107 protein-coding genes and 4 tRNA genes (2 of these 111 running past the window's edge) are annotated in these 113,127 nt (G+C 74.4%); 67 read left to right on the forward strand and 44 right to left on the reverse strand.

The window, feature by feature from the left end:
- The 8 genes from CRP39_RS06080 to CRP39_RS06115 all read left to right on the forward strand — a co-directional run.
- A protein-coding gene (locus CRP39_RS06080) for a type IV toxin-antitoxin system AbiEi family antitoxin domain-containing protein (protein WP_097205355.1) crosses the window boundary here: on the forward strand, positions 1–396 show its end. The gene continues 612 nt to the left of window position 1, outside the view; 396 of the gene's 1,008 nt are visible here — the last part of the coding sequence; the start codon falls outside the window, past its left edge; the stop codon is at positions 394–396.
- A gap of 287 nt (positions 397–683) precedes the next feature.
- Positions 684–2,576: a molecular chaperone DnaK gene (gene dnaK / locus CRP39_RS06085; RefSeq protein WP_097205356.1), complete on the forward strand. Its 1,893-nt coding sequence runs from the start codon at positions 684–686 to the stop codon at positions 2,574–2,576.
- A gap of 28 nt (positions 2,577–2,604) precedes the next feature.
- Positions 2,605–3,330, forward strand: a complete 726-nt coding sequence (gene grpE / locus CRP39_RS06090) for a nucleotide exchange factor GrpE (RefSeq protein ID WP_097205357.1) — start codon at positions 2,605–2,607, stop codon at positions 3,328–3,330.
- 19 nt (positions 3,331–3,349) lie between these two features.
- Positions 3,350–4,558, forward strand: a complete 1,209-nt coding sequence (gene dnaJ / locus CRP39_RS06095; protein WP_097205359.1) for a molecular chaperone DnaJ — start codon at positions 3,350–3,352, stop codon at positions 4,556–4,558.
- On the forward strand, positions 4,555–5,010 hold the full coding sequence (locus CRP39_RS06100; RefSeq protein ID WP_097205361.1) for a heat shock protein transcriptional repressor HspR: 456 nt from the start codon (positions 4,555–4,557) through the stop codon (positions 5,008–5,010). Before dnaJ ends, CRP39_RS06100 begins: the two co-directional genes overlap by 4 nt.
- Positions 5,007–5,501 (forward strand): MarR family winged helix-turn-helix transcriptional regulator, encoded by a 495-nt coding sequence (locus CRP39_RS06105; RefSeq protein ID WP_172442316.1) that lies wholly within the window; start codon positions 5,007–5,009, stop codon positions 5,499–5,501. The genes CRP39_RS06100 and CRP39_RS06105 overlap by 4 nt, the downstream gene beginning before the upstream one ends.
- 170 nt (positions 5,502–5,671) lie before the next feature.
- Positions 5,672–6,145, forward strand: coding sequence for a MarR family winged helix-turn-helix transcriptional regulator (locus tag CRP39_RS06110; RefSeq protein ID WP_097205362.1), 474 nt, complete (start codon positions 5,672–5,674; stop codon positions 6,143–6,145).
- A 68-nt stretch (positions 6,146–6,213) separates the two neighbouring features.
- A complete protein-coding gene (locus tag CRP39_RS06115; protein WP_245853635.1) occupies positions 6,214–7,803 on the forward strand; it encodes an MDR family MFS transporter in 1,590 nt (529 codons plus the stop codon).
- 110 nt (positions 7,804–7,913) lie between these two features.
- Here CRP39_RS06115 and CRP39_RS06120 read toward each other — a convergent pair whose 3' ends face one another.
- Complete coding sequence (locus tag CRP39_RS06120; protein ID WP_097205364.1) at positions 7,914–8,351, reverse strand: OsmC family peroxiredoxin; 438 nt, start codon at positions 8,349–8,351, stop codon at positions 7,914–7,916.
- Between the two features lie 67 nt (positions 8,352–8,418).
- Positions 8,419–8,862: a MarR family winged helix-turn-helix transcriptional regulator gene (locus CRP39_RS06125; protein WP_097205366.1), complete on the reverse strand. Its 444-nt coding sequence runs from the start codon at positions 8,860–8,862 to the stop codon at positions 8,419–8,421.
- A 199-nt stretch (positions 8,863–9,061) separates the two neighbouring features.
- Here CRP39_RS06125 and clpB point away from each other — a divergent pair, with 199 nt between their 5' ends.
- From clpB to CRP39_RS06140, 3 genes are all read left to right on the forward strand, one after another.
- A complete protein-coding gene (gene clpB, locus CRP39_RS06130; RefSeq protein WP_097205367.1) occupies positions 9,062–11,647 on the forward strand; it encodes an ATP-dependent chaperone ClpB in 2,586 nt (861 codons plus the stop codon).
- A 184-nt stretch (positions 11,648–11,831) separates the two neighbouring features.
- Positions 11,832–12,527, forward strand: coding sequence for a hypothetical protein (locus CRP39_RS06135; protein WP_097205369.1), 696 nt, complete (start codon positions 11,832–11,834; stop codon positions 12,525–12,527).
- 112 nt (positions 12,528–12,639) lie between these two features.
- Positions 12,640–13,293: a fasciclin domain-containing protein gene (locus tag CRP39_RS06140; RefSeq protein WP_216359633.1), complete on the forward strand. Its 654-nt coding sequence runs from the start codon at positions 12,640–12,642 to the stop codon at positions 13,291–13,293.
- A 2-nt stretch (positions 13,294–13,295) separates the two neighbouring features.
- Here CRP39_RS06140 and CRP39_RS06145 read toward each other — a convergent pair whose 3' ends face one another.
- Positions 13,296–13,757 carry a TspO/MBR family protein gene (locus CRP39_RS06145; RefSeq protein WP_097205372.1) on the reverse strand — a complete coding sequence of 154 codons (462 nt, stop codon included), beginning with the start codon at positions 13,755–13,757 and terminating at the stop codon, positions 13,296–13,298.
- Positions 13,758–13,790: 33 nt separating this feature from the next.
- Between CRP39_RS06145 and pyrE the strand changes: the two genes are divergently transcribed.
- The 8 genes from pyrE (at position 13,791) to CRP39_RS26700 (ending at position 20,542) form a co-directional block, all read left to right on the forward strand.
- The gene (pyrE, locus tag CRP39_RS06150; RefSeq protein WP_097205373.1) at positions 13,791–14,393 is read left to right on the forward strand and encodes an orotate phosphoribosyltransferase; all 603 of its coding nucleotides are present in this window, start codon (positions 13,791–13,793) and stop codon (positions 14,391–14,393) included.
- A gap of 129 nt (positions 14,394–14,522) precedes the next feature.
- Positions 14,523–15,920 carry an FAD-binding oxidoreductase gene (locus tag CRP39_RS06155; RefSeq protein ID WP_097205851.1) on the forward strand — a complete coding sequence of 466 codons (1,398 nt, stop codon included), beginning with the start codon at positions 14,523–14,525 and terminating at the stop codon, positions 15,918–15,920.
- A 4-nt stretch (positions 15,921–15,924) separates the two neighbouring features.
- Positions 15,925–17,277 (forward strand): FAD-dependent oxidoreductase, encoded by a 1,353-nt coding sequence (locus CRP39_RS06160; protein WP_097205374.1) that lies wholly within the window; start codon positions 15,925–15,927, stop codon positions 17,275–17,277.
- The gene (locus tag CRP39_RS06165; protein ID WP_097205376.1) at positions 17,274–17,870 is read left to right on the forward strand and encodes a pentapeptide repeat-containing protein; all 597 of its coding nucleotides are present in this window, start codon (positions 17,274–17,276) and stop codon (positions 17,868–17,870) included. Before CRP39_RS06160 ends, CRP39_RS06165 begins: the two co-directional genes overlap by 4 nt.
- Before the next feature lie 76 nt (positions 17,871–17,946).
- A complete protein-coding gene (gene fbaA, locus CRP39_RS06170; RefSeq protein ID WP_097205377.1) occupies positions 17,947–18,981 on the forward strand; it encodes a class II fructose-bisphosphate aldolase in 1,035 nt (344 codons plus the stop codon).
- A 78-nt stretch (positions 18,982–19,059) separates the two neighbouring features.
- Positions 19,060–19,482 (forward strand): DUF3151 domain-containing protein, encoded by a 423-nt coding sequence (locus tag CRP39_RS06175; protein WP_097205379.1) that lies wholly within the window; start codon positions 19,060–19,062, stop codon positions 19,480–19,482.
- Between the two features lie 197 nt (positions 19,483–19,679).
- A complete protein-coding gene (locus CRP39_RS06180; RefSeq protein WP_097205852.1) occupies positions 19,680–20,273 on the forward strand; it encodes a hypothetical protein in 594 nt (197 codons plus the stop codon).
- A 125-nt stretch (positions 20,274–20,398) separates the two neighbouring features.
- Positions 20,399–20,542 carry a GPGG-motif small membrane protein gene (locus CRP39_RS26700; RefSeq protein ID WP_172442317.1) on the forward strand — a complete coding sequence of 48 codons (144 nt, stop codon included), beginning with the start codon at positions 20,399–20,401 and terminating at the stop codon, positions 20,540–20,542.
- Positions 20,543–20,569: 27 nt separating this feature from the next.
- On the opposite strand, the gene CRP39_RS06185 is transcribed toward CRP39_RS26700, so the two are convergent.
- From CRP39_RS06185 to CRP39_RS06195, 3 genes are all read right to left on the reverse strand, one after another.
- Positions 20,570–21,385, reverse strand: a complete 816-nt coding sequence (locus CRP39_RS06185) for an ATP-binding cassette domain-containing protein (protein WP_245853637.1) — start codon at positions 21,383–21,385, stop codon at positions 20,570–20,572.
- On the reverse strand, positions 21,382–22,443 hold the full coding sequence (locus CRP39_RS06190; protein WP_245853638.1) for an ABC transporter permease: 1,062 nt from the start codon (positions 22,441–22,443) through the stop codon (positions 21,382–21,384). Before CRP39_RS06190 ends, CRP39_RS06185 begins: the two co-directional genes overlap by 4 nt.
- A 124-nt stretch (positions 22,444–22,567) precedes the next feature.
- A complete protein-coding gene (locus tag CRP39_RS06195; protein ID WP_097205382.1) occupies positions 22,568–23,185 on the reverse strand; it encodes a hypothetical protein in 618 nt (205 codons plus the stop codon).
- Positions 23,186–23,249: 64 nt separating this feature from the next.
- On the opposite strand from CRP39_RS06195, the gene CRP39_RS06200 reads away from it, so the two are divergent.
- Positions 23,250–24,539, forward strand: a complete 1,290-nt coding sequence (locus CRP39_RS06200; protein ID WP_097205383.1) for an adenylosuccinate synthase — start codon at positions 23,250–23,252, stop codon at positions 24,537–24,539.
- Here CRP39_RS06200 and CRP39_RS06205 read toward each other — a convergent pair.
- Positions 24,529–25,575 carry a glycerophosphodiester phosphodiesterase family protein gene (locus CRP39_RS06205; protein WP_097205385.1) on the reverse strand — a complete coding sequence of 349 codons (1,047 nt, stop codon included), beginning with the start codon at positions 25,573–25,575 and terminating at the stop codon, positions 24,529–24,531. The genes CRP39_RS06200 and CRP39_RS06205 overlap by 11 nt on opposite strands.
- Positions 25,576–25,679: 104 nt before the next feature.
- Between CRP39_RS06205 and rsgA the strand changes: the two genes are divergently transcribed.
- A complete protein-coding gene (gene rsgA, locus CRP39_RS06210; RefSeq protein ID WP_097205386.1) occupies positions 25,680–26,702 on the forward strand; it encodes a ribosome small subunit-dependent GTPase A in 1,023 nt (340 codons plus the stop codon).
- A 26-nt stretch (positions 26,703–26,728) separates the two neighbouring features.
- Positions 26,729–28,009 carry a phosphoribosylamine--glycine ligase gene (purD, locus tag CRP39_RS06215; RefSeq protein WP_097205388.1) on the forward strand — a complete coding sequence of 427 codons (1,281 nt, stop codon included), beginning with the start codon at positions 26,729–26,731 and terminating at the stop codon, positions 28,007–28,009.
- 39 nt (positions 28,010–28,048) lie between these two features.
- Here the strand turns inward: purD and CRP39_RS06220 are convergent, their stop codons facing one another.
- On the reverse strand, positions 28,049–29,464 hold the full coding sequence (locus CRP39_RS06220) for an AI-2E family transporter (protein ID WP_097205389.1): 1,416 nt from the start codon (positions 29,462–29,464) through the stop codon (positions 28,049–28,051).
- Between the two features lie 83 nt (positions 29,465–29,547).
- Between CRP39_RS06220 and purB the strand changes: the two genes are divergently transcribed.
- From purB to CRP39_RS06260, 8 genes are all read left to right on the forward strand, one after another.
- Positions 29,548–30,873 (forward strand): adenylosuccinate lyase, encoded by a 1,326-nt coding sequence (purB, locus tag CRP39_RS06225; RefSeq protein ID WP_245853640.1) that lies wholly within the window; start codon positions 29,548–29,550, stop codon positions 30,871–30,873.
- A gap of 79 nt (positions 30,874–30,952) precedes the next feature.
- Positions 30,953–31,810: a phosphoribosylaminoimidazolesuccinocarboxamide synthase gene (locus tag CRP39_RS06230; RefSeq protein WP_097205392.1), complete on the forward strand. Its 858-nt coding sequence runs from the start codon at positions 30,953–30,955 to the stop codon at positions 31,808–31,810.
- Between the two features lie 21 nt (positions 31,811–31,831).
- Positions 31,832–32,593 carry an alpha/beta fold hydrolase gene (locus tag CRP39_RS06235; protein ID WP_216359634.1) on the forward strand — a complete coding sequence of 254 codons (762 nt, stop codon included), beginning with the start codon at positions 31,832–31,834 and terminating at the stop codon, positions 32,591–32,593.
- Positions 32,594–32,728: 135 nt separating this feature from the next.
- A complete protein-coding gene (locus CRP39_RS06240) occupies positions 32,729–33,607 on the forward strand; it encodes a DUF559 domain-containing protein (RefSeq protein ID WP_172442318.1) in 879 nt (292 codons plus the stop codon).
- Positions 33,608–33,762: 155 nt separating this feature from the next.
- A complete protein-coding gene (gene purS / locus CRP39_RS06245; RefSeq protein ID WP_097205395.1) occupies positions 33,763–34,002 on the forward strand; it encodes a phosphoribosylformylglycinamidine synthase subunit PurS in 240 nt (79 codons plus the stop codon).
- A gap of 11 nt (positions 34,003–34,013) precedes the next feature.
- Entirely contained in the window at positions 34,014–34,685 is a 672-nt protein-coding gene (gene purQ, locus CRP39_RS06250; RefSeq protein WP_097205397.1) for a phosphoribosylformylglycinamidine synthase subunit PurQ, read from the forward strand.
- On the forward strand, positions 34,682–37,030 hold the full coding sequence (gene purL / locus CRP39_RS06255) for a phosphoribosylformylglycinamidine synthase subunit PurL (protein ID WP_097205398.1): 2,349 nt from the start codon (positions 34,682–34,684) through the stop codon (positions 37,028–37,030). The genes purQ and purL overlap by 4 nt, the downstream gene beginning before the upstream one ends.
- Positions 37,030–37,407, forward strand: a complete 378-nt coding sequence (locus CRP39_RS06260) for a sterol carrier family protein (protein ID WP_097205400.1) — start codon at positions 37,030–37,032, stop codon at positions 37,405–37,407. The genes purL and CRP39_RS06260 overlap by 1 nt, the downstream gene beginning before the upstream one ends.
- A gap of 96 nt (positions 37,408–37,503) precedes the next feature.
- Here CRP39_RS06260 and CRP39_RS26705 read toward each other — a convergent pair whose 3' ends face one another.
- Both CRP39_RS26705 and CRP39_RS06265 read right to left on the reverse strand, forming a co-directional pair.
- Entirely contained in the window at positions 37,504–37,644 is a 141-nt protein-coding gene (locus CRP39_RS26705; protein ID WP_172442319.1) for an MFS transporter small subunit, read from the reverse strand.
- Complete coding sequence (locus CRP39_RS06265; RefSeq protein WP_097205402.1) at positions 37,641–39,059, reverse strand: OFA family MFS transporter; 1,419 nt, start codon at positions 39,057–39,059, stop codon at positions 37,641–37,643. The genes CRP39_RS26705 and CRP39_RS06265 overlap by 4 nt, the downstream gene beginning before the upstream one ends.
- Positions 39,060–39,266: 207 nt before the next feature.
- Between CRP39_RS06265 and CRP39_RS06270 the strand changes: the two genes are divergently transcribed.
- Both CRP39_RS06270 and CRP39_RS06275 read left to right on the forward strand, forming a co-directional pair.
- Positions 39,267–40,355: an S-(hydroxymethyl)mycothiol dehydrogenase gene (locus tag CRP39_RS06270; RefSeq protein ID WP_097205403.1), complete on the forward strand. Its 1,089-nt coding sequence runs from the start codon at positions 39,267–39,269 to the stop codon at positions 40,353–40,355.
- A gap of 73 nt (positions 40,356–40,428) precedes the next feature.
- Positions 40,429–41,040 carry an MBL fold metallo-hydrolase gene (locus CRP39_RS06275; protein WP_097205405.1) on the forward strand — a complete coding sequence of 204 codons (612 nt, stop codon included), beginning with the start codon at positions 40,429–40,431 and terminating at the stop codon, positions 41,038–41,040.
- Positions 41,041–41,070: 30 nt separating this feature from the next.
- On the opposite strand, the gene CRP39_RS06280 is transcribed toward CRP39_RS06275, so the two are convergent.
- A complete protein-coding gene (locus tag CRP39_RS06280) occupies positions 41,071–41,706 on the reverse strand; it encodes a DUF5701 family protein (RefSeq protein WP_245853643.1) in 636 nt (211 codons plus the stop codon).
- A 155-nt stretch (positions 41,707–41,861) separates the two neighbouring features.
- Here CRP39_RS06280 and purF point away from each other — a divergent pair, with 155 nt between their 5' ends.
- Together purF and purM are read left to right on the forward strand one after the other, a co-directional pair.
- Positions 41,862–43,421, forward strand: coding sequence for an amidophosphoribosyltransferase (gene purF, locus CRP39_RS06285; RefSeq protein WP_097205855.1), 1,560 nt, complete (start codon positions 41,862–41,864; stop codon positions 43,419–43,421).
- Positions 43,418–44,494 (forward strand): phosphoribosylformylglycinamidine cyclo-ligase, encoded by a 1,077-nt coding sequence (purM, locus tag CRP39_RS06290; protein ID WP_097205408.1) that lies wholly within the window; start codon positions 43,418–43,420, stop codon positions 44,492–44,494. The genes purF and purM overlap by 4 nt, the downstream gene beginning before the upstream one ends.
- A gap of 116 nt (positions 44,495–44,610) precedes the next feature.
- On the opposite strand, the gene CRP39_RS06295 is transcribed toward purM, so the two are convergent.
- Both CRP39_RS06295 and CRP39_RS06300 read right to left on the reverse strand, forming a co-directional pair.
- The gene (locus CRP39_RS06295; RefSeq protein ID WP_097205409.1) at positions 44,611–44,829 is read right to left on the reverse strand and encodes a DUF3073 domain-containing protein; all 219 of its coding nucleotides are present in this window, start codon (positions 44,827–44,829) and stop codon (positions 44,611–44,613) included.
- Between the two features lie 184 nt (positions 44,830–45,013).
- On the reverse strand, positions 45,014–46,078 hold the full coding sequence (locus CRP39_RS06300) for a Leu/Phe/Val dehydrogenase (RefSeq protein WP_097205411.1): 1,065 nt from the start codon (positions 46,076–46,078) through the stop codon (positions 45,014–45,016).
- A gap of 128 nt (positions 46,079–46,206) precedes the next feature.
- Here CRP39_RS06300 and CRP39_RS06305 point away from each other — a divergent pair, with 128 nt between their 5' ends.
- The 4 genes from CRP39_RS06305 (at position 46,207) to CRP39_RS06320 (ending at position 50,599) form a co-directional block, all read left to right on the forward strand.
- Complete coding sequence (locus tag CRP39_RS06305; protein WP_097205413.1) at positions 46,207–47,193, forward strand: sugar ABC transporter substrate-binding protein; 987 nt, start codon at positions 46,207–46,209, stop codon at positions 47,191–47,193.
- A gap of 121 nt (positions 47,194–47,314) precedes the next feature.
- Positions 47,315–48,256, forward strand: a complete 942-nt coding sequence (locus CRP39_RS06310; protein WP_216359635.1) for an ABC transporter permease — start codon at positions 47,315–47,317, stop codon at positions 48,254–48,256.
- Positions 48,253–49,074 carry an ATP-binding cassette domain-containing protein gene (locus CRP39_RS06315; protein WP_097205414.1) on the forward strand — a complete coding sequence of 274 codons (822 nt, stop codon included), beginning with the start codon at positions 48,253–48,255 and terminating at the stop codon, positions 49,072–49,074. Before CRP39_RS06310 ends, CRP39_RS06315 begins: the two co-directional genes overlap by 4 nt.
- Positions 49,075–49,315: 241 nt before the next feature.
- Entirely contained in the window at positions 49,316–50,599 is a 1,284-nt protein-coding gene (locus CRP39_RS06320; protein ID WP_245853646.1) for a M23 family metallopeptidase, read from the forward strand.
- Between the two features lie 49 nt (positions 50,600–50,648).
- Here CRP39_RS06320 and CRP39_RS06325 read toward each other — a convergent pair whose 3' ends face one another.
- Positions 50,649–51,167 carry a hypothetical protein gene (locus CRP39_RS06325; protein WP_097205418.1) on the reverse strand — a complete coding sequence of 173 codons (519 nt, stop codon included), beginning with the start codon at positions 51,165–51,167 and terminating at the stop codon, positions 50,649–50,651.
- A gap of 59 nt (positions 51,168–51,226) precedes the next feature.
- Between CRP39_RS06325 and CRP39_RS06330 the strand changes: the two genes are divergently transcribed.
- The 3 genes from CRP39_RS06330 to CRP39_RS06340 are packed head-to-tail and all read left to right on the forward strand — an operon-like array spanning position 51,227 to position 55,037.
- On the forward strand, positions 51,227–52,096 hold the full coding sequence (locus CRP39_RS06330) for an MBL fold metallo-hydrolase (protein ID WP_097205857.1): 870 nt from the start codon (positions 51,227–51,229) through the stop codon (positions 52,094–52,096).
- Positions 52,093–53,400 (forward strand): class I adenylate-forming enzyme family protein, encoded by a 1,308-nt coding sequence (locus tag CRP39_RS06335; RefSeq protein WP_097205420.1) that lies wholly within the window; start codon positions 52,093–52,095, stop codon positions 53,398–53,400. Before CRP39_RS06330 ends, CRP39_RS06335 begins: the two co-directional genes overlap by 4 nt.
- A gap of 2 nt (positions 53,401–53,402) precedes the next feature.
- Positions 53,403–55,037: a GMC family oxidoreductase gene (locus CRP39_RS06340; protein ID WP_097205858.1), complete on the forward strand. Its 1,635-nt coding sequence runs from the start codon at positions 53,403–53,405 to the stop codon at positions 55,035–55,037.
- A 4-nt stretch (positions 55,038–55,041) separates the two neighbouring features.
- On the opposite strand, the gene CRP39_RS06345 is transcribed toward CRP39_RS06340, so the two are convergent.
- Both CRP39_RS06345 and CRP39_RS06350 read right to left on the reverse strand, forming a co-directional pair.
- On the reverse strand, positions 55,042–57,084 hold the full coding sequence (locus CRP39_RS06345) for a transglycosylase domain-containing protein (protein WP_097205421.1): 2,043 nt from the start codon (positions 57,082–57,084) through the stop codon (positions 55,042–55,044).
- Positions 57,085–57,253: 169 nt separating this feature from the next.
- Entirely contained in the window at positions 57,254–57,460 is a 207-nt protein-coding gene (locus CRP39_RS06350; protein WP_097205423.1) for a hypothetical protein, read from the reverse strand.
- Positions 57,461–57,646: 186 nt separating this feature from the next.
- On the opposite strand from CRP39_RS06350, the gene CRP39_RS06355 reads away from it, so the two are divergent.
- Positions 57,647–58,348, forward strand: a complete 702-nt coding sequence (locus tag CRP39_RS06355) for a phosphodiesterase (RefSeq protein ID WP_097205424.1) — start codon at positions 57,647–57,649, stop codon at positions 58,346–58,348.
- Here the strand turns inward: CRP39_RS06355 and CRP39_RS06360 are convergent.
- Positions 58,341–60,923: a winged helix-turn-helix domain-containing protein gene (locus CRP39_RS06360; RefSeq protein WP_172442320.1), complete on the reverse strand. Its 2,583-nt coding sequence runs from the start codon at positions 60,921–60,923 to the stop codon at positions 58,341–58,343. The genes CRP39_RS06355 and CRP39_RS06360 overlap by 8 nt on opposite strands.
- Positions 60,924–61,089: 166 nt before the next feature.
- Here CRP39_RS06360 and CRP39_RS06365 point away from each other — a divergent pair, with 166 nt between their 5' ends.
- The 3 genes from CRP39_RS06365 (at position 61,090) to CRP39_RS06375 (ending at position 64,823) form a co-directional block, all read left to right on the forward strand.
- Positions 61,090–61,974: a hypothetical protein gene (locus CRP39_RS06365; RefSeq protein WP_172442321.1), complete on the forward strand. Its 885-nt coding sequence runs from the start codon at positions 61,090–61,092 to the stop codon at positions 61,972–61,974.
- A complete protein-coding gene (locus CRP39_RS06370; protein ID WP_143426581.1) occupies positions 61,967–63,661 on the forward strand; it encodes an NAD(P)/FAD-dependent oxidoreductase in 1,695 nt (564 codons plus the stop codon). The genes CRP39_RS06365 and CRP39_RS06370 overlap by 8 nt, the downstream gene beginning before the upstream one ends.
- 160 nt (positions 63,662–63,821) lie before the next feature.
- Positions 63,822–64,823: a glycosyltransferase gene (locus CRP39_RS06375; RefSeq protein ID WP_097205431.1), complete on the forward strand. Its 1,002-nt coding sequence runs from the start codon at positions 63,822–63,824 to the stop codon at positions 64,821–64,823.
- A gap of 195 nt (positions 64,824–65,018) precedes the next feature.
- On the opposite strand, the gene CRP39_RS06380 is transcribed toward CRP39_RS06375, so the two are convergent.
- The 3 genes from CRP39_RS06380 to CRP39_RS06390 form a co-directional block, all read right to left on the reverse strand.
- Positions 65,019–65,092, reverse strand: a tRNA-Phe gene (locus CRP39_RS06380).
- A 24-nt stretch (positions 65,093–65,116) separates the two neighbouring features.
- Positions 65,117–65,190 (reverse strand) — tRNA-Asp (locus CRP39_RS06385).
- A gap of 15 nt (positions 65,191–65,205) precedes the next feature.
- A tRNA-Glu gene (locus CRP39_RS06390) sits at positions 65,206–65,278 on the reverse strand.
- Between the two features lie 439 nt (positions 65,279–65,717).
- On the opposite strand from CRP39_RS06390, the gene CRP39_RS06395 reads away from it, so the two are divergent.
- Complete coding sequence (locus tag CRP39_RS06395) at positions 65,718–66,167, forward strand: AMIN-like domain-containing (lipo)protein (RefSeq protein WP_216359636.1); 450 nt, start codon at positions 65,718–65,720, stop codon at positions 66,165–66,167.
- 126 nt (positions 66,168–66,293) lie between these two features.
- Here CRP39_RS06395 and CRP39_RS06400 read toward each other — a convergent pair whose 3' ends face one another.
- The 3 genes from CRP39_RS06400 to CRP39_RS06410 form a co-directional block, all read right to left on the reverse strand.
- Complete coding sequence (locus CRP39_RS06400; protein ID WP_097205432.1) at positions 66,294–66,632, reverse strand: hypothetical protein; 339 nt, start codon at positions 66,630–66,632, stop codon at positions 66,294–66,296.
- A 23-nt stretch (positions 66,633–66,655) separates the two neighbouring features.
- On the reverse strand, positions 66,656–68,203 hold the full coding sequence (locus tag CRP39_RS06405) for a metallophosphoesterase family protein (protein ID WP_097205860.1): 1,548 nt from the start codon (positions 68,201–68,203) through the stop codon (positions 66,656–66,658).
- A gap of 75 nt (positions 68,204–68,278) precedes the next feature.
- Complete coding sequence (locus CRP39_RS06410) at positions 68,279–68,764, reverse strand: GtrA family protein (RefSeq protein WP_097205434.1); 486 nt, start codon at positions 68,762–68,764, stop codon at positions 68,279–68,281.
- A gap of 224 nt (positions 68,765–68,988) precedes the next feature.
- Between CRP39_RS06410 and CRP39_RS06415 the strand changes: the two genes are divergently transcribed.
- Together CRP39_RS06415 and CRP39_RS06420 are read left to right on the forward strand one after the other, a co-directional pair.
- Positions 68,989–69,864: a Rieske (2Fe-2S) protein gene (locus CRP39_RS06415; protein ID WP_097205435.1), complete on the forward strand. Its 876-nt coding sequence runs from the start codon at positions 68,989–68,991 to the stop codon at positions 69,862–69,864.
- A gap of 209 nt (positions 69,865–70,073) precedes the next feature.
- The gene (locus tag CRP39_RS06420; protein WP_143426582.1) at positions 70,074–70,787 is read left to right on the forward strand and encodes a hypothetical protein; all 714 of its coding nucleotides are present in this window, start codon (positions 70,074–70,076) and stop codon (positions 70,785–70,787) included.
- A 666-nt stretch (positions 70,788–71,453) separates the two neighbouring features.
- Here CRP39_RS06420 and CRP39_RS26345 read toward each other — a convergent pair.
- Entirely contained in the window at positions 71,454–71,780 is a 327-nt protein-coding gene (locus CRP39_RS26345) for a helix-turn-helix domain-containing protein (RefSeq protein WP_143426583.1), read from the reverse strand.
- A 237-nt stretch (positions 71,781–72,017) separates the two neighbouring features.
- Here CRP39_RS26345 and CRP39_RS06425 point away from each other — a divergent pair, with 237 nt between their 5' ends.
- The 3 genes from CRP39_RS06425 (at position 72,018) to CRP39_RS06435 (ending at position 74,123) form a co-directional block, all read left to right on the forward strand.
- Entirely contained in the window at positions 72,018–72,839 is an 822-nt protein-coding gene (locus CRP39_RS06425) for an MEDS domain-containing protein (RefSeq protein WP_097205438.1), read from the forward strand.
- Between the two features lie 23 nt (positions 72,840–72,862).
- Positions 72,863–73,912 (forward strand): anti-sigma factor RsbA family regulatory protein, encoded by a 1,050-nt coding sequence (locus tag CRP39_RS06430; RefSeq protein ID WP_281253758.1) that lies wholly within the window; start codon positions 72,863–72,865, stop codon positions 73,910–73,912.
- Positions 73,913–74,047: 135 nt separating this feature from the next.
- A tRNA-Lys gene (locus CRP39_RS06435) sits at positions 74,048–74,123 on the forward strand.
- A 266-nt stretch (positions 74,124–74,389) separates the two neighbouring features.
- Here the strand turns inward: CRP39_RS06435 and CRP39_RS06440 are convergent.
- The gene (locus tag CRP39_RS06440; protein WP_097205441.1) at positions 74,390–75,103 is read right to left on the reverse strand and encodes a hypothetical protein; all 714 of its coding nucleotides are present in this window, start codon (positions 75,101–75,103) and stop codon (positions 74,390–74,392) included.
- 624 nt (positions 75,104–75,727) lie between these two features.
- Between CRP39_RS06440 and CRP39_RS06445 the strand changes: the two genes are divergently transcribed.
- From CRP39_RS06445 to CRP39_RS06455, 3 genes are all read left to right on the forward strand, one after another.
- Entirely contained in the window at positions 75,728–75,967 is a 240-nt protein-coding gene (locus tag CRP39_RS06445) for a hypothetical protein (RefSeq protein ID WP_097205443.1), read from the forward strand.
- Between the two features lie 58 nt (positions 75,968–76,025).
- Positions 76,026–76,928, forward strand: coding sequence for a hypothetical protein (locus CRP39_RS06450; RefSeq protein WP_097205445.1), 903 nt, complete (start codon positions 76,026–76,028; stop codon positions 76,926–76,928).
- Positions 76,929–77,032: 104 nt separating this feature from the next.
- Complete coding sequence (locus CRP39_RS06455) at positions 77,033–77,377, forward strand: hypothetical protein (protein WP_143426584.1); 345 nt, start codon at positions 77,033–77,035, stop codon at positions 77,375–77,377.
- Here CRP39_RS06455 and phaZ read toward each other — a convergent pair.
- From phaZ to CRP39_RS06480, 5 genes are all read right to left on the reverse strand, one after another.
- On the reverse strand, positions 77,328–78,185 hold the full coding sequence (gene phaZ, locus CRP39_RS06460) for a poly(3-hydroxyalkanoate) depolymerase (RefSeq protein WP_097205449.1): 858 nt from the start codon (positions 78,183–78,185) through the stop codon (positions 77,328–77,330). The two genes, CRP39_RS06455 and phaZ, sit on opposite strands and share 50 nt — an antisense overlap.
- Positions 78,169–79,899 carry a PHA/PHB synthase family protein gene (locus tag CRP39_RS06465; protein ID WP_172442322.1) on the reverse strand — a complete coding sequence of 577 codons (1,731 nt, stop codon included), beginning with the start codon at positions 79,897–79,899 and terminating at the stop codon, positions 78,169–78,171. Before CRP39_RS06465 ends, phaZ begins: the two co-directional genes overlap by 17 nt.
- Before the next feature lie 155 nt (positions 79,900–80,054).
- Positions 80,055–81,116 (reverse strand): lysylphosphatidylglycerol synthase transmembrane domain-containing protein, encoded by a 1,062-nt coding sequence (locus CRP39_RS06470; RefSeq protein ID WP_097205451.1) that lies wholly within the window; start codon positions 81,114–81,116, stop codon positions 80,055–80,057.
- The gene (locus CRP39_RS06475) at positions 81,113–81,712 is read right to left on the reverse strand and encodes a hypothetical protein (RefSeq protein WP_097205452.1); all 600 of its coding nucleotides are present in this window, start codon (positions 81,710–81,712) and stop codon (positions 81,113–81,115) included. The genes CRP39_RS06470 and CRP39_RS06475 overlap by 4 nt, the downstream gene beginning before the upstream one ends.
- On the reverse strand, positions 81,709–83,403 hold the full coding sequence (locus tag CRP39_RS06480) for a phosphatase PAP2 family protein (RefSeq protein WP_097205454.1): 1,695 nt from the start codon (positions 83,401–83,403) through the stop codon (positions 81,709–81,711). Before CRP39_RS06480 ends, CRP39_RS06475 begins: the two co-directional genes overlap by 4 nt.
- A gap of 92 nt (positions 83,404–83,495) precedes the next feature.
- Here CRP39_RS06480 and CRP39_RS06485 point away from each other — a divergent pair, with 92 nt between their 5' ends.
- Both CRP39_RS06485 and CRP39_RS06490 read left to right on the forward strand, forming a co-directional pair.
- Positions 83,496–84,401 carry an ABC transporter substrate-binding protein gene (locus CRP39_RS06485; protein ID WP_097205456.1) on the forward strand — a complete coding sequence of 302 codons (906 nt, stop codon included), beginning with the start codon at positions 83,496–83,498 and terminating at the stop codon, positions 84,399–84,401.
- A gap of 70 nt (positions 84,402–84,471) precedes the next feature.
- A complete protein-coding gene (locus CRP39_RS06490; protein WP_097205457.1) occupies positions 84,472–85,179 on the forward strand; it encodes a hemerythrin domain-containing protein in 708 nt (235 codons plus the stop codon).
- Positions 85,180–85,236: 57 nt separating this feature from the next.
- Here CRP39_RS06490 and CRP39_RS06495 read toward each other — a convergent pair whose 3' ends face one another.
- Together CRP39_RS06495 and CRP39_RS06500 are read right to left on the reverse strand one after the other, a co-directional pair.
- On the reverse strand, positions 85,237–86,277 hold the full coding sequence (locus CRP39_RS06495) for a YihY/virulence factor BrkB family protein (protein WP_097205459.1): 1,041 nt from the start codon (positions 86,275–86,277) through the stop codon (positions 85,237–85,239).
- Positions 86,278–86,377: 100 nt separating this feature from the next.
- A complete protein-coding gene (locus CRP39_RS06500) occupies positions 86,378–87,877 on the reverse strand; it encodes an MFS transporter (RefSeq protein ID WP_097205460.1) in 1,500 nt (499 codons plus the stop codon).
- A gap of 200 nt (positions 87,878–88,077) precedes the next feature.
- On the opposite strand from CRP39_RS06500, the gene CRP39_RS26710 reads away from it, so the two are divergent.
- On the forward strand, positions 88,078–88,266 hold the full coding sequence (locus tag CRP39_RS26710; RefSeq protein WP_097205462.1) for a hypothetical protein: 189 nt from the start codon (positions 88,078–88,080) through the stop codon (positions 88,264–88,266).
- A 99-nt stretch (positions 88,267–88,365) separates the two neighbouring features.
- On the opposite strand, the gene CRP39_RS06510 is transcribed toward CRP39_RS26710, so the two are convergent.
- The 3 genes from CRP39_RS06510 to CRP39_RS06520 all read right to left on the reverse strand — a co-directional run bounded on the left by CRP39_RS06510 (position 88,366) and on the right by CRP39_RS06520 (position 92,566).
- The gene (locus CRP39_RS06510) at positions 88,366–90,159 is read right to left on the reverse strand and encodes an acyl-CoA dehydrogenase (RefSeq protein WP_097205463.1); all 1,794 of its coding nucleotides are present in this window, start codon (positions 90,157–90,159) and stop codon (positions 88,366–88,368) included.
- A 125-nt stretch (positions 90,160–90,284) separates the two neighbouring features.
- Positions 90,285–92,060: an MDR family MFS transporter gene (locus CRP39_RS06515; RefSeq protein WP_097205465.1), complete on the reverse strand. Its 1,776-nt coding sequence runs from the start codon at positions 92,058–92,060 to the stop codon at positions 90,285–90,287.
- On the reverse strand, positions 92,057–92,566 hold the full coding sequence (locus CRP39_RS06520; RefSeq protein WP_245853647.1) for a MarR family winged helix-turn-helix transcriptional regulator: 510 nt from the start codon (positions 92,564–92,566) through the stop codon (positions 92,057–92,059). The genes CRP39_RS06515 and CRP39_RS06520 overlap by 4 nt, the downstream gene beginning before the upstream one ends.
- 211 nt (positions 92,567–92,777) lie before the next feature.
- On the opposite strand from CRP39_RS06520, the gene hrpA reads away from it, so the two are divergent.
- Entirely contained in the window at positions 92,778–96,743 is a 3,966-nt protein-coding gene (gene hrpA / locus CRP39_RS06525) for an ATP-dependent RNA helicase HrpA (RefSeq protein ID WP_097205468.1), read from the forward strand.
- Positions 96,744–96,817: 74 nt separating this feature from the next.
- On the opposite strand, the gene CRP39_RS06530 is transcribed toward hrpA, so the two are convergent.
- The gene (locus CRP39_RS06530; RefSeq protein WP_097205469.1) at positions 96,818–97,198 is read right to left on the reverse strand and encodes a hypothetical protein; all 381 of its coding nucleotides are present in this window, start codon (positions 97,196–97,198) and stop codon (positions 96,818–96,820) included.
- Positions 97,199–97,409: 211 nt separating this feature from the next.
- On the opposite strand from CRP39_RS06530, the gene CRP39_RS06535 reads away from it, so the two are divergent.
- From CRP39_RS06535 to CRP39_RS06555, 6 genes are all read left to right on the forward strand, one after another.
- Positions 97,410–97,793, forward strand: a complete 384-nt coding sequence (locus tag CRP39_RS06535; protein ID WP_097205471.1) for an ATP-binding protein — start codon at positions 97,410–97,412, stop codon at positions 97,791–97,793.
- Between the two features lie 77 nt (positions 97,794–97,870).
- Positions 97,871–98,035, forward strand: coding sequence for a hypothetical protein (locus CRP39_RS26715; RefSeq protein WP_172442323.1), 165 nt, complete (start codon positions 97,871–97,873; stop codon positions 98,033–98,035).
- Positions 98,036–98,117: 82 nt separating this feature from the next.
- Positions 98,118–99,401 carry a cytochrome P450 gene (locus CRP39_RS06540; RefSeq protein ID WP_245853648.1) on the forward strand — a complete coding sequence of 428 codons (1,284 nt, stop codon included), beginning with the start codon at positions 98,118–98,120 and terminating at the stop codon, positions 99,399–99,401.
- A 353-nt stretch (positions 99,402–99,754) separates the two neighbouring features.
- Positions 99,755–102,037 carry a xanthine dehydrogenase family protein molybdopterin-binding subunit gene (locus CRP39_RS06545; protein ID WP_097205474.1) on the forward strand — a complete coding sequence of 761 codons (2,283 nt, stop codon included), beginning with the start codon at positions 99,755–99,757 and terminating at the stop codon, positions 102,035–102,037.
- On the forward strand, positions 102,037–102,540 hold the full coding sequence (locus CRP39_RS06550) for a (2Fe-2S)-binding protein (RefSeq protein ID WP_097205475.1): 504 nt from the start codon (positions 102,037–102,039) through the stop codon (positions 102,538–102,540). The genes CRP39_RS06545 and CRP39_RS06550 overlap by 1 nt, the downstream gene beginning before the upstream one ends.
- Positions 102,537–103,367, forward strand: a complete 831-nt coding sequence (locus CRP39_RS06555; RefSeq protein ID WP_097205477.1) for an FAD binding domain-containing protein — start codon at positions 102,537–102,539, stop codon at positions 103,365–103,367. Before CRP39_RS06550 ends, CRP39_RS06555 begins: the two co-directional genes overlap by 4 nt.
- Positions 103,368–103,496: 129 nt before the next feature.
- Here CRP39_RS06555 and CRP39_RS06560 read toward each other — a convergent pair whose 3' ends face one another.
- The 7 genes from CRP39_RS06560 to CRP39_RS06590 all read right to left on the reverse strand — a co-directional run bounded on the left by CRP39_RS06560 (position 103,497) and on the right by CRP39_RS06590 (position 110,623).
- Positions 103,497–104,837: a sulfate adenylyltransferase subunit 1 gene (locus CRP39_RS06560; RefSeq protein ID WP_216359637.1), complete on the reverse strand. Its 1,341-nt coding sequence runs from the start codon at positions 104,835–104,837 to the stop codon at positions 103,497–103,499.
- Positions 104,837–105,745: a sulfate adenylyltransferase subunit CysD gene (cysD, locus tag CRP39_RS06565; protein ID WP_097205478.1), complete on the reverse strand. Its 909-nt coding sequence runs from the start codon at positions 105,743–105,745 to the stop codon at positions 104,837–104,839. Before cysD ends, CRP39_RS06560 begins: the two co-directional genes overlap by 1 nt.
- 119 nt (positions 105,746–105,864) lie before the next feature.
- On the reverse strand, positions 105,865–106,599 hold the full coding sequence (locus tag CRP39_RS06570; RefSeq protein ID WP_097205480.1) for a 3'(2'),5'-bisphosphate nucleotidase CysQ: 735 nt from the start codon (positions 106,597–106,599) through the stop codon (positions 105,865–105,867).
- Positions 106,596–107,309 (reverse strand): PaaI family thioesterase, encoded by a 714-nt coding sequence (locus tag CRP39_RS06575; protein WP_097205863.1) that lies wholly within the window; start codon positions 107,307–107,309, stop codon positions 106,596–106,598. Before CRP39_RS06575 ends, CRP39_RS06570 begins: the two co-directional genes overlap by 4 nt.
- Positions 107,310–107,342: 33 nt before the next feature.
- Positions 107,343–108,899, reverse strand: a complete 1,557-nt coding sequence (locus CRP39_RS06580) for a sensor histidine kinase (protein WP_097205482.1) — start codon at positions 108,897–108,899, stop codon at positions 107,343–107,345.
- Positions 108,900–109,023: 124 nt separating this feature from the next.
- Positions 109,024–109,698 (reverse strand): response regulator transcription factor, encoded by a 675-nt coding sequence (locus tag CRP39_RS06585; RefSeq protein ID WP_425432552.1) that lies wholly within the window; start codon positions 109,696–109,698, stop codon positions 109,024–109,026.
- 148 nt (positions 109,699–109,846) lie between these two features.
- Complete coding sequence (locus CRP39_RS06590; RefSeq protein ID WP_097205485.1) at positions 109,847–110,623, reverse strand: siderophore-interacting protein; 777 nt, start codon at positions 110,621–110,623, stop codon at positions 109,847–109,849.
- Between the two features lie 357 nt (positions 110,624–110,980).
- Between CRP39_RS06590 and CRP39_RS06595 the strand changes: the two genes are divergently transcribed.
- Together CRP39_RS06595 and CRP39_RS06600 are read left to right on the forward strand one after the other, a co-directional pair.
- Positions 110,981–111,190 carry a hypervirulence associated TUDOR domain-containing protein gene (locus CRP39_RS06595; protein WP_097205486.1) on the forward strand — a complete coding sequence of 70 codons (210 nt, stop codon included), beginning with the start codon at positions 110,981–110,983 and terminating at the stop codon, positions 111,188–111,190.
- Between the two features lie 25 nt (positions 111,191–111,215).
- Complete coding sequence (locus tag CRP39_RS06600; protein WP_097205488.1) at positions 111,216–111,647, forward strand: DUF2795 domain-containing protein; 432 nt, start codon at positions 111,216–111,218, stop codon at positions 111,645–111,647.
- Positions 111,648–111,657: 10 nt separating this feature from the next.
- Here the strand turns inward: CRP39_RS06600 and CRP39_RS06605 are convergent, their stop codons facing one another.
- Positions 111,658–112,569 carry a hypothetical protein gene (locus CRP39_RS06605; protein ID WP_097205489.1) on the reverse strand — a complete coding sequence of 304 codons (912 nt, stop codon included), beginning with the start codon at positions 112,567–112,569 and terminating at the stop codon, positions 111,658–111,660.
- A 278-nt stretch (positions 112,570–112,847) separates the two neighbouring features.
- On the opposite strand from CRP39_RS06605, the gene CRP39_RS06610 reads away from it, so the two are divergent.
- On the forward strand, positions 112,848–113,127 hold the 5' portion of the coding sequence (locus CRP39_RS06610) for an LCP family protein (RefSeq protein WP_245853649.1). 1,805 nt of this gene lie beyond the right edge of the window; 280 of the gene's 2,085 nt are visible here — the first part of the coding sequence; its start codon is at positions 112,848–112,850; the stop codon falls past the right edge of the window.

Below are 113,127 nucleotides of genomic sequence, written 5' to 3' on the forward strand. Positions count from 1 at the left end.
CTCGAGTCCCGAGGTCGTCTCGTGCTCCTGGGCAATGGGCTGCCGCGTCCCGAGTTGCAGGTCGAGCTGCACGACGCGCGAGGCTTCGTGGCACGGGTCGATGCCTGGTACGAGGAAGCCGCCGTCGCCGTCGAGTTCGACGGGCGGGTGAAGTACCTCGAGCCGCGAGGTGGGCGCGCGCCGGGTGAGGTGCTCTGGCTCGAGAAGCGCAGGGAGGACCGGATCCGGGATCTCGACGTCCGAGTCGTCCGCGTCGCCCAGGACGACGTCACGGCTGGCGGCCGACTCGTCACCGCGCGGCTGCGCGAGTTGCTGGCCCGGCGCCTGGCGGGGCCACGCCGGTTCACGGTGGTCCGGACGCCGGAGCCGGGCTCGGGTCAGGCCGGAGCCGCCTGACCCCGCCTTCCTGGCTCGCCGTGCGGCGTCCTGGCTCGAGGTGTGCGCTGAGCCAGGACGCCGCACGATCAGCCTCGCTGATCTTGCGGCATGGCGGGCGACCACCCGGCAGGAGCGGGGCGGCCACCCGGACGTGGGGGCGGGCTCGGAACGCACCCCGGGAACAGTTCCGTCGGGGCTGCCGTTAGGGTGGGCAGGAAAGTTGAGTGGACCCCGCGCAAGATGGGCACCCAACTCCTGCAGACGGTTCAGCACCACCCGGTACACACGGAAGAGAGGCCATCTCCATGGCTCGAGCGGTCGGTATCGACCTCGGCACCACCAACTCCGTCGTCACCGTCCTGGAGGGCGGCGAGCCGACGGTCATCGCCAACTCCGAGGGTTCGCGCACCACCCCGTCGGTCGTCGCGTTCGCGAAGAACGGCGAGGTCCTCGTCGGCCAGTCGGCGAAGAACCAGGCGGTCACCAACGTCGACCGCACCATCCGCTCCGTCAAGCGGCACATGGGCACCGACTGGAAGTCCAACGAGATCGACGGCAAGAAGTACACGCCGCAGGAGATCTCCGCGCGCATCCTGCAGAAGCTCAAGCGGGACGCCGAGACCTACCTGGGCGAGCCGGTGACCGACGCGGTCATCACCGTCCCGGCCTACTTCGAGGACGCGCAGCGCCAGGCCACCAAGGAGGCCGGTGAGATCGCGGGCCTCAACGTCCTGCGCATCGTCAACGAGCCGACGGCCGCCGCGCTCGCCTACGGCCTGGACAAGGGCGAGACCGAGCAGACGATCCTCGTCTTCGACCTCGGTGGTGGCACCTTCGACGTCTCCCTGCTGGAGATCGGCGAGGGCGTCATCGAGGTGAAGGCCACCGCCGGTGACAACCACCTCGGTGGCGACGACTGGGACCAGAAGGTCGTCGACCACCTGGTCAAGACGTTCAACGCCTCCAACGGCATCGACCTGTCCAAGGACAAGCTGGCCATGCAGCGCCTCCGTGAGGCCGCCGAGAAGGCCAAGATCGAGCTGTCCGGCGCGCAGTCGACGAACGTGAACCTGCCCTACATCACCGCCGGCGCCGAGGGCCCGCTGCACCTGGACGTGACGATCACCCGCGCCGAGTTCCAGCGGATGACCCAGGACCTGCTCGAGCGGGCCCGCGCGCCGTTCAACCAGGTCGTCCGGGACGCCGGCATCTCCGTCGGCCAGATCGACCATGTCGTCCTCGTCGGTGGCTCCACCCGCATGCCGGCCGTCACCGACCTCGTCCGCGAGCTGACCGGCGGCAAGGAGCCCAACAAGGGCGTCAACCCCGACGAGGTCGTCGCCATCGGTGCCGCGCTGCAGGCCGGTGTCCTCCGCGGCGAGGTCAAGGACGTCCTGCTGCTCGACGTCACCCCGCTGTCCCTGGGCATCGAGACCAAGGGCGGGATCATGACCAAGCTCATCGAGCGCAACACCACGATCCCGACCAAGCGCTCGGAGATCTTCACGACGGCCGACGACAACCAGCCGTCCGTGCAGATCCAGGTGTTCCAGGGCGAGCGCGAGATGGCCGCCTACAACAAGAAGCTCGGCATGTTCGAGCTGACCGGCCTGCCCCCGGCGCCGCGCGGCGTCCCGCAGATCGAGGTGGCCTTCGACATCGACGCCAACGGCATCGTGCACGTCACCGCCAAGGACCTCGGCACGGGCAAGGAGCAGTCGATGACCATCACCGGCGGCTCGGCGCTCCCGAAGGACGACATCGAGCGGATGATGAAGGACGCCGAGGCGCACGCGGAGGAGGACAAGCGCCGCCGCGAGGAGGCCGAGACCCGCAACCTCGCCGAGTCGCTGCAGTACCAGACCGAGAAGTTCCTGGCCGAGAACGGGGAGAAGATCCCGGCCGAGAAGAAGGAGGAGCTCGGTGAGGCCCTCACCGAGCTGCGCTCGGCGCTCGGTGGCTCCGACATCGCGGCGATCAAGGCGGCGCAGGAGAAGGTGGCCCGCGTCTCGCAGGAGGTCGGTGGGGCGCTGTACGCCCAGCAGGCCGAGGCGGGCGCCGCGGGTGCCGGTGCCGCGGGTGCCGGTGCCGGTGCCGGTGCGGGAACCCCCGGTGAGGCCGGTGCGTCCGGTACGACGACGGGCGACGACGACGTCGTCGACGCCGAGATCGTCGACGAGGACAACGACCGCCGGTGACATCGGCCGACGCTTGCGGAGGTCGACCGTGACACAGAGGGACGAGGAGCCGCGGGTCATCATCCGCGACAAGCGGCGGATCGACCCGATCAGCGGCACCGTGCGGGAGCCGGCCGGTGAGCAGCCGGCCGGCGCCCGCACGGGCGCAGACGTTCCGGACCGGACCGCGCCGGGCCCAGCGGAGAGCTGGCCGGCGCAAGGGGAGCAGATGAGCGAGCACGAGACCGTCGCCGAGCAGCAGCCGGCCCCGGGGGACGACGACGTGAGAGCCCAGCTGGCGGAGCGGACCGACGACCTCCAGCGGGTCACCGCGGAGTACGCCAACTACCGCCGCCGGGTGGACCGGGACCGTCAGCTCGTGGTCGACCAGGCCGCCGAGCGGTTCGCGGCCCAGTTGTTCCCGATCGTCGACGACATCGAGCGGGCGCGCGACCACGGCGACCTGACCGGCGCCTTCAAGCTGGTCGCGGACCGTGTCCTGGGCCTGCTCGACGGCCTGGGCGTGGAGGCCTTCGGCGTGGCCGGGGACCCGTTCGACCCCTCCCTGCACGAGGCCGTCATGCACGACACCTCGGGCGAGGTGCAGGTGCCGACCGCCACGACCGTCCTGCGGCAGGGTTTCCGCCGCGGCGAGCGCGTGCTGCGGACGGCGATGGTGGCGGTCACCGACCCGGAGGGCCCGGCGACGTCGGCCGACGGTGCGGTCGTCGAGGCCGCGACACCGCCGGGCGACGGCGCCCCGGCGTCCGACTGAGCCAGAGAGGGGGCGCCCGATGAGCACCCGGGACTTCATCGAGAAGGACTACTACGCCGCTCTCGGCGTCGCCCAGGACGCCGACGCGGCGGCGATCAAGAAGGCCTACCGCCAGCTGGCGCGCGACCTCCACCCGGACAAGAACCCGGGCAACGTGGAGGCCGAGACCCGGTTCAAGGAGGTCTCGGAGGCCTACGACGTCCTGTCGGACACCAAGCGACGGGCCGAGTACGACGAGGCCCGCCGCCTGTTCGGGTCCGGGGGTGCCGGGGCCCGCGCCGGCTTCCCCGGGGGCTTCCCGGGTGGTGGTGCCGGCGGCAGCACGCCGTTCGACCTCGGCGACCTGTTCGGCGCGGCCGGCGGTGCCGGCCGCGCCGGTGCCGGCGGGCTCGGCGACCTCTTCGGCGGCCTGTTCGGCGGCGGTGGGGGAGGCGGCTCCGCGCGGGCGCGCAGCCAGGCGGCGTCGGGCCCCGCCCGCGGGCAGGACGTCGAGACCGAGGCGACGCTCTCCTTCGACGAGGCCGTCCTCGGCGTCACGGTGCCGCTGCGCATGCAGAGCCCGGGGACCTGCCCGACCTGCCACGGCAGCGGCGCCAAGCCCGGCACCTCGCCGCACACCTGCCCGGTGTGCCAGGGGGCCGGCGTCACCAGCCGCAGCCAGGGGGCGTTCGCCTTCTCCGAGCCGTGCCGCAACTGCCGTGGCACCGGCCAGGTGGTCGACGACCCGTGCCCCACCTGTGCCGGCAACGGGGTGACCACGCAGACCCGCACCATCACCGTCCGGATCCCCGCCGGGGTCAAGGACGGCCAGCGCATCCGGCTCGCGGGCAAGGGTGCGCCGGGTCGGCGCGGTGGCCCGGCCGGTGACCTGTACGTCGTCGTCCACGTCTCCGATCACGAGCTGTACGGCCGCAAGGGCAACGACCTCACCCTCACCGTGCCGATCACCTACGCGGAGGCGGCCCTCGGGACGACGCTGACCGTCCCGACGCTGCACGGCAACGTCTCCCTCAAGGTGCCGGCGGGCACGGCCAGCGGCCAGACGCTGCGCGTGCGCGGACGCGGCGTGCCGGGCAAGGGCCGCGCCGGTGACCTGCTGGTGACCGTCGAGGTCGCGGTCCCCAAGCGACTCAGCGCCGCCGCCGAGGAGGCGGTCAAGGTGCTCGACGCCGAGCTCGGGGACCCGCGGCCGCGGATCACCGCCGCCGTCCAGGGCGGTACGAAGTGACCACCGCAGCCGAGGGCCGCGAGCGGCGGGACGTCGGGCGGGCGGTCGCCGAGGACGCCCCGGTCTTCGTCATCTCGGTGGCCGCCGAGCTCGCGGGCATGCACGCGCAGACCCTGCGCCAGTACGACCGGCTGGGCCTGGTGAGTCCCGGGCGCACGCCCGGGGGCGGCCGGCGGTACAGCCCGCGCGACGTCGCCCTGCTGCGGGAGGTCCAGCGCCTCTCGCAGGAGGACGGCGTCAACCTGGCCGGCATCAAGCGGATCATCGACCTCGAGTCGCAGGTGGAGGCGCTGCAGCAGCGGGTGCAGGAGCTGCTGAGCGAGCTGGAGGTGTCCGAGACCCGGCGGATCGCGGCCGAGTCGGCGTTGCGGGCCGGCTACGGCCGTGACCTCGTGCCGCTGCGGCCCGCCACCTCGGCGCTGGTCGTCTGGCGTCCCGGGCGGCAGCGGTGAGCGACGCCGGCGTGCGCGAGGCGATCGTGCACGTGGAGCGGGAGATCGCGCTGCTGCTGCGCCGGTCCCGCGCGATGTCGGCCCGGCTCTCCCGCGAGCTGCACCCCGACCTGGACGGCTCGGCCTACGGCCTGCTGGTCCTCCTGGAGGACGCCGGTCCGCTACGCGCCAGCGACCTGGTCGCCCGGCTCGGCCTGGACAAGAGCACGGTGAGCCGGCAGATCGGCTCCCTCGTCGACCTCGGCCTGGTCACCCGGGAGCCAGACCCCGCCGACGGCCGCGCCCAGGTGCTGCGCACCTCGGCCGAGGGCGCCGCCCGGCTCTCGCGCATCCGCGACGCCCGCCGGGCCCGCTGGGAGGCCGACCTCGCCGACTGGCCGGTGGAGGACGTCGCGGTCCTGGGCGACCTCCTCGGCCGGCTCAACCGCCTCGGTGAGGCCCGCGACGCCGACGTCGTCGCCGACGCCGGAGAGGGCGCGTCCCGCCGCTGAGCAGCGGCGGGCGGGCACGCCGGCAGGCCGGCGCGTCTCGCCGCCGCGCGCGGTACCCCGCCAGACACCTGCGTCCTGGGCGGGGGGTTCGCTGCGTCACAACAGTTGCAGACCGCAACCAACCGACTGTATGGTTGCGGTCTACAAGCAACATCGTGGCGAGGAGCCCCGTGCCCATCACCCCCCAGACCCGCGACCGGCTGACCGCCGGCGTGGCTCGCATCGTCCGCAGCGGCCGCCACCTCAGCGTCCGCGCCGCCGACGCCCTCTACGGGGACCTGCCGTCCTACGGCTGGGCGCTGCTCGTGCCGCTCCAGCAGGACGGCGAACAGCGCTGCAGTGCCCTGGCCGCGCGGGCCGGCGTGGACGTCTCCGTGGCCAGCCGCCAGCTGGCCGTCCTCGAGCGCTCCGGGTACGTGGCGCGCCGTGCCGACCCGGACGACGGCCGGGCCAGCCTCATGTACCTGACCGAGGCCGGCGCGGCCGCCCTCGCCGGGACCCGCGCCCTGCGCGCGGAGTGGGCGCAGACCGCGCTGGCGGGCTGGGACGAGTCCGACGCCCGCCGGCTCAGCGACCTGCTCGAGCGCCTCGCCACAGACCTGGACGCCTCCGCCGCCGCAGGCGCCTCCCGGACCGCCTCGTGAGCGGTCCCGCCGGCTCACCCGGCTCCCTCTCGCCCACCTCTTCCCGACCTGAACCGTCCAGGAGCACTGTGACCAGCACCCTCGAACCCCGCGTCGCGGCGGCCGTCGACGTCGCCCCCGTCGAGCAGCAGGGCGGGATGACGCACCGGCAGATCCTCTCGGCGCTGTCCGGCATGTTGCTGGCGATGTTCGTGGCCTTCCTGTCCTCGACCGTCGTCTCCAACGCGCTGCCCACGATCATCACCGAGCTGCGCGGCACCCAGGGGCAGTACACCTGGGTGGTCACCGCGACCCTGCTGGCCTCGACCGCGTCGACGCCTGTCTGGGGCAAGTTCGCGGACCTGTTCAGCAAGAAGCTGCTGATCCAGATCTCGATCGTCATCTTCATCGTCGGCTCGATGCTCGCCGGCCTGTCCCAGTCGGTGGACAGCCTCATCGCCTGGCGGGTGCTCCAGGGCCTCGGCCTCGGTGGCATCCAGGCGCTCATGCAGATCGCGATGGCCGCGATGATCAGCCCCCGGGAGCGGGGCCGGTACTCCGGCCTCATCGGCGCGGTCATGGCCGTGGCCACGGTCGGCGGCCCGCTCATCGGCGGCGTCCTCGTGGACACCAGCTGGCTGGGCTGGCGCTCGGTGTTCTACGTCGGCGTCCCGTTCGCCGTCGTCGCGCTGGTCCTGCTGCAGCGCACGCTGCACCTGCCGGTCACCAAGCGGAAGGTGCGCATCGACTACCTCGGCGCGACCTTCCTGACCGCCGGTGTCTCGACGCTGCTCATCTGGGTGACGCTGGCCGGCGGCACGTTCGCCTGGTGGTCGGTGGAGACCGTGCTGTTCGTCACCGGCGGTGTCCTGGCCATCGTGGCGTTCGTCGTCACCGAGCTGCGGCACCCCGAGCCGATCGTGCCGCTGCGGCTGTTCCGCGACCGGACGACGACGCTGGCCATCGTCGCCAGCATCGCGATCGGCGTCGCGATGTTCGGGTCATCGGTCTTCCTGGGCCAGTACCTGCAGATCTCCCGCGGCTACTCCCCGACGGCGGCCGGCCTGCTCACCATCCCGATGGTCGGCGGCCTGCTCATCTCCTCCACCGTCTCCGGCATCCTCATCACCCGCTTCGGCCGGTGGAAGGCCTACCTGGTCGCCGGATCGGTGCTCGTGGTGGTCGGCTTCGGGCTGCTGTCGACGATCGACCACGAGACGAACATGGCCCTGCTCGGCGTCTTCCTCTTCGTCCTGGGCGTCGGCATCGGCATGACCATGCAGAACCTGGTGCTGGCGGTGCAGAACACCGTCGCCGCCCGTGACCTGGGAGCGGCGAGCTCTGCGGTGGCGTTCTTCCGCAGCCTCGGCGGCACGATCGGGGTCTCGGTCCTGGGTGCGGTGCTCAGCAGCCGGGTCGGCGACCTGATCGCCGAAGGGCTGGCCGGCGTCCCGGGTGCCGAGCAGGCCGCGGCGTCCGGCGACGTGGGGCTGGCCGACCTGGCCGACGCGCCACCGGCGATCCGGACGCTGATCGAGGTGTCCTACGGCGACGCCACCGGGCGGATCTTCGCGATCTCCGCGGTGCTGGCCGTGGTCGCGGTGGCCGTGATCGTCTTCATCCGCGAGGTCGCCCTGAGCACCGAGAGCGGCGAGGAGCGCCTGCGCGCCGGGAGGTGACCAGGAGCCCCGTCCTCCCGGCCCTCCGCCCGCTCGGGACGGGGCCGCGGCGGGACGCTGCTGGGCCACGGCGGCCCGCTCCCACCCGGGAGCGGGCCGCCGTCGTCGTCTCAGCTGTCGAGCGCGGCGTCCAGGGTGATGTCGACGCCGGCCAGGGCCTTGCTCACCGGGCAGCCGACCTTCGCCGCCTGGGCGGCCTTGTCGAAGCCGGCGGCGTCGAGGCCGTCGACCTCGCCGCGGACGGTGAGCGTGATCGTGGTGATGGTGGGCGCGCCGTCCTTCTGGCCGAGGGTGACGTCGGCGGACACCTCGAGCGCCTGCGGAGTGCCCCCGGCCTTGCCGATCTCGCTGGACAGCGCCATCGCGAAACAGGCCGAGTGGGCGGCGGCGATCAGTTCCTCGGGGCTGGTGGTGCCGCCGGCGTCCTCGGCCGTGCGCTTGGGGAACGACACCTCGTACGTGCCGATCTTGGAGCTGGAGAGCTCGACCTGGCCGGACCCCTCCATGAGGGTCCCGTTCCAGGCGGTGCGAGCGCTGCGGGTGGGCATGCGACCTCCTCGGTTGGCTGCGCACCACGCTCGCCTACCCGGGCGGTCGCGCGCAACCGCCCGGGGGTCAGTGCCCGCCGACCCGCTCGGTGACCAGTTGCAGCTTCGCCTTGAGGTCGGCGAACTCCTGGCGGTCCAGGTCGAGGGCGCAGATGATCTCGCCGGAGATGGAATCGGCCTTGTCGCGCAGCGCGCGGCCGGCATCGGTCAGGGAGATGGACACCGAACGCTCGTCCTCGACCCGGCGGTGCCGGGTGACCAGACCGGCGGAGGTGAGCCGCTTGAGCAGCGGGGAGAGCGTGCCGCTGTCCAGGGACAGCCGCGCCCCGAGCTGGCCGACGGTCTGGTTGTCGGACTCCCAGAGCAGCATCATCACGAGGTACTGCGGGTAGGTGAGGCCGATCGCGTCGAGCAGGGGGCGGTAGCGCGCCGTCATCGCCCGGGAGGCGGCGTAGAGCGCGAAGCAGAGTTGGTCCTCGAGGACCGCGCTCGGTGCCGGCAGACGCGTCATCCCCAGGAGTCTAGGCCGCCGCGTCCGGGCGCCACGGGGAGTTGCTCCTGATCGACCCGGCCGGGGGAGGACCTGCGGTACTTGCACCGGAGGGGCGCAGCCAGGTTGAGTGGAACAGACTCAACCCCGTCCGCGTTGGACGGGACGAGAACCACGGCCGGAGTCCCCGGCCCACGCGGAGAGGACCTCCTCACAGACCATGCAGAGCAAGCTCACCACCCGTTCGCAGGAGGCGATCGCGGCCGCCCAGCGGCTGGCGGTCGACCGTGGCCAGGCGGCCCTCGAGCCGCTGCACCTGCTCGTCGCCCTGCTGGAGCAGACCGACGGCATCGCCGGCCCCCTGCTCAAGGCCGTGGGCGCCGACGTCTCCGACGTCCGCGCCAAGGCCGAGGCGGCGCTGCGGCGGATGCCCAGCGTCAGCGGTGCCACCGTCCCCGCCCCCTCGCCGTCCCGCGAGCTGCTGCGGGTGCTCAATGCCGCCGGGGAGCAGGCCAGTGCGCTCGGGGACGAGTACGTCTCCACCGAGCACCTGCTGGTCGGCCTGGCGAGTTCCGACGGCGAGGCCGCGACGGTGCTGGGCAGCGCCGGCGCGACCCGGGACGCGCTGCTGGCCGCCTTCCGCACCGTGCGCGGCAACCGCAAGGTGACCAACGCCGACCCGGAGAGCACCTTCCAGGCGCTGGAGAAGTACGCCGTCGACCTCACCGAGCGTGCCCGCGAGGGCAAGATCGACCCGGTCGTCGGCCGCGACACCGAGATCCGCCGGGTCGTGCAGGTGCTGTCCCGGCGCACCAAGAACAACCCGGTGCTCATCGGCGAGCCCGGCGTCGGCAAGACGGCGATCGTCGAGGGCCTGGCCCAGCGGATCGTCGCCGGCGACGTCCCCGAGAGCCTCAAGGGCAAGCGGCTCATGGCCCTGGACCTGGGGTCGATGGTGGCCGGCGCGAAGTACCGCGGTGAGTTCGAGGAGCGGCTCAAGGCCGTCCTGCAGGAGATCACCGAGGCCGAGGGCCAGGTCGTCACGTTCATCGACGAGTTGCACACCATCGTCGGCGCGGGTGCGACCGGCGACTCCGCGATGGACGCCGGCAACATGATCAAGCCGATGCTCGCCCGGGGGGAGCTGCGCATGGTCGGCGCGACGACGCTGGACGAGTACCGCGAGCACATCGAGAAGGACCCCGCCCTCGAGCGGCGCTTCCAGCAGGTCTTCGTCGGCGAGCCCAGCGTCGAGGACACCATCGGGATCCTGCGTGGCCTCAAGGAGCGCTACGAGGTGCACCACGGTGTCCGCATCACCGACGCCGCGATCGTCGCCGCCGCCGCCCTGTCCGACCGGTACGTCACGGCCCGGTTCCTGCCGGACAAGGCGATCGACCTGGTCGACGAGGCGGCCAGCCGGCTGCGCATGGAGATCGACAGCCGTCCGGTCGAGGTCGACGAGGTCGAGCGCGCCGTCCGCCGGCTGGAGATCGAGGAGATGGCGCTGGCCAAGGAGGACGACCCGTCGTCCGTGGAGCGGCTGGCGGCGCTGCGCGCCGACCTCGCCGACAAGCGCCAGCAGCTCGACGAGCTGACCGCCCGCTGGCAGCAGGACAAGGGCGCGATCGTCCGCATCCAGCAGATCAAGGAGGAGCTGGAGCGGGCCCGCCTGGAGGCCGAGCGCGCCGAGCGGGACGGGGAGCTCGCGCACGTCGCCGAGCTGCGCTACGGCCGGCTGCCGCAGCTGGAGAAGGCGCTGGCCGAGGCCGAGGCCTCGGTGGCCGGCGGCGACTCCATGCTCAAGGAGGAGGTCGGCCCGGACGACATCGCCGAGGTCGTGCAGGCCTGGACCGGCATCCCGGCCGGCCGGCTGCTCGAGGGCGAGACCCAGAAGCTGCTGCGGATGGAGGACGAGCTCGGCCGGCGGGTCGTCGGCCAGCCCGACGCCGTGCGTGCCGTGTCCGACGCCGTCCGCCGGGCGCGGTCCGGCGTGGCCGACCCGAACCGGCCGACCGGCTCGTTCCTGTTCCTCGGCCCCACCGGCGTCGGCAAGACCGAGCTGGCCAAGGCGCTGGCGGAGTTCCTGTTCGACGACGAGCGGGCGATGGTCCGCATCGACATGAGCGAGTACTCCGAGAAGCACTCGGTCGCGCGGCTGGTCGGCGCCCCGCCCGGCTACGTCGGGTACGAGTCCGGTGGCCAGCTCACCGAGGCCGTGCGGCGGCGGCCCTACACGGTCGTGCTGTTCGACGAGGTGGAGAAGGCACACCAGGACGTCTTCGACGTGCTGCTGCAGGTGCTCGACGACGGCCGGCTGACCGACGGCCAGGGCCGCACCGTCGACTTCCGGAACACCATCCTGATCCTGACGTCGAACCTCGGCTCGCACCTGATCGCCGACCAGTCGGTCGAGGAGGAGCGGCGCCGGAACGCGGTCATGGAGGTGGTCCGGCAGCACTTCAAGCCGGAGTTCCTCAACCGGCTCGACGACGTCGTGGTCTTCCACGCACTGGGCAGCGACGAGCTGGCCGGCATCGTCGACATCCAGGTCGGCGTCCTGGCCCGGCGGCTGGCCGCGCGGCGGCTCACCCTGGAGGTGACCGACGCGGCGCGGGAGTGGCTGGCGATCAACGGCTTCGACCCCGTCTACGGTGCGCGGCCCCTGCGCCGGCTCGTGCAGTCGGCGATCGGCGACCAGCTCGCCAAGGCGCTCCTGGCCGGTGACATCCGGGACGGCGACGAGGTCGTCGTCGACGCGCCGGACGACCTCGCCGTCGAGGGCCTGATCGTCCGCCGCGGCTGAGCCAGGGCTCCTCTCCCCACGCCGTCGGGCCCGCCGTCCTCCCCGGACGGCGGGCCCGACGGCGTCCTCGGGTGGGGTCCGGTCCCTACCGATCCGGTCTCGAAACGTCCCGGCTCCTGGCTCCCGCCCCGGCCGTGGACGACCATCTGCGCCGAGACCGGGGGACGAGGACAGGAGCGCGCAGATGACGTCAGGTCAGGGCGGTCAGGGTGGGTGGGGCGCTCAGGAGCCTCAGCAGGGCGGTCAGGGTGGGTGGGGCGCTCAGGAGCCCCAGCAGGGCTGGCAGCCCCCGCCTCAGCAGGGCTGGCAGGCGCCACCCCAGCAGGGGTGGCAGGCGCCGCCGCCGCAGCAGGGCTGGCAGCAACCGCCGGGGCAGTACGGCTACGCGCCGGCGCCGTCGGCCCCCGGGCACGCGCCGCAGGAGGCCCCGCCGCGCCCGGACGCGGTCCGTTTCGGCATCGGCGCCTTCATCGCGAACCTCGTCCTCGGCCTGGTCGGGTCGATCATCACGTTCTCGAGCATGGACAGCCTGCTCGACGCCGAGCTGGCGCGGCAGGGGGTCACGGTCTCGGAGGACGCCCTCCAGGCCGTCATCACCGTGAGCGCCGTCCTCGGCCTGCTGATCGTGGCGCTCCAGGCGTTGTTCATCTGGTTCGCCTGGAACGGGCGCAACTGGGCGCGGATCGTCCTGTTGGTCCTCGGTGCGTTCGGGATCATCGGCGGCCTGACCGCGCTGACCCAGCCGACCACCGGCTTCCTCTCCGCCCTCTCGGTCTGCCAGATGCTGCTGCTGATCGTCGGCGTCGTGCTGCTGGCCCGGCGGTCGTCGAGCGAGTGGTACCGGACCATGGGCTGGCGCCGCGCCGCGGGCCTGCGCTGACCGCCGGCCCGGCCGGCATCCCACCACCGATCGGGGTGCCGGCCGGGCCTCGCCCGGGGCCGGAGACGGCCCGGGGAGAATGGCCGCGCCCGACCCGAAGGAGCTCCATCCCGTGACGCGCACCCCCGCCCGCAGCGCACTGCTCGCCGCTGCGACGGCGCTGGTCGTCCTGCTGGCCGGCTGCGGCTCCGGCGACTCCGCGGAGGGCTCGGCAGCACAGCCCGGGTCGGCGGCCGCCACCACCGCCGCGGAGGCCCCCGTGGCCACGGGCCCGTTCGGTGCCGGCTGCGGGGCGCTGCCCCCCGAGGGCGAGGGCAGCCTCGCCGGCATGGCCGACGACCTGCTGGCCACCGCTGTGTCCAACAACCCGGTGCTGTCCAACCTCATGGTCACCCTGCACATGGCGACCCTCGTCGACTCGCTCAACACGACCGAGGACCTCACCGTTCTCGCGCCGGTGAACCAGGCCTACGAGGCGGTGCCGGCCGAGATGCTGGACCCGCTGCTGGCCGACACCCCGCGGCTGACCGAGCTGATCACCCACCACGTGGTCCCCGGCCGGCTGGGCCCGGACGAGCTCGCCGGCACGCACACCACGCTCAGCGGCGGCCAGGTCACGGTCGAGGGCTCGGGGGAGTCGTTCATGATCACCGCCGACCAGACGCTCGTCGGCGCCACCGGCGCCACGGTGGTCTGCGGCAACGTGCAGACGGCGAACGCGACCGTCTACCTCATCGACCAGGTGCTCACCCCACCGGCCGACTGAGGTCAGTTGCGGCGGGCGATCGCGGTCGTCAGGGCGGTCGCGAACGCCGTCCACGCGGCGTAGGGCGCGAGCACCGCGGCGGCCGGGCCGCTCACCGTCGACGCGCGGCGGACCAGGTCCACCGTCGAGGCGGTGAGGACGGCGGCCTCGGCGGCGGCCAGCCACGGCCGGTGGGCCCGGAAGAACAGCGGGGTCCAAGCGGTGTTGAGGGCCAGGTTGAGCGCGTAGGCGCGGGCGAAGGGCCGGCCCCGGTCCCCCAGGCGGTCGAGCACCTCCCCGGCGGCCCACGCCGTCCCGGCGTACAGGCCGGTCCAGACGATGCCGAAGGTCTGCGGCGGCGGGTACCAGGCGGGCTTGTCGAGGCGGCGGAACCACCGGCTGTCGGGGTCGGTGGCCAGCCCACCGAGGACGGCGGCGGCCAGTGGTCCCGCGGCGGCGGCGAGACGGGTGCGGGAGACGGGCATGGCCGCATCGTGGCCCTCAGTAGGGTCGGGCGCATGAGAGAGGACCCTGTCCCCGCCCGCCCCTCGTCCCTCGGGGCGGGCCCCCGGGACGGGGCCGCCCACCCTGATCGGAACCGCCTGCTGGAGTTGATCGTCGAGCTCGCGGTGGTGCACGGCCGGGTGACGCTCTCGTCGGGGCGCGAGGCCGACTGGTACATCGACATGCGCCGGCTGACCCTGCACCACGAGGGCGCGCCCCTGGTCGGGCGGGTGATGCGGCAGCTGACCGGCGACCTGCGCTACGACGTCGTCGGCGGGCTCACCCTGGGCGCCGACCCGGTCGCCACGGCGATGCTGCACGCGGCCGCCGCGGGGGAGGGTTTCCTCGACGCCTGCGTCGTCCGCAAGGCGGGCAAGGCACACGGGCTGCAGCGGCGGATCGAGGGACCGGACGTCGCCGGGCGCAGCGTGCTGGTGGTCGAGGACGTGTCCACCACCGGCTCCAGCCCGCTGACCGCCGTCGAGGCCCTGCAGGAGGCCGGCGCGGAGCCGATCGCGGTCGCCGTCATCGTCGACCGGGGCGGGCGCGCCGCGGTCGAGGAGGCCGGCCTGGAGTACCGCGCCGCCTTCACCCTCGCCGACCTCGGCCTCGATTGAGCGGCGCCGCTGGGATCAGGTGACCTGGTCCCAGCGCGTCCTGGATCACCGTCGGCCGTGAGCGAGGACGCTCGATGACCAGGTGACCTGATCATCGAGCGCCGCCCGGCGAGGCCGTACGGTGTGACGGTGACCACCGTGACGACGGCGTGGGTGGCCGAGCTGGCCGATGCCCTCGGTGCCGACAACGTCCTGACCGACCCCGACGTCACCGCGGCCTACTCCCGTGACCAGGCGATGCTCGCCGAGGCGGGGACGCCGGCGGCCGTCGTCCTCCCCCGCAGCACGGCCGACGTCGTCGCGGTCATGCGGGTCGCCTCGCGGCACGGGATCCCGGTGGTGCCCCGCGGCGCCGGCTCCGGGCTGGCCGGGGCGAGCAACGCCGTCGACGGCGCGATCACGCTGGTCATGACCCGGATGGACGCCGTCCTGGAGGTGTCCCCGGCCGACCGGCTGGCCGTCGTCCAGCCCGGCGTCGTGAACAAGGCGCTGCGCGACGCGGTCGCCGGGTCCGGCCTGTTCTACCCGCCGGACCCCTCCAGCTACGACTGGTGCACGATCGGCGGCAACCTGTCCACCAACTCCGGTGGGCTGTGCTGCGTCAAGTACGGCGTCACCACCGACTACGTGCTGGGCCTGGAGGTCGTGCTCGCCGACGGGCGGGTGCTGCGGACCGGCCGGCGCACGGTGAAGGGCGTCGCCGGCTACGACCTGGCCCGGCTGTTCGTCGGCTCCGAGGGCACCCTCGGCGTCATCACCGAGGCGACGCTCGCCCTGCGCCCGGCGCCGCAGCGGCCGGTCACCCTCGTGGCCACCTTCGCCACCACCGCCCAGACCGGGCAGGTCGTCGAGCGGGTGGTCACCAGTGGGCTGGTGCCCAGCCTGCTGGAGGTCATGGACAACACCTGCATCTGCGCCGTCGACGACCTGCTGCACGCCGACCTGGACCGTGGCGCGCACGCCCTGCTGGTCGCCCAGTCCGACGCCGGGGGAGAGGCCGCGGCCCGCGAGATCGAGGCGCTGGCGCAGCTGTGCCGCGAGGCCGGCGCCGACCTCGTGCACACGACCGAGGACCCCGCCGAGGGCGACCTGCTGCTCGCCGCCCGCCGGATGGCGTTGCCGGCGCTGGAGCGGCTGGGCAGCACGCTCATCGACGACGTCGCCGTCCCCCGCTCCCGGATCGCCCAGTTCCTCGACGGCTGCGACACCATCGCCGCCGAGCGCGGGCTGACCATCGGGGTCGTCGGGCACGCCGGCGACGGCAACATGCACCCCACGATCTGCTTCGACCCCACGGACGCCGACCAGCGGGACCGGGCGTTCGCGGCGTTCGACGACATCCTCGAACTCGGCCTGTCCCTCGGCGGCACGATCACCGGCGAGCACGGCGTCGGCGCCATCAAGGTCGACTGGCTGGAGCGGGAGATCGGCCCGGTGTCGCTGGAGGTGCACCGATCGATCAAGGCCGCGCTGGACCCGCAGGGCCTGCTCAACCCCGGCAAGGTGCTGCGCCGCCTGACACGCTGACCCCATGGGTGCAGACCGCTTCCTGGTCATCGGCGGGGACGCCGCGGGCATGTCCGCCGCGGCGCAGACCCGGCGGCTGCGCGGCGCCTCCGACCTGGCCATCACCGTGCTCGAGCAGGGGCCGGACGTCTCCTACTCCGCCTGCGGCATCCCCTACTGGGTCGGCGACGTGGTCTCCGACCGGGACCGGCTGATCGCCCGCACCCCGCACGAGTTCGCCGCCCAGGACATCGACGTCCGCACCGGCACGCGGGCCGAGGCGATCGACCTCGACGCCGGCACGGTGCGCACCGTCGACGGGCAGACGCTGGGCTACGACCACCTGCTCGTGGCCACCGGCGGCCGCCCGTTGCGCCCGCCGGTGCCGGGGCTGGACGCCGACGGCGTGCACGGGGTGCACCGGCTGGCCGACGGCGCCGACATCCGGGCCGCCGTCGCCGCCGGCGCCCGCCGCGCCGTCGTCCTGGGGGGCGGGTACATCGGCCTGGAGATGGCCGACGTGCTGCACGCCCGCGGCCTGGCGGTGACCGTCGTCCTCGCCGACCCGCTGCCCATGGCGCTGCTCGACGCCGACATGGGGGAACGGGTCTGCAAGGCCATCGGCGACATGGGCATCGACGTGCAGCCCGACCAGCCGGTGCGGGAGATCGAGACCGACGCCGACGGGGTGGTGCGGGCCGTGCGCACCGACGCCGGCAGCTACCCGTGCGACCTCGTCGTCCTCGGGCTGGGCATGGGCCCGGAGGTGTCGCTGGCCCGCGACGCCGGCCTGCGGCTGGGGGAGACCGGGGCGATCGAGGTCGACCGCACCATGCGCTCCCGCTCGCACCCGGAGGTGTTCGCCGCCGGCGACTGCGTGCAGACGTTCCACCGGCTGACCGGGGAGCCGGCGCACGTCGCGCTGGGTACCCACGCCAACAAGCAGGGCCGGGTCGTGGGCTCGGTCGTCGGGGGGCGGGCGGCCCGCTTCGCCGGGGTGCTGGGCACCGCCCTCACCGCGGTCGGGGAGCTGGAGATCGGCCGCACCGGCCTGTGCACCACGCAGGCGGAGGCGGCCGGCTACGACGTCCGCGCCGAGACGATCGAGGGGACGACGAGGGCCGGCTACTTCCCCGGTGCGGCGGAGATCGCGGTGAAGCTGGTCAGCGACCGCGGCTCCGGGGAGCTGCTCGGCGCCCAGGTCGTCGGCGGGCCGGGCAGCGGCAAGCGCATCGACGTCCTGGCCACCGCCATCTGGGCGGGCCTGACCGCCGAGGAGTTCGCCGGCTCGGACCTCTCCTACGCCCCGCCGTTCGCGCCGGTCCACGACCCGGTGCTCGTCGCCGCCCGGGTGGCCAGCCGCGCGGAGCGGGGGTGACCGCCGGGGGCGAGGTCCGTGGCGCGGACTGGTACGGCCACGACCTGTCCGGCCAGGAGCACGCCGGGGTCACCTTCAGCGGGGTCGACCTGTCCGAGACGACGGACGACGGCGCCGTCTTCACCGACTGCGTCTTCCGCGACTGCCGGTTCAACCAGTCGCGCCACACCGACGCGGCGTTCCTGAACTGCACGTTCACCGGCTGCTCGTTCTTCCAGGCGACGCTCGCCGGCTGCAAGCTGGTCGGCTCCCGCTTCGAGCGCTGCACCTTCGACCTGCTCACCGTCACCGGCGGCGACTGGTCCTTCGTCGGCCTGGCGGGGGCGGACCTGGCGAAGGCGACGCTCACCGGCGCCCGCATGCGGGAGGCCGACCTGACCGGCGCGCGGGCCCCGGGCGCGACGCTGCGGGACCTCGACCTCTCCGGCGCGGAGTGGCACGGGGCCGACCTCTCCGGTGCCGACCTGCGGGGCAGCGACCTGTCGGCGCTGGACCCGCGGGAGGTGGAGCTGGCCGGCGCCCGGGTCGACGTCGTCCAGGCGGTCGACCTGGTGACCGCGCTGGGGCTGCACGTGGAGCCCGACCGGGTGTAGCCGGTGTCGCGGGGAACCGGCCCGGCGGGATACTGGCCGGCAGCAAGCGCCGATCCCGACGCAAGGAGCGCCTCGCATGCCCATCGCGACCCCTGAGGTCTACGCCGACATGATCAACCGGGCCAAGGAGGGCGGCTTCGCCTACCCGGCGATCAACTGCACGTCGTCCGAGACGGTCAACGCGGCCCTGCGCGGCTTCGCCGACGCCGGCAGCGACGGCATCATCCAGTTCTCCACCGGTGGCGCGGAGTTCAGCTCGGGCACCCGCGTCAAGGACATGGTCACCGGCGCGGTGGCGCTGGCGGAGTTCGCGCACGTCGTCGCCGAGAAGTACCCGGTCAACGTCGCGCTGCACACCGACCACTGCCCGAAGGACAAGCTCGACGGCTACGTACGCCCGCTGATCGCCCTGTCCAAGGCCCGGGTGGACGCCGGCCAGGCGCCGCTGTTCCAGTCGCACATGTGGGACGGCTCGGCGATCGACCTCGACGAGAACCTGCACATCGCCGAGGAGCTGATCGAGAAGTCGGCCGCCGCGAAGCTGGTGCTCGAGGTCGAGATCGGCGTCGTCGGCGGCGAGGAGGACGGCGTCGCCCACGACATCAACGAGAAGCTGTACACCGCCGAGGGCGACTTCGTCGCCACCGCCAAGGCGCTCGGCCTCGGCGAGAAGGGCGTCTACCTGCTCGCCGCCACCTTCGGCAACGTGCACGGTGTCTACAAGCCGGGCAACGTCAAGCTCCGCCCCGAGATCCTCAAGCAGGGGCAGGACGTCGTCAGCAAGGAGTTCGGCCTGGCCGAGGGCAGCAAGCCGTTCAACCTCGTCTTCCACGGCGGTTCGGGCTCCGCGCAGGAGGAGATCCGCGAGGCGCTCTCCTACGGCGTGGTGAAGATGAACGTCGACACCGACACCCAGTACGCCTTCACCCGGCCCATCGCCGGGCACATGTTGAGCAACTACGACGGCGTCCTCAAGATCGACGGCGAGGTCGGCAACAAGAAGGCCTACGACCCGCGCAGCTACCTGAAGGCCGCCGAGACCGGGATGGCCGCGCGTGTCGTCCAGGCGTGCGAGGACCTGCTGTCGGCCGGCCAGTCGACGGGGGCATGACGTGACCGAGCTCGCGAGGTCACGCGTGGACGGAGCGATGCGCGGCGCGGGTCCGACGAGCGCCAGCGAGGAGGGCCTGTGACGCACTCGCACCAGAACCTGCTGGGGGAGCCGCCGGCCACCCTGCTCCCGGCCAACCCCGAGGCCGACGCGGAGTTCACGGCGGGCAGCACGCCGGCCGAGGTCGCCGCGCACCACCCGACGGTGAGCGCGGCGTGGGCCGCGCTGGCCGAGGAGGCGCTGAACCGGCCCGAGCGGGCGCTGGGCGACACCATCGAGGCCTACGCCTACGCCCGCACCGGTTACCACCGGGGCCTGGACGCGCTGCGCCGGAATGGCTGGAAGGGCTACGGCCCGGTGCCGTGGTCGCACGAGCCCAACCAGGGCTTCCTGCGCTGCGTGACCGTGCTGGCCCGCGCCGCCGAGGCGATCGGCGAGACGGCCGAGCAGGAGCGCCTCATCCAGCTGCTGCGCGACTGCGACCCGGACCTCGCGGCGTGAGAGGGCTCCCCGGAGGGGCGGAGGCAGGCGTCTCCGCCCCTCCGGCGGGGCCGGCGCTCGGCCGGGGACGGCACCTGGCCGGGGGTGGGTCGGTCGCGGGGCCCGGAGGGTCCCCGATCGGGGCACGGGCAGCGGCTCCACGGCGGTCGGGACGGCACCTGGCCGCGACTGTCGTCCGGTAGGACGACGATGTGGTCGTGGAGCACTCACCGGCGGCCGTGACGGCGCGCCTGCGCCCGCTGCTGCTCGAGGTCCACCGCGCGCTGTCGGCCGGGGTGACGGTGAGCGCCGCGATCCACGCCGCCCACGGCTGGAACCCGAGCGCGGACCGCCACCTCGACCACCAGCTGGTCCGCCGCGAGGCGATGGAGCGGCTCAAGCCCTGGGGCGCCACGCCGGAGGACGACGGCGACCCGTGGCTGACCTCCCGGCTGGAGTTCGCCGACACCAGCACCGACAACCTCGGGCTGCCGATGAGCGGTCTGCTGCTGCGCACCCCGACCGACGTGCTGCGCGTGTGGCGTTCCGACGACGGCGAGCTCCCGGCGGCCGCCACCGAGGGGCTGCGCGCGTTCTACCGGCAGTCCCCCAGCCGGCAGCTGCAGCTGGACCTCGACGCGGATCCCGAACCGCCGCGCCCGGCCCCGGGCCACCTGGCGCTGCTGTGGGCCGACGCCGGCGCCGTCCTCACCCGGTTCGACCTCGTCCGGCCCGGCGGGCACGTCGGCCGGCGGGTCCAGGTCGACTGGCACGTGGACCTGCTGGAGCGCCTGATCCGCCCAGCCGCCTGAGCCACTCCCGGAGCCCGGTCGCGCCGTCCTCACGCTCGGTGGTCGTTCGACGTGCGCGTTTGTCGGGAGGTGGCTACGCTCCGTCCCCGGCGTCCAACCCGGACGCCCGTTCCCGGAGGTGCTGCATGGCCACACTTCTCTGGATCCTCGCCGTCGTCCTCGTGATCGCCGGCATCGTCGCCATCGTCCGCAGGCAACTGCTCTGGGGCATCGTGCTCATCGTGGTGGGCCTGCTCGTCGGCCCGGGCGGGGTGAGCATCTTCACCTGACCGGCGCGGCTGCGCCGGCCCGGGTGCTCACCGGTCCTCGAGTTCCGGATGCAGCTGGCGCAGCCGCGCGGTGAGGGAGTTCAGCTCGTCCCCGCCGGCCATGAGTCGCGTGAGGACGTCGGCGTCGACGTCCTCACGCGTCAGGTCGCCGGCCACGTGACCGTGCGCCAGCAACAGGAACCGGTCGCCGACCAGGTGGGCGTACCGCGGGTTGTTGGTCACCGCCACGATCGCCAGCCCGCGGGCGCGGGCCGTCAGCACGGCCTGCCCCACCAGCGTGTGCTGCTGGACCGTCATCGGGGCCGTGGGCTCGTCGATCACCAGCGCCCGGACGCCGAAGTGCAGGGCGCGGGCGATGGCGAGGGTCTGCCGCTCACCGGCGCGCAGGGTGGACGCGGGCCGATCCGGGTCGATGCCCGGGACGCCGACCTGGGCCATGGCGCGCACGGTGGTCTCCCGTGCCGTCGCGAGGTCCAGCCGGCGCAGCGGCCAGGCCCCGCGGGTGGGCTCGGCGCCGAGGAAGAAGTTGCGCCACACCGACAGCAGCGGTGCGACCGCGAGGTCCTGCCAGACGGTGGCGATGCCGGCGGCGCGGGCCGCCTTCGGGGAGCGGAAGCGCACCGGGTGCCCGTCGAGGAGCACCTCGCCCTCGTCGTGCCGGCACAGCCCGGACAGCAGCGAGACCAGCGTGGACTTGCCGGAGCCGTTCTCGCCGAGCACGCAGGTGATCTCCCCGGGGCGGAACGCCGCGGTGACCCGGGCCAGCGCCGCGACGCTCCCGTGGTGGACGCTGACCCTGCGCAGCTCCAGCAGGGGGCCGGGGCGGTCGACGGTCTCGCTCACGATCGCGGCACCGCCCTCAGCCGGCCGCGGACGACCCCGTTGGCCAGCAGTGCCACCAGCAGCAGCACGCCGAGGAAGGCCTCGAACCAGCGGGCGTCCCACCCGGCCAGCACCACCCCCTGCCGCGCCGTGGCGTAGAGCAGCGCGCCGACCGCCGCCCCCACCGCCGACCCGTAGCCGCCGGTGAGCAGGCAGCCGCCGATCACCGCGACCACGATGAACTCGATCGCCGTCCCCAGGCCGGTGCTGGCCTGCACCCCGCCGAGCCGCACCACCCCGAGCGTGCCGACCAGCCAGCCGGCGGCGGCGGTGCAGCAGTACAGGACGACGGTCGTGCGCCGGTCGGGCACGCCCAGCTCACGCGCCGCACGGCGGGCGCCCCCCACCGCGAACACCCCGTTGCCGAAGCGCGTCCGCCACAGCACCCAGGACGCCCAGACGGTCAACAGCAGCCACCACAGCAGCGAGACGCGGAACCGCCCGTCGCCCACCTGCACCGTGGACCCGAACACGGTCGCCGCCGACGACCAGCCGGGCGCCCCGTCCAGGCCGTCGACGCGGACGGAGCGGGTGAGAGAGCGGGTGCCGGCGAGGGCGACCCCCTGCAGCACGAGGAACGTGGCGAGGGTGACCAGGAAGCTCGGCACCCCGGTCGTGACCACCAGCCAGCCGTTGACCAGGCCGACCAGCAGCGCGACGGCCAGGGACCCGGCCAGCGCCGGCCAGGTGCCCCAGCCGGCCTCGGCGATGAGCACCCCGGTGAGCAGCGCGCTGCCCACGGAGACCATCCCGATCGACAGGTCGAAGTGTCCCGACACCAGCAGCAGCGCGACCGCCACCCCGCCGATGCCGAGCAGGGCCGCCGCGTCCAGGGCGCTGGCCAGCCCACCGGTGCTGAGCAGGTGCGGTGCCTGCGGGACGAAGAAGGCCAGGACGACGGCCAGGCCCACGAACGCCGCCAGGCTGGGGCGGGCGAGGGCCCCGTCGAGCAGCCGCCGTCCCCGGGCAGGGGCCACGGCGGTGTGGTGCCCGAACGAGGGCAGGCCGTCGGCGGTCACCGGCGGGGACAGGACGTCGGCAGGGGGGCCTCCTCGACGAGAGACGTGCCCCCAGTGTCCACGAGAGGAGGACCCTCTCATCCCCACCCCTCACCCCGCTCGGGGCCGGACCCGGGCGAGCCGCTCAGGGACGCAGCCGCCAGCGCACCCGGTAGTCGGCGAACCAGGTCCAGCGGCTGACCGGCCGGGGGTACGGGACCCCGTCGCGCACCACCCGCGCGGGGTCGCACGCGATCTGCACCGCCCGGCCGGTGGTGCGCCGGGCGGGGCGCAGCGGCAGGGTCATGACGACGACGCCGAGGGTGTCCACCTCCCGCCAGTCCGGCCGGACGTCGATGCGGGTGATCTGCCCGTCGGCGACCTTGGCCGCGTCGTTGTGGGCCTGCGCCCCGAACCGGCGGGCGAGCGGGCCGCGCCGCCCGGGGTCGGCGGCCTCGAGCCGGCCGTGGTGCAGCAGCACCCCGCCGTGGTCGTCGCGCACCAGGCTGAGCTCCCGCTCGACACCGGTGCCCACGCCCAGCGCGCGGGCCAGCCCCGTCGAGGCGGTGTCGTCGGCCGGCTCCCACGAGACCGGGACCTGCGCCGTCCGCCCGCCCTTGTCGAGCGCCGCGAGCACCGCGGCCAGCGCCGGGACCGGCCCCTTGACCAGCACCGCGTCGGCCTCCCGCGCCGGCGCGACGGCCTCCCGGGCCGGTGTCTGGCCGGGTCCGAGGCCGCGCAGGTCGAACTCGACGAGCGACATGCCGATACCCTGCCACCTGCCAGCCGGTCATCCGCCGGTGACGGAGTTCGAGGGGAACCAAGCGATGCCGGCAGTCGTGCTGATCGGCGCCCAGTGGGGCGACGAGGGCAAGGGGAAGGCCACCGACCTGCTCGGGGGCCGCGTGCCGTACGTGGTGCGCTACCAGGGCGGCAACAACGCCGGCCACACGGTGATCACGCCGGACGGCGAGCGGTACGCGCTGCACCTGATCCCGTCGGGCATCCTCACGCCCGGCTGCACGCCCGTCATCGGCAACGGCGTCGTCATCGACCCGGAGGTGCTGATCGGGGAGCTGGCCGGCCTCGAGGAGCGCGGCGTGGACACCTCGCGCCTGGTGATCTCCGCCGACGCGCACCTGATCATGCCGCACCACCGGGCGCTGGACCGGGTCACCGAGCGGTTCCTCGGCAAGCGCAAGATCGGCACCACCGGCCGCGGCATCGGTCCCGCCTACGGCGACAAGGTCGCGCGCACCGGCATCCGCGTGCAGGACCTGCTGGACCTGTCGATCCTGCGGCAGAAGCTCGAGGGCACGCTCGAGGAGAAGAACCAGATCCTGGTCAAGGTCTACAACCGCAAGGCGATCGACGTCGACGAGGTCGTCGAGGAGTACTCGCGGTACGCCCGCGAGCTCGAGCACCGGATCGCCGACACCCGGCTGCTGCTGGCCAACGCCCTCGACGCCGGCGAGTGGGTGCTGCTGGAGGGTTCGCAGGGCACCCTGCTGGACGTCGACCACGGCACGTACCCGTTCGTGACGTCGTCCAGCCCGACCGCCGGTGGGGCGTCGGCCGGCTCGGGCATCGGGCCCACCCGCATCCAGCGGGTCGTCGGCATCCTCAAGGCCTACACGACCCGCGTCGGCTCCGGCCCGTTCCCGACCGAGCTGTTCGACGCCGACGGCGAGTACCTGCGCACGCAGGGCGGTGAGGTCGGCGTGACCACCGGCCGCGACCGCCGCTGCGGCTGGTTCGACGCCGTCGTCGCGCGCTACGCCAGCCGGGTCAACGGGATCACCGACTACTTCCTCACCAAGCTCGACGTGCTCTCCGGCCTCGACACGGTGCCGATCTGCGTCGCCTACGACGTCGACGGCGTCCGCCACGACGAGATGCCGATGACCCAGACCGACTTCCACCACGCCACGCCGGTCTACGAGGAGCTGCCGGGCTGGTCCGAGGACATCCGGCACTGCCGGACCTTCGACGAGCTGCCGGCCAACGCGCAGGCCTACGTGCGGCGGCTGGAGGAGCTCTCCGGCGCCCGCATGAGCGTCATCGGGGTGGGCCCGGGCCGCGACGAGAACGTCGTCGTCCACGACCTCATCGGCTGAGGCCGGGCGCAGCAGCGGCGGCGGTCTGCAGCTCCGCCCGGGCGCGGACGGCGACCTCGGGGGCGTCGGTGATGAGCCCGTCGACGCCGAGCGCCAGCAGCAGCCGGGCCTCGGTCTGGGCGTCGCCGTGGCCGATCGGGTCCGTACCGCGGCGCAGGTGCCGGGGCAGGAAGGCGTTCTCCGGCCGCAGCGTCCACGGGACGACGAGCAGGCCGGCGCGGTGTGCCTGGGCGACGAGGTCGGAGACGCCGGTCAGCGACTGCTCGGCGTCCCGCAGCAGGATGCGGTGCCGGCTGGGCGCGATGCCCTGCGCGTAGGTGCTGACCTCGCGCAGCCCGGACGGGGAGACGAGGACGTCGTCCCCGGCGTCGTCGTCCACCAGTTGCAGCATGGTGGGGCCGCGGTTCCCGAGGTCGGCGCGCAGCTGCCGCAGCGCCGCGGCGTCGAAGGACTGCAGGACGACGGTGCCGTCCGGCGTGTCGGCGCCCAGGCGGCGCAGCTCGGCGGCGACCAGCTCCACCATCGGCAGCCCGTGCCGGCCGGCCCAGCTCGGCTTCTTCAGCTCGGCCAGGACGCGCACCTGCCGCCCGGGGGTGGAGCGGCGGCGGGCGATCTCGACGACCTCGGCCAGGGTCAGGACGCCGAAGCGGCCGTCGTAGGTGGTGTTCAGCGGGCGCAGCGCCGGCATGCGCTCCACCGCCCGCAGGGTGCGCAGCTCGGCGAGGGTGAAGTCCTCGGCGAACCAGCCGGTCCGCTGGCGCCCGCCGACGACGCGGGTCGCCCGGCGGTGCGCGAACTCCGGCCGGTCGGCGACGTCGGTGGAGCGGGACAGCTCGTTCTCGTGCCGGACGACGAGCGCGCCGTCGCGGCTGACCACGACGTCGGGCTCGATGAGGTCGGCACCGAGGTCGATGGCGAGCTCGTAGCTGGCGGCGGTGTGCTCGGGCCGGTACGCGGAGGCGCCGCGGTGACCCACGATGACGGGACAGGGGAGGCCGGTCGCCGGGCGGACTGCCAGCGACTCACTCGCGTGCATGTCTCTGAGGACACCTCAGCGACGTGAACAGAACGCGAACGCGCGGAGTCGCGTGCAGCACAATTCGGGAGACGCCGCACTGACCTGCGCGCGACCATTCCGCCGTGACCGAGATCTCACTCCTGGGTTGGACGCCGGAACGTGCGGCGGAGCTGCCGCCCGGGTGTGCGCCGGGCCGGGTGGCGCGGGTCGACCGCGGCCGCCTGACCGTGCTCACCGCCGACGGTGAGCTGCGCGCCCACCCCGGGGCCGCGCTGCTCGCCGACACCGGTCCCGCGGTCGGCGACTGGGTGGCCCTGCGCGGGGAGCTCGCCGTCGCGGTGCTGCCCCGCCGGACGGCGTTCACCCGCGTGATGGCCGGCCGGACGTCGGCTCCGCAGGTGGTGGCCGCCAACCTGGACACGGTCCTCGTCGTCGACGCCGCCACCGGCCCGCGGCGGACACGGCGGGTGGAGCGCTACCTGGCCGTCGCGTGGGGCAGCGGGGCGGTGCCGGTCGTCGTCCTCACCAAGGCAGACCTCTGCGACGACGTGCCCGCCCTGGCGCAGGAGGTGGCCGAGGCCGCCCTCGGCGTCGACGTCCTGCCGGTCAGCTCGGTGACGGGTGCCGGCGTCGCGGACGTCGCGGCCCGGATCGGACCCGGCCGGACGGCGGCCATGGTGGGGCCCTCCGGGGTGGGCAAGTCCAGCCTGGCCAACGCGCTGCTCGGGGTGCCGGTGATAGCCACCCGGGAGGTGCGGGAGAGCGACGGTCGCGGCCGGCACACCACCACCGCCCGCGAGCTGCACCTGCTGCCCGGCGGCGGGCTGCTGGTCGACACCCCCGGCATGCGCGAGCTCGGCCTGGTCGACGACGAGGGCATCGACACCGCCTATGCCGACGTCACCGACCTGGCCGCGCGGTGCCGGTTCCGCGACTGCGGGCACCGCGCGGAGCCGGGGTGCGCCGTCGCCGCCGCGATCGCCGACGGCCGGCTGGACCCGGCCCGCTACACCGCCTGGCGCAAGCTGCAGGCCGAGGCCCGCCGGCAGGCGTTGCGCTCCGACGCCCGCGCGCGGGCCACCGAGCACGCCCGCGTCCGGGCGCTGCACAAGGCGATGCGGGCCCAGCCCAACCGGGTGCGCTGATCCCCCCGTCGGTAGGGTCGCGGTCCGTGCGCGTGCTCGTGATCGGCTCCGGTGCCCGGGAGCACGCCCTGTGCGTCGCTCTGCACGACGACCCCGCCGTGACGGCGCTGGCCTGCGCGCCCGGCAACGCCGGTACCCGCGCGCTGGCCGAGGTGTGCGGCGGTGGACGGCCGCTGGACGTGGCCGACCCGGTCGCGGTCGCCGCGCTGGCCACCGGCTGGGGTGCCGACCTGGTGGTCGTCGGCCCGGAGGTGCCGCTGGTGGCCGGGGCCGCCGACGCCGTCCGGGACGCCGGGATCGCCTGCTTCGGACCGTCCGCCGAGGCGGCCCAGCTCGAGGGCAGCAAGTCCTTCGCCAAGCACGTGATGACCGCCGCGGGAGTGCCCACCGCCCGTGCGTGGCCGGTCGGCGGCCCGGCGGAGCTGGAGACCGCGCTGGACGAGGCGGCGGCCGTGGGCGGGGGCCCCTACGTGGTGAAGGACGACGGGCTGGCCGCGGGCAAGGGCGTCGTCGTCACGACCGACCGGGACGCCGCCGTCGCCCACGGACACCGCGTCCTGGAGGCCGGTGGCGCGGTGCTCGTCGAGGAGTACCTCGACGGCCCCGAGGTCTCGCTGTTCGCCGTCACCGACGGGACGACGGTCCTCCCGCTGGTGCCCGCGCAGGACGCCAAGCGGCGCGACGACGGAGACGCGGGGCCCAACACCGGCGGGATGGGCGCCTACGCGCCGTTGCCCTGGGCGCCGCCGGGTCTGGTCGACGAGGTGCTGGCCACCGTGCTGCAGCCGACCGTCGACGAGATGGCCCACCGCGGCGAGCCGTTCGCCGGCCTGCTGTACGCCGGGCTGGCCCTGACCTCGCGCGGCGTGCGGGTCGTGGAGTTCAACGCCCGCTTCGGCGACCCGGAGACCCAGGTGGTGCTGCCGCTGCTGGAGACCCCGCTGGCCGGGCTGCTGCACGCGGCGGCCACCGGCACGCTGGCCGACCACCCGCCGCTGCGCTGGCGGTCCGGCGCGGCGGTCACCGTGGTCGTCGCCGCGCCGGGCTACCCGGAGCGGCCGCGCACCGGCGACCCGATCACCGGCGCGGACGCGGAGGGCGTGCTGCACGCGGGCACCACGGTGGACGCGGACGGGACGGTCCGGTCCGCCGGTGGCCGGGTGCTCGCGGTGACCGGGGTCGGTGCCGACCTGGCCGCCGCGCGGCAGCTGGCCTACGAGCGGGTGGCCGGGATCCGGCTGGCCGACGCGCACTGGCGCACCGACATCGCGCTGGCCGCCGTCGAAGGCCGCATCAGCGTCACCTGACCGGTCAGGACGTCGCGTCCGGCCCCGTCCCGGGTCCGCTCACTCCGCGGTCACCGCCGGCCGCGCCCGCTGCGGGCGCGGCTCGGGGGGCCGCGGCCCGTCGTGCCGCCGGCTCAGGTAGGTGCCGGCGACGTTGGCGCAGGCCACCAGCGGCACGGCGATGAGGGCGCCGAAGATGCCGGCGACCAGCAGGCCAGCGGCGATCGCCAGGACGACCGCCAGCGGGTGCACGCGCACCGCCCGCCCGAGCAGCAGCGGCTGCAGCACGTGCCCCTCCAGCTGCATGACCGCCACCACGACGGCCAACGCGATGAGGGCGGTGATCGGCCCCTTGGACACCAGCGCCACCAGCACCGCCACCGAGCCGGCGAGGAACGACCCGATGATCGGGATGAACGCGCCGAGGAACACCAGCGCGGCCAGCGGGATGACCAGCGGCACGCCCAGGACGGCCAGGCCGATGCCGATGCCCAGCGCGTCGACCAGGGCGACGGCGACGGTCGCGCGCACGTAGGAGATGAGCGTGCGCCACGAGCGGCGGGCGGCCTCGTCGACGTAGGCCCGGGCGTCGGCCGGGCACAGGCCGAGCAGCCACAGCCAGATGGAGCGGCCGTCCTTGAGGAAGAAGAAGAGCGTGAACAGCGCCAGCACGATCCCGGTGAAGACCTCGCCCACGGTCGCCGCCGTGGTGAGCGCCCCCGAGGTGAGCGTGTCCTGGTTGGCCACCAGCGCGTCCTGCGCAGCGGTCAGCGCCTCGTCGATCTGCCGCTGCGACACCGGGAAGCTGTCGACGACGAAGTCGCGGACCTGGGTCAGGCCCTGGTTCACCTGGTCGGCCAGGTCGGAGAAGCCGGCGGTGAACCGCTCCACGACCAGCGTGATGATCCCGGCGACGACGGCGAGCCCGACGATGAGCATCGTCAGCGCGGCCAGGGACCGGCGCCAGCCGCGTCGCACCAGGGCGGCGGCACCGGGCTGGAGCAGGGCCGACAGCAGCAGCGCCACGAACACCGGCACGACGACGACGGCGACGTAGGCGGCGGCGTAGAGCAGCACGAAGATGCCGGCGATCACCACGATCAGCCGCCAGGACCACGCGGCGGCGATCCGCAGACCGGCCGGGACGACGGCGTCGTCGGCGCTCCGGCGGTCGGCGCCGGTGAGCCGGCGGGCGTGCTGGCCGGACCGGTGCGGGCGGCCGCCGGCCGGGGGGCCGCTCACCCCGCCGGGGCCGATCGGGCCGTCGAGGTCCGGGGCGCCCGGTTCGGGGCTGCCCAGTGGCGGCGCGTCGCCGTCCCCGGTGGCCGCGTCGGTGGCCGGCGCGGCGGGGACGTCGTCGTGCACGAGGATCGCGCGGTCGTCGTCCCGCTCCGGCCAGCCGTGCGGGTCGTGCTCGGCGGCCGCGCGGATGCGCTCGCGCGCCCGGGCCACCAGGGAGGACGCCCGTCGCAGCATCGGTACCTCCGGCGGGCAGTAGGGGCCGTCATGATCACGGTAGCCCTGCGGGAGGATGTCCCCGTGGAGCGACGAGCTGACCGGTGGCGGGCGGTACCCCGATGATCGAGCGCTACACGCTCCCCGAGATGGGCCGGGTCTGGAGCGACCAGCACAAGTACGAGCTGTGGTGCCGGGTCGAGACCCTCGTGCTCGAGGCGCACGCCGCGGCCGGGCGCGTCCCCGCCGACGTCGTGGAGCCCGTGCGCAACGCGGCGCCGCCGACCCCCGAGCGGGTCGCGGAGGTCGAGGAGACGACGCAGCACGACGTCATCGCCTTCCTCACCGCGTGGGCGGACAACACCGAGCCGCGGTCGGCGGCGGCGTTCGTGCACCACGGCATGACGTCGTCGGACCTGCTCGACACCGCGCTGGCGGTGCAGCTGACGGAGGCCACCGACCTGCTGCTGGCGCGGATGGACCGGCTGGTCGCGGTGCTCCGCGACCACGCGCTGGCCCACCGGCACACGATCAAGGTGGGCCGGACCCACGGGGTGCACGCCGAGCCGGACGTGTGGGGCCACCGGGTCGCCGACATCGCCTTCGCCGCGGCCCGCTCGCGGGACCGGCTGCGAGCGGCCCGCGAACGGGTCGGCGTCGTCGCCATCTCCGGCGCCGTCGGCACGTACTCGCTCATCGACCCGTCGGTGGAGGTGGCGGTCGCGCGGGCGCTGGACCTGCGTCCCGCCGAGGCCTCCACCCAGGTGGTGCTGCGCGACTCGGTCAGCGAGTGGGTCGCGGCGCTGGCGATCATCGCGACCGTCTGCGAGACGGTGGCGCTGGAGGTCCGGCACGGGCAGCGGACCGAGGTGCGCGAGCTGTCGGAGGCGTTCGGCTCCGGCCAGAAGGGCTCCAGCGCGATGCCGCACAAGAAGAACCCGATCCGCTCCGAGCGCATCGCCGGCCTCGCCCGGGTGGTGCGCGCCGCCGTCGTCCCGGTGATGGAGGGCATCCCGCTGTGGCACGAGCGGGACATCTCGCACTCCTCCACCGAGCGGGTGTTCCTGCCCGACGCCGCGATCACCACCGACTACCTGCTGCACCTGACCACCGGCCTGGTGGAGGACCTGGTGGTGGACGCGGACCGGATGCGGGCCAACCTGGAGTCGACCGGCGGGCTGATCTACACCTCCTCGGTGCTGCTCGAGGTGGTGGAGGGCGGCCTGTCCCGCGAGGACGCCTACGCGCTGGTGCAGTCGGCGGCGATGGCGACGTGGAACACCGGGACGCCGTTCCGGACGACGCTGCGCGAGCGGGCCGCCGCCTCGGGTGTGACGCTCGACGAGAACCGGCTGGACGAGATCTGCCGCCCGGAGCGGTACGTGGCCAACCTGGACCCGCTGTTCGAGCGGCTGGCCGCGCTCTCGTGAACGGACAGGAGCGTGAGCATCGCAGCGAGCGCCAGCGAGCGAGGAGCGGAGCGCGCCGCGGTGGTGAACCGGTGACGTCGTGAACCTCCCTCTCGTCGCCCGCGGCAAGGTCCGCGAGGTCTACGACGCCGGCTCCGGCCGGCTGCTGCTGGTGGCGTCGGACCGCATCTCGGCCTACGACCACGTGCTGCCCACCCCGATCCCCGACAAGGGGCGGGTCCTCACCGCGCTGTCGGTGTGGTGGTTCGGGCAGCTGACGCCGGTGCTGGACTCCTTCGGGGCGGCGCACCACCTCGTGTCGGCGTCGGACGTGCCGGCCGAGGTGGCCGGGCGGGCGATGCTCGTGCGGCGGCTGTCGATGCTGCCGGTCGAGTGCGTGGCGCGCGGCTACCTGTCGGGGTCGGGGACGGTGGAGTACGCGCGCACCGGGGCCATCCGGGACGTCGCGCTGCCCGCCGGGCTGGTCGAGGGCTCCCAGCTGCCCGAGCCGGTGTTCACGCCGTCCACCAAGGCGGAGCTGGGCGAGCACGACGAGGCCATCGACTTCGCCGCGGTGGAGGCCGCCGTGGGGGCCGACCGGGCCGCCGAGCTGCGGGAGCTGACCCTGGCGCTCTACCGCCGCGGCGCGGAGATCGCGCGGGAGGCGGGGATCATCCTGGCCGACACGAAGTTCGAGTTCGGCCTGGACGGCGACGGCCGGCTGACCCTCGGCGACGAGGTGCTCACCCCCGACTCCTCCCGCTTCTGGCCGGCGCTCACCTGGTCGCCGGGCGACGCGCAGCCCTCGTACGACAAGCAGTACGTGCGCGACTGGCTGACGGCGTCCGGCTGGGACCGGGTCTCCCCGCCGCCGGAGCTCCCGGCCGACGTGGTCGAGGCGACCCGCGAGCGCTACGTGACCGCCTACGAGCAGCTGACCGGCACCACGTTCCGCTGAAGGCCACTACGGTCCGCTGACGTGCAACTGACGCGCGCGGGCATCTCCTCCCGGTGCGGCGGGTCCGGGAACGACCTGCTGCTCCTCCTGCACGGGCTGGGCGCCACGGGCGCGGTGTGGAACCGGTTGCTGCCGCTGGTGGAGGCCTCGTGGCCGGGGTCGTGGGCGGTGCCCGACCTGCGCGGCCACGGCCGGTCGGTGGCCGAGCCGCCCTACGGGTACGCGATGCACGCCGCCGACGTGGCCGGGCTGGCGGTCGAGGCCGGGGCCGCGCGGGTGACCGTGCTGGGGCACTCCTTCGGCGGCGTCGTCGGGGCGGTGCTGGCCGGTGGGTGGTACGGCGTCGAGGTGACCCGCGTGGTCGCCGTCGGCGTCAAGATCGACTGGACGGACGACGAGGTGACCCGCGCCCGGTCGCTCGCCGCGCGCCCCCGGCAGGTCTTCCCCACCGCCGCCGAGGCCGCCGACCGGCACCTGCGGCTGGCCGGTCTGAGCGGCCTGGTGGCGCCGGACGACCCGGTCGCGCTGGCCGGCGTCCAGGAGGTCGACGGCGGGTTCGCGCCCGCGCTCGACCCGCGCGCGTTCGCCGCGGTCGGGCCGCCGGTGGAGACGGTGCTCTCCCGGGCGGTCGCGCCGCTGCGGCTGGCCGCCGGGGCCGCCGACCCGATGGTCGGGCTCGAGGCGATGCGCCGGGTGGACCCGGACGCGGTGCTCGTCGAGGGCGCCGGCCACAACGCCCACTGGGAGGCCCCCGACGCCGTCTGGTCCCTCCTCGTCGGTTGACGCGGCTGCCCCTCGTCCCGCCGAGATCGCCGGTCTCGGCACCTCTCGCCGTCGATGCCGCCGAGATCGCCGATCTCGGCAAGAGCCTGTGGACGACGGCAGCGAGGGGATGCCGATTGCGGCAGCCTCCCCGCGGTGCCCAGCCGTCGCCCGCGATCCCGGCTCACCGGTCCCGCCACCCGTGCCCTCGCCCGCTCCGCGGGGATCTCCGACCGGGGGCTCCGGCACCCCGCCGTCGCACGGCTGTCGCGCGACACCTACCTGCCCCGGGCTCTGACAGGTGACCGGGAGGCCCGGCTCGCCGCGGTGCTGCTGACCGCGCCGCCCGGTGCCGTCCTCAGCCACCTGACCGCGGCGGACCTGTGGGGCGTCCAGGTCCCGCTGAGGGACCGGGCCGACGTGCGCACGCACCTCATCGTGCCCGGGGGGTCATCGGCCGGCAGCCGGCGCGACCGCCAGGTGCACCGCACACCGCTCACCGAGGACGAGACGACCCGCGTGTCCCGGCTGCCCGTGACCACCCCGGCGCGCACGTGGCGCGACCTGGCCGGCGTGCTGCCGCCCGAGGCGCTGCTCGCCGTCACCGACCAGTTGCTGGACGGGCGGTGTTCCCGCGCCGACCTCGCGCACCAGCTGGCTCGGCGTCCCACCGGCCGGGGCTGCGGGCGGGCGCGCGACGTGCTGCCGGTGGGCGATCCACGGGCCGAGTCGCCGATGGAGTCGGTGCTCCGGTGGCTGGTCCACGCGGCCGGCCTGCCGGCGCCCGTGCTGCAGTACGTCGTCCGCGACGCCTCCGGCACGGCATTGGGGCGCGCCGACCTGGCGTGGCCGGAGCGCAGGGTCCTCGTGGAGTTCGACGGCGACGTCCACCGCGAACGCGACGTGTTCGTCAACGACCTGCGCCGCCAGAACAGGCTCGTCGCGGCGGGATGGACGGTCCTGCGGTTCACGTCGGCCGACGTCCTGGGCCGGGCGGACGAGGTGGTCGCCGAGATCAGGCGGGCCCTGCGCTGACGAGATCGGCGGTCTCGGCGCCATGGTGTGCTGATCCCGCCGAGATCGCCGATCTCGGCGGGAGTCCGGGGAGCCGGCGAGGGACAGCGCGCGGGGAGAGCAGCATCACCCGCACCCCGGCCGGTGGGCCGCGTCACCCCGGTACGCTCGACCGCGTGCCCCAGGTGGTCGTCGACGTCGTGTTGAAGCCGGAGATCTCCGACCCCCAGGGTCAGGCGGTGCTGGGAGCGCTGGGCCGGCTCGGCCACGACAGCATCCGCAGCGTCCGCCAGGGCAAGCACTTCGTGCTCGAGGTCGACGGGACGCCGGACGAGGCGGAGCTGAAGCAGATCGCCGAGACACTGCTGGCCAACCCCGTCATCGAGGACGTCGAGCTGCACCTCCCGACCGACTGAACGGAACCGCTGTGCGCATCGGTGTCATCACCTTCCCGGGCTCCCTGGACGACGTCGACGCCGTGCGCGCGGTGCGGCTGGCCGGCGCGGAGTCGGTGCCGCTCTGGCACGCCGAGCACGACCTCGAGGGCGTCGACGCCGTCGTCCTCCCCGGGGGCTTCTCCTACGGCGACTACCTGCGCGCGGGCGCGATCGCGGCGCGGGCGCCGATCATGCAGGACGTCGTCGACCGGGCCCGCCAGGGCATGCCGGTGCTCGGCATCTGCAACGGCTTCCAGGTGCTCTGCGAGGCCGGCCTGCTGCCCGGCGCGCTCACCCGCAACGGACACCTGCACTTCCGCAACCGCGACCAGGCGCTGCGCATCGAGCGCGCCGACACCGCGTGGACGCACGACTACGCGACCGGCCAGCGGATCGTCGTCCCGGTGAAGAACGGTGAGGGCCGCTACGTCGCCGCGCCCGCCGACCTCGACCGCATCGAGGGCGAGGGCCGGGTCGTCGTCCGGTACGTCGACGGCAACCCGAACGGCTCGATGCGCGACATCGCCGGGGTGACCAGCGAGGACGGCCGCGTCGTCGGCCTCATGCCCCACCCGGAGCACGCGGTCGAGGACCTCACCGGCCCGAGCACCGACGGGCTCGGCTTCTTCACCAGCGTCGTGACGGCGATGGTGGCGGCGTGAGCACCGACAGCGCGACGCAGGGCCTCTCCGACCTCGACACCGGGCCCGGCCGGCTCAGCCACCGGCTCGACACCGTCGAGCTCGCCGCGAGCACCCCGGACGACGAGCAGCCGTTCGCCGAGCTCGGGCTCGAGGCCGACGAGTACGCCCGCATCAGGGACATCCTCGGCCGCCGCCCCACCACCGCCGAGCTGGCGATGTACAGCGTCATGTGGAGCGAGCACTGCTCCTACAAGTCCAGCAAGGTGCACCTGCGCCGCTTCGGCGACCTGCCGCCGAGTGACGCGCTGCTGGTCGGCATCGGCGAGAACGCCGGCGTCGTCGACGTGGGCGACGGCTACGCGGTCACCTTCAAGGTCGAGTCGCACAACCACCCGAGCTACGTGGAGCCCTACCAGGGCGCGGCCACCGGGGTCGGTGGCATCGTCCGCGACATCCTGACCATGGGCGCCCGCCCGGTCGCGGTCATGGACTCGCTCCGCTTCGGCCGCGCCGACGCCCCCGACACCGCCCGCGTGCTGCCCGGCGTCGTCGCCGGCGTGGGCGGCTACGGCAACTGCCTGGGCCTGCCCAACATCGGCGGCGAGCTGCTGTTCGACGACTGCTACGTGGGCAACCCGCTGGTCAACGCGCTGTGCGTCGGCGTCATGAGGCACGAGGACGTCCGGCTGGCCAAGGCCGAGGGCGTCGGCAACAAGGTCATCCTGTTCGGGGCACGCACGGGCGGGGACGGCATCGGCGGCGTGAGCGTCCTGGCGTCGGAGACCTTCGACGCCGAGGGCCCGGCCAAGCGGCCCAGCGTGCAGGTCGGTGACCCGTTCACCGAGAAGCTGCTCATCGAGGCGTGCCTGGAGATCTTCGCCGCGGACCTCGTCACCGGCATCCAGGACCTCGGCGGCGCCGGCCTGTCCTGCGCCACGAGCGAGCTGGCCAGCGCCGGCACCGGCGGCATGCACGTCGACCTGGACACCGTGCCGCTGCGCGACTCCACGCTCACCCCGGCCGAGATCCTGATGAGCGAGTCGCAGGAGCGCATGTGCGCGATCGTCGAGCCGGACAAGGTCGACGCCTTCCTCGCCGTCTGCCGCAAGTGGGACGTGCTGGCCACCGTCATCGGTGAGGTCACCGACGGCGACCGGCTCACCGTCGACTGGCACGGCGAGCGCATCGTCGACGTCCCGCCGCGGACCGTCGCCCACGAGGGCCCGGTCTACGAGCGGCCGATGGCCCGCCCGGCCGACCTCGACGCCCTGCAGGCCGACGACCCGGCCGCGCTGCCGCGCCCGCAGACGCCCGAGGAGCTCACCGCCCACTGGCTGGCCGTCGTCGCCAGCCCGGACGGCGCGGACAAGTCCTGGGTCACCGAGCAGTACGACCGCTACGTGCGTGGCAACACCGTGCTGGCCCAGCCCGACGACGCCGGCGTGGTCCGCATCGACGAGCAGACCCACCGCGGCATCGCGCTCGCCCTGGACGGCAACGGCCGCTACGCCCGGCTGGACCCGTACACCGGGGCGCAGCTCAACCTCGCCGAGGCCTACCGCAACGTCGCCGTCTCCGGCGCGCGCCCGCTGGCGGTCACCAACTGCCTGAACTTCGGCTCCCCGGAGGAGCCGGAGGTCATGTGGCAGTTCGCCGAGACCGTCCGCGGCCTGGCCGACGCCTGCCGCACCCTCGGCCTGCCGGTCACCGGCGGCAACGTGAGCCTCTACAACCAGACCGGCGACGTCCCGATCAACCCGACCCCGGTCATCGGCGTCCTCGGGGTGCACGAGGACGTCCGGCGCCGGGTGCCCACCGGCTGGCGGACGGCGGGGGAGACGGTGCTCCTGCTCGGCGAGACGAAGCCGGAGTTCGGCGGGTCCGCGTGGGCGTCGGTCGTGCACGGCCACCTCGGCGGCCGCCCGCCGGCGGTCGACCTCGAGGCCGAGCGCGCCCTCGGTGAGCTGCTCGCCGCCCTGTCCCGCCAGGGCCTGGTCGGCTCCGCGCACGACCTCGCCGACGGCGGCCTCGCGCAGGCGCTGGCCGAGTCGGCGCTGCGGTACGGCGTCGGCGCCCGGCTGGGCCTGTCCGGGGACCCTTTCCCCGCGCTGTTCAGCGAGTCCGCCGCGCGCGCCGTCGTCACCACGTCGGACCCCGAGGCGGTGCGGACCGCCGCCGAGGCGGCCGGTGTCACCGTCACCGAGCTCGGGACGACGGGCGGCGACGTGCTCGCGGTCGAGGGCGTGGGCGAGCTGCCGCTGGCCGGGCTGCGCGCCGCGTGGAGCGCCACCCTGCCCGCGCTGTTCGGGTCGCCCGAGGCCACGGTGGGCAGGGTGCCGGCGGGGACCGTCCCCACGAGCTGATGCCCGGCCCCATCCCCGCCGAGGAGCTGCGGGCGGCGCTGGCGCCCACGCTGGCCTGGCTGGCGGGGGAGGCCGAGCAGCCGCCCCGGTCGGTGGTGGGCGTCGCGGTGAAGACCAGCGCCCGCTGGCTGGCCCAGCAGGTGCCCGGGCGTTCGGTGGAGCTCCGGGTGCCCCCGCACGTCGCCGTCCAGTGCGTGCCCGGGCCGCGGCACACCCGTGGCACCCCGCCCAACGTGGTCGAGACCGACGCGGCCACCTGGCTGCGGCTGGCCAGTGGCCGGCTCGACTGGGCGACCGCCGTCGCCGACGGGCTGCTCACCGCCAGCGGCAACCGCGCCGACCTCTCCGACCACCTGCCCCTGCCACCCCTCCAGTGACCGTGTCAGGGGCAGAAGTGGCCATTTCTGCCCCTGGACGGCGAACGGCGGGCGCCCCCGCGTGGAGGCACCCGCCGTTCGGTGTGGTCGTCCGGTTCAACCGGTGAAGAGGCTGGCCGCCGTCTTGACCGTCTGGAACAGCCCGTAGGCCAGCGGGACGCCGACGAGGGCCCAGGCGAAGGCGATGAGCCCCGCCGGGGTGTGGGTGGGCTGCTGGTCGCGTGCGGGGGAACTCATCGGGTGGCACTCCGTTCGTGGTCGGCGCGGGCGGTGGCGGGGGTGGTGGCCTTCGGCTCGTGCCACTTGCTGGCGACCGGCCGGACCAGCAGGTTCGCGATGAACCCGACCGCGAGCAGGCCGACCATGATGAACAGCGCGGGCCGGTAGTTGGCCGCGACCAGCTCGCCGGGGGTGCCCTGGGTGTCCAGCACGCTGTTGATGATCAGCGGCCCCGCGATACCGGCGGCCGACCACGCGGTCAGCAGCCGGCCGTGGATGGCGCCGACCTGGAAGGTGCCGAACAGGTCACGCAGGTAGGCCGGGATGGTGGCGAACCCGCCTCCGTAGAACGAGATGATGATCGCGGCCAGGATGACGAACACCCAGGTGGCGCTGCTGCCGACGGTCGCCAGCAGGACGTAGAGCACCAGCCCGCCACCCAGGTAGACCATGTAGATCGGCTTGCGGCCGATGAAGTCCGACGTCGTCGACCAGGCGAACCGGCCGCCCATGTTGAACAACGACAGCAGGCCCACGAAGCCGGTGGCGGCCGCACCCGCGACGAGGGAGCTGCCGTCCTGCCGGAAGAAGTCCTGGATCATCGGGCTGGCCTGCTCCAGGATCCCGATGCCCGCGGTGACGTTGCAGAACAGGACGATCCACAGCAGCCAGAACTGCGGCGTCCTGATCGCGTTGCCGGCCGACACGCTCTCGGTGGTGACCAGCGCCTTCTGCTTCACCGACGCCGGGTCGAAGCCCGCAGGGCGCCAGTCGTCGGCCGGCACCCGGACGATGAACGCGCCGAACATCATGTAGACCAGGTAGACGGCGGCCAGGGTGAAGAAGAGGGCCGAGACCGCACCGCCGGTGGGCACGGACGTCGGGTCGGCACTGTCGTAGCTCGGGTCGTAGAACCCCATGAGCTGGCGGGAGAGCGGTGAGGCGATCAGCGCACCGCCGCCGAAGCCCATGATCGCCATGCCGGTGGCCAGGCCGGGCCGGTCGGGGAACCACTTGATCAGCGTGGAGACCGGGGAGATGTAACCGATGCCCAGGCCGATGCCGCCGAGGACGCCGTAGCCGAAGTACAGCAGCCACAACTGCTGGGTCTCGATGCCCAGCCCGCCGACGAGGAAGCCGGTCACCCAGAAGCAGGCGGAGGTGAACATCGCCGCGCGCGGGCCGTTGCGGTCCACCCACGTGCCGAAGAGCGCGGCGGAGACGCCGAGCATGACGATGGCGATCGAGAAGATGATGCCGATCGCGGTCAGGCTCGCGTCGAAGTGCTCCACCAGCGCCGTCTTGTAGACGCTGGTCGCGTAGGCCTGGCCGATGCACAGGTGCACGGCCAGTGCGGCCGGCGGGATCAGCCACCGGTTGAACCCGGGTCGGGCCACGATGCGCTCGCGCGCCAGGAAACTCGGTACTGCCACGGACGGACCTCCGGTCGAGGGGTGGCCCCGGCTGCACCGGGGTGCGTCACGGGCTCACGCCCACGAAGCCCCGGGGACGTTACGACGGGCCCGGACCTGCCGCGCGGCGACCGTGACCGTTCCGTTGCGAACTCAACGACCGTGGCGGTGCTTCCGCATGCCGGGAGCGGCCGTGGCGGCGTCCGGGGCCCGATCTAGGCTGCCCGCATGGCCTATGAGGTGAAGGGCGTCGTCGCCCGCAGCAAGGGTGCTCCGGTCACCGTCGAGACGATCATCGTCCCCGACCCCGGCCCGGGTGAGGCCGTCGTGGACATCCAGGCGTGCGGGGTCTGCCACACCGACCTGCACTACCGCGAGGGCGGGATCAACGACGAGTTCCCGTTCCTGCTGGGCCACGAGGCCGCCGGCGTCGTCTCCGCCGTCGGTGCGGGCGTCACCAACGTCGCCGTCGGCGACTACGTGGTCCTCAACTGGCGCGCGGTGTGCGGGGAGTGCCGTGCCTGCCGCAAGGGCGCGCTGCAGTACTGCTTCAACACCCACAACGCCAGCCAGAAGATGACCCTGGCCGACGGCACCGAGCTGTCCCCGGCGCTGGGCATCGGCGCGTTCGTGGAGAAGACGCTGGTCCACTCCGGCCAGTGCACCAAGGTCGACCCGGCCGCCCCGCCGACCGCCGCCGGGCTGCTGGGATGCGGCGTGATGGCCGGCGTGGGTGCGGCCATCAACACCGGGGCGGTCCAGCGCGGCGAGTCCGTGGCCGTCTTCGGCTGCGGCGGCGTCGGGGACGCCGCGATCGCCGGGGCGAAGCTGGCCGGCGCGACGACGATCATCGCCGTCGACATCGACGACCGGAAGCTGGAGTGGGCCAAGAAGTTCGGTGCCACCCACACGGTCAACAGCAAGAACACCGACGCGGTGGAGGCCATCAAGGGCCACACCGGCGGCTTCGGCGTGGACGTCGCGATCGACGCCGTCGGCCACCCGGCCGTGTTCGAGCAGGCGTTCTACGCCCGCGACCTGGCCGGCCGTGTGGTGCTGGTCGGGGTCCCGACGCCGGACATGACGATCGAACTGCCGCTGATCGAGGTCTTCGGCCGCGGTGGCGCGACGAAGTCCTCCTGGTACGGCGACTGCCTGCCCAGCCGCGACTTCCCGATGCTCATCGACCTGTACCTGCAGGGCCGCTTCCCGCTCGACGACTTCGTCTCCGAGACGATCGGCATCGACGACGTCGACGCCGCCTTCGAGAAGATGCACCACGGCGAGGTGCTGCGTTCGGTGGTCGTCTTCAAGTGACCGCGAAGACGACGGGCGAGCGAGCATCGCAGCGAGGAACGAGCGAGGAGCGGAACGAGTCCGGAGTCGAGTCATGAGCACCGCGAGGATCGACAAGACCGTCGTCAGCGGGGTCTTCAGCCTCGACGGGCAGGACTTCGACGTCGACAACAACGTCTGGCTGGTCGGCGACGACAGCGAGGTGCTCGTCATCGACGCCCCGCACGACGCCGCGCCGATCCTCGAGGCGGTCGGCGGGCGCACGGTGAAGGCGATCGTGCTCACCCACGGGCACAACGACCACATCACCGCCGCGGTGGCGCTGCGCGAGGCCACCGGGGCGCCGATCTGGTTCAACCCGGCCGACCGGATGCTGTGGGACGTCGTCCACCCGGATGCCGCCCCCGACCACGAGCTGGCCGAGGGCACCCGGTTCGAGATCGCCGGGACGACGCTGACGGCGCTGCACACCCCCGGCCACTCGCCGGGCAGCACCTGCCTGCACGCGCCGGACCTCAACACGGTGTTCACCGGGGACACGCTGTTCTGCGGCGGCCCCGGCGCCACCGGGCGGTCCTACAGCGACAAGCCGACGATCCTGGAGTCGATCCGGGCCCGGTTGCTGACGCTGCACGGCGACACCGTCGTCAAGACCGGCCACGGCGACGACACCACCGTCGCCGCCGAGACCGACAACATCCACTGAGCGGTCCGGCGGCCGGGTCCTCTGGTCACCTCAGGTGACCGGCACACGTCGCTGGGCGGAGGCGAAGCCCAGCCACGTGTGCCGGTTGCCGGCCCAGCACCAGCCGACCTTCGGGGCGTCGCGCCGCTCGCGGCCGTCGCGGCCGGTGCCGTTGCTGATCCACAGCGCCGGGGTCCGGGCGTCCAGCGCCCCGTTCGGCCGGCGCCGCCGCGAGGCGATCGTCATGAAGCAGTGGTTGCGGTCGAGGACCTCGGGCGCCTGCAGCACCCAGTGGATGCCCTCCGTCAGCGTCAGCGGCGTCCGGCCGGCGCCGGTGAGCGCCGGCAGCGCCTCGTCAGGGCTCCAGTTCGCCATCGCGTCCCCACGGTCCAGGCCCTCCAGCACGTAGACCGGCCCGGAGGGCAGCTCGACACCCTCGATCGGGACGAAGGCGTCGACGTCCGTCATGTCGGTCACGACGAAACCGCGGCGGCCCCGCAGCTCCAGCAGCGGCGCGAGCGCCGAGGCCGGCGCCCGGTCGGGGGACAGCACGAGCAGCGCGCCGGTGGTCTGCACGTGTGCGGCACAACTGCGCAGGTCCGCGGCCGACAGCCCGGCCACCTCGTGCGCGCCGAGGGTGATCAGCCGCTCGGCCTGGTCGGTGGTGGTGGGCAGGGCGGTCGGCACGGGCACCTCCGGTGCAGCGTGGGACGGGGCTGGGGGTCAACGCGCCGGCCGCCGTCCCGGGTTCCCGGGGTGGCGACGCGGAGGACCGCGGGGACGTGGGCACGGTCACCCTGTGGATGCCGGGTGATGGGGCCCACCCCGGTACCGTGGGGTGCGTGCCTCGCGGTGATGGACGGCTGACGCACGACCTCGACCCCCAGTCTCCCGGACCCCAGGACGCCTGTGGCGTCTTCGGCGTCTGGGCGCCGGGGGAGGAGGTCGCGAAGCTCACCTACTTCGGTTTGTACGCCCTGCAGCACCGAGGTCAGGAGGCGGCCGGGATCGCGGTGTCCGACGGCGCCTCGGTCGTCGTCTACAAGGACCTCGGGCTGGTCAGCCAGGTCTTCGACGAGGCGACCCTCAACAGCCTGCACGGGCACCTCGCCGTGGGGCACACCCGCTACTCGACGACCGGCGCGTCGACGTGGGAGAACGCCCAGCCCACGTTCCGCACCACCGACGCCGGCACCGGCCTGGCGCTGTGCCACAACGGCAACCTGGTGAACACCGCCGAGCTGGCCGTCACGGCCGCCGACGCCGGGGTGCGGGGGGTCTTCACCTCCACCACCGACTCCGACCTGGTGACGGCGCTCATCGCCGCCCGGCCCGACCTGTCGGTCGAGGCCGCCGCGATGGAGGTGCTGCCGCAGCTGCGCGGCGCCTTCAGCTTCACCTTCATGGACGAGACCACCCTGTACGCCGCCCGCGACCCGCAGGGCGTGCGCCCGCTGGTGCTGGGCCGGCTCGAGCGTGGCTGGGTGGTGGCCAGTGAGACCGCGGCCCTGGACATCGTGGGCGCCTCGATCGTGCGCGAGGTGGAGCCCGGGGAGCTGATCGCCATCGACGAGGACGGACTGCGCAGCCAGCACTTCGCGGCGGCCGAGCCGAAGGGCTGCGTCTTCGAGTACGTCTACCTGGCCCGCCCCGACACCACGATCAGCGGCCGCGGCGTGCACGCCGCGCGCGTGGAGATCGGTCGTCGGCTGGCCAAGGAGCACCCGGCGGACGCCGACCTGGTCATCCCGGTCCCGGAGTCGGGCACCCCGGCCGCGGTCGGGTACGCCGAGGCCAGCGGCATCCCCTACGGCCTCGGCCTGGTCAAGAACTCCTACGTGGGCCGGACCTTCATCCAGCCCTCGCAGACGATCCGCCAGCTGGGCATCCGGCTGAAGCTCAACCCGCTGCGCGACGTCATCCGTGGCAAGCGGCTGGTCGTCGTCGACGACTCGATCGTGCGGGGCAACACGCAGCGGGCGCTGATCCGCATGCTGCGGGAGGCCGGCGCGGTCGAGGTGCACGTGCGGATCTCCTCGCCGCCGGTGAAGTGGCCGTGCTTCTACGGCATCGACTTCGCCAGCCGGGCCGAGCTGATCGCCAACGGTCTGGACGTCGACGGCGTCCGGGCCTCGATCAACGCCGACTCGCTGGCCTACGTCTCCGAGCAGGGCCTGATCGCCGCCACCGAGCAGCCGGTGAACCGCCTGTGCACCGCGTGCTTCACCGGCCAGTACCCGATCCCGCTCGGCGAGACCGAGGTGCTGGGCAAGCACCTGCTGGAGGGCATCGGCCGGCGGGTGGACGCCACCACCACCCGGTCGGTCAGCGGCTGGACCGGCCAGCAGGCCGGCAGCGCCACCGTCCCCGGTGGTGCCGACGACGCCCTGAGCCGCCCGTGAGCGAGCGCGGGGGCGCCGGGGAGAGCGCGTTCACCTACGCCGCCTCCGGCGTCGACATCGACGCCGGGGAGCGGGCGGTCACCCTCATGCGGACGGCGGTGGAGGGCACCAACCGCCCGGAGGTCGTCGGCGGACTCGGCGGGTTCGCCGGACTGTTCGCCCTCGACACCGCGAAGTACCGCCGGCCGCTGCTGGCCTCCTCCACCGACGGCGTCGGCACCAAGATCGCCCTGGCCCGGGCCCTGGACCGGCACGACACGGTCGGCATCGACCTGGTCGCGATGGTCGTCGACGACCTGGTGGCCTGCGGCGCCGAGCCGCTGTTCCTGCAGGACTACGTCGCCTGTGGCCGGGTCGTGCCCGAGCGCATCGCCGCGATCGTCACCGGCATCGCCACCGGCTGCACGCAGGCCGGCGCGGCGCTGGTCGGCGGGGAGACCGCCGAGCACGGCGACCTCATGGGGGCCGACGACTACGACCTGGCCGCCACGGCCGTCGGTGTCGTCGAGGCCGACGCGGTCCTGGGCCCCGAGCGGGTCCGGTACGGCGACGCGGTGGTCGCGATGGCGTCCTCCGGCTTCCACTCCAACGGCTACTCCCTGGTCCGCCGGGTGGTCGCCGCCGCGGGCCTGGACCTGCACGCCACCCCGGCGGGCCTGTCCCGCCCGCTGGGCGAGGAGCTGCTCGAGCCCACCCGCATCTACGCGCTGGACTGCCTGGACCTGGTGGCGCAGTTCGGCGTCGACGGGGTGCACGCGTACGCCCACATCACCGGGGGCGGGCTGGCGGGCAACACCGCCCGCGTCGTCCCCGACGGCCTGGAGGCGGTGCTCGACCGGGGCACCTGGGCGCTGCCGGCGGCCGTGCGCCTGCTCGAGGAGCACGGGGTGCCGCGCACGGAGTCCGAGCGGGCCTTCAACTGCGGCGTCGGCATGGTCGCCGCCGTCGCACCCGAGGTCGCCGACGCCGTCGTGACCACGCTCACGGACCGCGGCGTGCCCGCCTGGGTCGCCGGCAGGGTGCAGCAGCGCACGACCGACACCGCCACGCGGCTGGTCGGCAGCCACCGCTGACGTCCGGCGCCTGCCCGTCGGGCCGGCGCCGCGAGGTGGGCGCGCAACGACACCGCCGCCCCCGGAGGAGCGGCGGTGTCGTTGCGGTCAGACCGGGAGGTGCGGACGCACCCGGGTCAACGGCTGGTGGCCCAGTCGTCGTCCGAGTCGTCGTCCGCCCAGCGGTCGGTGTACTCGTCGTCCTCGTCGTCGTCGGTCGCCCGGTGAGGAGCGGCGTACGACGACGGTGATCCGGCCAACTCGCGCTGGAGAGCGGAGAGGTCGGTGTTCGGTGAGCTGTACTTGAGCTCACGGGCCACGCGTGTCTGCTTGGCCTTCGCTCGGCCGCGCCCCATCGGCTCGACCCCCTCGTTACGGAGTACGGGAGCCCAGCTCCGGGCTGGACGGCCCGCGTGGCGACCCCGACTGAGTGACTGTGTCTCGACCGAGCTTACGACACGGATCGGCGACGGGCACGGGTCTCCCCCCGCTGTCCCCCGCTCGGGGGCGGAACGAGCGCCGGACCAGGCCGTTCCCGGCTCAGCGCGGCAGCCGGATGGTGGCCAGCCGGCCGACGGCGGCCATCCGCTCCTCGGCCAGCCGGTCGGCGGCGACGGCAGGGGAGACGCCCTGCTCCTCGGCGGCCCGGAAGACGCGCAGCGCGACGTCGAAGATGCCGGCGGTCCTGGCCTCGGCGCGGACGAAGGAGAACCCGTGCCGCTCGTCCTCGACCTGGATCACGCCGCCGGCGTTGACCAGGTAGTCGGGCGCGTAGAGGATGCCGCGGCGCAGCAACTGCTCGGCGGTGCCGTCGTGGGCCAGCTGGTTGTTGGCGCCGCCGCAGACGACCTCGGCCTCCAGCGCCGCGACGGTCTCGTCGTCCAGGGCGCCCCCGAGGGCGCAGGGCGCGTAGACGTCCGAGGGGGTGCGGACGAGCGTCGCGGTGTCGGCCACGGCGTCCACGGCGGGGTGGCGGGCCAGCACCCGCTCCACGGCGCCGGCGTCCACGTCGGTGACCACGACGTCCGCGCCGTCCTCGACCAGCCGGTCGACCAGCCAGCCGCCCACCTTGCCGACGCCGGCCACGGCGACCGTGCGCCCGGCGAGGGACGGCTTGCCCCAGCGGTGCTGCGCGGCGGCGCGCATGCCCTGGAAGACGCCGTAGGCGGTGAGCACCGAGGAGTCGCCGCAACCGCCGTACGCCTCGGACCGGCCGTGCGCGAAGCGGGTCTCCCGCGCGACGACGTCGAGGTCGGCGTTGTAGGTGCCCACGTCGCAGGCGGTCAGGTAGCGGCCGCCCAGGGACTCGACGAACCGGCCGTAGGCGCGCAGCAGCGCCTCCGTCTTGTCGGTGTGCGGGTCGCCGATGATGACCGCCTTGCCGCCGCCGAGGTCCAGCCCGGCGAGGCTGTTCTTGTAGGCCATGGCCTTCGACAGGGCCAGGGCGTCGGCGACCGCGGCGTCCTCGCTGGGGTACGGGTAGAACCGGGTGCCACCGAGGGCGGGGCCCAGTGCCGTGGAGTAGATGGCGATGACCGCGCGGAGTCCGGACCCGGGGTCGGAGCAGAAGACGACCTGTTCGTGACCGGAGCCGAGAACGTCCACGCGGGGAGCGTAGAACGCGCAGGATCCCCGACCGGGTGCCCGGGAGGGTGGGTCTGCGCCGCGCCTGCACGCGGGGGCGGGCATGATCCTGGGTCGGAACCCCCACCGACCCGGAGGACGACGGACCCATGGCTGCACCCAAGCGACTGCTCGCACTGGCCGTCGCGGCGCCGTTGTTGCTCGCCGCCTGCACCACCGAGGGCGGCAGCGGGGACAGCGGGGGTGGAGGTGGCGGCGGCGGCGCCGACAGCGGCGGGGACCTCTCCTTCGCCGTGGTCACCCACGGCTCGGCCGGGGACGCCTTCTGGGACGTCGTGCAGAACGGCGCGGAGGCCGCCGGCGAGGACCTCGGGGTCTCCGTGGACTACCAGAGCGACGGCGACCCGCAGCGCCAGTCCCAGCTCATCGACGCCGCGGTCAACCAGGACGTCGACGGCCTCGTCGTCTCGATGGCCAACCCCGACGCGCTGCAGGACTCCATCGAGGTCGCCGTCGCCGCCGGCATCCCGGTCGTGACGATCAACTCCGGCGGGGACCGGTCGGCGGAGTTCGGCGCCATCGGACACGTCGGCCAGGACGAGGTGATCGCCGGGCGGGGCGCCGGGGAGCGGCTGGCCGCCGACGGCGTGCAGAACGTGCTGTGCGTCGTCCACGAGGCCGGCAACATCGGCCACGAGCAGCGCTGCGCCGGCGCGGCCGAGGGCCTGGGGCGGCAGCTGACGCCGCTGCAGGTGGACATCAACGACCTGCAGGGCGCGCAGTCGACCATCACCTCGCAACTGCAGAGCGACCCGAGCATCGACGGCGTCCTGACACTGAACTCCGCGGTGGCCGCGGTCGCCGTCGCCGCGGCGTCCGACGCCGGGTCCGACGCCGCGATCGCCACGTTCGACCTCAACCAGGACGTGATCAGCGGCATCCAGGCCGGCGACATCTCCTTCGCCGTCGACCAGCAGCAGTTCGAGCAGGGGTACCTGCCGGTCGTGATGCTCAAGCTGTACGCGCAGAACCTGAACACCGTCGGTGGCGGCCAGCCGGTGCTCACCGGGCCCGGCATCGTCGACGCGGACAACGTCGACGAGATCGCCGACCTGGCCTCGGCCGGCACCCGATGAGCAGGCCCCGCTGAGTACCGCCACCGACGCAGCGCCCGCCCGGGCCGACGAGCGGGTCGCCGCCGTCGGCCCGCTGCGGCGGCTGCTGGTCAAGCCCGAGCTCGGCGCCCTCATCGGCGCCGTGGTGATCTTCACGTTCTTCGCTCTGCAGTCGTCGGTGTTCCGCTCGCTCAGCGGCGTGGCCAACTGGCTGGACCCGGCGTCCACGCTCGGGATCATGGCGGTCGCCGTCGCGCTGCTCATGATCGGCGGGCACTTCGACCTCTCCGCCGGGGTGATGACCGGGACGACGGCGCTGACGGTCGGGATCGTCGCGACGGAGTTCGGCCAGCACATCTGGGTGGCGATCGCGGCGGCGCTGGTCGTCGCGCTGGCCATCGGCTTCCTGAACGGCTGGCTGGTGACCCGCACCGGACTGCCCAGCTTCATCATCACGCTGGGCACGTTCCTGATGCTGCAGGGCCTCAACCTGGGCCTGACCAAGCTGTTCACCGGCACGGTCAGCGCCGGCGGGATCGCCTCGGCCGGCGGCTACGGCAGCGCGGAGTGGGTGTTCGCCTCGCGCCTGGAGGTCGCCGGGGTGGAGTTCCGCGTGGCGATCCTGTGGTGGGTGCTGTTCACCGCGCTGGCCACCTGGGTGCTGCTGCGCACCCGCTTCGGCAACTGGGTGTTCGCCACCGGCGGGGACGAGGTCGCCGCGCGCAACGTCGGCGTCCCCGCGCGGCGCACCACCATCACGCTGTTCATGACGACGGCCGCCGCGGCCTGGTTCGTCGGCACCACCCTGGCCGTCCGGCTGACCTCGGTGCAGGCCAACACCGGCATCGGCCAGGAGCTGATCTACATCGTCGCCGCGGTCATCGGCGGGTGCCTGCTCACCGGCGGCTTCGGCTCGGCGGTGGGCGCCTCGCTGGGGGCGCTCATCTTCGGCATGACCCAGCTGGGCATCGTCTACCTGCGCTGGGACGCCGACTGGTTCTACTTCTTCCTCGGGGTGATGCTGCTGCTCGCCGTCCTGGCCAACCGGCTGGTCCGCCGCTACGCCGAGGCGGCCCGGCGATGACCGACCCCGGGGCCGGGCTGGGCGGACCGGCACTGCTGGAGCTGCGCGACGTCGGCAAGGACTTCGGCTCCGTCATCGCCCTCGACGGCATCAGCACCACGGTGCGGGCCGGCGAGGTCACCTGCGTGCTGGGGGACAACGGCGCGGGGAAGTCCACGCTGATCAAGATCCTCGCCGGGGTGCACCGGCCGGACCGCGGGCAGGTGCTGCTCGACGGGCAGCCGGTGTCCTTCTCGGCGCCGCGCGACGCCCTGGACGCCGGGATCGCCACGGTCTACCAGGACCTCGCGATGATCCCGCTGATGGCGATCTGGCGGAACTTCTTCCTCGGGGCCGAGCCGACCCGCGGGCGGGGGCCGTTCCGCCGGTTCGACTCCGCCCGGGCCAAGGAGGTCACCCGGCGCGAGCTGCTGGCGATGGGCATCGACATCCGCGACCCGGACCAGCCGGTGGGCACGCTGTCCGGTGGCGAGCGGCAGTCGGTGGCGATCGCCCGCGCCGTCCACTTCGGCGCGCGGGTGCTCATCCTCGACGAGCCGACCTCGGCGCTCGGCGTGAAGCAGGCCGGGATCGTGCTGCGCTACATCGCCCAGGCGCGCGACCGCGGCGTCGGGGTGGTCTTCATCACCCACAACCCGCACCACGCCCACCCCGTGGGCGACCGGTTCCTCCTGCTCGGCCGCGGGCGCAGCCTCGGCGACTTCGCGAAGGGGGAGGTCAGCGTCGAGGAGATCACCCGCCTCATGGCCGGTGGCGCGGAGCTCGCGGAGCTCACGACGGAGCTGGAACGGCCCCTGCCGCAGAAAGACGGCAGCTAGGCCTCAAGGTCACCCCTCTGGGTGACGAGAACAAGAGGGACAGGAGGGGAGCAGGCGCTCCGTGGGCACGGCGTGACGACTGTGCCGCGTGTTGGCTTTGTCACCCGGTGTGACGCTGTCACGCTGCGTCAGCCCCCGCCCCTCTTCACCAGGGAGCGTCATGCTGCACAGCCGTCCCCGTCGGCGCGCGTCCGGACCCACCGGGGCCGCGACGCACCGCTCGCGGACGCGTGCTCGTGCCGTGCGGGCCGTGCTCGCCGGGGCGGTGGCCGGCGCGGTGCTGCTGGGCACGGCGGCCCCGGCCGGCGCCGCTCCCGCGCCGCCGCCCAACCCCAGCGACGCCGAGATCGGCCAGGCGCGGTCGGCCCAGGACGCCGCCGCCGCCGAGGTGGGCCGGATCGCCGCCCTGGTCGCCGCCGCCGAGGGTGAGCTGGAGCGCTACGCCGTCCAGGCCGAGGCCGCCGGTGCCGCCTACCTCGCCGCCGAGGAGGCCCTCACGCAGGCCCAGGCCGCCGCCGAGCGGACCGCGGCGGAGCTGCAGGTCGCCGCGGAGGCAGTCGCCGCCGCCACCGCCCGCATCGCCGGCTTCTCCCGGGACAGCTACATGAACGGCAGCACGCTGTCGACCGCGGCGGTGCTGCTCGAGGCCGAGGGTCCGGCCGAGCTGGTCCAGCGAGCGGCGATGCTCGACTACGTCTCGGAGAACCAGCTCGACGTCCTCGGCCAGCTCGAGGTCGCCCGGGTCCAGCAGGCCAACGCCGACTCCGCCGCCCGCGCCGCCCGCGACGAGATGGCCGCCGCCGAGGCCGCGGCGGAGGAGGCCAAGGCCGCCGCCGACAGCCAGCTGTCGGCCCAGCAGGCCGCCTACGACCAGGTCGCCGCGCAGAAGGCGAGCTACGACCAGCAGTTGCAGGCCGCGCAGATCCAGTTGCTGCAGCTACAGGGCGCCCGGGACGCCTACCAGGCGTGGCAGCAGCAGAAGGCCGCCGAGGAGGCGGCCGCCGCCGCCGCGGCCCGGCGCGCCGCCGAGGAGGCCGCCGCCGCGGCCGCGGCCGCCCGGTCGGCGGCCTCCAGCGGGAGCGGCGGGGCGAGCGCGAGCCCCGGGCGTTCGGGCGGGTCCGGCCCGTACGTGAAGCCGACCTCCGGCCGCACGTCCAGCTGCTTCGGCTGGCGGTGGGGTGCCCTGCACGGCGGCGTGGACATCGCCGCGCCGATCGGCACCCCGGTGTACGCCGCCCACTCCGGCGTCGTGCAGCGGGTCGGCACCGCGACCGGCTTCGGCTACGCCGTCTACATCCGCGGCGACGACGGCGCGGTGAGCGTCTACGGCCACGTCAACCGCTACTTCGTGCGGGACGGCGAGCGGGTGGTGGCCGGCGAGCAGATCGCCGAGGTCGGCAACCGCGGGCAGTCCACCGGCCCGCACCTGCACTTCGAGATCCACCCGAGCGGGGCCATGTACGGCGGCCAGGTCGACCCGGTGCCGTGGATGCGCTCCCGCGGCGTGAGCATCAGCGGCTGCTGAGGGAGGGCCCCTCGCCCGTCGCGAGCGCGCGGCGGCCACTCCGGGGCGTTCAGCCGGTGGGGGCGGCGCCGCCGAGCCCGCAGTTGGCGGAGATGTAGGTGAGCAGGTTCGTCTGCGCGGCGCCGAGCCCCTGGGTCAGCTGCTGCTCGGCGTCGGCCAGCTGCTGCTGTCCCTCGGGGGTGCTGAGGTCCAGCGTCGCCGCGGTGGCCCCCAGCTGCCGGAGGCTGCCGACGAACGTCTCCCAGTCGCCGGCGATCTCGGCGGGCGGCTCGACCTGCTCCAGCGTGCCCACGATCTGGGGGAGGTTGGCGGCGAGCTCGGCCGGGGTGGCCGTCTGCAGGCTGCTGAAGGTCGAGAACGCCGTCGTCACCTGCCCGCAGAACTCGGCGGCGGCCGGGTCCGGCGCGGTCGTCCCGGCCGGCTCGCTGGTGGCCGACGCCGAGCTCGACGAGGGGGCGCTGGACGAGGCGGCCGGCTCGTCCTCCCCGGACCCGCCGCAGGCGGTGAGCAGCAGGACGGCCGCGGCTCCGGCGACGGCGGAGCGGACGAGGGTGGCGGGCGCGCGCATGGGCGAACGCTAACCGCTGCGCACGACCCCCGGGCGGCGGGCGGGCTACGGTGCCGGTCGTGCAGACCCCGGCCGACCCGCGCACGAGCTGGGACCTCCCGGCGCCCGGCGAGCTGCCGCGGACGGCGGCGCTGGAGCCGCTGGTCACCCGCGTACTCGCCCCCAACCCCTCGCCGATGACCCTCGACGGCACCAACACCTACCTGGTGGGCGCCCCGGGCGCGGGCCAGGCGGTCCTCGTCGACCCCGGCCCCGACGACCATGCCCACCTCGCGGCGGTGGAGGCGGCGCTGGCCGACCGCGGTGCCCGCTGCGTCGCCGTCCTCGTCACCCACCACCACGGCGACCACGCGGAGGCCGCGCTGCCCTGGGGTGCCCACTTCGGCGCACCGGTGGCGGCCGCCGACCAGCGCGTCGCCGGGCCGGGCGGGCGGGTGCTGGCGCCGGGGGAGCGGCTCGGGCTGGCCGGGACGACGCTGGACGTCGTGCCGACGCCGGGGCACACCGCCGACCACCTGGCGTTCCGGCTGGAGTCGGGTGCGGTGCTCGTCGGCGACCACGTGCTCGGCCGCGGGACGTCGGTGGTGACCCATCCCGAGGGGGACGTCCTGGCCTACCTGGAGTCGCTGCGCCGGGTGCACGACCTCGGTCCCAGCGCGCTGTACTGCGGGCACGGGCCGGAGCTCACCGAGGATCCGGGCGCGGTCCTGGACTTCTACCTGGCCCACCGCGCGATGCGGGAGGAGCAGCTGCTCGCGGCGCTGGCCGAGGGACCCCGGACGGTCGACGAGCTGGTCGCCACCGTGTACGCGGCGGTGCCGCGGGAGGTGTGGCCGGCCGCCGCCCAGTCCACCCGCGCGACGCTGGTGAAGCTGCTCGCGGAGGGCCGCGTGGAGGGCCGGCTCGACGGGCCGGTGCGCCGGGCGTGAGCCAGGTGGCGGTGGTCCGCGCCGCCGACAGCGAGCGCGACCAGCGGCGGGCGGCCGCCGCGCTGCGGGCCGCGGGCCTGACCCCGGGCGACCGGCTGCTGGTGTCGGCGGCGTCCTCGCCGGCGCTGCTGGCCGTCGTCCTCGGGGCGCTGCGCACCGGGGTGGTCCCGGTCGTGCTCGACCCCGCACTGCCGGCCGCCGAGCGGGCCGGTCTGGCCACCGACGCCGACCCCGGGCTGGACGTCGGCGCCGAGCCGGCCCGGCTCCTGACCGGGACCGACGAGGCCGAGCTGGCCGACGTCCCGCTGGCCCGGCCCATGCACTACACCTCCGGGACCACCGGCCGGCGCAAGGGCGTGTGGTCCGGCGTGCTCGCCGAGGACGACGCCCGCGCGCTCGCGGCCGAGGAGATCGACCTGTGGGGCTTCGTCCCCGGCGACCGGCACCTGGTGCTCTCCCCGCTGCACCACTCGGCGCCGCTGCGCTTCGCCGTGCACACGCTGCTGGCCGGCGGCGAGGTGCTGCTCCCCGGCCCGTTCGACGCCGGCCGGGCGGCGGAGGCGATCACCACGCTGCGCCCGACCACCGCGTTCTGCGTGCCGACCCACCTGCAGCGGCTGATCGCACACCGCGACGTCGACTGGTCCTCCTTCCGGCGGCTGGTGCACGCGGGCGCGCCCTGCCCCGAGCCGCTCAAGCGGGCGGTGCTGGCCGCGTTGCCCGGGGGCAGCGTCTGGGAGTTCTACGGCTCCACGGAGGCGCAGTTCACCGTCTGCTCGCCCGAGGACTGGCTGGCCTCCCCCGGGTCCGTCGGCCGGGCCCGGCCGGGACGGCGGCTGGAGACCGACGAGCGCGGCCAGCTGTGGTGCGCGGTGCCGCGGTGGGCGCGGTTCGAGTACTGGCGGGCACCGGAGAAGACGGCGGCGGCCTGGCGTGGTGACCGGGTCACCGTCGGCGACCTCGGTCGGGTGGACGACGACGGTGTGGTGTGGCTCGACGGGCGGCGGGAGGACCTCGTCATCTCCGGCGGGGTCAACGTCTACCCGGCCGAGGTGGAGGCGGTGCTCGACGCCCACCCCGGGGTCGTGGAGAGCGCGGTCGTCGGGGTGCCCGACGAGCAGTGGGGCCAGCGGGTGGTCGCCGCGTACGTGGGCCCGGTCGACCCCGCGGAGCTCGCCGCCTGGGCGCGGGAACGGCTGAGCCCGGCCAAGCGACCGAAGAGCCTGCACCCGGTCACCGAGCTGCCGCGCACCTCCACGGGCAAGGTGCGCCGGCTGGACCTGCCGGGGGTCCTCGGGCTGTGACGATGCCCCCTCCCCCCGAGTGGGACGTCGTCGTCGTGGGCGCCGGGACGTCGGGCGCGCCGCTGGCGGCCCGACTGGCCGACGCCGGACGCCGGGTGCTGGTGCTGGAGGCCGGCGCCGACCACGCCCGCCCCGAGGACTTCCCGCCGGTGTTGCGGGACGCGGCCGCCATGGGCGCCGCCGTGCCCGGTCACCCGGCCAACTGGGACCTGTCGGGGATCCTCACCGAGGAGGTCACCTTCCCGGTGCCGCGCGGCCGGGTCGTGGGCGGGTCGAGCGCGCTCAACGGCGGCTACTTCATCCGGGGCACCCGCGCGGACTTCGACGGCTGGGCGGCCGCCGGGAACGACCTGTGGTCGGCCGACCGGGTGCTGCCCTCCTTCGTCCGCCTGGAGTCCGACCGGGAGTACGGCGACCGGCCCGGCCACGGCAGCGCGGGGCCGGTCCCGGTGCGGCGTCCGCAGGAGGGGCACCCCCTGGCCGACGCCTTCGCCGCCGCGACCGGCGATCTCGGCTTCCCCGCCGAGCCGGACAAGAACGCCGACGGCGCCCCGGGGTACGGGCCGGTGCCGCTCAACGTCGCCGACGGCGTGCGCGCCAACACCGCGATGGCCTACCTGTCCCCGCGGCGGGGGCACCGGGGGTTGACGGTGCGCGGGGGCGTGCACGCGCGGCGCGTCGTCGTCGAGGCCGGCCGCGCCGTGGGCGTGCAGACCGACGACGGCGTCGTCCGCGCCGCGGAGGTGGTGCTCAGCGCCGGCGCGGTCGGCTCGCCGCAGCTGCTGCTGCTCTCCGGCATCGGCCCGGCCGACGACCTGCGCGCCCTCGGCATCGACGTGGTGGCCGACGTGCCCGGGGTCGGGTCGGAGTTCACCGACCACCCCGACCTCTACGTCACCTACCGGCCGGCCCGCCGGCTGCCGATGCCGCGGGACCTCCACCCGCTGCACGGCGTCCTCCACACCACCTCCGACGGCGGCGGCACCCCCGGCGACCTGGAGGTGATGCCCTGGCTCAAGCCGTTCAGCCGGGTCATGCTCGACCGCTCGGCCGGCTCCCGGCTGGCCGGCGTGACCGACGTGCTGCGGCGCCCGGCGGACACCGTGCGCGCCCTGCGCGGGGCCTCGCTGCACCGCCTGGTCGACACGGCGCGGCGCCGCGACGACCTGTTCCTCGGCGTCGCGCTGCAGGCCGAGGACAGCCGCGGACGGTTGAGCCTCACCTCGGCCGACCCGCGCGTGCAGCCGCGGATCGAGTACCGCTACCTCACCGAGGCGTCCGACCGGCGGCGGATGCGGGAGGTGGTCCGGCTGGCGGCCGAGCTGCTGCGGGCGCCGTCCCTGGCCCCGCTGGTGGCCGAGCGGACCGGCCTGCCCGACGACGTCCTGACCGACGACCGGCAGCTGGACCGCTGGGTCCGCCGGCACCTGGCCACCGCCGTCCACCTGGCCGGGACGGCGCGGATGGGACCGGCCGGCGACCCGGGCGCGGTGGTCGACCAGCACCTGCGCGTCCGCGGCGTGGAGGGGCTGCGGGTGGTCGACACCTCGGTCATGCCGTGGGTGACCACCCGCGGGCCGGCCGCGACCGCGGTGATGATCGGCGAGCGGGCCGCGGAGCTGATGACCGGGGCGTGAGCGGTCAGCCGGGCGGCGGGACCAGCGGGAGGCCCGCGGGCGGGAAGGGTTCCGGTGGCCCGGCGGTGAGCACCGGCAGCATCGCGTCGTGCCAGACCTGGGCGCCCCGCCCGCCCCCGAAGCCGCCGACGTCCTGGTTCTGCTTCGGGTTGAGCACCATCACGCTCGCCGCGTACCGCGGGGTGTAGCCGACGAAGGCCACGGAGAAGCGGTCCTGGCTGGTGCCGGTCTTGCCCGCGACCTGGTGGCCGGGGACGGCGGCGCGGGTGCCGGTGCCGATGGGCAGGGCGGTGTCCCCGACCAGGATCTGGTTGAGGGTGGTGGCGACCTCCGGCCGGATCGCCCCCGGCTCACAGGACGGACCGGTCGGCACCGGTGTGCCGTCCGGGCCGGCCAGCGGCCGCCCGTTGCGGTCGAGGACCTCGGTGACCGGGGTGGGCGTGCAGCGGGTGCCGCCGGCCCCCAGGGTCGAGTAGGCGCTGGCGAGGGCGAGCGGGCTGGTCGCCTCCGGGCCGAGGGTGAACGAGCCGCGGCGTTCGGCCACGACCCGGTCGGCGACCGGGTCCAGGGAGGACAGCCCCATCCGCTGGGCGGCCCGGACCGGGCCCTCGACACTGCCGAGCTGGTCCTCCAGGGCGACGAAGTAGGTGTTGGAGGAGCGGATCAGCGCCTCGGTCATCGTCAGCGTGGGTGGGAAGTCGCCGACGTTCTCGACGACGTAGGGCCCCGCGCCGTCGCGGTACACCTGGGAGACGTAGGGGTCGCTGGTGGTGATCGTGTGCCAGGGCGGGAAGCCGCGCTCCAGCGCCGCTGCCGCGACGAACACCTTGTAGGTGGAGCCCGCCCCCTGGCTGGCCGCGACGTTGAGGTTCACCGACTCCTGGGCCGGGTCGTCGGCGTCGTAGCCGAACCGCCGGTTCACGCTCATCGCCAGCACGTGACCCGTGCCCGGTTCGACGGCGGTGAAGATCGCGGCCAGCGGGTCGCCCATCGGCAGGCTGGCCAGCACCGCGGCGTCGCCCGAGGTCTGCACGTCCGGCCGCAGCGTCGTCCGGATGGTCAGCCCGCCGTCCTCCAGCCGCTCCTGGGAGATGCCCAGGACGTCGGTGAGGTGGCGCTGCAGGAAGTCGCAGAAGAAGCCGCCGATCACGGCGTCGACGCAGCCGTTGCGCGGGGCCCGCGCGGGAGCGGTCTCCACCGGCGCGGCCGAGGCCTCGGCGAGCTCCTGGTCGGTGATGTGCCCGAGGTCGTGCATGCGGGTGAGCACCTGGTCGCGGCGCTCGCGGGCGCGCTCCGGGTCGACGAGCGGGTTGTCGGCCGCGGGTGTCTGGACCAGCCCGGCCAGCAGCGCGGCCTGGGGGAGGGTGAGGTCGGCGGCGTCCACGCTGAAGTAGGTCTGCGCCGCGGCCTGGATCCCGTAGGCACCCTCGCCGAAGTACACGAGGTTGAGGTAGCGGGTGAGGATCTCCTGCTTGGAGTACGTCTCCTCCAGGGCCAGTGCCAGCCGGGCCTCACGCAGCTTGCGGGCCAGGCTCTGCTCGATGGCCGCCTGTTGCTCCTCCGGCGTCGAGGCGGTCTCCAGCAGCGTCTGCTTGACCAGCTGCTGGGTGATGGTCGAACCCCCCTCCTCCACGGACCCCGCGGTCAGGTTCCGCACGAGCGCGCGCAGGGTCCCCTCGACGTCGAGCCCGTTGTGCTGGTGGAAGCGCGCGTCCTCGATGTCGACCAGCGCCTGCTCCATGACGTCGGCGATCCGGTCGGCGGCCACCGGGGTCCGGTTGTGCCGGTAGAAGTGCGTGATCAGCGAGCCGTCGGCGGCGAGGACGACGGTGTTGCCCGCGGGGGTGGCGTCGGTCAGCTCCACCGGGAGCGGCGCCAGGAGGGACGCGGAGCTGCTGGCGGCCACGCCGGGGCCCACGACCCACGGGGACAGGAGGGCGGCGACCAGCGCGCCGGCCAGTGGCAGGGCGAGGAGCAGCAGCCCGGCCGCCCGCAGCCGGCGGAGCGGGGGCTCCCCGTCCGCCCGGGTGGTGTGCGACCGAGCCATGTCCGACCTCGCCGGCGTCGAGCCACCCGGTGTGAGCGGTTGGACGCGGTCCGATCATGGCGCACGCCGACGTTCCGGAACAGTCGGCAGCGCGCGGCCGGCGGCCGGGAGCCGGAGCGTCCCGGCGGCGCGCTGCCCGCAGCCGCCGGGACGCCGGGTCAGGGGGCGGTCAGCGGGCCGCCGGGATCTCCGAGGTCGGCACCGGCTCGGACCACGCGTCGGGGTGGGCGCGGCCGGTGGCGGCGACCCACCCGGGGCTCCCGGCCGTCGGCGCGGACCCGCGGGTGGCCGGACGGGCGCTCAGGCTGACGATGAGCGCGAGCAGGGCGACCAGTCCGACGAGGACCCCGCCGATCACCAGGAGCGTCGTGAACATGTCCTGACGGTAGGTGCCGGACCGCTCCGTGCCACAGGGCGAATGCCCACCGACATCGGGCGGCCGGTGCACAGGATCTGACGGACCGCGACCCGCTCGTCACACCCGTCACTGGAGGATCGGCACAGGTGCACGGCGGACGTCGGATCGGGGTATGGGAGCGGGACGTCGTCGACAGGAGGAACCGTGCCCGACCTGCCCCGCACGGCCGGACGGGTCGTCGGCATCCCGCTCGGCGCGCTGGCCCGCCGCCGCTCCGGGAAGCCGATGCACCCGCGCGGCGTCGTCGTGGACGGCGTCCTCGACCGCACCGGTGGCCCGGAGGCCGAGGGCGTGCCGTGGCTGGCGGAGGAGGGCAGCCGGGAGGTCCTCGTGCGGCTGTCCCGCGGCGCCGGGCTGCCCGCCCGGCTACCGGACCTGCTCGGCCTGGCGGTCCGCCTCCCGGGCGAGCCGCCGGTCGACCTGCTGCTGTCCGGCACCGGCCGGGGCCGGCTGACGCGCTTCCTGCCGGCGTTCCGGCGGGACGCCGCGAGCACCTACTCCTCGCTCATGGGGTACCGGTCCGACGCCGGGACGCTGCACCTCGCGGCCTGGCCGGAGTCGTCAGTGCCGCTGCCGAGCGAGCCGGGGCCGCTGGCCGCCGCGATCACCGCCGGCCGTCCGGTGTTCACCCTCGCGGTCGCGCGGGGCGGCGGCGCCTGGCACCCGTTCGGCCGGCTGCGGTTGCTCGCGCCGGTCGCGGAGCTCGACCCCGACCTGCGGTTCGACGCCGTCCGGAACCCGCCGCCGGGGCTCGTGCCCGACGGTCCGATGGCGCGCTTCCGCGCACCGGCCTACGCCGCCGCCCGCGATGGCCGGGAGGGGGAGCCCACCCAGCGCCTCAGCTGACCGCGGCCAGCCCCTCGTCCAGCGCCGTCCACGGCTCCAGCTGCGCCCCTGCGGCCCGGTGCCGGCGGGCCTCGTCGGGACCGAGCGCGGCGGTGAGGGCGTCCTCGAGCCGGCGGGCGAGGGGCTGCAGCGGAGGCCAGACGGCGACGCCGGTCCGCGACCGGGTGGCCGCGGCGGCGCCGGCGAGCCGGGCGGCCTGGGGCGCGTCCCCCTCGGCGAGGGCGAGGGCGGCCAGCCCGTCGAGGCAGTAGGCGAGGCCCTCCAGGTCGGAGAGCCGCCGGTGCAGCCCGGCGGCGTCGGTCAGCGCGGCGCGGGCCGCCGCCCGGTCGCCGGTTCCGAGGGCGTCCAGGGCGAGCTGGTCGCAGAGGGTGGCCGTGAGGCGGTCGTCGCCGAGGGCGCGGGCCGCCTCGAGCGCCTCCCCGTGCAGCCGGGCGGCCTCGGCGGGGACCCCTGCCAGGACGGCGACGGCTCCGCGGAACAGCTGGGCGAACGCCACCGACCAGGTGTCGCCGCTGGCCTGCAGGGCGGCCACCGCGGCGTCGAGGGTGGGCGCGAGGTCGGGGTCGCCCGGCGGCAGGGTCATCGCCAGGCCGTTGAGCGCGTGGCCCAGCAGCCAGGCGTCACCGTGCCCCCGGGCGTCGGCGACGAGCCGCTCCAGCAGCGGCCGGGCCTCCGCGACGCGGCCGAGGGCGACCCGGGTCGCGGCGCGGGCCCAGAGCAGCCGCCCGGCCGCCTCCGGCGGCAGCCGCGCGGCCGACGGCAGCGCGGCGGTGCGCTCGGCCAGCACCGCCATGTCGGGGAGCAGCCCCCGCGCCCACCACCAGCGGGCCAGCGGTGCGGTCAGCCGGACGGCGAGCTCGGCGTGGTCACCGTCCACGGCCCAGCGCAGGGCCGCCTGCAGGTCGGCGGCCTCGGCCTCGAGCCGGGCGAGCCAGAGCCGGTGCCCCGGGCCGGACAGCGCCGCGCCCGCCTCACGGGCGAACCCGGCGAGGTGCTCGGCGAGCCGGCTGCGGGCGGCCTCCTCCTCGCCGCGCTCCCGCAGCCGCTCGACGGCGAAGGCGCGGACCAGGCCGAGCATCCGGAAGCGCGGCTCGCCGGCGCCGGCGTCGGCGGGCGTGACCAGGCTGTGGGAGACCAGCGAGGACAGGGTCTCCAGGACGTCGAGGTCGTCGTCGACGGCACCGACCGCCTCGGCGGTGTCCAGCGTGAACCCGCCCGCGCAGACCGAGAGCCGGGCGAGCAGGGCCCGCTCCGGCTCGGCGAGGAGGTCGTGGCTCCACGCGATGGTCTCCCGCAGGGTGCGCTGCCGGCCGGGGGCGTCGACGTCGCCTCCGCGCAGGTCCAGTGCGCGGTCCAGTCGGCGCAGCAGCACGGCGGGCGGCAGGGTGCGCACCCGGGCCGCGGCCAGCTCCACCGCCAGCGGCAGCCCGTCCAGCCGGCGGACCACCTCGGCGACGGTCGCCGCGGTCGCGTCGGTCACCGCGAACGACGGGTCGGCGCGGTGTGCACGGGCGGTGAACAGCGCCACGGCGGGAGCGGCCCGCACCTGGTCGGGCCGCTCCTCACCGGGCCCGGGGACGGCGAGCGGCCCGAGGGGCACGTCGTGCTCACCGCGCAGGCCGAGCACCGCGCGGCTGGTCACCAGCAGCTGGGTGCGCGGGCAGCGGGCCAGCAGCGGCGCGGCCGCGGGTGCGGCGTCCAGCACCTGCTCGACGTTGTCCACCACCAGCAGGGCGCGCAGCCCCGCCAGTCGCTCGGCGACCAGGTCCAGCAGCGGACGGCGTCCCTCGGCGGTCACGCCCAGCGCGGCGGCGACCGTGACCGGCACCTCCGCGGGGTCCCGCAGCGGCGCGAGGTCGATCCACCAGACGCCGTCCCGGTCCGGCACGAGGCGCTCGGCGGCGGCCAGCGCGAGCCGGGTCTTCCCGGTGCCGCCCGGTCCGGTGAGGGTGACCAGCCGGACCGCCGGGTCGGTGAGCAGGCCGGTGAGCAGCTCCAGCTCGGCGGTGCGGTCGACCAGCGGGGTCGGAGGGGCGGGCAGCCACCCGGCGGCCAGGCCCGGCGGCTGCGGGCGGGGCGCGGCGAACCGCTCGGTGAGCAGGACCGCCAGGTCGTCGGCGACGAGCTCGGCGAGCTGGTCCGGGTCGTCGTACGGCGTCGTCGAGGCGCCGCCCTCCGCCTGCATGCGGGTGATGAGCCCGGCCAGCCGGGGGTCGCGGGCCGGTGCGGTCCGCCGGACGTAGAGCAGCCGCGGCTTGCCTGCGGACAGGTCGTACTCGTCCTCCAGCCCCGAGACGGTCATCCCGGGCGCGACCCAGCCGTAGCGCTCCCCGTAGACGCCGACGAACACGGCGCTCTGCGCCAGGTAGGCGCGGTAGAGGTCCCGCGGTGGGTGTGGCCGCGCGCCCAGCTCGAACAGCACGGGGGTCAGCCGCATCCGGGTCACCGCCGCGCGCACGGCCCGCCGCTCGGCGGCCAGCTCCTCCAGCGTCGAGGAGACGAAGACCCGCAGCCGCTGGTCGGGGGTGGCGATCGGCGCCGGGGCGTCGTCGGTCACCGGTACCGGTCCGGCCACGGACACCTCCCGACGGGCGCCGACGGCGGCGCCGGGAGCCGGCGCTGTCCGGGGCGAGTCTAGGGACGCCGGAGCGCGGCGGAAAAGCCGTGACAGCACCCGTGGCCGGTGGTTCGATGCCCCAGTCCGAGACCGTGGCACGGGGATCCAGGCACCGGAGGTCCGAGTGGACACCTCGGCGACGTACACCGAGGCGCCGGCCCCGCCGGTCCGCCGGCTGGTCCCCGCGATGCGCGCCCTGCTCGTCGTCTTCGCGGTGCTCACCGCGATGGCCGTCGGGTCGCTGTTCGTCCTCGCCGAGCAGACCGACGAGACGTTCGCCTGGACGATCCGGCCGCCGCTCACCGCGGCGTTCCTCGGCGCGGGCTACGCCGCCGGGTGCGTGCTCGTCGTCCTCTCGCTGCGCGACGGCGTGTGGGCCCGCACGCGGGTGCCGATGCTGACGATCCTGGTCTTCGTCGTCCTGACCCTGGTGGCCACCCTGGTGCACGTGAACCGGATGCACTTCGACGACGACTTCGGCGGGCTGCCCCTGCTGCCGAAGGTGGCGGCCTGGTTCTGGCTGGCCGTCTACGTCGTCGTCCCGGTGGGCATGGTCGTGCTGATCTGGTGGCAGGAGCGGGCACCCGGGGACGACCCGCCTCCCCTGGACCCGGTGCCGCGCCCGCTGCGCATCGCCCTGGCGGCCGAGTCGGCGGTCCTGCTCGGCGTCGGCCTCGCGCTGTTCGTGGTACCGACGTCGGCCACGACGCTGTGGCCATGGCCCCTGACCCCGTTCACCGGGCGCGTCATCGCCGCCTGGCTGGTCGCCTTCGGGGTGGCGACGGCGCTGGCGGCCGTGGCCGGGGACCTCGGGCGGCTCCGGACGGCGGCGATCGCCTACACCGTCTTCGGCGTCCTGGTGGCGGTCGCGGTGGTCCGGTACAGCGGTGCCGTCGCGTGGTCCGGCTTGGCGGCGTGGGGATTCGCCGTCCTGGTGGTGGTGGTCATCGCCACCGGAGCCGCGGGCTGGCGGCTGGCCCGCTCTCCGAGTGGCCGGCACCATGGCTGAGGCGCACCACGGCGCGCTGGTCGTCGTCTGCCGGGACGAGATCCCCCGGCTGGCCACGGTCCGGGAGCTCAAGCGGCGCTACGGCGGCGACTACGTGATCATCGCCTGCACCCGGGCCGAGGAGGTGCCGGGGGCGCTGGCCGCCTGGGGGCACCCGCCCGTGGCCGCTCTGCTCGGCGGGCTGGGCGAGGAGGACCCGGACGGGCTCGCGGTGCTCCGGGCGCTGCACGCCCGGCACCCGAGTGCCCTCGCCGTCGCGCTCGTCCGGTGGGGCGCCTGGGAGACCACCCGCCCGATCTTCGAGGCGCTGACCCTCGGACAGCTCGACCGGTGGGTCTACGCACCCGAGGAGTACGTCGACGAGGAGTTCCACCGGGCGGTCACCGAGGTCCTCGACGAGTGGACGTCGCGTCAGGGCAGCGGACGCGAGGCGGTGGTGATGATCGGTGACCGCTGGTCGTCCCGAGCCCAGCACCTGCGCGACCAGATGACCCGCAACCGCATCCCCCTGGGCTTCTACGAGGCGTCGTCCCCGCGCGGCCAGGCGCTGCTCGACGGGCTGGAGCTGCAGTCGCCCCGGCTGCCGGTGGTCGTGATGCGCTTCCACCCCGAGCGCCCGGTCCTGCAGGACCCCACCGACCTGGAGGTGGCCGAGGCGTTCGGCCTGTTCGAGCCCCTCGACCCCGACGCCGTGTACGACGTGGTCGTCGTCGGCGCCGGCCCGGCGGGACTCGGGGCCAGCGTGTACGCCGCCTCCGAGGGGCTGTCCACCCTCGTCCTGGAGGCCGAGGCGGTCGGTGGGCAGGCGGGTACCAGCTCGATGATCCGCAACTACCCCGGCTTCCCGACCGGGATCACCGGCAACCGGCTGGCCTTCAGCTCCTACCAGCAGGCCTGGGCGTTCGGCAGCACGTTCCACTTCATGCGGTACGCGCAGGGCCTGCACACCGAGGGCGGGCTGCACCACGTCGCGCTCAGCGACGGCACCTCGGTGCGCGGGCGGACCGTCGTCCTGGCGCTGGGCGCGAGCTGGCGACGGATCGGCGTCCCGGACCTGGAGGCGCTGACCGGCCGCGGCGTGTTCTACGGGGCGGCGGTCAGCGAGGCCCCGGCGATGCGCGGGCGGCACGTCTTCGTCGTGGGTGGCGGGAACTCCGCCGGCCAGGCGGCGGTGCACCTCTCCCGGTTCGCCGACCGGGTCACGGTCCTGGTCCGGCGGGCCGGGCTGTCCGAGACGATGTCGGACTACCTCATCCGGGAGCTCGAGGCCCTCCCCCACGTCGACGTGCGCCCGCGGGCCGAGGTGGTCGGCGGCCGCGGCACCGAGTTCCTCGAGTCCTTCACCGTGCGCGACCTGGACACCGGTGCGGAGACCGAGGAGAACGGCGTCCTGTTCCTGCTCATCGGCAGCGAACCGCGCACCGACTGGCTGGCCGGCACGCTCGCCCGCGACCGGTGGGGGTTCCTGCTCACCGGCAGTGCGCTGACCGCGCCCGACGCCGACCCGGCCTGGTCGCTGGAGCGGCCCCCCGCGCTGCTGGAGACCAGCGCGCCCGGCGTCTTCGCCGCCGGCGACACGCGGCAGGGTTCGGTCAAGCGGGTCGCCTCGGCGGTCGGGGAGGGGGCACTGGCCATCACGCTGGTGCACGCCCACCTGGCCGCGGCGCGGGTGGCCGCGGCCCGCTGACGCGCTCCCGGGGGTGGTTGTCGACTCTTCGGGTGGACGCGCGCACCCAGGGTCACGTCACAGGTTCGCCGCCGGGATCATGGGTACGCCCGTTCGACCAGTTGCCTCGAGGAGTCCCGCCACCTGTCGCAGTGCGCGGCCGTAGGAGGAGCACGTCCGCGTGAGCGCCACAGAGGGGTCCGCCGACCCGGGGATCCGGGTGGTGAGCGTGCCGCACAGCGACCCCTACGTCGACGCCGTCCTGCCGGCGGACGTCGTCCGGGTCGGGCCGGCCACCCCGCAGAGCCCGTGGCTGGACCCGGCGTACCTCGCGGCGCACTCGGACGAGGTCGACGTCGTGCACGTGCACTCCGGCTACGGTCACCTGCCCGAGGACGAGATGGTCAGCTGGACGGAGACCGTGCGTCGTACCGGCGTCCCGCTGGTGACGACGGTGCACCAGCTGCGCGACCCGGCGCAGTCCTCGCCGCGGCGGCACGAGGCGCACCTGAGCGCGCTGCTGGCGACCGCCGAGGTGGTGCTCACACTGACGCCCGGCGGGGCCGACGACATCGCCGAGCGCTACGGGCGGACGGCGATCGTCGTCGCGCACCCCTCGGTCGCCGCCCCGGTGCCCGATCTCGGTGCCGAGCGCGGCCTCGTCGGCCTGGCCCTGCGGGCGCCCGGGATCGCGGTGCCCGACCCGGTCGGGCTGGTCCGGGCGGCGCTGTCCGGTGCGGTCAACGGCGGCGGTCGGCTGCGGGTGCTCCTCGACGACGGCGTCGAGCCGCCACCGGTGCCCGCGGCCGGCGACACCCTGGAGTACCTGCCGCGCAAGGCCGACGGGTGGGTCCAGCAGCTGCAGGAGCTGCACGTCGCCGTCCTGCCGGAGAACTGTGGCACGCACTCGCTGGACCTGGAGATCTGCCGGGACGTCGGCACCCGCGTCGTCGCGCCCAGCTGCGGCTGGTTCGCCGACCAGTGGTCCGACGTCGTCACGTACGGCAACGACGAGGAGCGCGGCTTCGACCCGGTGTCGCTGGACGGCGCCGTCGCCGCCGCCCTGACCCGGCCGGCGCCCCGACCGGCGGACCGGGCGTGGCGGGCCGAGCAGGCCGCGGCCGTCCGGGCCGTGCACGAGCAGGTCTACGCGCAGGTGGTCGCCGACCGCGCGGGGGCCTGATCCCGCACAGGGGCAGCTGCAGGCCCACGTGCGAGGCGACGAAGCCGAGCCGCTCGTAGAAACGCAGGGCATCCGGGCGGCTGGTGTCGGTGGTCAGCCGAGAGGCGTCGCGCGCGCGGGGCGTGGTGAGGAGGGAGCTCACCGCGACGGTGTCTGCCGCCCCGGGGGGGCGGGACGGTGGCGGGTGGAGAAGTGTGGGCAGGGGCGGGGTCGAACCGCCGACCTCTCGCTTTTCAGGCGAGCGCTCGTACCGACTGAGCTACCTGCCCCTCCCGGTGCTGAACACCGGAGAGCGACCCTGACGGGACTCGAACCCGCGACCTCCGCCGTGACAGGGCGGCGCGCTAACCAACTGCGCTACAGGGCCTTGCTGGTGGTGCCGTGCCCCCAACGGGGTTCGAACCCGTGCTACCGCCTTGAAAGGGCGGCGTCCTGGACCGCTAGACGATGGGGGCTCGTGTTCGCCGGGGGCAGCGAGAACGATACATGGTTCCCGGGACGGGTCCGACAGGGGGTCCCCCGGCGGGTCGACGCGCGGACACCGGCAGCACGTTCGTGCTGGTGTGGCTGGGGATGGGTGGCCGTCGTCCGTCGCCACGGCCGGCCGGCGGCGACACGTTGCCCCTGCTGCGGGCTGGGCGCCGGCGCCGCTGAGACCATGGGGCGGTGACCCACCGTCGCGCAGCCGCTCTGGTCTGCCCCTCCGTCCTGCTCGCCACCGTCCTGCTCGCCGGGTGCGGTGGCGGCGACTCCGCCCCGGCTGCGTCCTCGGCGTCCACCGCCGCGTCGTCGTCGCAGACGACCGGCTCTGCCTCGCCGGCGAGCGACACCCCCGGCGGAGAGAGCGGCGGTGGCGGCGGCGCAGACGCTGGTGCTGGTGCTGGTGCTGGTGGCGTGCCCTTCCCGGCCGACACCCGGCCCGACACGGCAGAGGCGTCGGCCGACGCCCGGGTCACTGTCAGCGAGATCCGCACCGGTCGGCAGGACGGCTTCGACCGGGTGGTCCTCGAGGTGGGCGGTACCGGCACCCCTGGCTGGGACGTCCGCTACGTGGACCAGGCGGCCTCTCAGGGGAGTGGTGAAGCGCTGGAGGTGGCCGGCGACGCGGTGCTCCAGGTGACGCTCACCGGGGTCGGATACCCGTACGACACCGGGGTCGAGGAGTGGGCCGGCCCGGACCCGTTGCCCGGCACCGGGACGCAGACGGTGACGGAGGTCGTCTGGGACGCCACGTTCGAGGGGACCTCGGTCGCCTTCATCGGGACGCGGGCGCAGGTGCCGTTCCGGGTCTACTCGCTCGACAGGCCCACCCGCGTGGTGGTGGAGGTCGCCGACCAGGGCTGACCCGGTCCCGCCCCGGATGCACCCGCCGGCTGACCTCGTTGACCATGGGCTCGTTGGGACCTGTCGCGGCGTGTCGGCCCGTGTCGCCGGCCACACCCCCATGATCAACAGGGAGTCGGGTCGCGGTCAGCCCAGCGAGGCGGTGACCTCCACGGAGTCGTTCCCCACGGACGTGCACTCCAGCGACAGCGGACCGGCGGTCACCGTCTCCCCCTGGGCGCAGGAGACGCTGGCGTTCCCCACGCGGAGCTCGGCGCGGCCGTCCTGCACTCCGCCGAAGGCCAGCGAGGTGCCCAGGATCTCCACCTCGGAGCCGTCGCCGGAGAGCGTCACCGAGCAGGAGCTGGCGCTGCAGGAGAGGTTGTTCGAGGTGAACGAGCAGGCGGTCAGCGGCAGCAGGACCAGCCCGCCGGCGAGGGCGGCGGCGGCCAGGCGGGGGGCGCGGGTCGACGTCGTCGAGGACATGCCGCGAGCGTAGGCGCGGCCCGTCAGCCGGTCGGGGAGGCGGGCGGGGTGGAGCCGTCCGGGTCGCCGTCCGTGCCGGACCCGCCGTTCGTGCCGAAACCGCCGTCCCCGTCGGGGCTGCCGTCCCCACCGGACCCGTCGGAACCGTCCCCCGGCGGCGGGACGACGACGCGCTCGATGGTCACCTCGGTCTCCCCGAGCCCGCCGAGCGTGATCTCGTCGTAGGCGGTCAGCACGCCGGTGGCCGGGTCGAGGTACAGGACCGTGCAGGTCAGCGGCTCGGGGTACTCGCCCTGGAGGCCGCGCAGGCCGGCGCCGCCGGTCGAGCCCTGGACCATGAGCCGCGTCCCGCCGTCGAGCTCGGAGACGTCCCGCTCGTGGGTGTGCCCGGCCAGCACCAGCGGGACGACGTCGTCCAGCGGGGTCGCCTGCTTCGGGTCGTGGACCATCGCGATGGCCGGCGGGGACGGGAAGGTCTCGGCGAACTCCGCGAGGCCCTCCCCGGTCTCCTCCAGCGACTCGGTGGCGCCGGTGGCGTCCTGGTCGGGGGTGAACCGGGGGTCCGGCGTCCCGACGACCTCGATCCCGGCCACGGTGACCGCCGAGTCGTCGAGGACCGTCGCGTTCGGCTGCGCGGCGACCAGCCCGGCGGTCACGGCGGAGTCGTGGTTGCCGCGGATGAAGACGTAGGGGACCCCCAGGCCGCCGATGCCGCCGATCAGCTGGTTCTCCGGCTCGCTGCCCCAGTCGGTGATGTCGCCGGTGTCCAGGACGCCGTCCACGTCGAACTGCGTCACCACCTGACGCACCAGGTCGAACCCGGCCGGGTTGAGGTGCAGGTCGGAGACGTGCAGCAGGGCGACGCTGTCGGTGGCGCCCCCGGGAGCGGGCAACGCCGACAGCGTCGAGTACAGGGTGCTGACGTTGGTGACGAGGTCCTCCAGCGACGCCCGGTAGGCGTCGAAGCGGGCCACGATGTCCTGCGCGCTGCCGATCAGGCTGTTGGCGTTCACCAGCAGCCCGGTGTACGTCGGCTGCAGCAGCGCCTCCGGGCGCCAGGTGGCCGCAGCCAGGCCGCCGGTGCCCGCCACCAGGGCGGTGGACAACCCCAGGGCGAGGAACACCTCGCGCCGCCGGCGGAGCATCAACAGCGCGGCCGCCATCGCCCCCGCGATTGCGGCGACGGCGGTCAGGACGGTCACCCGCACGACGGCGTCCTGCAGGTCGGTGCTGACCCGGTCCACCACCCCGTCCAGCAGGGTCGGGTCGGTGGCCAGCGCCTGGGCGCGGATCTCGTCCACCCGACTGAGCTGGATCTCCAACCGCAGCGGGCCGTCGAAGGCATCGACCTGCAGGGCGCCCAGCGGGGGGACGTCGAGGTCCGCGCCGCCGCCGAGGGGGCGGTAGGCCACCGTCGCGTCGAACGGCCCGATCTGGGCGTCGACCCGCCCGAGCAGCAGGATGCCGAGGAACGCGCCGGCCAGGACGACGGCCAGCCGCAGCGCCCAGCGACCGGCGCGGCGCAGGACGACGGAGCCGCGCGCGGGGCCGGGGCTGCTCGGCTCGCTCACCTGCATCAGGCTAGTGAGCACGACACCCCGGTGCCGTGCTGGTGACGGGCGCGCCGGACCGCGGCGCCGGCCGACTCAGGCGGCGTCGGCGACGGGCGTGCGGAAGATCCAGCGCAGCGCGATGAACCGCATGAGGCCGATCAGCGCCGTCAGGGTGACCACGCAGGCGACCTGCACGTACACGCTGACCGAGGCGACCGTGGAGTCGAGGACGCCGAGCGCCGCGCTGGTGGCCAGGAGGCCGATGACGGTGATCCCGCCGGCCTCCCACTGGGCGGTGAACCAGTGCACCCGCTCCCCGGCGCGGAAGGTGCGCCTGCGGTGCATCTCGTTGGCCAGCACCGTCGAGGCCGCCGTCGCCACCAGGTGGGCCGGCAGGTAGCCCAGGCCCTCGAGGGCGACGAACAGGGCGGCGTAGACCAGCGTCGTCGCGCCGCCGACCAGCACGAACCGGACGAACTGCCCGACCGCGTCCTCGGCGCGGACCCGGTGCGTGATGCTGCTGACGACGTTGCCGACCGCGGGGCGCCGGGCGAGCAACGACGGGCAGGTCACGAGCATCCTCTCGACGGCACAGGTCGTTTGTGCAGGTTCCTCCTGTGAATCGGCTGCATGCCAGCCGTTATTCCCCTGACCTGTGACGATTCCGTTGTGTGACCCGTCACGCCGGACCGACCCCCCGAGCGGCAGGTGCGCCCCGTGCTGACCTGCTCACTCCCCGTCCCGGGACGGTGGCGGCGGGCGCACCGGCATCGCGGCGGCTCCGCGCGGGTAGGGGGGTCGGCATGAGCCTCATGGGGATCCTCGACCGGGTCGCAGACGTCGCGACCTTCGACAAGGCGATCGAGCCGGCCCGCAGGGCGGTGCAGAGCCTGCCCGACGCGGTCAAGGACGCGTTGCACGGCACCTGGCTGGGGCACCCGCTGCACCCGGTGCTCGTCCAGGTCCCCGTGGGCAGCTGGGTGTCGGCCGGTCTGCTGGACGCCGTCCCGCCGCTGCGGCCGGCGGCAACGGTCCTCATCGGCACGGGTGTCGCCGCCGCCGTCCCCGCGGCGCTGAGCGGTGCCGCCGACTGGTCGGAGCAGGGCTCCGGTGTCCGCCGGCTCGGCGCGCTGCACGCGCTGGCCAACACCGCGGCGCTGGGGCTCTACGTCGGGTCCCTGGTGGCCCGCGGCCGGGGGCGGGGCACGCTCGGCCGCGTCCTGTCCTATGCCGGACTCGGCATCGCGACCGGCTCGGCGGCCATCGGCGGCCACATGTCCTACGCGCAGTCCTCCGGGGCCTCGCACGCCGCCACGGCAGCCCGCGCGCTGTCCACCGACTGGATCGACCTCGGCCCGCTCGACGACCTGCCCGAGGGGCGCCCGGCGCTGCGCACCGGCCCGGGGGCGGGCGTGGACGTCCCGCTGGTCGCCGTCCGCCGGGGGACCCGGGTCGACGCGTTCATCGGCGCGTGCTCGCACCTGTCCGGCCCGCTGCACGAGGGCGCGGTCGAGGAGGTGCGCGGCCATCAGTGCCTGGTGTGCCCCTGGCACGGGTCGGCGTTCGACCTGGACAACGGCGAGCCGCGGCGCGGCCCGGCCGCCAACCCGCAGGAGAAGCTGGAGACCCGGATGGAGGCCGGCCGGGTCATGGCCCGCCTGCCCGGCCACCAGCGGTAGCAGCGCCCCCTGCGAACGGCGGCGCGGTCCTACGCTGCGGCGCCATGAGACGCGCGGGTGCCGGACTGGCGGCTCTGCTGTGCGCGGCGTGCGGCGCTGGGGGAGCCGGGTCCCCGTCCACGCCGTCCGCTGCGCCGACGCCGTCCGCATCTCCGACGACGTCCGTGGCCCCGGCCGTCCCGGCCGTGCCGGGGATCGAGGCGGAGGTCGTGCGCCTGCGCACGGACGTCGTGGTGGGCGGGCGGGTCCAGGTGCGGGTGACCGACGTCGGCACCGAACCGTTCACGGTCACCGCCGTCGCGCTCGACTCGCCGGGGTTCGCGCCGCTGCCGCCCACGCCGCTGACGGCCGAGTTCACGCCCGGCCGCGTGATCGACCTGCCCACGCCCTACGGCGAACCGAACTGCGCGGCCGCCCCCGATCCGGTCTCGGCCCGGCTCGCGCTGAGCCGGCCGGGCGGGGCGGTGGAGGAGGTACGGGTGCCGCTGGCGGGCGACGACCTGGCGGTCGTCCACCGCGAGGAGTGCGCCGTGGCCGGGGTGCTCGACGTCGCCGGCATCGCGCTGACCGGCCTCGTCGTCGACGGCGAGGAGGCCACCGGCAGCGTCGTCCTGACCCGGCGGGGGGACGACGACCGCGCGGTCACCGTCGTCGGGGTGCGTCCCAGCGTCCTCGTGGACGTGGCCCTCGACGAGGCGCCGGTCGTGCTCGAGGGCGGCGAGGCCGAGGTGTCGACGCCGATGACCTTCACGGTGGCGACCTGCGAGCCGCACGTGCTCGCCGAGACCAAGCAGCCGTTCCTCTTCCCGCTGCAGGTGGAGGTGGGCGACGCCGACGCCGTCCCGGTGCCGCTGCCGGTCGACGAGGCCCAGGAGGCGCTGCTGTGGGCGATGGTGGACGGCGTGTGCGCGCAACGGCGGTGAGTGGGATCCGGCCCGGCCGCCCCGGGGGGAACGGGACGACCGGGCCGGGGCCTGGGGGTCGCCCGGGGCGTCGACCGTGTCCGTACCGGTCGACCGCTCGGGCAGAAGTGACGCTACGTAACGAACACCGCCGACGGAGATCCCCTGAACGGGTGAAATGCCGTGACGAAGAGCACGGACGGTGATGTTCCGAGTCGCTGTGGGCTCGTTGGGTAACAGGGGCCGGTGTTCCTCTTCTTCTCCAGCCGGCTGGGGTGCCTCGGGTCGCTGGTCCTCTCGGCCGCGCTGACCCTCCTCGTGCTGTTCCTGCTCGACGTGCTCTGACCGCAGGTGGGCGGTTCGGGAGACTCAGCCCGCCGGGTGTCTGGGGCTCCGTAGATCGGATGCGACCTGCATCTTCTCGGCGCAGCCGACCGGCCCATCCGTCGGTTCTCAGGACGCCGGGCTCGTTCCGATGGGGGTGTGTCCGCTTCTCCTGGAAGGCCGAGGAGGCGCGAGATCCGCTACGCGGCCCGTTGGATCGGCTCGATGAACGGCGGCGCCGAGGCGCAGCAGCGCTGAGGCCGACCTGACCCGGCTGCTCGCCGGGCCCACTCCCAGGAGCGGCCGTGTTCGAGCTGCTCGGTGAGGGGCTGACCGACCGGGAGATCGGACCGGCGTGCCCGGCTACAGCAGGCCGAGCCCGCGGGCGCGGCCGACGAGGCCGTCCCGGTCCGGGGCCGCGAGCGTGCGCTGCAGCGTGCGGACGTGCCCCCGCACCGTGTTCGCCGACAGGGCCAGGGCGGTGGTCATCTGTGCGGTGGAGCGCAGCAGGAAGCGCCGCAGCTCCGGCGGCTGCGCGGCCGGCCCGCCGCCGCGAGGTGGTGGACCGCCCGGCCGGGCGCTGCGGCGGGGAGTTGCGGGCGGGACGGTCTCGTTGGAGCCGCGCTCAACGGCAAAGCGCAGTGCCGGCGGTAGCCTCACACCGGGCTGCGGGGTGGCCAGAAGTCTCACGCGTTGTCTCGTGGGTTTCGGAGGGTGTTCTGCACCCACCGGGCCTCTGGTGGATGCAGAAGACGCCTGGACCTGCTCCTTCGCCTCGCCGACGCATCGTGGTGGTCGGGCTCTCGGGACGGGCGCCGTCCTCGGTGGAGCGCAGCAGCACCACATGTGGAACGGCGCCTCTCCGAGCGGTCGTCGGTGTCTTTCGTCCTTCTCCTGAGCGGCGTGCTCGGCGCGTAGCGTTGGCCTGTGGGCGATGTCCGGGAGGCTCCGGACGCGGAGTGGGATGGGCACGTCCTGCTGCTGCACCGGACCGAGGGTGAGCGGCTGGCGGGTCTGACCGCCTGGGTTCGTCGTGGGCTGGAGCTGGGCGAGAAGATCATCTATACCGAGCTTCCGCTCATGCCGGAGGACGCGCTGGTCCCGGTGCTGGAGACGCGGGGTGTGGACGTTGCCGCCGCCGTCCGCGATGGGCAGCTCGTGGTGCTGCCGCCGGAGGAGTTCTATCCGCCGGAGGGCCAGCGCGTGGTCGTGGAGCACGCGCTGGCCGAGGGGTTCGCGTCGGTGCGCATCTCGGCGGAGGTGCGGGCGGCGCTGAGCGTCCTGTCACCCAGTGCGGTCCACGGTGTCGAGCAACGGCTCGACGCGCTCGTCGGCGACCTGCCGATGAGCGCGATGTGTCAGTACTCCGAGGCGGCCACCACCGGCACGTGGCTGGACGACGCAGTCACCACGCACCTGGCCGGCGTGCACCAGTCGACCTTCTCCACCAGTCGGGACCTGGACGGGCTGGCCCTGCACGGAGAGGTCGACGCCACCAACACCGACGTCTTCACTGCGGTGCTGAGCGCCGCGAGCCGTCACCGGGCGCGGGTGCTGTGGGTGGACCTGGGCGAGGTCAGCTACGTCGACGCCGGTTCGTGCTGGCGGCTCGACGACGCCACCCGTAGCTACCGGTCGTCAGGCGGCCACGTCCTGCTCGTCGCGCTGCAACCGCCGGTCGAGCTCACGATGCGCATGCTGGAGGTCGACGAGCTGCCCGGCATGCACCTGGTGGGGGGCGAGCACTGATCTCCACCACCGGACCATCCCACCTGCACGCCGCGCTCCTCTACCGCTCCGCCGAGCACCTGGCGTCGGCGGTCGTGCCGTTCCTGGCCGACGGGCTGGCCGCCGGCGAGGCTGTCGTGCTCGCCTGCCGGGAGGAGAACAGCGCCCTGCTGGCCGAGGCCCTCGGTCACGACGACCGCATCGTCGTCCTGCCGCGGGAGGGGATCTACACCCGGACCGCGCACGTGATCGCCACGCTCCGCCGGGTGGTCCGCCGCCAGCTGGTGGCCGGGGCCTCCGGAGTACGGCTGCTCGGCGAGATCCCGGTCGATCAATCCGGCGACGAATGGCACGAGTGGCATCGCTGCGAGGCGATCTCCAACGTCGCACTGGGACCGCTACCGCTGTCAAGCGTGTGCGCCTTCGACCGGCGCGCGCTGTCCGACGCGATCTGCGAAGGCGTCGAGGAGACCCATCCCGCGCTGATGACCCCCGCGGGCCCCGTGCCCAATCACCGTTACGTGGACCCCGCGACCGTCCTGCGCCGGACCCCGACCACCCGGGCGGGTCGAGCGGAAGACACCCCGCCTACGCTCCAGCTGGCAGACCTGGCCGATGCCAGCCGGCTGCCGGAGCTGCGGGCGCGAGTGCGCGCCGCCCTGGACGGCTCAGGCGAGCCGGGGCAGCTGCGCGGCCGTTTCGCCGCGGCGGTCGCCGAGGTGCTCCTCAACGCCTTGCGGCACGGTCGCCCGCCGGTGGTCGTCCGGCTGTGGGCGACGCCGACCCGGCTCGAGTGCACGGTCACGGACCGCGGGGACGGGTTCGACGACCCGCTCGCCGGCTACACCCCGCCGGGCAACGGCTTCCCACCTGCTGGGGCGGGGCTGTGGCTGGTCCGGCAGGCCTGCGACACGCTGGAGGTGTTCCGGACCGGAACCGGGTTCGCCGTCCGCCTGGCCACCGGCCTGCCCGGATCGGACGCGCCTCCCACGCCGTCATCGGCCGCGGCACCCGCCGACACCCCGGCCGCCCGGGCAGACCGGGCCCGCGCCGACGCGCGGGAGTTGGCCCGTCGGCTCGGGGAGCAGCTCTAGGCGGCTCTGCACACCGGGCCGTGCGCTGCTCGTGGTGGCACCCGGCGCCGGCGGTAGCCTCGAAGCGGGCCGCAGGCCGCTCAGCAGTCTCACGCGTTGTCTCGTGGGTTGTCTGGAGGGTTCTCTGCACCCACCGGGCCTCTAGCTCAACTGGCAGAGCAGCGGACTTTTAATCCGCGGGTTGTGGGTTCGATCCCCACGGGGCCCACCACGTCGATGTGGTGCTTCGACTGATGCTTGACGCCGGAGCTTCGGGTGGTGCTCGACCCCAGTGCCGGCTGCCCTCGATGAGGCAGTTGAGCGTGGCCGAGCAGTGCTGTCTGGCGGTGATCGCCGAGGGGCATTGGTCACCGGCCTACCCGGCGCGGCACTGTTCGCGACACAGCCCACGGTGTTCGACGTCCTCCCTGTGCAGACGCCGAAGGCCCCCACCTTTGTAACGGAGGTGGGGGCCTTCGGTCCGAGAGGATGTAGTGCCTACTTCATCTTCTCCATCTTGGCGAAGTAGCTCACACACTGCCCCTGGTTGGGGAACTCCGGCTTGGTGCTCGTGGCCCAGCCGCCCTTCTTGCAGTCGTCCTTGCCCTCGAGCACGGTGTGCGCGGCGAAGGTGTAGCGGGACCCGGCGAAGTCGATGGCGTTGAGCACGCCTTCCCCGGTCGGGCCGGTACCGAGGGAGAAGCCGAACGCGGTCACGTTGGCGTCGGTGAACGCATCGCGCCACTGGTCGAGCGTGCCGTGGTTGGTGCTTCCGAACCCAGACGTGTGGGAAGGCGCCTTCTCCTTCACGAAGCCGGCTGCGGCGTTGTTCAGCCACCAGTCATTGCCGTACGCGCCAGGCTCACCGATGAGGATGCCGTCGGGGCTGCCGTTGGCGTCGAAGTCGATGATCAGCTGGAAGCCGGGAGCTGCGCCGGTCGCGCTGGTGTAGTCCAGGGCCGGCTCGCCGATGGCGGCAAGCGACTGGTCGGTGGCGACGTACTCGGCCACCTTGTCGGTCCCCGTAACGGTCTTGAGGTGGAGGGAGCTGCCCTCGAGCTCCCAGGAGCCGGTTCCCTTGGTGCTGGACAGGGCCTGGACGAAGTCGTCCGGGACGTAGATCGTCTCCGTGTCCGCGGCCTGCGCGGGAGTTGCCAGAACGGCGGAGAGCCCCAGCGCCAGAGCGCCGCCAATGCCGATACGTCGCTTCACGTGCGTTCCCTTCCTCACCGGCCGCAGGACCTGGTCATGGGCCTGCTGCAGCCACGATGCTGATCGTCGGGTCCTGTCATCGGCAGACGGAGCGCGTCGTGGTACCCCGGTCGCGGGATCAGTGGGCGCGCCAGGATCTCGTCATCCCATGGATGGGCATGAACGCCAGTCAGCCCGGACCAGTTGCTCGCTCGGTTCCCAGAGCCGCCGCGCCGAACCCCGGGTCGACCGCGTGCGGGACGACATCGGTCCCCTCGGGCCTGAGGACCTGTCCCCCGCCGCGATCGGGAACCGCCGCGCTCCCGCAGCGACGGCGCGCAGGGGCGGCCGTGGCCGGTGTCGGCCCGCCCGCGTCGGCCGGCGCGACATGCCGGGCGGACAGGTGCTCCAGGACTGACCACGGATCGGTCACCGCCCGCGCACGCTGGAGAACGGGAGGGAAGTCGACAAGGCACCGGGCGCAGCGGGGGGTCACCGACCGCGCAGCCGGGCCCGGGCAACGATCTCGTCACGGGCTCCTCCACGGCCCGGCGAGAACCGCAGGTCAGGGCGGCGGCCACCCTAGTTTTCCCCTTGTCCACGGCACTTCCCCAGCCGCGGACAGGACGTCCGAGGAGACCCTGCGTGAGCGCCCCCGCTGTACTGGTTCCCCACCCGCCGACCGAGGTCGAGCGGCCCCCGGCCGATGACGGCCTGACCCTGCTGTTGGACATGTTCGTGCCCGAGCCCCCCGAGGGAGCCCGGCCGGTCGTGCCGCACGTGCGCGGCGCGCGCCGGGCCGCCCTCCGAGCGCAGTCCCAGGAGTGGGTGCGGCGCGCGGCCAACTGGGGCGCCGGACCGCAGGGCACCTGGTGCGCCTGGTGAACGCCGCCGTGTCCACCCCTCGTCAGACGGTCGTCCCGCGGTGCACGGAGGAGGAGCGATGATCCTGTGGCCGGCAGTGACCCTGCTGGGCTTCGTCGTGCTGGCGTGCGTGGTCATCGCGCTCGGCACCCGTTCGACCGCCCGGTATGAGTTCGAGCGCAACCGCGTGCAGAAGCAGGCGCAGCCGGCGGCGGTCCCCGCGGGTGCGGGCCAGAGCCCCGCCGGTGATCGTCCCGCCGGGCGACCGGCCGCCGACCGGCCCGCCGCCCCGGGCCGCAACGGCGGCGCACCGGTGCGCCAGCGGCGGCGCGAGCGGGTCGCGGCGAGTCACCCCGCGGGAAAGGGCCTCGACCGGCCCTCGGGGTGGTGGCTGGTCGACGAGTCCGAGGACCAGCCCGCTGCGCGGGTCGTCGCGGGACCGTTCCCGGACCGGATCGAGGCGGACTGGGCCGCCCTGTCCGGCGGGCTGTCCGACGACGTCCGAGCGGTCTACGGCGTGCCCCGTGCCGACGGGGCCGTGGTGCGGCGGCAGTCGCCCCAGGAGCGGGCGTGGCTGGCCGAGCTCGGCAACCAGCTGGACCGGCTGGCCGAGGACTGGGACGAGCTGCTGACCGACACCGACGCGCTGACCACCCTCCTGGTGGAGGTCGCCGGCGCCGTCGTCGAGGCGGGGCTGCCGCTGCACGACTGCGCCGAGCGCAGCCCGGCGGGAGGCGGTTCGGTCGGCGGGGTCTGCCTGACTCCCGATCCCGGGCGCCGCGGCATCCTCGTCAGCTGGCGCCAGCACGACCGGATGAGCCTGCAGCAGGTCCGCGGCGCCGAGGCGGACGCGGCGGTGCAGCGGACGATGAACGCCGCGATCGCCGGCGTCCTCGCGGAGATGGGCTTCCAGGTGACGCCGTTCGGCTCGACCGGCTGCCACCTCGTGACCGCCGTCGACCGGTCGGCGCTGACGCCCTGACGGCCGGCCGGTTCCCGGCGGCGAGCAGCCGCCGGGAACCGGCCCCCGCGCGGGCCGGTCACCCACGCTGGGGAAGAGGCGCAAGGAACGGCGCCGTCCGGTCGATGACCGGACCAGGCGAACCAGGAGCCGCCGGCGCGTGGCTGTACCGCACGGCGCTCGTGCTCATCCCCGTCGTCGGGGTCGTCGTGCTGACGGCGGACATCGCACGCACCCGGGCGGCCGAGGCCGCCAGCGCCGAGCGCGCCGAGGACGCCGTCCGGGCCGTCGCGCAGCTCGACGCCGCGCGCAGCGGCGTGGAGCAGGAGATCGTCCAGGCCCAGGCTGTCCTGCTCCACCGGCCGATGCCCGCCGCCGACGCCGGGGCGCTGCTGCGCCCGGCCCTGCCCGCGGTCCGACTCAGTCCAGGAAGCGCTCCACCACCGGGGCCAGATGGCGGGCCTCGGTGATCAGCGCCAGGTGTCCGCCGCCGTAGACGTGCAGCTGCGCGTCGGGGATCAGCCGGGCCATGATCTGCGCGTTGACCACCGGCACGATCGGGTCGTCGTCGCCGGCGACCACCAGCGTGGGCTGCCGGATCAGCCGGAGGAACGGCAGGCTGCTCCAGCCGGCGCTGGCGGCCAGCTGGTAGTAGTAGCCGCGCCGCGGGCCCAGCCGGCTGGCCGAGTGCAGCACCCGCGCTGCCAGGGCGGGGTCGTCGCGGACGCTGCCGCCGTAGATGGTCCCGGCCACGTTCCGGGTGTACGCGGGGTCGCGGTGCCGGCGCGGGGTGAGCATCCGGGCGAGCACGCGCGGATGCCCGGGCACCATGATCGAGCCGGTCCCGGTCGCCGCGAGGACCAGCCGCCGCACGCGGCGGCGGTGCTGGACGGCGAAGTGCTGGGCCAGCCCCCCGCCCCACGACAGCCCCAGGACGTCGACCGGGTCCTCGTGGCCCAGCTTGCTGAGCAGGCCCGCCACCACCGGGCTGAACGTCGCCAGCACGTACGGCACGACCGGCCGCGGGGAGCCGCCCACCCCCGGGACGTCGAACCTGATCACCGTCCGCCGCCGGTCGAGGACGTCGACGAACGGCTGCAGCACCTCCAGGCTCGCGCCGATGCCGTTCATGAGCAGCAGCGGCGGCACCGAGTCGTCGTCCCCGGCGCGGACCGAGACCCGCAGGGTGCGCCCCGAGACGGTCAGCGTGCGCACGGTCTCGCCGGGGCGGAACCGGCCGCCGCGGGACGCCTGCGGGGAGCTACTTGTCGAAGACATACGTGCCCGGCGCCTCCGCCAGCGGCGGCAGTTCGTCGTTGCCCAGCGCCGACGGCGCGTCGACCTCGTCGCCGGTGCGCTCGGTCAGCCAGGACACGAAGTCCGGCCACCAGGAGCCCTTCTGCTTCTCCGCCAGCTCCAGCCACCGCTCGGGGTCCGCCGGCGTCTCGGGGGCGAACTGGAAGGACGCCTTCGGGTTCGTCGGTGGGTTCACCAGGGAGGCGATGTGGCCGCTCGTGGACAGGATGAACCGGTTGCGCCCGCCCAGCAGCTGGGTGGTCCGGTAGCAGGACTGCCACGGGCAGATGTGGTCGGCGATGCCGGCGGTGACGTAGGCGTCGACCTCCACCTTGGACAGGTCCACCGGGGAACCCAGCATCGTCGCCGCACCCGGCTGGGCCAGCTTGTTGCCGATGGCGACGTCGATGAAGTCCCGGTGCAGGGCGGCGCTCATCCGGGTGGTGTCGGAGTTCCAGTAGAGGATGTCGAATGCCGGCGGGGGGTTGCCCTGCAGGTAGTTGTTGACCCAGTAGTTCCACACCAGGTCGTTGGGCCGCAGCCAGGCGAAGACCTCGGCCAGCGAGGCGCCGTCCAGGTAGCCCTTCTTGCGCGACCTCTCCGTCGCCTCCTTGACCGCCTCCTCGTCCATCAGCGCGCCGATCGTCCCGGCCTTCGACCAGTCGAGGACGGCGACGGCGTAGCTGGAGGCGGCCACCCGGTGCTGCGCCCCCGTCTCGGCCAGATGGGCCAGCACCATCGCCAGGATGATGCCGCCGGAGCAGAAGCCCTGCAGCGCAGTCCGGTCGCTGCCGGTGATCTTCTCGGCGGCGGCCATCGCGTCGAGGACGGCCTGCCCGTAGGTGTCCAGGCCCCAGTCGGCGTGCCGCTCGTCCGGGTTGCGCCACGACATCATGAAGACCTGCTGGCCGGAGGCGACGTAGTGCTCGACGATGCTGCGGCCGGGCGCGAGGTCGGTGATGTAGTACTTGTTGATCGTCGGCGGGACGATGACCAGCGGGATCTGCCGCACCTTCTCGGTGGTCGGCCGGTACTGGATCAGCTCGAACACCGGCGTCCGCAGCACCACCGAGCCGGGGGTGACGGCGAGGTCCTCGCCGACGGTGAACGCGTCCTCCTCCACCATCGCGGGCACGCGCGGCGGGGTCAGGAGGTCGTGGGCCATCTGGCGCAGCCCGGTGACGGCGTTGCGGCCACCGGTGTCGATGATCGCCTTCCACAGCAGCGGGTTCAGCGGGGTGTTGCTGGGCGCCAGGGCGTCGACGAGGTTGGTCATGGTGAAGCGGATGCGCTCGTCGTCGCGCCAGTCGAGGTCGGCGTCCTCCACCAGGCCCATCGCGGTGCGGGCGGCGGCGATGTGCGCCTGCATCGCGCGGCGCATGAGCCCGTTGCCCTGCCACGCCGGGTCGGTGTAGCGCTTGTCCTTGGGTGAGGGCTCGATGTCGGAGCGCCCCACGACGACCTTGCCGAGGTCCTTGACCAGGCCGCCGGCGCGGCGGGCCACGACCTGGGGGCGTCCGGCCAGGGCCCGGCCGAGCGCGAGCGTGGTGCGGGCCGGGGGGATCATGCGGCGCAGGGGCCCGCGGGCACCGTCGACGAGGAGCATGTCCAGGCCCATCACGGCATCGCCGGCGTCCTGGGTGGGTCCGTCGGTGGTGCGGTCCTCGGGCCGTCGTGCGTTCGCGGCGTCGGTCATGGCCGGCCTCCTCGGTACCTGGATCGCGGTGCGACCGCAGACACTCAACCACGGTCCGGCACGGCCCGCCTGCTCAGCCGGATGGGTGTCGGGCCTGCTCCAGGTTCGACTGGTGTGGGCCGGAGAGCCGGTCTCGACCCAGACATGGGACACGGTCAGACCGTCTCCGGGACCAGCGCCGTCCGCGGCGCCGTGTTCGGCGGTCGCCGCCACGACCGGTTGCGCCGCCAGAACAGGTACGTGCACAGACCGAGCGGGATGGGCAGCACGTAGGTCAGCGCCCGGTAGACGAGCACGCCGGCGGCCACCAGCGCGCGTTCCCCGCCGGCGGCGGCCAGCCCCGCGATCATCGCGACCTCCACCACGCCGAGCCCGCCGGGGGTGAACGGCACGGCGGTGAGCAGCCGGGCGAAGGCGAACACCGCCAGCGCCTCGACCACGCTCACCTGGGCGGCGTCCACCCCGACGGCCCGCAGCGCCAGCACCAGCACGAGGAACAGCGAGAGGTGGCTGACCAGCGTCGCCGCGGTGATCCAGTGCCAGCGGGCCCGCAGCAGCAGCGTCGTCCGGTCGCGGAACTTGGTCGTCGCGAGATCCCAGCCCTGCACGGGCGGCCGACCGAACGGCCGGATCACCGCCGAGGCCACCCGCCCGAGGCCCGTGCCGACCCGCGCCGCCCCCTCCCGGCTGCGCAGCAACAGGGCCATGAGGACGACGGCGACGACCAGGCCCGCCAGGCCGGCCGCCCCCGCCAGGACCCGGCCGGTGCTGGGCGTGGAGCTGAACGCGAGCAGGCTCAGGGCCAACACCGGCAGCGCCAGCTTCGCGAAGTTGTTCCACAGCCCCGACACGAGCAGGGAGACCGAGGTCCGCGAGCGCGAGAAGCCCCACGAGGAGTTCATGCCGTAGGTCAGGCCGAGGGCGATGGCCGCCCCGCCGACGACGGTGTTGGAGACCGCGGTGGTCGTCAGCGTCGAGACCGTCGCCTGCCGCAGCGTCAGCCCCGGCATGGTCGCGACGACCAGGAACTGGTAGGTGGCCAGGTTCCACGCGGCAGCCAGGGCCAGCACGCCGATCTCCACCCAGGTCATCGCGCGGACCGTGTCCCACACGGCGGAGACGCTGGTGAACTGGGGCAGGAACCACCACAGGACGGCGGCGGCGAGGGCCAGGGACAGCACCGGCGCGACCACCCGCTGCCAGCGGGGCCGGCTCACGGCGGGTCCCCGTCCGCGCCCGGGGGGTCGAGGCCGAGCCGGCCGCCGGTCTCGGCGCGCACCTGGTCGTCGAGCTGACCCCGGCGCAGGACGCCGATGCCCTGGCTGGCCAGCGCCAGCGGCTCGCCCCGGTTGTCGCCGGACAGGGTGAAGACCAGCGTCAGGCAGCCCCCGGTGAACAGGTAGAAGCGGGAGCCCCGGTACTGCGGGGTGACCTCGGTGACCCGCTCCAGCCGGCGCATGCCGTCGCGGTCGCTGGGGATCTCCGTCGCGCCGTCGGTGCGGCAGTCGGCGCTCAGCCGTACCTCGATGGCGCGCGCCCCGTCGCGGTCGGAGTCCAGCCAGAAGCGCGCCTCACCGTTGCGGGCCTCCAGCCCGGCGAAGTGCCAGCCGAGCGGCAGCCCCTGGACGCAGGGCACCCGCGACGCGGTCGGGACGGCCTGCGCCATGAGCAGCACCCCGTTGGCCGCCTTGCCGTCGTCCCCGATCGAGCAGCCCGGCGCGGCGCCGAACGAGCTGCTGACCGGTGCCACGCACCCGCCGAGCGCGAGGGTGAGCGTGGCGGCGAGCGCGGCCGCCCGCGGTGCCCGGCTCACAGCGGCGAGTCCAGCAGGCCGGCGGCCACGAGCCCCGCGAGGACCAGCCCGAGCAGGGCCAGCAGGGACAGCCCCACCCGCCGCCAGCTCCACCGCTGCATGCGCACCGGGGGCAGCCGGTAGGGCAGCAGCCCCAGGAAGTCGGCGTGCAGGTCGCGGCTGTCGGCCCGCAGGCAGCGGCGCAGCTGCGTGGGCATGGTCATCCCGCGGGTGGCGGCGAAGGCCTCGGCGATCTCCTCGTCGGAGAAGCGGACCCGCGCCCGGGCGTGGACCCGCGCGGCGTCGGTGCGCAGCGCGAGCACCAGCATCATGTTGGCCAGGTCCACCGCCTGCCGCCACGGGCTCGGCCGGATCTCGGCGAAGGCGGAGTCGATGAGGTAGAGGGTGCCGTCGCGCACCAGGACGTTGGCCGGCTTGACGTCGCGGTGCGCCACGCCGATGTCCCACATCCGCCGCACCACGGCCAGCCCCTGGTCGACGACCGCGTCGTCGATGTCGGCGTCGCCGATCTCCTGGGCACCCAGGAGGAACTCCGTGACCAGCAGGTACTCGCGTTCCGGGGTGATCTCCACGATCCCCATGGGCTGGGGCACGGGCAGCCCGGAGTCGGTGAACAGCCGCAGCACGTAGTCCTCGTACTGCACCAGCCGGCGCACGGTGTGGAACGGCTTCTCGTCCTCCAGCCCGCCGTAGAGCAGCGTGCGGGCCAGCTTGAACCACCGGTCGGACCGGACGTGGGTGGCGGCGTACAGCTTGCCGAACACGAAGCCCTCGCCGTCCTCGGCCTTGACCGTGATCCGCAGCGGCGTCGACCCGCCGGAGCCCTCCAGGTGGAACGGCTGCACCTCGGTGGCCAGCAGGCCCAGCTGGTCCTGCAGCGCCCGCACGATGGCCTCTCCCCGGGCGCCGGAGACGTCCAGGTGCGCCGGGCGGCCGCGGCGGTAGCGCACCGGGTGGACGTCGTTCGGGGTCATCAGCCGGAACGCGGCCAGCGGGGTGGCGACGCCGAGGACCACCCCGGCCACGATGCCGCTGGGGTGGTCCTGCGCCAGGTACAACCGGGAGGCCACGGTGACCGCCAGCAGACCGACGACCACCCACTTGCCGATCGTGCGGGACCGGCCGGCCGGCACGAGGGCGTACACGGTGCTCACCAGGAACGCGGACAGCACCGTCACCGGCAGTGACGGCATCGCGTAGCCCGACCACGACCCCAGCAGCTCGACCTCGAACGGGCGCGGCCGCCGCAGCAGCAGCGTGGCCAGGGAGCCGAGGTTCACCACGACCAGCGCCACGCCGACCCAGGTGAACAGGTGGTGCCAGCGGCGGAACACCACGAGGACGGCCAGGTTGGTCAACCACAGCCCGTGCACCACCGGCGGTGTCGCCAGGACGCCGGCCGCCTCGGCGACCGTGGTGAGCCCGGGGGAGCGCAGCGTCGCGATCGCCTGCAGCACCCGCGTGTCCGCGAGGTCCACCAGCGGCACCTCGTCGGTGACGACGACCGCCGCCCAGCCGGCGAACACGGCGGCGGACAGGCCCAGCCACCACCGGCCGGAGGCGTTGAGGTGCCGGGGCAGCGGCGGGGGCTCACCGGAGGGGCGACGGCGCCGGCGGACACGCTGGATGCCCGGCGGACCGGGACGCCGGACCGGATCGGCCTCCGGGACGGCGTGCGGGGGCGACGCCATGCCGACCGATGCTGCCCCTGACCCGGCGCCGGGTCCATCGAAATCGTCGCCGTCCCCGGTTAGCGTTGCTCCGGACGGCGGGAGGAGGCCCGATGCGGTGTCGCCGAGCCGTCCTCCCGGTGGTCGCCGTGCTCCTCGCGCTGCTGACCGCCTGCGGGTCGACGTCGCCCGCCCCGGCACCGGCGGCGCAGGAGGCGGTCCGCATCGCCTCCTACGACTTCACCGAGAACCAGATCCTGGCCGAGGTGTACGCCGAGGCGGTCCGCCGCGCCGGGCTGCCGGTGGACGTGCAGCACGGCACCGGCACGCGCGAGGTGGTGCTGCCGGCGCTGGAGCAGGGCGTGGTCGACGTCGTCGTCGACTACCTGGGCGCCGCGCTGGAGTTCGTCGACCCCGGTGGGCCGGCGGTCCCCCGGGAGCCCGAGCACCTGCACGCCGCCCTGGGCCGGGTCATGGGGCAGCGCGGGGCCACCGTGCTCGCCGCGGCCGATGCCGAGGACCAGAACGGCTTCGTCGTCCGCGCCGCCTTCGCCGAGCAGCGGGGCGTCACCCGGCTGTCCGACCTCGCCCCGCTCGCCCCGGGGCTGGTGTTCGGCGGGCCCCCCGAGTGCCCGGAGCGGCGGTACTGCCTGCCCGGGCTGCGCGAGGTCTACGGCCTGCAGTTCGGCCAGGTGCTGCCGATGCCGACCCGCTCGGCGACGGCGGAGGCGGTGCTGGCCGGGACGATCGACGTCGGGATGCTGGAGACGACCGACGCCCGGCTGGCCGCCGCCCCCCTGGTGCTGCTGGAGGACGACCGCGGGCTGCAGCCGCACGAGAACGTGGTGCCGATCGTGCGCACCGCGGTCCTGGAGCGGGTGGGGGAGGGCCTGCGGGAGGCGCTGGACGCGGTCAGCGCCCGGCTGGACCGGGCCGACCTGGTGCGGCTCAACCGCCTGGTGGTCCTCGACGGGAAGACCCCCGCCGAGGCAGCGGCGCTGTGGTGGGCCGGCCGCTGAGCGTGCATGCCGGGGGCCCCGCCCGGGCAGGACGAGGCATCGCCGACCCGCACGAGCTGAGGAGCCTGCCGTGGGCAGATCGATCGCCGACCAGACGGTGGAGGAGCTCGGGGGGCCGGGCAGCGTCCTGGTCCGCCAGCGCCGGGACCACGTCGACCTGGACCGGCTGTTGCACGAGCTGGAGGGCACCACCGGGCAGGCGCAGGAGGAGGTGCTCACCCGCATCGACCGCCTGGTGTTCAGCCACGCCTTCGCCGAGGAGTCGGTGCTGTGGCCGGTGCTGCGCCGGGTCCTGCCCGACGGCGAGGCGCTGACCCTGCGGGTGGAGGAGGAACACCAGGAGGTCAACGAGCTGGTGACCGAGCTGGAGACCCTCGGTCACGACGACCCGCGCCGCGCGCAGCGGCTGTCCCGGCTGGTCGAGGTGCTGCGCGAGGACGTCCGCGACGAGGAGGACGTCCTGTTCCCGCGCCTGCAGGAGAAACTGGACCCGGCGCAGCTGCGGCGGCTGGGCCGGCAGTGGGAGGTCGTCCGGCGGGTCTCGCCCACCCGCCCGCACCCGATGGTCTCCCGACGGCCGCCCGGCAACGCGCTGTCGGCACTGCCGCTGTCGGTGCTCGACCGCAGCCGGGACGTCGTCGACGCCGTCGTCCGGCGGGTGCCCGAACGGCTCGCGCCGGCCGGGAAGGCGGTCAGCCGCGGCCTGGCCGGGCTCGCCGGCCTGGTGGAGCGGGTGCCGGTCGCCCGCCGCGGGGACCGCCCGCCGACGTCCCGCTGAAGCGACGAGGGCCCCTCCCCGTGGGGGAGGGGCCCTCGTCGTGCGCGGCTGCTCGGTTCAGGTGGTCTGCTGGGGCTTGGGGTCCGAGCGGGCGTCGAGCTGGATCTCCTTGTCCGCCCGCGGCACGCCCGCCTTGAGCTCCTTGGTCCGCTCGATCTCCGCGTCGAGCTCGATGCCGAACAGCAGGGCCACGTTGGTCAGCCAGAACCAGACCAGGAAGATGACCACACCGGCCAGCGCCCCGTAGGTCTTGTTGTAGCTGCCGAAGTTGGCCACGTAGAAGGCGAACAACGCCGACGCCACGGCCCACACCAGGATGGCCACGGCCGCGCCGGGGCTCACGAAGCGGAAGCCGCGCAGCCGGACGTTCGGCGTCGCGTAGTACAGGACGGCGATCATCAGGCCGACCAGGACGACGATCACCGGCCACTTGGCGATGTTCCAGACCGTCGTGACGCCGCTGCCCAGGCCGAGGGCCTGCCCGACGGCGTCGGCGACCGGGCCGCTGAGCACGACCGCGGCGACGATGACGGCGGCGAACAGCACGCCGATGAGGGTCACCAGCAGCTGCAGCGGCTTGAGCTTCCAGACCTTCCGGCCCTCGGGCGTCTCGTACACGATGTTGGCGGCGCGGGTGAACGCGCCGACGTACCCCGATGCCGACCAGATGGCCGCGGCCAGACCGATGACCAGGCCGAGGCCGGCGGTGGCCGTGTTGGACGCGATCTGCTCGATGACCGGGTTGATCGTCGCCGCGGCGGACCCCGGCACGATCGTGGTGAGCGCGTCGGAGAGCTGGTCCGGGTCGACCAGCAGGCCGACGATCGACACCAGGGCGATCAGCGCCGGGAACAGCGCCAGCACGCCGTAGTAGGTGAGCGCGGCCGCCCAGTCGGTGAGGTTGTCCTCGCTGAACTCCTTGACCGTGCGCTTCAGGGTGCCGCCGGTCGTCGGCTTCGGATCCGCGCCGGTGGGCGCGTAGTCGGCGCGGGTGCCGCTGACCTTGTCGTCGTCGGGGGCGGGGTCGCCGGCCGCGTTGCCGGAGAACCGGGTGTCCTTCGCGGTGGTGTCGCCGCGGGAGCCGGTGGAGCGGGCCATTCGTTCGTCCTCCGGTCGGGTGGGAACTCGTCAGCACGTGGGTTCCCCGGACGGCTCCGTTCCATGCAGGTCGGTGGCGTGTCGCGACCGCTCCGTGACCTCAGCGCAGGCCGCTGACGGGCGACCACTCACCGGCCGCCGCCGTCGCCTGCTCGACGTCGGCCAGCCGGTCCGGACCGCCGCGGCCCCGCCGCCCGGCCAGTCCGGCGGCGCTCAGCAGGACCACCGCGGCGGCTCCCCCCGCGCCCACGAGGGCCACCGCGGTGAACGCCGCGGCCGACGGGAAGCCGGTGGCGGGGTCCACGCCCGCGGCCAGCACGGCGACGGTCACCGTGCTCCCGACGGCCTGCCCCACCGAGCGGGCGATGGAGTTCACCGCGTTGGCCACCCCGGTCTCCTCGGGCCGGACGGCCGACACCACCAGCGCGGGCAGGGCGGCGTAGGCCACGGTGGCCCAGAGCTGGGTCAGCAGACCGGCGACGACCACCTGCCACGCGACGTCGCGGAGCAGCGCCAGCAGCAGGAAGCCGGCCAGGCCGCAGGCCGCACCGGTGAGCAGGGTGGGCAGCCCGCCGGCACGGGCGACGACCCGCCCCGCCACCGGCGCCAGCAGCACGCCGGCCAGACCCCCCGGCAGCAGGAAGACCACGGCCGCCTCCACCACGGAGGCGCCGAACCCGTAGCCGGCGGCCTCCGGCGGCGTCTGCACGAACTGGAGGACGGCGAGGAAGGAGGCGAACAGGCCGATGCCGGTCATCACCCCGGCGAGGTTGGGCACCAGCGTGCGGGGGTCGGCCAGCATCGCCGGACGGACCAGCGGGTCCTCCCGGTGCCGCTGGAGCAGCACCCACCCGGCCAGGACGACGGCGGCCCCCACCGCACAGCCGACCGTCGCGGGTGAGCCCCAGCCCCAGGAATTGCCCTGCGACACCGGCAGCAGCAGGAGGACCAGGCCGCACGCCAGGACGACGGCGCCCCACCAGTCGACCCGGCCCGACCCCGTCGCCGGACGGCGGGGCAGGACGAGGACGACGAGCACCAGCGCGGTGACGGCCGCGGCCAGGCCGATCCAGAACGGCCGGTGGTAGTCCCCGCCGTCCCGGGTGAGCAGCGCCGCGGCGACCAGGCCGACGACGCCCCCGACGGCCAGCGTGCTGCTGACGACGGACATGCCGACGCTGAGCCGGGCCGCGGGCAGCTCGCGGCGCAGCACGCTGATGGACAGGGGGAAGAGCCCGTAGGAGACGCCTTGCAGCACGCGGGCCGCGATCAGCGCCGGCAGTGAGGACGTCAGCAGGGCCAGCAGCGTGCCCGCGGTCATCGCGACCAGGATGCCGATCATCACCGGGCGCTCGCCCCAGGTGTCGCCGAGCCGGCCGAGGACGGGCGTGGAGACGGCGGCTGCCAGCAGGTTCGCGGTCAGCACCCACCCGGCCGCGGCCGGGGAGACGCCCAGCTGGTCGCCGATGGCGTCCAGGATGGGCACGACCAGGCTCTGCAGCAGCGAGAGCGCGGTCGTGCCCAGGGCGAGGGTGGCGACCAGCAGCCCGGCCCGGGGCCCGCGGCGGCGCTGCGCCGCGGTGTCGTCGTCGGCGGGCACGCGGGGATGAGACCACGGCCGGGACGCGCTCGGCGCGGTCACCCGGCGTCCCCCGATGGGGTGGGGTCGGCCGCGGAGTGTCAGGAAGACCTCACGTTCCGACGATTGAGACGGCAGTCGGCGGGGGAAGACATGGCCCGACGACGTGCCGCCGGCCTCGCCCGGCGGCTCAGCCGAGAGAACAGCAGGGGGATGTACTGATGGTGTTGTGGCCGGCCGTGACCCTGATCGGGTTCCTGGTCCTGACCGCACTGGTGATCGTCATGGGCACCTCGTCCACGGCACGCTACGAACGGGAGAAGAGCGCCGCGGCCGCCGCCCGTTCCACCACCCGCCTCCCCGGCCGGTCCGCCGCGGCCGAGCCGGTGGGCGCCGCCCGCGCCGCCTGAGAGGGGACCACCCCTCCCCCCACGCCTCGCACGCTCGGCGTGGGCCCCTGAGGGGCGGCCGTTCCAGCACCTCAGCCGCGTGGGCGCGTGGGGTGCGGCTCAGAGCCAGGCCGCCGGGGTGTCGAGGACGGTGCGGTCCAGCGACTCCAGCAGGTCGAGGGTCACCGCGACCTTCGGCAGTTCGTGGCGGTGGAAGTACCGGGCCGCGGCCCGCTTGCCCTGGTGGAAGTCGCTGTCGTGGTCGCCGGTGGCCAGGACCTGGTCCAGCCACAGCCACGCGACCACCACGTGCCCGGCGGCCTCGAGGTAGGCGGTGGCGTTGGCGAGCGTGACCGCCGGGTCGTCCGCGCCCCACAGCGTCGCGGTCACCGCACCCAGCCGGGCCACGGCGGCGTCGAGGTCGGCGGCGTAGCCGGCCCACTCCGTGCCGGCCGCCCGCGCCGTCGTCGCGGTGATCGTCTGCCCGAGCAGCGCCAGCCCGGCCCCGCCCTCCATCACGACCTTGCGGCCCAGCAGGTCCAGGCCCTGGATGCCGGCGGTGCCCTCGTGGATCGGGTTGAGCCGGTTGTCCCGATAGAACTGCTCCACAGGGTGGTCGCGGGTGTAGCCGTAGCCGCCGTGCACCTGGATGGCCAGATCGTCGGCGACCGGCCCCCACTGCGAGGGCCAGGACTTCGCGATCGGGGTCAGCACCTCCAGCAGCAGGTGGGCGCGGGCCCGCTCGGCCTCGGAGCCGCCGGTCTGCTCCTCGTCGACCAGCCGCGCGCAGTACAGCGCCAGCGCCAGCCCGCCCTCCGCGTAGGACTTCGCGGCCAGCAGCATCCGCCGGACGTCGGTGTGCTCGACGATCGGCACCGGCGGCGTGGCCGGGTCGCGGTTCGTCGGCGGCCGGCCCTGGGTGCGGGTACGGGCGTACTCCAGCGCGTGCAGGTAGCCGGTGCAGGCCAGCGCCGCCGCCCCCGCCCCCACGCCGACCCGCGCCTCGTTCATCATGTGGAACATGTAGGTCAGGCCGCGGTGCTCCTCGCCCACGAGGTACCCGACCGCGCCGGCCCGCCCGCCGGGGGTGTGCACGCCCTCGCCGAAGTTGAGCAGGGTGTTCGTCGTCCCGCGGTAGCCCATCTTGTGGTTGAGCCCGGCGAGGACGACGTCGTTGCGCTCGCCGAGCGAGTCGTCGTCGCGCACCAGGTGCTTGGGGACGACGAACAGGGAGATGCCCTTCACGCCGGGCGGGCCTCCGGGGACCTTGGCCAGCACGAGGTGCACGATGTTCTCGCTCAGCTCGTGGTCGCCCGCGGAGATCCACATCTTGTTGCCGGTGAGCCGGTACGTGCCGTCGTCCTGCCGGTCGGCGCGGGTGGTGATGTCGGCCAGCGAGGAGCCCGCCTGGGGCTCCGACAGCGCCATCGTGCCGAACCAGCGCCCCTCGAGCATCGGCCGCACGTAGGTGTCCACCTGCTCCCGGCTGCCGTGCGCGACCAGCAGCCGGGCGTTGGCCATGGTGAGGAACGGGTAGGCCGAGGTGCCGACGTTGGCCGCCTGGAACCACGCCATCGCGGCCTGGGCGACGGTGTGCGGCAGCTGCATGCCACCGAGCTCCTCGTCGAAGGTGCCGGCGATCAGCCCGGCGTCGGCGAAGACCCGCAGCGCCCGGCTCACCTCCGGGATCATCTCCACGCGCCCGTCGACCATCCGTGGCTCGTGCTCGTCGGCGGTGCGGTTGTGCGGGGCGAAGTGGTCGGTGGCGATCTGCTCGGCGAGCTCCAGCACGGCGTCGAAGGTCTCCCGCGAGTGCTCTGCGTGGCGGGGGCGCTTCGTGAGCTCCTCGACGGCCAGCCACTCGTGGAGCAGGAACTCCAGGTCGCGGCGGGACAGGATCAACGACGAGCGCACGGGGTGCCTCCAGGAACGGGGTGCGGGAGCCGCCGCCACAGTAGGCGCGGGTCGTGGCACGGCGGTCACGGTCGCCCAGCGGTTGCCCCCGCCGGACGACCGGCCCGCCCGAGCCGCGGGGTCGGTCAGCCGCGGTGCCGGCCACCCGACGTGCCGGCGTTGCCCGGCCGGCCGGACGGCGGCGGGGTCGAGGTGGGTGCCGCGGCGCCCACCGCCTGCACCGCCTGGTCGGTGTCGTCGTCCGCGGCGGGGGCGCCCGCGGTCTGCTCGGCGGCCTGCCGTGCCTGGATGCCGGACTTGTCCGACAGCGCCAGCTGCGGCAGGAACAGGAACACGAAGAACCCGATGACCACCACGCAGGCGGCGATCAGGAACACCAGGTCGATGGTGTTGGAGAACCCCACCTTGAACGGCTCGACCAGGAGCGGCTCGGTCCCGATCGCGCTGGTGTCGTCCAGGGCCCGGCTGAAGTCGAACCGCGCGGCAGCGGCGGCGACCTCGGGGTCCCGTGCGGCGGCGTCGGTGACGGCGGTGCCGATGTCGGTGGGCAGCCGGGTGAACATGATCGAGAGGAAGGCGGCGGTCCCGATGGTGCCGCCCATCTGGCGGAAGAACGTCACTGACGAGGTGGCCACCCCGATCTCCCGCGGCGAGACGGCGTTCTGGACGGCGAGGATGACCGGCTGGAAGTTGAAGCCGAGGCCCAGGCCGAGCACCACCATGAACGGCACCAGCGTCCAGATCGAGGTGTCGGCCTCGACGACCAGCGACATCCCGACCAGGGCGATCGTCATCAGCGCGATGCCCACGAGGGGGAAGGCCTTGTACTTCCCGGTCCTGGAGATCGCGATGCCGGAGCTCATCGCCCCGACCATGATCCCGGCGACCAGCGGGATCAGCTGCAGGCCGGCGACCGTCGCGCTGGAGCCGTGCACGATCTGCAGGTACTGGGGGAGCAGCAGCAGGCCGCCGAACATGCCGGCGCCCATCACGACGCTGCCGATGGCGCTGACGGTGAAGCTGCGGTTGCCGAACAGACGCAGGGGGAGCAGCGCCTCCTCGCGGTACGCGCGCTCGGCGAGCAGGAACAGCGCGAAGCCGACCGCGCCGATCGCGTAGCAGGCGAGGGCACGGCCCGACGTCCAGCCCCACAGCCGGCCTTGCTCGGCCACGATCAGCAACGGCACGAGGAAGGTGATCAACGCGAGCGCGCCGGGCCAGTCGATGCGGTGGTCGCGGCGTTCGTGCGGCAGGTGCAGGACGCGGTAGACCGCGACGAAGGCGAGCAGGCCCAGCGGCACGTTGATGAAGAAGATCCAGCGCCAGCCGGTGATCCCCAGCAGCGAGGACTGCCCGGCGAAGAAGCCGCCGATGACCGGCCCGAGCACGCTGGAGGTGCCGAACACGGCCATGAAGTAGCCCTGGTACCGGGAGCGTTCCCGCGGCGGGACGATGTCGCCGATGATGGCCAGGGCCAGCGACATCAGGCCGCCGGCGCCGATGCCCTGGATCGCCCGGAACGCCGCGAGCTGGTACATCGAGTCGGCGATCCCGCACAGCACCGAGCCGACGACGAAGACGCCGATGGCGAACAGGTAGAACGGCCGGCGGCCGTAGATGTCGGACAGCTTCCCGTACAGCGGGGTGGCGATCGTCGACGTGATGAGGAACGCCGTGGTGGCCCACGCCTGCAGGTCGTAGCCCTGCAGGTCGTCGGCGATGGTGCGGATGGCGGTGGAGACCACGGTCTGGTCGAGGGCGGCCAGGAACATCGCGATCATCAGTCCGACGAGGATCGTGACGATCTGCCGGTGGCTGAAGACGCCGTCGGCGTCCGGGGCGGCCGAGGCCGCGCGGGCGCTCCTCCGCCCGGCCGCGTCGGTGCGGGTGCTGTGGGTCATGACTTCTCTCTCGGGGACGGCGCGGCGGGGGGCTCGGCGGGCAGGGACGAGGCGAGGTCGTCCATCAGCCGGCCGAAGAGGGTGGTGAGGGCCGCGAGGTCGGCCGCGGACCAGTCGGCGGTCACGCGGGCCAGGACGGCCTCGCGCTCGCTGCGCATCTGCTCCAGCGCGGCGCGGCCGTCGTCGGTGACCACGAGCCGGCTGGCCCGACCGTCGGTCTCGTCGGCGACCCGCCGGACCAGGCGCTGCTCGATGAGCGTGGCGACGTGCCGGCTGACCGTGGACGGGTCGGCGTGCACCAGGTCGGCGAGCGCGCCCTGACGCAGGGGACCCAACCGGACCAGGGGGAACAGCAGGACGAGCGCGGCGCGGTCGCGCCCCTCGGTGGGCTGGGCGCTCTTCAGCGCGTGCGCCAGCCGCATGAAGCGGGGGAGCTGCTCGCCGAGGGTGCGGACCTCGGCCAGGCGGTCGGCAGCGGCCCCGGTGGGCTCGGTGGTGGGGGTCACGGGCACTCCGGAGCCGGACGACGGAACATGTGCATCGTACAACCGGTTGTACGCCGCATGCATGGAGTTGTCGGCCCCATGCGGTGAGGTCCGCCACTGCACCCCCGGGCAACGACGGTGGGATCCTGGACGCCGGTACCCGCCGCCGCGGCGCTCCACCCTGCCGCCGTCCCCTCCTGGCGGCCCCACCCACCGATCGAGGAGCTGGACCGTGACCACCCCGCCCGACGACCTGCGGACGCGGCTGGCCGGCCTCACCCTCGAGGACGAGCACCGCCTGCGCCGTCGTCTCGACGGCACCCGCCGCACCCGCGACGCGCAGGCCCGGGCCCGCCAGCAGGCGGCGATCGCCACCGACGTCACCGCCGCCGAGGAGCGGATCGCCCGTCGCCGGGCCGCCGTCCCGACGGTCAACTACCCCGCCGCGCTGCCGGTGAGCATGCGCCGCGACGACATCGCCGCGGCGCTGCGCGAGCACCAGGTGGTCGTCGTCGCGGGGGAGACCGGGTCCGGCAAGACCACCCAGCTGCCCAAGATCGCCCTCGAGCTGGGCCGGGGCGTCCGGGGGCGGATCGGGCACACCCAGCCGCGCCGGATCGCCGCCCGCACCGTCGCCGAGCGGATCGCCGAGGAGCTGGAGCGGCCGCTGGGCGACGTCGTCGGCTGGAAGGTCCGGTTCACCGACCAGGTCGGCGACACGACGCTGGTCAAGGTCATGACCGACGGTGTCCTGCTCGCCGAGATCGGCCGCGACCGGCTGCTGCGCCAGTACGACACGCTGATCATCGACGAGGCGCACGAGCGCAGCCTCAACATCGACTTCCTGCTCGGCTACCTCGCCCGGCTGCTGCCGCAGCGGCCGGACCTCAAGCTCGTCATCACCTCCGCGACGATCGACGTCGAGCGGATCGCCAAGCACTTCAGCGCGGACGGCGCCGAGGTGCCGGTGGTCGAGGTGAGCGGGCGCACCTACCCGGTGGAGGTCCGCTACCGGCCGGTGGTCGACCCCGACGCCCCCGAGGGCGACCCCGCCGCCGACCCGGACCGCGACCAGGTGACCGCGATCGCCGACGCCGTCGACGAGCTGCTGGCCGAGGGGCCGGGCGACGTCCTGGTGTTCCTCGCCGGTGAGCGGGAGATCCGGGACACCGCCGACGTCCTGGGCGAGCGCTTCCCCTCCGCGGAGGTCGTCCCGCTCTACTCGCGGCTGTCGGCCGCCGACCAGCACAAGGTCTTCGCGCCGCACACCGGTCGGCGGATCGTGCTGGCCACCAACGTCGCCGAGACCTCGCTCACCGTGCCGGGCATCCGGTACGTCGTCGACCCGGGCACGGCGCGGATCTCGCGGTACAGCGCGCGGCTGAAGGTGCAGCGGCTGCCGATCGAGCCGATCAGCCAGGCCTCGGCGCGGCAGCGGTCGGGCCGCTGCGGGCGCACCTCCGACGGCATCGCGATCCGGCTCTACACGGAGGAGGACTTCGAGAGCCGGCCGGAGTACACCGACCCGGAGATCCTGCGCACCAGCCTGGCCTCGGTGCTGCTGCAGATGGCCGCGCTCGGGCTCGGGGACGTCGCCGACTTCCCGTTCATCGACCCGCCGGATCGCCGGGCCGTCGCCGACGGCATCGCGCTGCTGGAGGAGCTCGGCGCCCTCGAGCCCTCCGGTGACGACCCCGCCCGCCGCCGGCTGACCCCCACCGGGCGGGCGCTGGCCGCCCTGCCGCTGGACCCGCGCATGGCCCGGATGGTGGTCGAGGCCGACCGGCGCGGGGTGCTCGAGGAGGTCCTCGTCATCGCCGCCGGGCTGACCATCCAGGACCCCCGTGAGCGGCCGACGGAGCACCAGCAGGCCGCCGACGAGATGCACGCGCGGTTCGCCGACGAGAACTCCGACTTCCTCGCCCTGCTCAACCTGTGGCGGTACCTCGGCGAGCAGCAGGAGGCGCTCTCGGGCAGCCAGTTCCGGCGCACCATCAAGCGGGAGTTCCTGCACTACCTGCGCATCCGCGAGTGGCAGGACCTCTACGGCCAGCTCCGCAGCACCGCCCGCCGGCTGGGCATGTCCGTGGGCGAGCCGGCCGCCGAGCCGGACGAGCGCGGCATCCACACCGCCCTGCTGGCCGGGCTGCTGTCGCACGTCGGTGTGCAGGTCGAGGACGCCAAGGCCGGGCGCGGCCGGGGCCGGGAGTACCTCGGCGCCCGCAACGCCCGGTTCGTGATCGCGCCGGGCACCCCGCTGGCGAAGAAGCCGCCGCGCTGGGTGGTCGCCGCGGAGCTGGTCGAGACCAGCCGGCTGTTCGCCCGCACCGTCGCCCGCATCGACCCCGAGGTCGTGGAGCGGCTGGCCGACCACCTGGTCAAGCGGCAGTACTCCGAGCCCCGCTGGGACGCCAAGCGCGGCTCGGTCGTCGCCACCGAGCGGGTCACCCTCTACGGCATCCCGCTGGTCGTCGGGCGCCGCGTGCAGTACGGGTCGATCGACCCCGTCGTCTCGCGCGAGCTGTTCATCCGGCACGCGCTGGTGCAGGGCGAGTGGACGACCCACCACCGCTTCTGGCACGACAACCAGAAGGCGATGCAGCGGGTGGCCGAGCTGGAGGAGCGCGCCCGCCGCCGCGACATCCGGGTGGACGACGAGACGCTGTTCGAGCTCTACGACGCCCGCATCCCCGCCGACGTCGTCTCCACCCGGCACTTCGACAAGTGGTGGAAGGCCGCCCGGCGGGAGACCCCGGACCTGCTCACCTTCACCCCGGAGATGCTCACCAACGCCGCGGCGGCCGGGCAGGTGCGGGTCGAGGAGTTCCCCGACGAGGTGCCGCTGTCGCAGGGGCTGACCCTGCCGCTGTCCTACGCGTTCGCCCCGGGCACCCCGGCCGACGGCGTCACCGTCGACGTCCCCCTGGCGGTGCTCGACGCCGTCGCGGAGCGGACGTCGGGGGAGTCGCTGGCCTTCACCGTCCCCGGGCTGCGGGAGGAGTTGGTCACCGCGCTGCTGCGCACCCTGCCCAAGCAGCTGCGCCGGGCGCTGGTGCCGATCCCCGACCGCGTCCGCGAGGTGCTGCCGCACATCGCGCCGACCGAGCCGCTGCTGCCGGCGCTGGAGCGGGAGCTGCGCCGGTCGGCGGCGGTGGTGGTCCCGCCGGACGCGTGGGCGCCGGACCAGGTGCCCGACCACCTGCGGGCCACCTTCCGCGTGGTCGACGACCGGCACCGGCCGCTGGCCACCGGCAAGGACCTGCAGGCGCTGCGCCGGGAGGTCGCGCCGCAGAGCCGGGCGAGCCTGGCCGCGGCGGCCTCGTCGGTGGAGCGCACGGGGCTCACCACGTGGTCGTTCGGCACGCTGCCGCGCACCGTCGACGTCCGCCGCGGCGGCCACGTGGTCACCGCCTTCCCCGCGCTGGTCGACGAGGGCCAGACCGTGGGCATCCGCGTGGTCGCGACCGAGGTGGAGGCCACCCGGCTGACCTGGCGCGGCGCTCGCCGGTTGCTGGTGCTGGTCGCCGGTTCACCCACCCGGCAGGTGGTGAAGTCGCTGTCGCCGCGCACGCGCCTGGCGCTGCAGTTCAACCCGGACGGCGAGATCCCCGCCCTGGTCGACGACTGCGTGGACGCCGCCGCCGACGAGCTCATCGCCGCCGCCGGCGGACCCCCGCGCGACGAGGCCGCCTTCACCGCCCTGGTCGGGACGGCGCGGACGCAGTTGCTGCCGTTGACCACCGACACGGTGCAGAAGGTGGAGGCGGTGCTCACCCGGGCTCGCGAGGTCGCGGTGGCGATCGGCGCGGCGCCCGGACGGCGGGTACCCGAGGCGGCGGTCGCCGACCTGCGCCGGCAGATGGGTGGATTGCTGCACCGCGGGTTCGTCGCCGCGACCGGGCGCCGCCGGCTGCCCGACGTCGTCCGGTACCTCACGGCGATGGTGCACCGGCTGGAGAAGCTGCCGGCCAACGCCGTCCGCGACGAGCTGTGGATGGCGCAGGTCGCGGCGGTCACCGCGGAGTACGAGCAGCTGCGCCGGCAGGTCCCGGCCACGGGGGCGCCGGACGACCCGGTGGCGCGGGTGCGCTGGATGATCGAGGAGCTGCGGGTCGGCCTGTTCGCGCAGAGCATCGGGACGCCGCGGGCGATCTCCGAGCAGCGGGTCTACAAGGCGATCGACCAGCTCACCGCCTGACCCCCCCGTCGGTTTCCGCGGAAACCGACGGATGCGGCCCGTCGGTTTCCGCGGGAACCGACAGGGGTGGGGGCTCAGGCCTGGGCGCGGGCGGCCTCGGCGCGGTCGCGCAGCAGGGCGGAGATGCGCTGCCGCGTCACGCCGAAGAGGGCGGCGATGCGGTTGATGCTCACCTGCTCGGACTGCAGGGCGTGCGCCTGCTCGCGGCGCCAGGCGCCACCGGCCGTCGACAGGGCCGCCATCACGGTGCTGATCTGCTCCACCACGAGGGGGCGCCGCTCCTCGGTGACGATGTCCAGCCAGGCCCGCCCCGAGCGCCGCGCGTCCAGCAGCCTCTCGGCGCGCGCCCGTGCCCCGGTCAGCTCGACGAGGCAGGTGTCGAGCACGGCGAGCAGCGCGGAGAGCGCCTCGGCGGCGTCGTCGGTGGTCTCGGCGGTTCGCTCCTCGACGTCCACGACGCCTCCTCCCGCCACTCCAGCGGCGTCCAGTGGGCAACAACTGGATTGCACACTACCCGACTGAACGCGGGTTGCGTGCAAGGGGCGTGACGCGCGGTGTCGATGGCGGGTGGGGGTCGTTGCGCAGCGCCGGTTCGCCATGGTTCTGTTGTGTGCAACCGAGTGGCGCGGCTGGCATGGGGACCCGGCGCCTTCCCGAGGAGACCGGATGTCCACGCTCAGCGCCGTCATCGACCTGACCCCCGCGCCGCCCAGCGTGCGGGTCGCCCGCCGCCTGGTGCAGGACCTGCTGCAGGCGTGGCGGGCCCCGCACGACACCGAGGACGCCACGCTGCTGACCACCGAGGTCGTGGCCAACGTCATCGACCACGTGGGCGGGGAGGCGTCGTTCACCCTCGAGGTCACCCTGTCCGACGAGTGGCTGCGGATCGCGGTGGTCGACGGGTCGGCGGTGCAGCCCCTCGTGCGCGAGCTCGACGTGACCGCCGCCCGCGGCCGCGGGATGCGGCTGGTCGCCGGCATCGCCGACCGCTGGGGCGTGGAGCCCCACAGCGGCGGCAAGCGGGTCTGGTTCGACCTGGCCCCGGCGTAGTCGTGAGCGCCCGGTGGTTTGTCATCGACGGCTGGCGGGGAGCCCTCCGGGGACCGCACGAGCCAGGAGGAGATGCCATGAGCGAGCCGACCGGACGCACCGAGAGCGCCGGCGAGGGCCTGTCCGACGAGGAGATGGTCCGCACCGTCGCCGAGCAGACCGACAGCGCCTCCGAGCACGCCGACGTGGCGGGCAAGGACTGGGACGGCGACCCGTCCTCGGCGCCGGACCCCACCAGCTGAGCCCGGGGCGGGGGTGAGCTCCCCCGCCGGGACCCGCGCACGGCGGACGCGGCCGTCCGCCGTGCCCGGCCCGGTCCGGACGGTGGCTCGCTGGGCCGTGCGGCACGGCCTGCCCGCGGCCTACCTGAGCCGCGCCGTCGGCCGGGGCGACCTGGTCGCCCGGCTGATGCGCGACCCGGCGCTGCGCGCCGAGCCGTACGCGCTGTACGAGCAGCTGCGCGCCCGGGGGCCGTGGGTGCCCAGCGCCCTCGGGCCGGTCACCACCTCGCACGCCGCGGCCTCGGCGCTGCTGCGCTCGGACCGCTTCGGCGTCGGCTTCGACTGGTCGGCCGCGCCCCGGCCGGTGCGGTGGGCGCTGGCCGTCGGGGACGACCCCACCGCCACCGGCGTCGCCGAGCCGCCGTCGATGCTCGTCGTCGACCCGCCCGACCACACCCGGTACCGCAGGCTGGTCGGCCGGGCCTTCACGCCGCGTGCGACCGCGGCCGCCGAACCCCTGGTCCGGCGCACGGCCGAGGAGCTCCTGGACCGCCTGGAGGGCCCGGCCGCCCGCGGCGAGACCGTCGACCTGGTCGCCGCCTACGCCGCCCCGCTGCCCGTCCTGGTCATCGCCGACCTGCTCGGCGTGCCCGGCGACCGGCAGGAGGACTTCCTGCGCTGGGGAGCGGCCGCCGCGGCCACCCTGGACCCCGGCCTGCCCTTCCGCCGGTTCCTGACCGCCGACCGCGCCATGCGGGCCCTGCACGCCTTCCTGGCCGAGCACTTCGCCCGGCTGCGCAGTGACCCCGGCGACGACCTCGTCAGCCAGCTCGTCACCGCGGCGGACGGCGGCGCGCTCACCGACCGCGAGCTGCACGCCACCGTGATGCTGCTGCTCGGCGCCGGCTTCGAGACGACGGTGAACCTGCTCGGCAACGCCGTCGTCCTCCTCGACGCGCACCGCGACCAGCGCGACGCCCTGCTGGCCGACCCGTCGGGCTGGCCGAACGCCGTGGAGGAGGTGCTCCGCCACGACAGTCCGGTGCAGATCACCGGCCGGATGGTGCGGACGGACACCACCGTGGCTGGTACGGAGCTGGGAGCCGGCACCCGCGTCGTCGTCCTGCTGGGGGCGGCCAACCGCGACCCGGAGGTGTTCGCCGACCCCGGGCGCTTCGACGTCGCCCGCGCCGACGTGCGGGAGCACCTCGCCTTCTCCGCCGGAATCCACTACTGCGTCGGCGCCGGCCTCGCGCGGCTTGAGGGCGCCGTGGCGCTGCGGGCTCTCACCGAGCGCTTCCCGCGGCTGCGGGTGGCCGGCCGTCCGGTGCGGCGCGAGCTGCAGACCCTGCGTGGCTTCGAGCACCTGCCGGTGACCCTGCGCTGACTCATGCGGCGCTGGGCTCCCGTGGCCGCTCCTCCACCCGGAGGACGCCGCTGCGCGCCGCCCCCAGCCGGCCCACGCCATGGGCGCGAGCAGCAGCGCCATCGGCCAGGGCCAGCCGCCGGTGCGGTCGTTCAGCCAGCCCAGCGCCAGCGGGCCGGCCGCGGCCATCAGGTACCCGAGGCACTGCGCGACCCCGCCCAGCCGCGCTGCGGACTCCATCCGAGTCAGCTCACCACACGCGGGGAGGCCGCACCGTCGGACGGCGGCGATTCCGCAGGACGGGAGGGGGTTGGCGCAAGAGCGCCCGGTCAGAAATAGTGACCGCGGTCTCTCGCCCGACGGAAAGTGAGCGCATGAGCATCCTCGGTACCCGCGTGGTCCGCACGGAGGACCCGCTGTTCCTCACGCGTGGTGCGACCTACACCGACGACCTGGTCGACGACCGGCTCACCGGTGCGCTGCACGCCACCTTCATCCGTTCGCAGGTCGCCCACGGCCGCGTGCTGTCGGTGGACGCCTCGGCTGCCCGTGAGGCGCCCGGGGTCGTCGCCGTGTACACGGCCGAGGACTGTCCGGACCTCGCCCCGCTCCCCGCCGGCCTGCCGATGGTGCCGCCCGCCATGCAGCGGCCCTGGCTGGCCACCGACAAGGTCCGGTTCGTCGGCGACATCGTCGCCGTCGTCCTCACCGAGGACCGCTACCAGGGCGAGGACGCCGCGGAGCTGGTCTCCGTCGACATCGACCCCCTGCCGACCGTCGTCTCCACGGCTGACGCGGCGAAGGACGAGGTGCTGCTGTTCGAGGAGGCCGGGACCAACGTCGCGGCGGTCTTCGGCGGCCCGCCCCCGGAGGACTTCTTCAGCGGCTGCGAGGTGGTCGTCCGGCAGGCCGTCAAGAACCAGCGCGTGGCGCCGGTGCCGCTGGAGACCCGCGCCGCCGCCGCCGCGTGGGGCGAGGACGGCCGGGTGACCATCTGGTGCACCAACCAGGGCGCCCAACAGGCCAAGGGCGAGATCGCCGGCTGGCTCGGCCTCGACCCGGCGCTGGTCCACCTGGTCACCCCCGACGTCGGCGGTGGCTTCGGCGCCAAGATCGGCGCCGACCCCGAGTACGCCTTCGTCGCGTGGCTGGCGCAGCGCGTGGGCCGGCCGGTCCGGTGGACCGAGAACCGCTCCGAGAACCTGCTCGGCATGCTGCACGGGCGCGGCCAGGACCAACTGGTCACCATCGGTGGCCGGCGGGACGGCACCGTCGAGGCCTATGCCATCCACGTGGACCAGGAGGCCGGCGCCTACCCGCGGGTCGGCGTCATCCTCCCGACGCTGACCATGCTGATGGCCGCGGCGACCTACGCCTTCCCGAAGGTGCACGCCTCTGCACGGGTGCTGGTCAACAACGCCACCTCCATCGGCGCCTACCGCGGCGCCGGCCGTCCGGAGGCGACCGCCGCCGTCGAGCGGGCAGTGGACATGTTCGCCGCCGAGATCGGGATGGACCCGGCCGAGGTGCGCCGGAAGAACCTGGTCCCGCCGTTCCACGAGCCGCACACCACCCCCTCGGGCGCGACCTACGACTCCGGTGAGTACGTCGTGGCGCTCGAGAAGGCGCTGGAGGCGGCCGGCTACCAGGAGCTGCGGGCCGAGCAGGCCCGCCGCCGGGAGGCCGGCGAGGTGAAGCAGCTGGGCATCGGCCTGTCGACCTACGTCGAGATCACCGGTGCCGACACCGGCCTGGGCGCGGCGGAGTCCGCCGAGCTCGAGGTCCACCCCGACGGGACGGCGACCGTGCTCACCGGCACCTCGCCGCACGGCCAGGGCCACGCCACCGCGTGGGCGATGCTCGCCAGCGACCAGTTGGGCATCCCGGTCGAGAAGATCACCGTGCTGCACGGCGACACCGACCGGATTCCGCGCGGCGGCGGCACCATGGGTTCGCGCAGCCTCCAGCAGGGCGGGGCAGCGGTGCACCAGGCGGCCACCGAGCTGATCGAGCTGGCCCGGCAGCGCGCCGCCGAGCAGCTGGAGGCCGATCCGTCCGACCTCGAGGTCGACCTCACCGCCGCCGGGCTGAGCGTGCGCGGCACCCCGGGCTCCGGGATCACGTTCGCCCAGCTGGCCGAGAAGGAGCCGCTCGTCGTCCAGACCCGCTTCGAGGCGGCGGCGCCCACCTTCCCGTTCGGGGCGCACGTGGCCGTCGTCGAGGTCGACACCGAGTCCGGCAAGGCCGAGCTGCAGCGCCTGGTGGCCGTGGACGACGCCGGCATCATCGTCAACCCGCTGCTGGCCGAGGGGCAGCGGCACGGTGGCTTCGCCCAGGGCGTGGCACAGGCGCTGCTGGAGGAGGTCCTCTACGACGCCGACGGCAATCCGCAGACGTCCACGCTGGCCGACTACCCGTTCGTTTCGCCCACCGAGCTGCCCAGCTTCGAGCTGGTCGACATGGCCACGCCCACGCCGATCAACCCGCTCGGCGCGAAGGGCATCGGCGAGGCGGGCACCATCGGCTCCACCCCCGCCGTCCACAACGCCGTCATCGACGCCGTCGCGCACCTCGGCGTCCGGCACATCGACATGCCCACCACACCGATGAAGGTGTGGCGGGCCATCCAGCAGGCTCAGCAGGAGGGCACGAACTGATGAAGGTCACCCTGACCGTCAACGGTCAGCAGCGCAGCGACGAGGTGGAGCCCCGTCTGCTGCTGGCGCACTACCTGCGGGACACGTGCGGGCTCAAGGCCACGAACATCGGCTGCGACACCACGTCGTGCGGTGCGTGCACCGTCGTCGTCGACGGCCTGACGGTGAAGTCCTGCACCGTGCTGGCGGCCCAGGCCGACGGCTCGCAGGTGACGACGCTGGAAGGGCTGGCTGGGCCGGACGGCGAGCTGCACCCGATGCAGAAGGCGTTCCGCGAGGAGCACGGCCTGCAGTGCGGCTTCTGCACCCCGGGCATGGTGATGGCCGCGATCGGCGTCGTGGCCGACAACCCCGACCCCAGCGACCGGGAGGTCCGGGAGGGGCTGGAGGGCAACCTCTGCCGCTGCACCGGATACCACAACATCGTCCGGGCGGTGCAGTCCGCCGCCAAGGCCGGCCCGGCGGCCGGCCAGGTGCCGCAGTCGCAGGAGGTCGCCCGATGATCCCGGGGCCCTTCGACTACGTGCGGCCGACGTCGGTCGAGGAGGCGATCGCCGCGCTCGTGGAGCACGGGGACGACGCGAAGGTCATGGCCGGTGGCCACTCGCTGCTGCCCATCATGAAGCTCCGGCTGGCCATGCCCGCAGTCGTCATCGACATCAGCCGGATCCCCGGGATGTCCTACGTCCGGGTCGAGGGCGACGAGGTGGCCATCGGGGCCGGCACCCGGCACCACCAGCTGGAGCACGACGAGGTCGCGCGCGCCGAGGTGCCGATCCTGCCGTACACCGCCAGCCAGGTCGGTGACCCGCAGGTGCGTCACCGCGGCACGATCGGCGGCACGGTGGCGCACAGCGACCCGGCGTCCGACCTCCCCACGGCGCTGCTGGCGCTGGGAGGCACGGTGGTCGTGCAGGGCCCGAACGGGCGCCGGAGCATCCCGGTGACCGAGTTCTGGCAGGGCTTCTTCGAGACCGCCCTCGCGGAGGACGAGCTGATCATCGAGATCCGCGTGCCGCGCACCGGGTCGGCCGGGTGGGCCTACGAGAAGTTCACCCGACGGGCCAACGACTGGCCGATCGTCGCCGCGGCCGCGGTGGACGGCCGGGTGGCGCTGGCCAACATGGCCGGGACGGTCGTGCGGGCCACCGCGACGGAGGAGGCCCTCGCGCGGGGCGCCTCGATCGCCGAGGCCGCGGCGCTGGCCGACCAGGGCACCAGCCCCGGCGCCGACATGCACGCCGACCAGGAGTACCGCCGGCACCTGGCCCGGCTACTCACCCGACGGGCGCTGGAGAAGGCGGCCGGGGGAGCCGCAGCCGCCGCCTGAGGTCTGCGCCCGCGGAAACCGACGTCGGAACGCAGCGAGGCCCGGTCCCCACGTGGGGCCGAGCCTCGCTGCGATCCCGTCCCGGGTCCCGCCCCGAGCCTGCGGAGGGTGGGGAGGACGGGCCCTCCCTCAGCCGGCGGGGGTGAGCATCCCGGCGCCGACGGTGGCGTTGGTGGCCTCGTCGACCAGGATGAACCGGCCGGTCGCCCGGTTGCGGGTGTAGTCGTCGACGAACAGCGGCTGGGTGGCCCGCAGCCGCACCCGGCCGATGTCGTTGAGGCCCAGCTCGGTGGCCTCGACGTCGCGGTGCAGCGTGTTCACGTCCAGCCGGTAGGCGAGGTCCTTCACCATGGCGCGCACCGTGCGGGTGGTGTGCTTGACCGCGATCCGCTGGCGGGGACGCAGCGGCTCGTCGGCCATCCAGCACACCAGCGCGTCGAGGTCCTGGGTCGCGGTCGGCGCGTTCTCCGGTCGGCAGATGAGGTCGCCACGGGAGACGTCGAGGTCGTCGGTCAGCCGGACGGTCACCGCCATCGGGGGGAACGCCTCCTCCACCGGGCCGCGGGGACCGTCGATGCCGGCGATCGTGGTCGTCAGGCCGCTGGGCAGCACCTGCACCTCGTCGCCGGGGCGCAGCACCCCGCTGGCCACGGTGCCCGCGTAGCCGCGGTAGTCGTGGAAGGCGTCGGACTGCGGGCGGATCACGTACTGCACCGGGAACCGGGCGTCGGTGAGGTTGCGGTCGCTGGCCACGTGCACGTGCTCGAGGTGGTGGATCAGCGTCGCGCCCTCGTACCAGGGCGTGTTCGGCGAGTGGGTGACGACGTTGTCGCCGTGCAGCGCGGAGATCGGGATGACCGTGAGGTCCGGGACGGCGAGCTTCGCGGCGAAGGCGCTGAACTCGTCCCGGATCCCCTCGAAGACCTCCTCCGACCAGTCGACGAGGTCCATCTTGTTGACCGCCACCACCAGGTGCGGGACCCGCAACAGCGAGGCGAGGAACGCGTGCCGCCGGCTCTGCTCGACCATGCCCTTGCGGGCATCGACCAGGACGATCGCGAGGTCGGCGGTGGAGGCGCCGGTGACCATGTTCCGCGTGTACTGCACGTGGCCCGGCGTGTCGGCCAGGATGAACGTACGGCGCGGGGTCGCGAAGTACCGGTAGGCGACGTCGATGGTGATGCCCTGCTCGCGCTCGGCACGCAGGCCGTCGGTGAGCAGTGCCAGGTCGACGAAGCTGCCCTTGCTGGCCCGGGCGACCGCCTCGTACTGGTCCTCGAAGATCGCCTTGCTGTCGTAGAGCAGCCGGCCGATCAGCGTGCTCTTGCCGTCGTCCACCGAGCCGGCGGTGGCGATGCGCAGGATGTCCTTGCGCGCGGTGGCCAGCTCGACGGCGTGCTCGGCGACCGGCGAGTGGACGTCGACGGGGTGGCTGCCGGGCTGGGCGGCGGTGTCCGTGTGCGAGGCCATCAGAAGTAGCCCTCCTTCTTCCGGTCCTCCATGGCGGCGTCGCTCACCTTGTCGTCGCCGCGGGTCGCGCCGCGCTCGGTCATCCGGGTCACCGCGACCTCGGCGATGACCTCCTCGACGGTGGTCGCCTCCGACCGGACGGCGGCGGTCAGGTTGGCGTCGCCCACGGTGCGGTAGCGGACCATCGCGCGGAACGGCTGCTCGTCCTCCCGCGGGCGGATGAACTCGTTGACGGCGTAGAGCATCCCCTGGCGCTCCACGACCTCCCGCTCCTCGGCCAGGTACAGCGGCGGGATCGCGATCCGCTCGCGGGCGATGTACTGCCAGATGTCCAGCTCGGTCCAGTTCGACAGCGGGAACACCCGGATCGACTCGCCGAGGTGGATCCGGCCGTTGTAGAGGTCCCAGAGCTCGGGGCGCTGGTTCTTGGGGTCCCACTGGCCGAACTCGTCGCGGAAGGAGAAGACCCGCTCCTTGGCCCGCGCCTTGTCCTCGTCGCGGCGGGCACCGCCGAACAGCGCGGTGAAGCCGTGCTCCTCGACCGCGTCGAGCAGCACCGGCGTCTGGATGCGGTTGCGGGAGCCGTTGGGCTCCTCCTTGACCAGCCCCTTGGCCATCGCGTCGGGCACCGAGGCGACGATGAGCTGGACGCCGAGCTCGGCGACGCGCTTGTCGCGGAACTCCAGGACGTCGGGGAAGTTCAGTCCGGTGTCCACGTGCATGACCGGGAACGGGATGCGGGCCGGCGCGAACGCCTTGCGGGCCAGCTCCAGCATCACGATCGAGTCCTTGCCGCCGGAGAAGAGCAGCACCGGGCGCTCGAGCTCCGCGGCCACCTCACGGACGACGTGGATGGACTCGGCCTCCAGCGTCTCCAGCTGGGAGAGCCGGTAGTCGGGTGTGCTCACGGGGCGGTGCTCCGGTCGTTCGGGGACAGGGCTCGAACCAGCACCAACCGCACCGGTCCGGGAGGGATTCCCCCTCCAGTGTCCGTCATCGCCGCGCGGGTCCCGCTGTGACCCCGGACTCACCGTTCGCCGGCGACGGCCTCCAGCAGCCGGTCGGCGAGCTCCGGGCGGCAGACCACGAGGTCGGGCAGGTACGGGTCGGCGCCGTTGTAGTGCAGCGGCGAGCCGTCGAGCCGGACGGCGGTCAGCCCGGCGGCGCGGGCGACGGCGACCGGGGCGGCGGAGTCCCACTGGTACATCCCGCCGGCGTGCACGTACGCGTCCACCTCACCTCGGACGACGGCGGTGACCTTGTAACCGGCCGACCCCATCGGCACCAGCTCGGCGTCGAGGGCGGCCGCGGCGGCGTCGGCGGCCACGGGCGGCCGGGTGCGGCTCACCGCGATGCGCAGCCGCCCGCTCCCGGACGGCGGCACGACCGGGGCCGGGTCGGTGACGAGGACCTCCCCGAGCGCGGGCAGGGCCACGGCGGCCGCCGTGAGGTCGCCGTCGGCCCACAGCGCCACGTGCACCGCCCAGTCCGGCCGCTCCTCGCCGTACTCGCGGGTGCCGTCGAGCGGGTCGACGATCCACACCCGGTCCGCGGACAGCCGGGCCGGGTCGTCGACGGCCTCTTCGCTGAAGACGGCGTCCCCCGGGCGCCGGGCGGCCAGCAGCCCGCTGATCGCGGCCTGGGCCGCGGCGTCCCCGGCGTCACCCAGGGCGCGGCCGGTGCGCTGTCCGTCGGCGCGCAGCTGCAGCAGCGCCGCGGCAGCCGCGCCGGCGACCTCCGCGGCCACCTCGACGTCGGTCACGGCCGCTCCGCCAGTGCGGTGGCGTCGGTGGGCCGGCCGGGGGGTGCGTGCCGCCCCGATGCATCGGTGATCGCCCCGAAGTAGGTGGCGTGCACCTCCTCGCGGGGCATGACGAACACGCCGCGGGCGGCCACGAGCACGCGCTCCGGGTCCGCGGCGGTCGCGATCTCGCCAGTGACGACGCACTTGCGGCCGGCCGCCTCGACCACCCGGGAACGCAGCTGCAGCGGCGTCGACAGCGGCACCGGGCCCCGGTAGTCCAGCTCCAGCCGGACCGTCATGCCCCACAGGCCGGCGGCGATCGCGGCCGAGCCGAGCAGCTGGTCCATGAGCAGGCTGCTCACGCCGCCGTGCACGTAGCCGGGCGGGCCCTCGTAGGCCAGGCCCAGCGTCGCCTCGGCGGCGACGCCGTCCGCGGTCCGGCTGATGGACAGCGGCGGGGCGATGGCGCTGCCCACACCGCTCACCGGGTTGTAGACGCGGCGGAACACCAGCGGGTCGTCGAGGGAGGGCAGCTGCGTCGGCGGCCGCCGCCCCGCGGCGAGCCGGGCGGTGGCCGCGCGGGCCTCAGCGGCGGCGGCGCGCAGCACGGCGGCGGGGACGGTCGTGCGCACCGAGGCGTCGACCAGTTCCCGGAGAGCGCTGCCCAGCTCGCCCACCGCGGCCATCAGGTCGCTGTCGTAGGGCTGCCCGTCGCCGTCGGAGTCCACGGTCGGACCGTAACGCCGGGCCACGAGCCCGGCTCAGCCCCCCACCCCGTCGCCGTCGGCCGGGTGGTCGGCGACGGGGTGCGCGGCCGGGGCGCCGGCCCCGTCACCGACAGCCGGCCCCGAGCGGGGCAGCCGGACGGTGAACGCCGCTCCGCGGCCGGGCGCGGTGTCCAGGTGCACGGTGCCGCCGTGCGCGGCGACCAGCGCGGAGACGATCGCCAACCCGAGCCCGGTGCCGCCCCCGGCGCGGTTGCGGGACGGGTCGGCCCGGTAGAACCGCTCGAAGACGCGGGCGGCGTGCTCGGGGGCCATCCCCGGCCCCTCGTCGGCGACCCGGAGGACGACGACACCGCCGTCCTCCCCGTCGCCGGTCACGTCCCCGGCCGCCGGCTCGTCGGAGATGTCCACCCTGACCGCGACCGTGGGCGGGGTGTGCACCAGCGCGTTGGTCACCAGGTTGCCCACGACCTGGCGCAGCCGGGCCTCGTCGCCGAGGACGACGGGGAGCTCGCTGAGCGACTCGTCCAGGTGCAGGGTGACCGGCCGGTCCGGCTGGACGGCGCGGGCGTCGTGGACGGCGTCCCCGGCCAGCTCGCCCAGGTCGACGGGGGTGATGGTCAGCGGACGCTGCTGGTCCAGCCGTGCCAGCTGCAGCAGGTCCTCGACGAGGACCCCCATGCGGGCTCCCTCGGACTCGATCCGCTGCATGAGCCGGGCGGTCTCCTCCGGGTCCCGGACCGCGCCCTGCCGGTACAGCTCGGCGAAGCCGCGGATCGAGGTCAGCGGGGTGCGCAGCTCGTGGCTGGCGTCGGCGATGAAGCGGCGCATCCGGCTCTCGGAGGCGCGGGCCTGCTCCTCGGAGGCCTGCTGCGCGCGGAAGGCGCTCTCGATGCGCCCGAGCATGCCGTTGAGCGCGGTGGTCAACCGGCCCACCTCGGTCCGCTCGTCGCCCTCCGGCACCCGCTGGGACAGGTCGCCGGCGGCGATCGCGCGGGCGGTGCGCTCGACCTCGGCCAGCGGTCGCAGGCTGTTGCGGACGACGAGGTACCCGGTGGCCCCGAGCAGCAGGAGCACGATCAGCCCGACGACCGCCTCGATGCGGACCAGCCGGCGGATCGCGGCCTGGTCCCTTTCCAGGTCGGTACCGATCACGAGGGTGTAGCCGCCGGGCAGCTCCCCGGTCAGGATCCGCCAGTCGGTCCGGCCGTCGGCGGAGGAGGCGGTGAACGGCCGGCTGCCCGACCCGTACCCGCCGTGGTCGTCGTCCAGGTCCCGGTCGAACCGGGGGACGCTGGAGCGCTCGGGTGGGCCCTGCAGGTCCACGACGTCGTCGGAGTCCGGGGGAAGGCAGCCGTAGTAGGCGGCGCCGGGCATCGCGCTGTACTGGCCGGCCAGGCAGGCGTCGAGGACCTGCCGGTTGCGCTCGAACTGGTGCACCGCGGCCCGCAACGCGCTGTCCTGCTGGTCGAGCAGGTAGCCGCGCAGCAGGGAGGTCGCGGCCAGGCCGGTGGCGGCCAGGCTGACCGTCACGAGGGCGACGAGCAGGGCGACCAGCGTGATGCGGAGGGGGACGCGGGGACCCGTTCGCACGGGGGGCTGCCCGCTCACGGCGACCCCGGTCCGCGGCCGCTCACGGGATCACCGGCTCGCTGCCGCTCGAGCGAGCCGCTCTTCGCTCGCTGGTGCTCGCCGCGGTGCTCGCGCCCCTGTCCGCTCACGTCCCGCGGGGGAGCCGCAGCGTGTAGCCGACGCCGCGGATCGTGTGCAGCAGACGCGGCTCGGTGGTGTCCACCTTGCGCCGCAGGTAGGAGATGTAGGACTCCACGACGTTGGCCTCGCCGTTGAAGTCGTAGTTCCACACGTGGTCGAGGATCTGCGCCTTCGACAGCACCCGGCCGGCGTTGGCCATCAGGTAGCGCAGCAGCTTGAACTCCGTCGGGGACAGGCTGACCACCTGGCCGGCCTTGATGACCTCGTGCGACTCCTCGTCGAGCTCGATGTCGGCGAAGGACAGCCGCGGCGACTCGGCGGCGCGCTGCTGGCCGGTGCTCCGGCGCAGCACCGCCCGGATGCGGGCCAGCACCTCGTCCAGGCTGAACGGCTTGGTGACGTAGTCGTCCCCGCCGAGCGTGAGGCCGGAGACCTTGTCCTCGGCGGCGTCCCGGGCGGTGAGGAACAGCACCGGCGTGTGCCGGCCGCTCTCCCGCAGCCGGCGGACGACGCCGAAGCCGTCCAGCCCGGGCATCATCACGTCCAGCACGAGCAGGTCCGGGCGGAACGTCGCGGCCATCGCCAGCGCCTGCTGCCCGTCGGCGGCGGTGGCCACCTCGAACCCGGCGTAGCGCAGGCTGGCCGAGAGCAGCTCCCGGATGTTCGGCTCGTCGTCCACCACGAGGAGGCGAGCCTCCGGGGCCGTGCTCCTGCCGGTGCCGCTCACAGCACCTCCCGTCGAACGCGCAACCGTCGTCATGGTCCCAGCCTGGGACCGGGGGCTGCGCCATCCCTGGGCGCTCCCTGTGAGGAGTCTGGACGACGGGTCAGCCGCTGGGGGACATGGCGCGGCCGCGGCGCCAGTAGCCGATCGCGTGGTGCTGGGCCCGCCCCAGACCCCAGCGGCCGCGCAGGTCGGCCCGGATGGTGCGGACGGCGGCGGACTCGGCGGCCACCCAGGCGAAGACGTCGTCCCCCTCGGGCCGGTCGAGCCCGGCGACCGCGTCGGCGAGCAGCGTGCTCTCCCCGGGCGGCGTGCCGTCGCGGTGCAGCCAGCGCACCGCGACGCCGTCCGGCGCGGGCACCGGCTGCTCCTCCGCGGCGTCGGCCACCTCGATGAGCGCCAGGCCGCGTGTGCCCGGCGGGGCCGCGGCCAGGATCCGCGTGATCGCGGGCAGGGCGGTCTCGTCCCCGACGAGCAGCAGCCGGCCCGCGGGCCGCTCGCCCAGGGGCCCGCCACCGGCGACGGCGACCGGCGCCCCGGGTACGGCGGCCGCCGCCCACGCGGCCGCGGGGCCGTCGCCGTGCAGGACGAAGTCGATCTCCACCTCCCCGCGGTCGGGGTCCTGCCGGCGGGCGGTGTAGCTGCGCAGGTGCACCCCGTGCGTGCCCTGGGGCCAGACGATCCGGCCGTCGCGGGCCACCGCCGGCCACCGCGGCGCCGGGTCACCGACGCGGGGCACCAGCAGCGAGATCGTCGGCCCGGCGGCCGCCACCGCGGCGGGGGTGCCCGACAGCAGCACCCGGCGCATCGACGGGGTGAGGTCGGCGACCGAGGCCACGGTGAGGACGTCGACCGGGCGGGTGGCGTCGGGAGCGGTCACGAAGCCTCCTCGCTGGTGCTCGTCGGCATCGAGACCGACCGTGCTGTGCCCATGGGTGACCTCGCGAGCTCGGTCACGGTCCGCCCAGCCTAGAACGGGCCGACCCGGCCGACCCCGGGGGAATGGAGTCGACCGGGCCGGCGATCGAGGACGGGACCACGTCACCGTGGGTAGCTGCGGCACCGCATCCATCAGGCGCGATGTCGTAGCGCTTCCCGTCGCCAGCAACGCTACGTGACCTGAGACCGTCGGGTAGAGCCCCTACGGGTGATGCGGCGTTCCGAACGGGTGATGTGTGTCCCGGCCGCCCCGGGGGCAGGGGCAGGGGGACAGCGTCGGAGGGCCTGGAGGCCACGGATGGCAGACGAGTTCAGCAAGGGCGACCACGTCACGTGGAACAGCCACGGCAGTCAGGCCGAGGGCACCGTCAAGCGCAAGATCACGAAGGAGACCGAGGCCTCCGGACGGACGGTGAAGGCCAGTCCGGACGAGCCGCAGTACGAGGTCGAGAGCGACAAGAGCGGCAAGACGGCGGTGCACAAGCCCGGCGCCCTGCACGAGAAGTGACGAACGGACGAGGAGGAGCGCGATCGTGAGCGAGACCGGAGACCAGTTCGCCGGAGCGGCGGCCCGCAGCACCAAGCACAGCCCGCGGGTCGACGAGGAGATGGAGCACGAGATCCAGGGGATGCTCAAGGGCGAGCGCGCCACGCGCGCCCAGGAGTGGCGCGAGGTCGAGCCGTCCGCGGAGGGGGATCCGGACGTCGACGCCGACCCCGCCGGCAGCCTCGTCGGTGGCACGCCGGTCGGCATGGACGCCGACGCCGTCGTCCGCCGCGCGGAGCTGGCGCGCTGGCTGGACCGTGCCGACTTCCCCAGCGACGGTCCCGCCCTCGTCGAGGCGGCGCTGGACCACCGCGCCCCCGACGCGGTCGTCGACGAGCTGCGCCAGCTCCCCGAGGGGGAGACCTACGAGCGCATCGGCGACGTCGTCCGCGCGCTCGGGTACCCCACCGAGACCTGAGCGGCCGCGGTCAGGAGCCGACGCGGTCCGGCTCCTGACCGCCGTCCGCGGTGATGCGATCCTCGTCCTCCGCGATCTCCTCCGCGCCGCGCCGGCGGAACAGCCGGGAGCCGGGGAAGCCCTTCACCACGTGCCGCACGTCCTGCATGGTGTCCAGCAGGTCGTGCACGTCGGTGGCGACGTTGCCCATCGACGCCACGACCGGCAGCACGTCCTCGTCCAGGTGCGTCATCAGCTGCGGCAGCCGGTCGATGAAGGCGATCACCGCGTCGACCTCGTCGGGCTCGACGCTCGCGGCCAGCCGGCGTACCGCCGGGGCCAGCGCCAGCAGCGGCCCCTCGAAGACGTCGACCAGCGGGTCCACCCGACCCAGCATGCCCTCCGCCGAACCGACCAGCTCCTCAGCGCGCGCGACCGTCCCGCCGACGGCGGTGACGGCCTCGTCGGCCTTGCGTTGGGTGGTGCCGACGGCGTCGATGGCTGCGTCGGCTTTCTGCTGGGTGGTGCCGACGGCGTCGATGGCTGCGTCGGCCTTGCGTTGGGTGGTGCCGACGGCGTCGATCGCCTGGTCGGCTTTCTGCTGGGTGGTGCCGACGGCGTCGATGGCTGCGTCGGCTTTCTGCTGGGTGGTGCCGACGGCGTCGATCGCCTGGTCGGCTTTCTGTTGGGTGGTGCCGACGGCGTCGATCGCCTGGTCGGCCTTGCGCTGGGTCTCCCCGACGGCGGCGACCAGGCCCTCTGCGCGGCCTGCGACACCCTCGACGCGGCCCACCACGGCCTCGACCCGGTCCAGGAGCGTCTCCACCCGGCCGACCACCGCCGCCACCCGGGGCACCAGTGCGAGCGCCTCGGACACGCCGTCGCGCAGGCCCTCCACCGCGGAGATCACGTCCGAGGGGCCAGGGATCAACGGCAGCTTCACCTCGGCGACGCTACGGCGGCGCGCGGAGTCACGCTCGGTGACTCAGCGCGTCGGCGGGGCGACAGCCGTTCCGTCCGTATCGTGGAGTGCTGCCGCGATCGCGCGGTGTGCGGCCAGCCGCGCCCGCGCGGAGCAGGCGGCGCGGGCCATGGCGACATGGGTACGACGATGGGAAGTCGACACCGGTGGGGGACAAGCGGACGCGCGACGACGCGGGGGACGGCCGCGCGCCGGGCCGGTTCCGCGGCCGCCGGCGGCCGTCGTCCCCGGACCCGGCCGTGCCCGGCCGCGAACCGATCACCGTCGAGCAGTTGATCGCCCGCCAGGGCGGTGAGGTCGGCCGCCGCCGCGCCGCCCGCACCGGCGAGATCCCGCTCCCCCTCGGCGAGCAGGCACCGGCACACCGGAGGGGACGGCCGCCGGTCCCCGGCGACGACGCCCGTGTCGCCGACGACGCCCGTGCCGTGCCGCGTGCCGCCGACGACGCCCGCGCCGAGTCCCGCGAGCGGGTGGACGAGGAGACCCCGGGACCCCGACGCGGTTTCCCGCCCGTGCCGG

Source organism: Geodermatophilus sabuli (assembly GCF_900215145.1).
In the GTDB taxonomy this organism is placed as follows: Bacteria; Actinomycetota; Actinomycetes; order Mycobacteriales; family Geodermatophilaceae; genus Geodermatophilus; species Geodermatophilus sabuli.

What these genes read in the sequence shown, in the direction of transcription:
- CRP39_RS06220 (WP_097205389.1), bottom strand. Translation starts at nt 29,464, where the DNA reads ATGCTGCGACGGGCGTCCTCCCTGGTGGCCCGGGCGCGCGAGCGCATC.
- CRP39_RS06295 (WP_097205409.1), bottom strand. Translation starts at nt 44,829, where the DNA reads ATGGGGCGCGGCCGAGCGAAGGCCAAGCAGACACGCGTGGCCCGTGAG.
- CRP39_RS06550 (WP_097205475.1), top strand. Translation starts at nt 102,037, where the DNA reads ATGAAGGTCACCCTGACCGTCAACGGTCAGCAGCGCAGCGACGAGGTG.
- CRP39_RS06400 (WP_097205432.1), bottom strand. Translation starts at nt 66,632, where the DNA reads ATGTCCTCGACGACGTCGACCCGCGCCCCCCGCCTGGCCGCCGCCGCC.
- fbaA (WP_097205377.1), top strand. Translation starts at nt 17,947, where the DNA reads ATGCCCATCGCGACCCCTGAGGTCTACGCCGACATGATCAACCGGGCC.
- pyrE (WP_097205373.1), top strand. Translation starts at nt 13,791, where the DNA reads ATGAGAGAGGACCCTGTCCCCGCCCGCCCCTCGTCCCTCGGGGCGGGC.
- CRP39_RS06515 (WP_097205465.1), bottom strand. Translation starts at nt 92,060, where the DNA reads ATGACCCACAGCACCCGCACCGACGCGGCCGGGCGGAGGAGCGCCCGC.
- CRP39_RS26715 (WP_172442323.1), top strand. Translation starts at nt 97,871, where the DNA reads ATGAGCGAGCCGACCGGACGCACCGAGAGCGCCGGCGAGGGCCTGTCC.
- CRP39_RS06340 (WP_097205858.1), top strand. Translation starts at nt 53,403, where the DNA reads ATGCCCCCTCCCCCCGAGTGGGACGTCGTCGTCGTGGGCGCCGGGACG.
- CRP39_RS06275 (WP_097205405.1), top strand. Translation starts at nt 40,429, where the DNA reads ATGAGCACCGCGAGGATCGACAAGACCGTCGTCAGCGGGGTCTTCAGC.
- phaZ (WP_097205449.1), bottom strand. Translation starts at nt 78,185, where the DNA reads ATGTCTTCGACAAGTAGCTCCCCGCAGGCGTCCCGCGGCGGCCGGTTC.
- CRP39_RS06260 (WP_097205400.1), top strand. Translation starts at nt 37,030, where the DNA reads ATGCCCGGCCCCATCCCCGCCGAGGAGCTGCGGGCGGCGCTGGCGCCC.
- CRP39_RS06205 (WP_097205385.1), bottom strand. Translation starts at nt 25,575, where the DNA reads ATGCACGCGAGTGAGTCGCTGGCAGTCCGCCCGGCGACCGGCCTCCCC.
- dnaK (WP_097205356.1), top strand. Translation starts at nt 684, where the DNA reads ATGGCTCGAGCGGTCGGTATCGACCTCGGCACCACCAACTCCGTCGTC.
- CRP39_RS06495 (WP_097205459.1), bottom strand. Translation starts at nt 86,277, where the DNA reads ATGGCCCGCTCCACCGGCTCCCGCGGCGACACCACCGCGAAGGACACC.
- CRP39_RS06545 (WP_097205474.1), top strand. Translation starts at nt 99,755, where the DNA reads ATGAGCATCCTCGGTACCCGCGTGGTCCGCACGGAGGACCCGCTGTTC.
- CRP39_RS06120 (WP_097205364.1), bottom strand. Translation starts at nt 8,351, where the DNA reads ATGCCCACCCGCAGCGCTCGCACCGCCTGGAACGGGACCCTCATGGAG.
- CRP39_RS06195 (WP_097205382.1), bottom strand. Translation starts at nt 23,185, where the DNA reads ATGTCGCTCGTCGAGTTCGACCTGCGCGGCCTCGGACCCGGCCAGACA.
- CRP39_RS26710 (WP_097205462.1), top strand. Translation starts at nt 88,078, where the DNA reads ATGGTGTTGTGGCCGGCCGTGACCCTGATCGGGTTCCTGGTCCTGACC.
- CRP39_RS06450 (WP_097205445.1), top strand. Translation starts at nt 76,026, where the DNA reads ATGATCCTGTGGCCGGCAGTGACCCTGCTGGGCTTCGTCGTGCTGGCG.
- CRP39_RS06485 (WP_097205456.1), top strand. Translation starts at nt 83,496, where the DNA reads ATGCGGTGTCGCCGAGCCGTCCTCCCGGTGGTCGCCGTGCTCCTCGCG.
- CRP39_RS06410 (WP_097205434.1), bottom strand. Translation starts at nt 68,764, where the DNA reads ATGCTCGTGACCTGCCCGTCGTTGCTCGCCCGGCGCCCCGCGGTCGGC.
- CRP39_RS06125 (WP_097205366.1), bottom strand. Translation starts at nt 8,862, where the DNA reads ATGACGCGTCTGCCGGCACCGAGCGCGGTCCTCGAGGACCAACTCTGC.
- CRP39_RS06350 (WP_097205423.1), bottom strand. Translation starts at nt 57,460, where the DNA reads ATGTTCACGACGCTCCTGGTGATCGGCGGGGTCCTCGTCGGACTGGTC.
- CRP39_RS06555 (WP_097205477.1), top strand. Translation starts at nt 102,537, where the DNA reads ATGATCCCGGGGCCCTTCGACTACGTGCGGCCGACGTCGGTCGAGGAG.
- CRP39_RS26700 (WP_172442317.1), top strand. Translation starts at nt 20,399, where the DNA reads ATGGCCACACTTCTCTGGATCCTCGCCGTCGTCCTCGTGATCGCCGGC.
- CRP39_RS06345 (WP_097205421.1), bottom strand. Translation starts at nt 57,084, where the DNA reads ATGGCTCGGTCGCACACCACCCGGGCGGACGGGGAGCCCCCGCTCCGC.
- CRP39_RS06415 (WP_097205435.1), top strand. Translation starts at nt 68,989, where the DNA reads ATGAGCCTCATGGGGATCCTCGACCGGGTCGCAGACGTCGCGACCTTC.
- CRP39_RS06160 (WP_097205374.1), top strand. Translation starts at nt 15,925, where the DNA reads ATGGGTGCAGACCGCTTCCTGGTCATCGGCGGGGACGCCGCGGGCATG.
- clpB (WP_097205367.1), top strand. Translation starts at nt 9,062, where the DNA reads ATGCAGAGCAAGCTCACCACCCGTTCGCAGGAGGCGATCGCGGCCGCC.
- CRP39_RS06595 (WP_097205486.1), top strand. Translation starts at nt 110,981, where the DNA reads ATGGCAGACGAGTTCAGCAAGGGCGACCACGTCACGTGGAACAGCCAC.
- CRP39_RS26705 (WP_172442319.1), bottom strand. Translation starts at nt 37,644, where the DNA reads ATGAGTTCCCCCGCACGCGACCAGCAGCCCACCCACACCCCGGCGGGG.
- CRP39_RS06270 (WP_097205403.1), top strand. Translation starts at nt 39,267, where the DNA reads ATGGCCTATGAGGTGAAGGGCGTCGTCGCCCGCAGCAAGGGTGCTCCG.
- CRP39_RS06135 (WP_097205369.1), top strand. Translation starts at nt 11,832, where the DNA reads ATGACGTCAGGTCAGGGCGGTCAGGGTGGGTGGGGCGCTCAGGAGCCT.
- CRP39_RS06535 (WP_097205471.1), top strand. Translation starts at nt 97,410, where the DNA reads ATGTCCACGCTCAGCGCCGTCATCGACCTGACCCCCGCGCCGCCCAGC.
- CRP39_RS06305 (WP_097205413.1), top strand. Translation starts at nt 46,207, where the DNA reads ATGGCTGCACCCAAGCGACTGCTCGCACTGGCCGTCGCGGCGCCGTTG.
- CRP39_RS06370 (WP_143426581.1), top strand. Translation starts at nt 61,967, where the DNA reads ATGGCTGAGGCGCACCACGGCGCGCTGGTCGTCGTCTGCCGGGACGAG.
- CRP39_RS06465 (WP_172442322.1), bottom strand. Translation starts at nt 79,899, where the DNA reads ATGACCGACGCCGCGAACGCACGACGGCCCGAGGACCGCACCACCGAC.
- CRP39_RS06560 (WP_216359637.1), bottom strand. Translation starts at nt 104,837, where the DNA reads ATGGCCTCGCACACGGACACCGCCGCCCAGCCCGGCAGCCACCCCGTC.
- dnaJ (WP_097205359.1), top strand. Translation starts at nt 3,350, where the DNA reads ATGAGCACCCGGGACTTCATCGAGAAGGACTACTACGCCGCTCTCGGC.
- CRP39_RS06315 (WP_097205414.1), top strand. Translation starts at nt 48,253, where the DNA reads ATGACCGACCCCGGGGCCGGGCTGGGCGGACCGGCACTGCTGGAGCTG.
- CRP39_RS06455 (WP_143426584.1), top strand. Translation starts at nt 77,033, where the DNA reads ATGACCGGACCAGGCGAACCAGGAGCCGCCGGCGCGTGGCTGTACCGC.
- CRP39_RS06145 (WP_097205372.1), bottom strand. Translation starts at nt 13,757, where the DNA reads ATGCCCGTCTCCCGCACCCGTCTCGCCGCCGCCGCGGGACCACTGGCC.
- CRP39_RS06200 (WP_097205383.1), top strand. Translation starts at nt 23,250, where the DNA reads ATGCCGGCAGTCGTGCTGATCGGCGCCCAGTGGGGCGACGAGGGCAAG.
- CRP39_RS06480 (WP_097205454.1), bottom strand. Translation starts at nt 83,403, where the DNA reads ATGGCGTCGCCCCCGCACGCCGTCCCGGAGGCCGATCCGGTCCGGCGT.
- CRP39_RS06325 (WP_097205418.1), bottom strand. Translation starts at nt 51,167, where the DNA reads ATGCGCGCGCCCGCCACCCTCGTCCGCTCCGCCGTCGCCGGAGCCGCG.